This window comes from Roseomonas genomospecies 6 (assembly GCF_008365375.1).
Taxonomy (GTDB): domain Bacteria; phylum Pseudomonadota; class Alphaproteobacteria; order Azospirillales; family Azospirillaceae; genus Azospirillum.
Genome location: NZ_QOKW01000009.1, coordinates 110,218 through 219,207 on the forward strand (window position 1 = coordinate 110,218; position 108,990 = coordinate 219,207).

The 108,990-nt window shown below is 68.6% G+C and carries 106 protein-coding genes, 1 tRNA gene and 1 pseudogene (1 of these 108 only partly in view); 45 read left to right on the forward strand and 63 right to left on the reverse strand.

Annotated features, from left to right (window positions below; all coding sequences use genetic code 11):
• The 4 genes from DS843_RS13740 to DS843_RS13755 form a co-directional block, all read left to right on the forward strand.
• A protein-coding gene (locus tag DS843_RS13740) for a hypothetical protein (protein WP_149469456.1) crosses the window boundary here: on the forward strand, positions 1-703 show its 3' portion. Its footprint begins 347 nt before the window's first position; 703 of the gene's 1,050 nt are visible here — the last part of the coding sequence; its start codon lies beyond the left edge, outside the window; its stop codon occupies positions 701-703.
• 34 nt (positions 704-737) lie between these two features.
• Complete coding sequence (locus tag DS843_RS13745) at positions 738-1,850, forward strand: hypothetical protein (RefSeq protein WP_149469457.1); 1,113 nt, start codon at positions 738-740, stop codon at positions 1,848-1,850.
• Between the two features lie 287 nt (positions 1,851-2,137).
• A complete protein-coding gene (locus DS843_RS13750) occupies positions 2,138-3,550 on the forward strand; it encodes a hypothetical protein (protein WP_149469458.1) in 1,413 nt (470 codons plus the stop codon).
• Positions 3,551-3,564: 14 nt separating this feature from the next.
• Positions 3,565-5,370, forward strand: a complete 1,806-nt coding sequence (locus DS843_RS13755) for an acetate and sugar kinases/Hsc70/actin family protein (RefSeq protein WP_149469459.1) — start codon at positions 3,565-3,567, stop codon at positions 5,368-5,370.
• A gap of 456 nt (positions 5,371-5,826) precedes the next feature.
• On the opposite strand, the gene DS843_RS13765 is transcribed toward DS843_RS13755, so the two are convergent.
• The 9 genes and pseudogenes from DS843_RS13765 to DS843_RS13805 all read right to left on the reverse strand — a co-directional run bounded on the left by DS843_RS13765 (position 5,827) and on the right by DS843_RS13805 (position 13,159).
• Positions 5,827-6,648 (reverse strand): hypothetical protein, encoded by an 822-nt coding sequence (locus tag DS843_RS13765; protein WP_149469460.1) that lies wholly within the window; start codon positions 6,646-6,648, stop codon positions 5,827-5,829.
• A 333-nt stretch (positions 6,649-6,981) separates the two neighbouring features.
• Positions 6,982-7,218 carry a hypothetical protein gene (locus DS843_RS13770; RefSeq protein WP_149469461.1) on the reverse strand — a complete coding sequence of 79 codons (237 nt, stop codon included), beginning with the start codon at positions 7,216-7,218 and terminating at the stop codon, positions 6,982-6,984.
• Positions 7,206-8,192 carry a hypothetical protein gene (locus DS843_RS13775; RefSeq protein ID WP_149469462.1) on the reverse strand — a complete coding sequence of 329 codons (987 nt, stop codon included), beginning with the start codon at positions 8,190-8,192 and terminating at the stop codon, positions 7,206-7,208. The genes DS843_RS13770 and DS843_RS13775 overlap by 13 nt, the downstream gene beginning before the upstream one ends.
• A 196-nt stretch (positions 8,193-8,388) precedes the next feature.
• Positions 8,389-8,622: a hypothetical protein gene (locus tag DS843_RS13780; protein WP_149469463.1), complete on the reverse strand. Its 234-nt coding sequence runs from the start codon at positions 8,620-8,622 to the stop codon at positions 8,389-8,391.
• Between the two features lie 353 nt (positions 8,623-8,975).
• Positions 8,976-9,938: a thioredoxin-disulfide reductase gene (gene trxB / locus DS843_RS13785; RefSeq protein ID WP_149469464.1), complete on the reverse strand. Its 963-nt coding sequence runs from the start codon at positions 9,936-9,938 to the stop codon at positions 8,976-8,978.
• A gap of 117 nt (positions 9,939-10,055) precedes the next feature.
• Positions 10,056-10,460, reverse strand: a pseudogene (locus DS843_RS13790) (NAD(P)/FAD-dependent oxidoreductase); the annotation flags it as partial.
• A 203-nt stretch (positions 10,461-10,663) separates the two neighbouring features.
• Positions 10,664-11,335, reverse strand: a complete 672-nt coding sequence (locus tag DS843_RS13795) for a 2OG-Fe(II) oxygenase (RefSeq protein ID WP_286192086.1) — start codon at positions 11,333-11,335, stop codon at positions 10,664-10,666.
• Positions 11,336-11,348: 13 nt separating this feature from the next.
• Positions 11,349-12,005 (reverse strand): 2OG-Fe(II) oxygenase, encoded by a 657-nt coding sequence (locus DS843_RS13800; RefSeq protein ID WP_149469465.1) that lies wholly within the window; start codon positions 12,003-12,005, stop codon positions 11,349-11,351.
• Positions 12,006-12,169: 164 nt separating this feature from the next.
• Complete coding sequence (locus tag DS843_RS13805; RefSeq protein ID WP_149469550.1) at positions 12,170-13,159, reverse strand: mitochondrial fission ELM1 family protein; 990 nt, start codon at positions 13,157-13,159, stop codon at positions 12,170-12,172.
• Positions 13,160-13,323: 164 nt separating this feature from the next.
• On the opposite strand from DS843_RS13805, the gene DS843_RS13810 reads away from it, so the two are divergent.
• On the forward strand, positions 13,324-13,875 hold the full coding sequence (locus DS843_RS13810; RefSeq protein ID WP_149469466.1) for an Lrp/AsnC family transcriptional regulator: 552 nt from the start codon (positions 13,324-13,326) through the stop codon (positions 13,873-13,875).
• Positions 13,876-14,095: 220 nt separating this feature from the next.
• Entirely contained in the window at positions 14,096-15,037 is a 942-nt protein-coding gene (locus DS843_RS13815; RefSeq protein ID WP_286192087.1) for a dienelactone hydrolase family protein, read from the forward strand.
• 23 nt (positions 15,038-15,060) lie between these two features.
• Here the strand turns inward: DS843_RS13815 and DS843_RS13820 are convergent, their stop codons facing one another.
• The 4 genes from DS843_RS13820 to carB form a co-directional block, all read right to left on the reverse strand.
• Positions 15,061-15,729 (reverse strand): hypothetical protein, encoded by a 669-nt coding sequence (locus tag DS843_RS13820; protein WP_149469467.1) that lies wholly within the window; start codon positions 15,727-15,729, stop codon positions 15,061-15,063.
• A 92-nt stretch (positions 15,730-15,821) separates the two neighbouring features.
• On the reverse strand, positions 15,822-16,076 hold the full coding sequence (locus DS843_RS13825) for a hypothetical protein (RefSeq protein ID WP_149469468.1): 255 nt from the start codon (positions 16,074-16,076) through the stop codon (positions 15,822-15,824).
• Positions 16,077-16,323: 247 nt separating this feature from the next.
• Positions 16,324-16,797 carry a transcription elongation factor GreA gene (gene greA / locus DS843_RS13830; protein WP_149469469.1) on the reverse strand — a complete coding sequence of 158 codons (474 nt, stop codon included), beginning with the start codon at positions 16,795-16,797 and terminating at the stop codon, positions 16,324-16,326.
• An 82-nt stretch (positions 16,798-16,879) separates the two neighbouring features.
• Positions 16,880-20,131 carry a carbamoyl-phosphate synthase large subunit gene (gene carB / locus DS843_RS13835; RefSeq protein ID WP_149469470.1) on the reverse strand — a complete coding sequence of 1,084 codons (3,252 nt, stop codon included), beginning with the start codon at positions 20,129-20,131 and terminating at the stop codon, positions 16,880-16,882.
• Between the two features lie 321 nt (positions 20,132-20,452).
• Here carB and DS843_RS13840 point away from each other — a divergent pair, with 321 nt between their 5' ends.
• Both DS843_RS13840 and DS843_RS13845 read left to right on the forward strand, forming a co-directional pair.
• Positions 20,453-21,271, forward strand: coding sequence for a PAS domain-containing protein (locus tag DS843_RS13840; protein WP_149469471.1), 819 nt, complete (start codon positions 20,453-20,455; stop codon positions 21,269-21,271).
• Positions 21,272-21,282: 11 nt separating this feature from the next.
• Entirely contained in the window at positions 21,283-21,687 is a 405-nt protein-coding gene (locus tag DS843_RS13845; RefSeq protein ID WP_149469472.1) for a hypothetical protein, read from the forward strand.
• A gap of 18 nt (positions 21,688-21,705) precedes the next feature.
• On the opposite strand, the gene DS843_RS13850 is transcribed toward DS843_RS13845, so the two are convergent.
• Positions 21,706-23,760 (reverse strand): methyl-accepting chemotaxis protein, encoded by a 2,055-nt coding sequence (locus DS843_RS13850; protein ID WP_149469473.1) that lies wholly within the window; start codon positions 23,758-23,760, stop codon positions 21,706-21,708.
• Between the two features lie 203 nt (positions 23,761-23,963).
• Here DS843_RS13850 and DS843_RS13855 point away from each other — a divergent pair, with 203 nt between their 5' ends.
• The gene (locus tag DS843_RS13855) at positions 23,964-24,686 is read left to right on the forward strand and encodes an MgtC/SapB family protein (RefSeq protein WP_149469474.1); all 723 of its coding nucleotides are present in this window, start codon (positions 23,964-23,966) and stop codon (positions 24,684-24,686) included.
• A gap of 28 nt (positions 24,687-24,714) precedes the next feature.
• Here the strand turns inward: DS843_RS13855 and DS843_RS13860 are convergent, their stop codons facing one another.
• The 5 genes from DS843_RS13860 to msrA all read right to left on the reverse strand — a co-directional run bounded on the left by DS843_RS13860 (position 24,715) and on the right by msrA (position 29,013).
• A complete protein-coding gene (locus DS843_RS13860) occupies positions 24,715-26,778 on the reverse strand; it encodes a DNA translocase FtsK (protein WP_149469475.1) in 2,064 nt (687 codons plus the stop codon).
• Positions 26,775-27,461: a PAS domain-containing protein gene (locus DS843_RS31555; RefSeq protein ID WP_208852237.1), complete on the reverse strand. Its 687-nt coding sequence runs from the start codon at positions 27,459-27,461 to the stop codon at positions 26,775-26,777. Before DS843_RS31555 ends, DS843_RS13860 begins: the two co-directional genes overlap by 4 nt.
• Before the next feature lie 173 nt (positions 27,462-27,634).
• Positions 27,635-28,000: a HigA family addiction module antitoxin gene (locus tag DS843_RS13870; RefSeq protein ID WP_149469476.1), complete on the reverse strand. Its 366-nt coding sequence runs from the start codon at positions 27,998-28,000 to the stop codon at positions 27,635-27,637.
• A 24-nt stretch (positions 28,001-28,024) separates the two neighbouring features.
• Positions 28,025-28,306, reverse strand: coding sequence for a type II toxin-antitoxin system RelE/ParE family toxin (locus DS843_RS13875; protein ID WP_149469477.1), 282 nt, complete (start codon positions 28,304-28,306; stop codon positions 28,025-28,027).
• Positions 28,307-28,371: 65 nt separating this feature from the next.
• Positions 28,372-29,013 (reverse strand): peptide-methionine (S)-S-oxide reductase MsrA, encoded by a 642-nt coding sequence (gene msrA / locus DS843_RS13880; protein ID WP_149469478.1) that lies wholly within the window; start codon positions 29,011-29,013, stop codon positions 28,372-28,374.
• A 151-nt stretch (positions 29,014-29,164) separates the two neighbouring features.
• On the opposite strand from msrA, the gene DS843_RS13885 reads away from it, so the two are divergent.
• Positions 29,165-29,614, forward strand: coding sequence for a hypothetical protein (locus DS843_RS13885; RefSeq protein ID WP_149469479.1), 450 nt, complete (start codon positions 29,165-29,167; stop codon positions 29,612-29,614).
• 22 nt (positions 29,615-29,636) lie between these two features.
• Here DS843_RS13885 and DS843_RS13890 read toward each other — a convergent pair whose 3' ends face one another.
• From DS843_RS13890 to DS843_RS13915, 6 genes are all read right to left on the reverse strand, one after another.
• On the reverse strand, positions 29,637-30,512 hold the full coding sequence (locus DS843_RS13890; protein WP_149469480.1) for a TrmH family RNA methyltransferase: 876 nt from the start codon (positions 30,510-30,512) through the stop codon (positions 29,637-29,639).
• A 66-nt stretch (positions 30,513-30,578) separates the two neighbouring features.
• Positions 30,579-31,562 carry an SDR family oxidoreductase gene (locus DS843_RS13895; protein ID WP_149469481.1) on the reverse strand — a complete coding sequence of 328 codons (984 nt, stop codon included), beginning with the start codon at positions 31,560-31,562 and terminating at the stop codon, positions 30,579-30,581.
• A 99-nt stretch (positions 31,563-31,661) separates the two neighbouring features.
• Entirely contained in the window at positions 31,662-32,240 is a 579-nt protein-coding gene (locus DS843_RS13900; protein ID WP_149469482.1) for a YqaA family protein, read from the reverse strand.
• A 109-nt stretch (positions 32,241-32,349) separates the two neighbouring features.
• On the reverse strand, positions 32,350-32,598 hold the full coding sequence (locus DS843_RS13905) for a hypothetical protein (RefSeq protein ID WP_149469483.1): 249 nt from the start codon (positions 32,596-32,598) through the stop codon (positions 32,350-32,352).
• Between the two features lie 73 nt (positions 32,599-32,671).
• On the reverse strand, positions 32,672-33,055 hold the full coding sequence (locus DS843_RS13910; RefSeq protein WP_149469484.1) for a c-type cytochrome: 384 nt from the start codon (positions 33,053-33,055) through the stop codon (positions 32,672-32,674).
• Positions 33,056-33,112: 57 nt separating this feature from the next.
• Complete coding sequence (locus tag DS843_RS13915) at positions 33,113-33,520, reverse strand: winged helix-turn-helix domain-containing protein (protein WP_149469485.1); 408 nt, start codon at positions 33,518-33,520, stop codon at positions 33,113-33,115.
• 265 nt (positions 33,521-33,785) lie between these two features.
• Between DS843_RS13915 and adh the strand changes: the two genes are divergently transcribed.
• From adh to DS843_RS31765, 4 genes are all read left to right on the forward strand, one after another.
• A complete protein-coding gene (gene adh / locus DS843_RS13920) occupies positions 33,786-35,306 on the forward strand; it encodes an aldehyde dehydrogenase (RefSeq protein ID WP_149469486.1) in 1,521 nt (506 codons plus the stop codon).
• Positions 35,307-35,385: 79 nt separating this feature from the next.
• The gene (locus DS843_RS13925) at positions 35,386-35,769 is read left to right on the forward strand and encodes a DUF779 domain-containing protein (protein ID WP_149469487.1); all 384 of its coding nucleotides are present in this window, start codon (positions 35,386-35,388) and stop codon (positions 35,767-35,769) included.
• Positions 35,770-36,135: 366 nt separating this feature from the next.
• The gene (nosP, locus tag DS843_RS13930; protein ID WP_149469488.1) at positions 36,136-37,389 is read left to right on the forward strand and encodes a nitric oxide-sensing protein NosP; all 1,254 of its coding nucleotides are present in this window, start codon (positions 36,136-36,138) and stop codon (positions 37,387-37,389) included.
• Positions 37,386-40,091 carry a NahK/ErcS family hybrid sensor histidine kinase/response regulator gene (locus tag DS843_RS31765; protein ID WP_149469489.1) on the forward strand — a complete coding sequence of 902 codons (2,706 nt, stop codon included), beginning with the start codon at positions 37,386-37,388 and terminating at the stop codon, positions 40,089-40,091. Before nosP ends, DS843_RS31765 begins: the two co-directional genes overlap by 4 nt.
• 138 nt (positions 40,092-40,229) lie before the next feature.
• On the opposite strand, the gene DS843_RS13940 is transcribed toward DS843_RS31765, so the two are convergent.
• From DS843_RS13940 to DS843_RS13955, 4 genes are read right to left on the reverse strand one after another with little or no spacing between them, the layout of a single operon-like run.
• Positions 40,230-41,039, reverse strand: a complete 810-nt coding sequence (locus tag DS843_RS13940) for an ABC transporter permease (RefSeq protein ID WP_149469490.1) — start codon at positions 41,037-41,039, stop codon at positions 40,230-40,232.
• The gene (locus DS843_RS13945) at positions 41,036-41,776 is read right to left on the reverse strand and encodes an ABC transporter ATP-binding protein (protein WP_149469491.1); all 741 of its coding nucleotides are present in this window, start codon (positions 41,774-41,776) and stop codon (positions 41,036-41,038) included. The genes DS843_RS13940 and DS843_RS13945 overlap by 4 nt, the downstream gene beginning before the upstream one ends.
• A gap of 4 nt (positions 41,777-41,780) precedes the next feature.
• On the reverse strand, positions 41,781-42,749 hold the full coding sequence (locus DS843_RS13950) for a YVTN family beta-propeller repeat protein (protein WP_149469492.1): 969 nt from the start codon (positions 42,747-42,749) through the stop codon (positions 41,781-41,783).
• 38 nt (positions 42,750-42,787) lie between these two features.
• On the reverse strand, positions 42,788-43,960 hold the full coding sequence (locus DS843_RS13955) for an ABC transporter substrate-binding protein (RefSeq protein WP_149469493.1): 1,173 nt from the start codon (positions 43,958-43,960) through the stop codon (positions 42,788-42,790).
• A 264-nt stretch (positions 43,961-44,224) separates the two neighbouring features.
• On the opposite strand from DS843_RS13955, the gene pedF reads away from it, so the two are divergent.
• The 6 genes from pedF to DS843_RS13985 all read left to right on the forward strand — a co-directional run bounded on the left by pedF (position 44,225) and on the right by DS843_RS13985 (position 50,325).
• A complete protein-coding gene (gene pedF, locus DS843_RS13960; protein WP_149469494.1) occupies positions 44,225-44,668 on the forward strand; it encodes a cytochrome c-550 PedF in 444 nt (147 codons plus the stop codon).
• Entirely contained in the window at positions 44,665-45,525 is an 861-nt protein-coding gene (locus DS843_RS13965; protein WP_149469495.1) for a substrate-binding periplasmic protein, read from the forward strand. Before pedF ends, DS843_RS13965 begins: the two co-directional genes overlap by 4 nt.
• A 153-nt stretch (positions 45,526-45,678) precedes the next feature.
• Positions 45,679-46,479, forward strand: a complete 801-nt coding sequence (locus DS843_RS13970; protein ID WP_149469496.1) for a quinoprotein dehydrogenase-associated SoxYZ-like carrier — start codon at positions 45,679-45,681, stop codon at positions 46,477-46,479.
• Entirely contained in the window at positions 46,476-47,408 is a 933-nt protein-coding gene (locus DS843_RS13975; protein WP_149469497.1) for a quinoprotein relay system zinc metallohydrolase 1, read from the forward strand. Before DS843_RS13970 ends, DS843_RS13975 begins: the two co-directional genes overlap by 4 nt.
• 286 nt (positions 47,409-47,694) lie before the next feature.
• Positions 47,695-49,446, forward strand: coding sequence for a methanol/ethanol family PQQ-dependent dehydrogenase (locus tag DS843_RS13980; RefSeq protein WP_149469498.1), 1,752 nt, complete (start codon positions 47,695-47,697; stop codon positions 49,444-49,446).
• 213 nt (positions 49,447-49,659) lie between these two features.
• Positions 49,660-50,325, forward strand: coding sequence for a response regulator (locus DS843_RS13985; RefSeq protein WP_149469499.1), 666 nt, complete (start codon positions 49,660-49,662; stop codon positions 50,323-50,325).
• Positions 50,326-50,512: 187 nt separating this feature from the next.
• Here DS843_RS13985 and DS843_RS13990 read toward each other — a convergent pair whose 3' ends face one another.
• The 4 genes from DS843_RS13990 to DS843_RS14005 all read right to left on the reverse strand — a co-directional run bounded on the left by DS843_RS13990 (position 50,513) and on the right by DS843_RS14005 (position 53,470).
• Positions 50,513-50,935: a hypothetical protein gene (locus DS843_RS13990; protein WP_149469500.1), complete on the reverse strand. Its 423-nt coding sequence runs from the start codon at positions 50,933-50,935 to the stop codon at positions 50,513-50,515.
• A gap of 90 nt (positions 50,936-51,025) precedes the next feature.
• Positions 51,026-51,682, reverse strand: coding sequence for an ABC transporter ATP-binding protein (locus tag DS843_RS13995; protein WP_286192088.1), 657 nt, complete (start codon positions 51,680-51,682; stop codon positions 51,026-51,028).
• A 43-nt stretch (positions 51,683-51,725) separates the two neighbouring features.
• The gene (locus DS843_RS14000) at positions 51,726-52,484 is read right to left on the reverse strand and encodes an ABC transporter permease (protein ID WP_149469502.1); all 759 of its coding nucleotides are present in this window, start codon (positions 52,482-52,484) and stop codon (positions 51,726-51,728) included.
• Positions 52,484-53,470, reverse strand: coding sequence for an ABC transporter substrate-binding protein (locus DS843_RS14005; RefSeq protein ID WP_208852238.1), 987 nt, complete (start codon positions 53,468-53,470; stop codon positions 52,484-52,486). The genes DS843_RS14000 and DS843_RS14005 overlap by 1 nt, the downstream gene beginning before the upstream one ends.
• Positions 53,471-53,894: 424 nt before the next feature.
• Between DS843_RS14005 and DS843_RS14010 the strand changes: the two genes are divergently transcribed.
• Positions 53,895-54,482: a PQQ-dependent catabolism-associated CXXCW motif protein gene (locus tag DS843_RS14010; protein ID WP_149469503.1), complete on the forward strand. Its 588-nt coding sequence runs from the start codon at positions 53,895-53,897 to the stop codon at positions 54,480-54,482.
• A gap of 25 nt (positions 54,483-54,507) precedes the next feature.
• On the opposite strand, the gene DS843_RS14015 is transcribed toward DS843_RS14010, so the two are convergent.
• Positions 54,508-54,900 (reverse strand): c-type cytochrome, encoded by a 393-nt coding sequence (locus DS843_RS14015; protein ID WP_149469504.1) that lies wholly within the window; start codon positions 54,898-54,900, stop codon positions 54,508-54,510.
• A 167-nt stretch (positions 54,901-55,067) separates the two neighbouring features.
• Positions 55,068-55,154 (reverse strand) — tRNA-Leu (locus DS843_RS14020).
• A gap of 137 nt (positions 55,155-55,291) precedes the next feature.
• Here DS843_RS14020 and DS843_RS14025 point away from each other — a divergent pair.
• Entirely contained in the window at positions 55,292-55,819 is a 528-nt protein-coding gene (locus DS843_RS14025) for a disulfide bond formation protein B (RefSeq protein WP_149469505.1), read from the forward strand.
• A complete protein-coding gene (locus tag DS843_RS14030) occupies positions 55,816-56,454 on the forward strand; it encodes a demethoxyubiquinone hydroxylase family protein (RefSeq protein ID WP_149469506.1) in 639 nt (212 codons plus the stop codon). Before DS843_RS14025 ends, DS843_RS14030 begins: the two co-directional genes overlap by 4 nt.
• A 9-nt stretch (positions 56,455-56,463) precedes the next feature.
• On the opposite strand, the gene DS843_RS14035 is transcribed toward DS843_RS14030, so the two are convergent.
• Positions 56,464-56,607 carry a DUF1289 domain-containing protein gene (locus tag DS843_RS14035; protein WP_149469507.1) on the reverse strand — a complete coding sequence of 48 codons (144 nt, stop codon included), beginning with the start codon at positions 56,605-56,607 and terminating at the stop codon, positions 56,464-56,466.
• Between the two features lie 45 nt (positions 56,608-56,652).
• Positions 56,653-57,285 (reverse strand): HNH endonuclease, encoded by a 633-nt coding sequence (locus DS843_RS14040; RefSeq protein WP_475849173.1) that lies wholly within the window; start codon positions 57,283-57,285, stop codon positions 56,653-56,655.
• Between the two features lie 277 nt (positions 57,286-57,562).
• Here DS843_RS14040 and DS843_RS31200 point away from each other — a divergent pair, with 277 nt between their 5' ends.
• The 3 genes from DS843_RS31200 to DS843_RS14050 all read left to right on the forward strand — a co-directional run bounded on the left by DS843_RS31200 (position 57,563) and on the right by DS843_RS14050 (position 60,383).
• On the forward strand, positions 57,563-57,730 hold the full coding sequence (locus DS843_RS31200) for a hypothetical protein (protein WP_167525304.1): 168 nt from the start codon (positions 57,563-57,565) through the stop codon (positions 57,728-57,730).
• Between the two features lie 84 nt (positions 57,731-57,814).
• Complete coding sequence (gene gluQRS / locus DS843_RS14045; RefSeq protein ID WP_149469508.1) at positions 57,815-58,666, forward strand: tRNA glutamyl-Q(34) synthetase GluQRS; 852 nt, start codon at positions 57,815-57,817, stop codon at positions 58,664-58,666.
• Between the two features lie 154 nt (positions 58,667-58,820).
• Positions 58,821-60,383 (forward strand): hybrid sensor histidine kinase/response regulator, encoded by a 1,563-nt coding sequence (locus tag DS843_RS14050; protein ID WP_149469509.1) that lies wholly within the window; start codon positions 58,821-58,823, stop codon positions 60,381-60,383.
• A gap of 3 nt (positions 60,384-60,386) precedes the next feature.
• On the opposite strand, the gene DS843_RS14055 is transcribed toward DS843_RS14050, so the two are convergent.
• Entirely contained in the window at positions 60,387-61,235 is an 849-nt protein-coding gene (locus DS843_RS14055) for a DUF4743 domain-containing protein (protein WP_149469510.1), read from the reverse strand.
• 131 nt (positions 61,236-61,366) lie between these two features.
• On the opposite strand from DS843_RS14055, the gene DS843_RS14060 reads away from it, so the two are divergent.
• From DS843_RS14060 to DS843_RS14075, 4 genes are all read left to right on the forward strand, one after another.
• On the forward strand, positions 61,367-61,756 hold the full coding sequence (locus DS843_RS14060) for a response regulator (RefSeq protein ID WP_149469511.1): 390 nt from the start codon (positions 61,367-61,369) through the stop codon (positions 61,754-61,756).
• 817 nt (positions 61,757-62,573) lie between these two features.
• On the forward strand, positions 62,574-64,520 hold the full coding sequence (locus DS843_RS14065; RefSeq protein ID WP_149469512.1) for a PrkA family serine protein kinase: 1,947 nt from the start codon (positions 62,574-62,576) through the stop codon (positions 64,518-64,520).
• A 50-nt stretch (positions 64,521-64,570) separates the two neighbouring features.
• Positions 64,571-65,863: a YeaH/YhbH family protein gene (locus DS843_RS14070; RefSeq protein WP_149469513.1), complete on the forward strand. Its 1,293-nt coding sequence runs from the start codon at positions 64,571-64,573 to the stop codon at positions 65,861-65,863.
• A gap of 153 nt (positions 65,864-66,016) precedes the next feature.
• Entirely contained in the window at positions 66,017-67,573 is a 1,557-nt protein-coding gene (locus tag DS843_RS14075) for a SpoVR family protein (RefSeq protein WP_149469514.1), read from the forward strand.
• A gap of 1 nt (position 67,574) precedes the next feature.
• Here DS843_RS14075 and DS843_RS14080 read toward each other — a convergent pair whose 3' ends face one another.
• From DS843_RS14080 to DS843_RS14095, 5 genes are all read right to left on the reverse strand, one after another.
• Positions 67,575-67,868 carry a type II toxin-antitoxin system RelE/ParE family toxin gene (locus tag DS843_RS14080; protein ID WP_149469515.1) on the reverse strand — a complete coding sequence of 98 codons (294 nt, stop codon included), beginning with the start codon at positions 67,866-67,868 and terminating at the stop codon, positions 67,575-67,577.
• On the reverse strand, positions 67,868-67,996 hold the full coding sequence (locus tag DS843_RS31770) for a hypothetical protein (RefSeq protein ID WP_286192089.1): 129 nt from the start codon (positions 67,994-67,996) through the stop codon (positions 67,868-67,870). Before DS843_RS31770 ends, DS843_RS14080 begins: the two co-directional genes overlap by 1 nt.
• A gap of 129 nt (positions 67,997-68,125) precedes the next feature.
• On the reverse strand, positions 68,126-69,355 hold the full coding sequence (locus DS843_RS14085) for an adenylate/guanylate cyclase domain-containing protein (protein WP_149469516.1): 1,230 nt from the start codon (positions 69,353-69,355) through the stop codon (positions 68,126-68,128).
• 148 nt (positions 69,356-69,503) lie between these two features.
• Complete coding sequence (gene hrpB / locus DS843_RS14090; protein ID WP_149469517.1) at positions 69,504-72,047, reverse strand: ATP-dependent helicase HrpB; 2,544 nt, start codon at positions 72,045-72,047, stop codon at positions 69,504-69,506.
• 11 nt (positions 72,048-72,058) lie between these two features.
• On the reverse strand, positions 72,059-72,610 hold the full coding sequence (locus DS843_RS14095) for a DUF1003 domain-containing protein (RefSeq protein ID WP_208852239.1): 552 nt from the start codon (positions 72,608-72,610) through the stop codon (positions 72,059-72,061).
• A 198-nt stretch (positions 72,611-72,808) separates the two neighbouring features.
• Between DS843_RS14095 and DS843_RS14100 the strand changes: the two genes are divergently transcribed.
• Positions 72,809-73,279: a ferritin-like domain-containing protein gene (locus tag DS843_RS14100; RefSeq protein ID WP_149469518.1), complete on the forward strand. Its 471-nt coding sequence runs from the start codon at positions 72,809-72,811 to the stop codon at positions 73,277-73,279.
• 59 nt (positions 73,280-73,338) lie between these two features.
• On the opposite strand, the gene DS843_RS14105 is transcribed toward DS843_RS14100, so the two are convergent.
• The 4 genes from DS843_RS14105 to DS843_RS14120 form a co-directional block, all read right to left on the reverse strand.
• The gene (locus DS843_RS14105; RefSeq protein WP_149469519.1) at positions 73,339-73,551 is read right to left on the reverse strand and encodes a hypothetical protein; all 213 of its coding nucleotides are present in this window, start codon (positions 73,549-73,551) and stop codon (positions 73,339-73,341) included.
• Positions 73,552-73,644: 93 nt separating this feature from the next.
• Positions 73,645-74,895, reverse strand: a complete 1,251-nt coding sequence (locus tag DS843_RS14110; protein ID WP_149469520.1) for a PP2C family protein-serine/threonine phosphatase — start codon at positions 74,893-74,895, stop codon at positions 73,645-73,647.
• Positions 74,896-74,914: 19 nt separating this feature from the next.
• Positions 74,915-75,232: an STAS domain-containing protein gene (locus tag DS843_RS14115; protein WP_286192090.1), complete on the reverse strand. Its 318-nt coding sequence runs from the start codon at positions 75,230-75,232 to the stop codon at positions 74,915-74,917.
• 147 nt (positions 75,233-75,379) lie between these two features.
• Positions 75,380-76,354 (reverse strand): hypothetical protein, encoded by a 975-nt coding sequence (locus DS843_RS14120; RefSeq protein WP_149469521.1) that lies wholly within the window; start codon positions 76,352-76,354, stop codon positions 75,380-75,382.
• A 184-nt stretch (positions 76,355-76,538) separates the two neighbouring features.
• On the opposite strand from DS843_RS14120, the gene DS843_RS14125 reads away from it, so the two are divergent.
• On the forward strand, positions 76,539-76,955 hold the full coding sequence (locus DS843_RS14125) for an HRDC domain-containing protein (protein ID WP_149469522.1): 417 nt from the start codon (positions 76,539-76,541) through the stop codon (positions 76,953-76,955).
• A 366-nt stretch (positions 76,956-77,321) separates the two neighbouring features.
• Here DS843_RS14125 and DS843_RS14130 read toward each other — a convergent pair whose 3' ends face one another.
• The 3 genes from DS843_RS14130 to DS843_RS14140 form a co-directional block, all read right to left on the reverse strand.
• Positions 77,322-77,750 carry an NfeD family protein gene (locus DS843_RS14130; RefSeq protein WP_149469523.1) on the reverse strand — a complete coding sequence of 143 codons (429 nt, stop codon included), beginning with the start codon at positions 77,748-77,750 and terminating at the stop codon, positions 77,322-77,324.
• Positions 77,751-77,781: 31 nt separating this feature from the next.
• Positions 77,782-78,822, reverse strand: coding sequence for an SPFH domain-containing protein (locus tag DS843_RS14135; protein WP_149469524.1), 1,041 nt, complete (start codon positions 78,820-78,822; stop codon positions 77,782-77,784).
• A gap of 77 nt (positions 78,823-78,899) precedes the next feature.
• Positions 78,900-80,012, reverse strand: coding sequence for an AI-2E family transporter (locus DS843_RS14140; protein WP_149469525.1), 1,113 nt, complete (start codon positions 80,010-80,012; stop codon positions 78,900-78,902).
• A 130-nt stretch (positions 80,013-80,142) separates the two neighbouring features.
• Here DS843_RS14140 and DS843_RS14145 point away from each other — a divergent pair, with 130 nt between their 5' ends.
• Positions 80,143-80,676 carry a CreA family protein gene (locus DS843_RS14145; protein WP_149469526.1) on the forward strand — a complete coding sequence of 178 codons (534 nt, stop codon included), beginning with the start codon at positions 80,143-80,145 and terminating at the stop codon, positions 80,674-80,676.
• 305 nt (positions 80,677-80,981) lie between these two features.
• Here the strand turns inward: DS843_RS14145 and DS843_RS14150 are convergent, their stop codons facing one another.
• Together DS843_RS14150 and DS843_RS14155 are read right to left on the reverse strand one after the other, a co-directional pair.
• Positions 80,982-82,043 (reverse strand): AbrB family transcriptional regulator, encoded by a 1,062-nt coding sequence (locus DS843_RS14150; RefSeq protein ID WP_149469527.1) that lies wholly within the window; start codon positions 82,041-82,043, stop codon positions 80,982-80,984.
• A 19-nt stretch (positions 82,044-82,062) separates the two neighbouring features.
• Positions 82,063-83,028 carry a M14 family metallopeptidase gene (locus DS843_RS14155; protein WP_149469528.1) on the reverse strand — a complete coding sequence of 322 codons (966 nt, stop codon included), beginning with the start codon at positions 83,026-83,028 and terminating at the stop codon, positions 82,063-82,065.
• Between the two features lie 288 nt (positions 83,029-83,316).
• Between DS843_RS14155 and DS843_RS14160 the strand changes: the two genes are divergently transcribed.
• Positions 83,317-84,183, forward strand: a complete 867-nt coding sequence (locus DS843_RS14160; protein WP_149469529.1) for an N-formylglutamate amidohydrolase — start codon at positions 83,317-83,319, stop codon at positions 84,181-84,183.
• A 34-nt stretch (positions 84,184-84,217) separates the two neighbouring features.
• Here DS843_RS14160 and DS843_RS14165 read toward each other — a convergent pair whose 3' ends face one another.
• Positions 84,218-85,072, reverse strand: a complete 855-nt coding sequence (locus DS843_RS14165) for an NAD kinase (RefSeq protein ID WP_149469530.1) — start codon at positions 85,070-85,072, stop codon at positions 84,218-84,220.
• A gap of 120 nt (positions 85,073-85,192) precedes the next feature.
• Between DS843_RS14165 and DS843_RS14170 the strand changes: the two genes are divergently transcribed.
• Complete coding sequence (locus DS843_RS14170) at positions 85,193-85,423, forward strand: hypothetical protein (RefSeq protein ID WP_149469531.1); 231 nt, start codon at positions 85,193-85,195, stop codon at positions 85,421-85,423.
• Entirely contained in the window at positions 85,420-85,848 is a 429-nt protein-coding gene (locus DS843_RS14175) for a type II toxin-antitoxin system VapC family toxin (RefSeq protein ID WP_149469532.1), read from the forward strand. Before DS843_RS14170 ends, DS843_RS14175 begins: the two co-directional genes overlap by 4 nt.
• Positions 85,849-85,855: 7 nt before the next feature.
• On the opposite strand, the gene moaA is transcribed toward DS843_RS14175, so the two are convergent.
• Both moaA and DS843_RS14185 read right to left on the reverse strand, forming a co-directional pair.
• Positions 85,856-86,881, reverse strand: a complete 1,026-nt coding sequence (gene moaA, locus DS843_RS14180; RefSeq protein ID WP_149469533.1) for a GTP 3',8-cyclase MoaA — start codon at positions 86,879-86,881, stop codon at positions 85,856-85,858.
• Positions 86,882-87,070: 189 nt separating this feature from the next.
• Complete coding sequence (locus tag DS843_RS14185; protein ID WP_149469534.1) at positions 87,071-89,152, reverse strand: 4Fe-4S binding protein; 2,082 nt, start codon at positions 89,150-89,152, stop codon at positions 87,071-87,073.
• A gap of 153 nt (positions 89,153-89,305) precedes the next feature.
• Between DS843_RS14185 and DS843_RS14190 the strand changes: the two genes are divergently transcribed.
• Complete coding sequence (locus DS843_RS14190; protein ID WP_149469535.1) at positions 89,306-89,869, forward strand: GNAT family N-acetyltransferase; 564 nt, start codon at positions 89,306-89,308, stop codon at positions 89,867-89,869.
• Here DS843_RS14190 and DS843_RS14195 read toward each other — a convergent pair.
• The 3 genes from DS843_RS14195 to DS843_RS14205 all read right to left on the reverse strand — a co-directional run bounded on the left by DS843_RS14195 (position 89,866) and on the right by DS843_RS14205 (position 93,643).
• Positions 89,866-91,749 carry a response regulator gene (locus DS843_RS14195; protein WP_149469536.1) on the reverse strand — a complete coding sequence of 628 codons (1,884 nt, stop codon included), beginning with the start codon at positions 91,747-91,749 and terminating at the stop codon, positions 89,866-89,868. The two genes, DS843_RS14190 and DS843_RS14195, sit on opposite strands and share 4 nt — an antisense overlap.
• Positions 91,750-91,834: 85 nt before the next feature.
• Positions 91,835-92,317 carry an MmcB family DNA repair protein gene (locus DS843_RS14200; protein ID WP_149469537.1) on the reverse strand — a complete coding sequence of 161 codons (483 nt, stop codon included), beginning with the start codon at positions 92,315-92,317 and terminating at the stop codon, positions 91,835-91,837.
• Positions 92,318-92,455: 138 nt separating this feature from the next.
• Positions 92,456-93,643, reverse strand: coding sequence for a sensor histidine kinase (locus tag DS843_RS14205; protein WP_286192091.1), 1,188 nt, complete (start codon positions 93,641-93,643; stop codon positions 92,456-92,458).
• Positions 93,644-93,939: 296 nt separating this feature from the next.
• Between DS843_RS14205 and DS843_RS14210 the strand changes: the two genes are divergently transcribed.
• From DS843_RS14210 to DS843_RS14225, 4 genes are all read left to right on the forward strand, one after another.
• A complete protein-coding gene (locus tag DS843_RS14210) occupies positions 93,940-95,376 on the forward strand; it encodes an ATP-binding response regulator (RefSeq protein WP_149469538.1) in 1,437 nt (478 codons plus the stop codon).
• 232 nt (positions 95,377-95,608) lie between these two features.
• The gene (locus tag DS843_RS14215; protein WP_286192092.1) at positions 95,609-97,849 is read left to right on the forward strand and encodes a CHASE domain-containing sensor histidine kinase; all 2,241 of its coding nucleotides are present in this window, start codon (positions 95,609-95,611) and stop codon (positions 97,847-97,849) included.
• A gap of 595 nt (positions 97,850-98,444) precedes the next feature.
• The gene (locus DS843_RS14220; RefSeq protein WP_167525305.1) at positions 98,445-99,899 is read left to right on the forward strand and encodes a bifunctional enoyl-CoA hydratase/phosphate acetyltransferase; all 1,455 of its coding nucleotides are present in this window, start codon (positions 98,445-98,447) and stop codon (positions 99,897-99,899) included.
• Positions 99,900-99,913: 14 nt separating this feature from the next.
• Positions 99,914-101,122 (forward strand): acetate/propionate family kinase, encoded by a 1,209-nt coding sequence (locus tag DS843_RS14225; protein WP_149469539.1) that lies wholly within the window; start codon positions 99,914-99,916, stop codon positions 101,120-101,122.
• Positions 101,123-101,220: 98 nt separating this feature from the next.
• Here DS843_RS14225 and DS843_RS14230 read toward each other — a convergent pair whose 3' ends face one another.
• Entirely contained in the window at positions 101,221-101,577 is a 357-nt protein-coding gene (locus tag DS843_RS14230) for a hypothetical protein (RefSeq protein WP_149469540.1), read from the reverse strand.
• 436 nt (positions 101,578-102,013) lie between these two features.
• Between DS843_RS14230 and DS843_RS14235 the strand changes: the two genes are divergently transcribed.
• On the forward strand, positions 102,014-102,454 hold the full coding sequence (locus DS843_RS14235) for a CBS domain-containing protein (protein WP_149469541.1): 441 nt from the start codon (positions 102,014-102,016) through the stop codon (positions 102,452-102,454).
• 51 nt (positions 102,455-102,505) lie between these two features.
• Here the strand turns inward: DS843_RS14235 and DS843_RS14240 are convergent, their stop codons facing one another.
• On the reverse strand, positions 102,506-103,783 hold the full coding sequence (locus DS843_RS14240; RefSeq protein WP_149469542.1) for a hypothetical protein: 1,278 nt from the start codon (positions 103,781-103,783) through the stop codon (positions 102,506-102,508).
• Between the two features lie 178 nt (positions 103,784-103,961).
• Between DS843_RS14240 and DS843_RS14245 the strand changes: the two genes are divergently transcribed.
• Positions 103,962-105,119 carry a DUF3095 family protein gene (locus DS843_RS14245; protein WP_149469543.1) on the forward strand — a complete coding sequence of 386 codons (1,158 nt, stop codon included), beginning with the start codon at positions 103,962-103,964 and terminating at the stop codon, positions 105,117-105,119.
• On the opposite strand, the gene DS843_RS14250 is transcribed toward DS843_RS14245, so the two are convergent.
• Positions 105,113-105,562 carry a YccF domain-containing protein gene (locus DS843_RS14250; protein WP_149469544.1) on the reverse strand — a complete coding sequence of 150 codons (450 nt, stop codon included), beginning with the start codon at positions 105,560-105,562 and terminating at the stop codon, positions 105,113-105,115. The two genes, DS843_RS14245 and DS843_RS14250, sit on opposite strands and share 7 nt — an antisense overlap.
• A 232-nt stretch (positions 105,563-105,794) precedes the next feature.
• Between DS843_RS14250 and DS843_RS14255 the strand changes: the two genes are divergently transcribed.
• Entirely contained in the window at positions 105,795-106,355 is a 561-nt protein-coding gene (locus DS843_RS14255) for a hypothetical protein (RefSeq protein WP_149469545.1), read from the forward strand.
• A 222-nt stretch (positions 106,356-106,577) separates the two neighbouring features.
• Complete coding sequence (locus DS843_RS14260; RefSeq protein WP_149469546.1) at positions 106,578-107,429, forward strand: alpha/beta fold hydrolase; 852 nt, start codon at positions 106,578-106,580, stop codon at positions 107,427-107,429.
• Between the two features lie 46 nt (positions 107,430-107,475).
• On the opposite strand, the gene DS843_RS14265 is transcribed toward DS843_RS14260, so the two are convergent.
• Together DS843_RS14265 and DS843_RS14270 are read right to left on the reverse strand one after the other, a co-directional pair.
• Positions 107,476-108,177 carry a LuxR C-terminal-related transcriptional regulator gene (locus tag DS843_RS14265; protein ID WP_286192093.1) on the reverse strand — a complete coding sequence of 234 codons (702 nt, stop codon included), beginning with the start codon at positions 108,175-108,177 and terminating at the stop codon, positions 107,476-107,478.
• 217 nt (positions 108,178-108,394) lie between these two features.
• Positions 108,395-108,931 (reverse strand): LuxR C-terminal-related transcriptional regulator, encoded by a 537-nt coding sequence (locus DS843_RS14270; RefSeq protein WP_286192094.1) that lies wholly within the window; start codon positions 108,929-108,931, stop codon positions 108,395-108,397.
• Between the last annotated feature and the right edge of the window lie 59 nt (positions 108,932-108,990).

Genomic DNA, 108,990 nt, shown 5'->3' on the forward strand with positions numbered 1-108,990 from the left:
TCCTCTTGGTCGCTCCCTGTCGGACGGAGACCTGCGTGTGGCCGTTCTCGACGCGGCCGCTATGGCCGCCCTGCCGCGTTGGTTGGCGCTCACCCTGGCGGACGCACGCTGGCATCACGCCGGAAGCGGTGTGCTGCTCTGCTGCGACCGCTGCATCCTCGCCACGTTCGGCGCACAGGACGGCTTGGATGTTGGCCCGCATTACGACTTCGGACCGTTGCAGGTGCCCGGTCCGGTTGCCGATCCGAAGAAGCGGGTGCTCGCAGAGGCAATCGCGTTCTATGAAGCGGTGGCCGGCGCTCTGTTTATGCGGGCTGGCGACGTCGCCGCCGAAGTCCTGCGGACCGCTCTCATGGACGACGGCGGTCGCATCATCGATCGTGCTTGGGACCGCCACAGCAGGACTTCCGGCCATTGGAAGAACTCTGTTGCGCATTGGATCGCTACGCAGATGACGGGTGGCATCGGCCCAGGCGAATACCCGCGCTGCTTTGCCGACAGCGTTCTTCGTCATCTGGCTGGCGGCTGTCGCTGCACCAAACCGGAAGCGTTGGCTCACGCCATCGTGTATGCGCTGACGGAAGACGGATATTCCTGCACACGCCACCGGGTTCAGGGGGCGCTGGAGATTGCGGCCGCGTGTTACATGACCTCCGACGAGACGGTTCGCAGCGCCGTCACGCATCCCGAGGGACACGCCTGATTGATAAGTGATGCAGAGATAGGCTGATGGCTGCTTGACGGCTAAGCACAAGCGCGGCTATGTGCAAGCCACCATGCCCTATATCGACGATCCTTCACAGCCATACGAATTGTCTGCTCGCAGGCTCAAGAACACGCCCGTCGAACGATGCTTGGCGTCGGGGCATCCCGACTACCGAATGATCGGTGATGGCCTCTTCGATGTCGTTGTAAACGGCCGTCGAATCGGTTTTCTCAGCGAGGGGAACTTTATGTTCGCCCTACTTGACGGCCGTCTCGGCTACATCTGCGAGCGCAATCCAGAAACCGACCATGTTGGACCCAAGTCGTTCAATGACAGAACTCCGTCAAGAACCACAAACGCGATGCGAGATTACTTGGGGCAGCAGTTCGGCGTGCGCAACGCGATCAACCTCGTGGCGGTGCGGGAATTTGCACAGCAAATGATTGCGCTGGACGCAGGCATTCACGGTGTCATGGACCCACAGGGAAGCCGTTTCATCACGAAGATGAAGGAACGTGTCCGAGACGGGCAGAGGGCATTGACGGCCCGCGGCGATCTGATTGTTCCCTGCGGGAAGCGTACAGAGGATGGACGGCTGCTGGTCGACGTCTACGCAGGCGACGCCCAGCAGCCCTTGGATCGCGTTCCGTTCAGTGAAGGTTTGGTTGCTACCGGCGTTGGCAGTGGACAGGTCGGGTTACAGCGTCTTCGGATTATAGAATCACGATACTACGCCGATGCCCAGTTGTCCCCTGCGGACCGCCACCGCATTGAACAAGTATTAGAAGCCGATGATCTGGAAGCACTGAGTAACGAGGCAGATTTCTTGGAGCGCGCACTCGACTACAAGGTAGCCGCTGTGACGTTCCTGGGCTCGTGGACGAACCATATCAAACGCCTGCAGGAGGTTCGCAATGCCGACCAGGTAATCAGGCTTGTCAACGCTGATGTCGCGAATGTCGACGAACTTCTCGATCGCGGCAACAATCTGATGCAACTGGTCGGGTGGAAGGAGGATCGTCAAACCGAAGTGCGCGAGCAGCCAGACCTTGCCGTCGCCGCCCGCCTTGCATCCGACATTAGAAGCCTGTTGGAACGGGCGGATGCCATCGTGCAGCGCAACTCTCAGGGCACCGACCGATAATGTCTGCTCATGGACGATGACCGAAGCGGACAACGCGGTCGCACGATCGAAAGGTTAAGCACTGCCGCCTCGGTGCCTTCCAATGATGAAGGCACCAGTACCTGTTCAGGTCGGTATCGTCCAAGATAGACCGACGTACGCACTAACGCAGTGGATGTCCTTGCCACTTGTCAGATCGCCTATTTTGTTCCCGCCTTGACCGTCCAACCATCTCTGCGGGCAACGTTTGCGCCCAGGCCGCGATCGGTGTAGCGTTCTCTTGGCCGGTGTGCATTCGGAAGCGCTACATGGTAGATGACGAAGACTTCGGAACCCTAATTGAAGCCGGGACGGTAGCGGAGCGGTGGGACGCCGCGCGCCGGTTGATGGCGCGCCGCAAGCATCTGGAAGCGGCGGCCTCCCCCCGGTTTGATGAGGCACTCTCGTGGCTCGGGCATGCGGTGACACAAGGAACCGAGATCGATCGGTTGCTAGCCGTGGATGTGCTCGTCCGCATCGGCAACGCCGTCAAGACGCGGGCTGGAGATGTTGAACGGGCGCTCCGTTCGGCACTGGGTTGCCCGTTGCCATCTTTGCGAGTGCTGGACGCGGCCGCACTCCCCCCAGCGGCTAAGGCGTCGGAGGTGCGCGAGAATGTCGTGGGGGCGCTGAAGTTTGCTCCCGACGGGTGGGTCTTCCCGTGGCTCATCAGTACACTGGCCCAGGAGGAGCGGTCGGCACGTTGTCGCGCCGAGGCATTTGATCGACTGGTGGCGTGTGAACCTCGCGTCGAGGTCTGGCTCGATGCGTTGGCTGCTGAGGACTGGTCGCATGTCAGAGAAAAGGGCAACGCCGGTAAGACTGCCGTGCAGCGTGCGCGGGACATCCTTGCGGCCTTCAGCGACGCGATTTCCCGCCATCGGCGACAGATTGCCGTTGGCGATGCGACAGGCATCGCGCTGCAGGCTGTACTTCGTGCCATAGCACCTCTGTCGCCGAATGCGCAGGCTCCGGCCGGCATCGACGGGGCAGCGATCGCTACGGCCAGTGCCGTAGATGGTTTGATCGCTGCCCGAATAGATCTTGTAGCCGAAGCCGATACGTACGCGGTTCTCGAAACCGTGTGGCGGTGGTGGCGGCCCCTTCCGTATCCGGAAGCCGTGGCCGAAGCGATGCGTCCGGTCGCGATGCTGATCGAAGGAGCAATCCGGCTCCGAGCCGGTCTTGGTCAGCGGTCAGAAGGTCTTGCCCAGCGTCTGACGCAGGCTCTTGGATCACAGAATGCGTCCCGCGCGGCTCTTACTACCCTCGCTGATCGAAGCGTTGGGCTATCCCCAGACGTCGATGATTGGCTGCGCGGTATCGAGCGAACGACTTCGTCAGGAGGCGACTCGACAGCGCTCGACCGCGTCGCCAGCCGTGACATCCTCGCCGCTCTGGCCCCCGTCTTCTCTGATGCCGTGCAGGCTGAGCGCCTCAGATGGCCAACGGATCGTCTCAAGGCGGTTGCCGTGGCAGTGGGTCGGCTCGGACGATCATTGGCGCTCGAAGAGGAAGGTGTTGCCGGCGAGCCAGTCGAGTTTCGCCCGGCCGTCCATGAGACCGTGGACGGTGTGACGCCACCAGATCCGAAGGTTGTGATTGTAGAGCCAATGATCGTGCGGCGGCGGCGGGACGGCGGAGCAGACGTGCTCAGGAAGGCTATTGTGCGTCAGGCGTAACCGAGGGGGAAGGAATGGGCTTAGAAAACGCGCGGGCCGTGGTGTCCGCGTTCCTCGACCGATTAGAAGTGTTAGATGACCGCCGACTGCGGTTGCCCGATGGCGTTGTTTCGCGTGGTGACTTCGAGGCGCTGGCGGTGCTCGCAGACTATGCGCGGTCACCGTGGGGCATGGTTGACGGAGATCAGGTCCCGGCGTCGGCAGACCCGGAAGCCCCACCTACCCGACGTCCGAATATTTCCGTAGTGTGGAACGGTTCCGATGGTCCGCCCGAGGATGAAATTCGGTTGTGCCTGGATTTCGGGACGGCAATGTCCAAGGCGTGGGCGACGGGACCAAATGATACGACCGTCTTTCCTTTAGTCCTGGGCGCCGCCGCTGGCGAAGGCGATTCGCTCGCGCTGCCTTCCGTCATCTACATATCCGACCGCGGCAAGGTCTTCGTGGGCAGGGATGCCGAAGACCACTCGATCGTTGATGCGAACCCGTCGCGTTCGCGCTTTGAAAACATTAAGCGTTTACTGACCGAACGCAACGTGGGAACAGATCTCGACGAGGTGCGCGTTGCTCCATCGATTGATCCCACGGGACTGCTCTCCGAAGGTGATCTTCTCACCCTGTTTCTTGCGCGGCTGATTGATCTCGCACTCGTTGCACTGGAAGACCTTGTGGAAGTTGCGGATGATGCCGCGCGCCAACGGTTGCGACGAGTCAAGCGTCGTGTAGGCATTCCCTGTTTTGCGGATGCCGTGGACGAAACGGCAAAAGGGAGTGGCAGAGCAGCCTGGGCAGAGGGTGTGTTGCGCCGCCTCATACATCGAGCGCAGGTGGTTGCTGACACTCTACATGGTCGCTGGGGCGATCTGGACACAACGTCGGTCAGCGCGGTCATGGAGGCCGTTCGAAGCGGAGAACGTGAACACGACGCCAATCTGGCATGCGCGGACTTTGCCGTCCGCGAACCGATCGCCGCTGGCGCATCGCGGTTCTCGGCTTCCTTCGGCTCGGCAGTGATTGGATCCGAAGGATCAAACGTACGCCCTCTGTTCATGGTCGTGGACGCGGGTGCCGGCACCACTGACTTCGCCATGTTTCAGGCGATGGGGCTCGAAGGCGGCGGCTTCAAGTATGGCTTGCTCAAGCCGACCGTCCGCATGAGCCGGATCGCAGGTAACGCGGTTGACGCCATTGTCCTTGAGGAAATGTTCAGGGTCTGCGGCATTGATCCGATTACTGGTCGACCGCGCACTGATGACGATTTTCGTTACCTTCTGGCGGATGCGAGAAACCAAGTCAGGGACGTCAAGCGTGACGTCTTCATGAACGGTTTCACGGAGATTGTGCTGAAACCAAATGCGGAAGGAGTAGTCCAGCGCGAGGCGATCATGTCGCACGCGAAATATCAACAGTACATTTTGGATCTAACCAGGATCCGCGACAGCATCGTTGATGCTGCTGTCGACAGTCAGTTTGCTGAACTGATCGCGGACAGAAACCTGCGGCAGGGGCCGGCGCTTATCCGCGTAGTACTGACGGGCGGTAGCGCCGCACTGCCTCTTATTCGAAACCTCGCCTCGGGCGAGATCGAGGTAAAGGGAGCGCGGTTCAAGTTCGGTGAGATCGAGGTTCTGCCGGGCTGGGTGAACCGCCTCGAACGCGATATGTCGCAGTTGGTTGCATCCGGATTTGCTCAAAGCGCGGTCGCGATCGGAGGCGCTGTTCCTGTGCTTCCGGAAGAACTTCGGGATCTTCGGGCGGTCGTCAGCCCTGCGCTGCCTGGAAAGCGCGTCCTTGAGCGTTATCCCGTAAAAGGTGTGTGAACAAGCGGGGGCGGTTCTCGGGCGGGGCAGCCCGCCACTCCTCGACGACACGCTCCCTCAGAACGTGCCTGCTCCCGGAAACGAAGGAGAGCGGCGCCTTGCGGTGCCGCCCCACCAACCTTGCCTGGACGCGACGCGGTGCTGGCCTCGAACTGAACGTGGTGCACGATGGGGCCGCGCGACATGACGAGGTCGTAGCCATCATCGAACTCGCTGCGCATCACTTCGACATCCACCAGTCTGCGGCGCCACAAATCGCGGAGAGCGTCACCGATGAACACGTGCTCGATGATCCGCTCCCGCAGCGTCGAATGCGTGGAGCGGAGCGGGTTCAGCCGCTTGCAGGATTTCGTGAGGCGGAGTGGTCAGAGGCCGGGGCCATCCGACGTTGTTGCCGTCGCCCAGGTCGTCCGTCTCCTCTTCGACAAGGGCGATGACGGTAGTGGCGGAGTCGGATCAGAAACTGTGCAGCACCTTCCGCGCTCGCGTGTCGTAGAGCACGATGCACTCGGGGGTTAGGTTGACGGCGTGCGTCACCGTGGTGATGTCGACGGGATTGCTGATGGTCGGGTTGTTGCCGTCGTAGCCGGTCAGCAGGAAGGGCGTATTCAGGCCGCCGATCACGAGCACGCGCAGATTGCCCTTGGTTGCCCGCGCCTCGTCGACCGACATGTTGAACGATCGCGACCACCCCGACGACGGCCAGGCAGCGGCGTCGAGAATCGAGTTCGACCTTGCGACGGCGACGCCGCCGTTGCGTTGAGACAATTTGATCACCTTGCGCTTGGCGCCGTAGGCGTTCCCCCCGATGTACGAATCCAGGTCCTGCGCGATGACGTCGGTGACAAATACGGTGTGGTAGGACGAGCCGATGCCGCTGGCGCTGTCGCTTGCCCGACTGGTCTGTACCGGGCTCGGTGTAGCGCTGACGGTGAGCATCTCGCGGTCAGCGTCGTAACGCGCGTGCTCGGCTTTTACCGGCACCGATACGATGACGGACTCGGATCCGGTCTTCGAGCGCAGGGCGGCCTTGATGATCGACGCCTGCCCGTCGATCCGGCTGCGGTAAGCGGCCGTGGTCTCGAACTCGTCTTTCTGCGACTTCTGGGCGGCCAGCGTGCGCAGCAGGTCGGGAATGGACGTCATTCGGCGCGAGCCGGACTCGACGAACTCCTGGCACGCCGACCTGTTTGCCGATGCGGTGGAGGATGACGCCGCGTACGTGGCCTTCGGTTCGGAAGGGGTGAAGGTGGTGGCCGGAATGGCCGAGGCGGACACAGGGGTGTCGCCTGGCGAGCATGCGGCACCATTCATGGTATATGTGCTACCGGTTAGGCCGGAGCGGCAGTACGCAACGCTGCCACGGTTTGTCGCTGGCCCCGTATAGGACAGCCACGGCGAGCGGTTGACCTGCTGGCATCCTGCAACCAGCATTGCGGCAGCCAGGGCCATGAGGGCAGCGCCTGACGACAGGCGACGACACGACAACATATTCGCTGCTCCCCCTTCACCATGGCATCATCCAAGAATACAGGTGAAGGAGTCATGTGCAACTGATGCTTGGCATTGCGGCGGATTCTTCCCGGAACGCCTCAGCACTTCGAGCACCGCTCACACCGCGGCGATCGACATCTGGACGCCATAAGCGGCGCAGATGCGCCCAGCCTCCTCGGGGTGCTGCCGGCCGACGTCGAACAGGTGGATCCGCCGGTGTCGGTCGGGCCAGTAGGTTCCGTAGCAGAGCACCTGACCAAGGGCATGGCTCCAGAACCGACCAGCCTTCACTTCGACGATCTCCTCCTTCGTCAGCAGGTCGCACCAGCCGCCGCCGCACTTCACCTCGCGCACCGCGCCGATGCGTTGCGCTTCACGGTCGCGGAAAAACGCCTCCCGCTGGACGGGGGCATCCGCTGCAGCACCTGCCGGTCGGCGCTCACGCGGATAATGGTCGGCACGGTGTCGGCGAGACGTTTCGCGCGGACCTCGCCCGGCGCAGCCGGAGCGGGCGCGTTCAGTGGTTTCGTGGACTGCTTCGCAGCCGGCGTCTTCGTCTTCGGCACCACGGCGGCGGCCGACGTCGAAGGCATGGCCGGCAGATCACCGGCAACGAGATCCCGCAGCGACCGCGGGCCGCGGTACGGGACGGCGGAGAACGCCGCTTCCGCTGGGGCTTCGACGCCACGAACCACAGCGCCGACGTCGGCCACCGGCGCGTTCGACGTCGCGCTGGTCGGCGACGCATCCGTTGCCGGCAGATCCGACGTTACGGGCACCGACGTCGCTGTGCCGGGTGCGGGAGAAGCCGCGTTTCCGTCCAAGGCGGGGTCGCCAGCCTGCGTGGAGGGCGCCGCGCCGCCTGCCTGCTGTTTGAGCAGCCATGCTTGGTATGCGGCCCGCCGCTCGCGCTCGCGGATCGAGTAGGGTGATGGCCTCGGTGACGACTCGTCTGCGGGTCCGACCGCGCTCGCCGGCGACCCGGACTGTAAGGCGAGATACTCCTCGATACGCTTTGCCGCCTCCAGGCGCCGAATGCGATCGGCTTCAGCCGCAGCCCGTGCCCTTTCTCGGTCCTTGACCTTCTTCTCGGCGTGCCTGGTATCGTCGGCCTGCTTGCGCGCCTCCTTCAGTGCCTTGCGCTTGGCTTGCTTCTCCGTCAGCGTGGATTTCGGGGGAGGACGCGTTCTGCCCATCAGCCGAATACTCTGCGCCGGCGCCGCGTCGTTGGGCGCGCGCACGTCGTCGGCGCCGCGCTTTCGAATGACCTCAATCTCCAGGATGGAGGAATGCCGCTTGCGCTTCGATTTGGACTTGGCCTCGGGCATGATTCCGTCCGCGGCACGACGTAGGGCTCTCGAACTCGATCATTGCCCAATGTCGTGTCAACGGCAACGCTGGTTCAGCACATTGTCGAGGGCGAACCCTTCCGGCGCAATGTCGAGGGATGGCTGCCGTCGGAAGGGTTTCAGGCGCCAGCGCGCACCGGGCAAGGGAAAGACCGGCGCTTTGACGTGAGTCCGTTCACGCGATCGGCCGCGGCCTCGCCGGTCCCAGCCGATGAACCTCAACCCGCACCATCTCGCAGGCGAAGCCGTCGGCGCGCAGCATGTTGAAGGCATCGCCAAGGTCTTCCGCCGGCGTCACCGACAACGCTGCGTCCCCTTCCAATCGCTGCTGGTCGCGCAGCACCGCCATCGCGCGCTCCGCGTCGTCGGGCTGGCGGAGTCGGATCACCGGGATCGTCATGTTCGTCATCGTGGTATCCGCTCCCGATTCGGCGCCGGGGTCTCAACCGCCGCTTGGCCCATCAGGCAGCCTCATTCGCTCTTGCCGGTCCGCCGATCTTCCTGGCCAACCTTCTGAGCGATTGCCCTCAAGGCATGCCCGCTCCCTGGAGCGCAGGAGGGCGGCGCCTCGCGGCGCCGCCCCACCAATCGTCGACGGCCATCGGGTTCCCACCCTGTACCGTGCTGAACATGGTAACAGGCGAACAAGTGCGATCAACCCCGCCAAGCGTCGTAGAAATATCCTAGGCGGGGTGAATTCCGGACCGGCTGAGCCGGTCTGGAAGAGGGGCCGGCTATGAGGCCCCTCTTGTTCAAGCCTGGTTACGCGATCACCTGCGAAGGCATCCGCTCGGTTTCCGCGAGCCACTTCTCGGCCTGGAGTGCCGCCATGCACCCCATGCCGGCCGCAGTGACTGCTTGGCGGTACACCTTGTCCGCCACGTCGCCGGCCGCGAAGACACCAGGGATGTTGGTCTCCACCGTGCCGGGCTTGACTGCGATGTAGCCGTCCGAGTCAAGGTCGATTTGGCCCCGAAAGAGTTCGGTCGCCGGGTTGTGACCGATGGCGACGAACGTGCTGAAGACGTTCAGATCGGAGAGTTCGCCGGTGTCGATCCGACGAAGACGCAGACCGGTCAGCCCCGTGGCCTCCGAGCCGAGGAATTCGTCCACGACTGTGTTCCACCGCACTTCGATCTTCGGGTTCTCAAAAAGGCGGTCCTGCATGACGCGCTCGGCGCGTAGGCTATCGCGGCGGTGGATCAACGTCACCTTCGAAGCAAGGTTCGACAGGTACAGCGCCTCCTCCACGGCGGTGTTGCCGCCACCGATCACCGCGACTTCCTTACCGCGGCTGAAGGCGCCGTCACACACCGCGCACCAACTGATGCCGCGGTTGCAGAGGTACTCCGGCTCCGTGCCGAGTTTCCGCGCCTGCGCCCCGGTGGCGATGATCACGACGTCAGACTCGTACACGTCCCCGCTGTCGCCCTTGCAGATGAAGGGACGCTTCGAGAAATCGACTTCGGTGATGATGTCGAACATCATCTTCGTCCCGACGTGCTCGGCCTGCTTCTGCATCTGCTCCATCAGCCACGGACCCTGCACCGCCTCGGCAAAGCCGGGGTAGTTCTCGACATCCGTCGTGATGGTCAACTGGCCGCCAGGCTGCAGGCCCTGGACCAGGATGGGGTTGAGGTTCGCGCGCGCGCTGTAGATCGCCGCGGTGTAGCCGGCGGGACCGGAACCGATGATCAGGACCTTGGTGCGGTGAGTCTGGGACATGTCGGGCTCGTCAGTATGTCGGGCAAGGGAGGGCTGGGCTCAGTATGCGATCCAGTATGCCAACTAATGGCAAACCCTTGATTCAACATACGCAGTATGCGGCGGTAGGGGCCATTCGCTGACGCCGAGGCCGCGGTAGACCTCCTCGCTGGGGATGCCCAGCCAGCGGGCCTGCGCGCCGGTCGCGATGATGACGCTGTCGGCGGTGTAGGTGTCGCCCGAGTCGCCCTTGCAGACGAAGGGGCGCTGGCTGAAATCGACGTCGGTGATCAGGTCGAAGACCATCTTGGTCCCGACATGCTCCGCCTGCTTCTGCATCTGCTCCATCAGCCACGGCCCCTGGATGGGGTCGGCGAAGCCGGGATAATTCTCGACGTCGGTGGTGATCATGAGCTGGCCGCCCGGCTGCATGCCCTGCACCATCAGCGGCTGCAGGTTGGCGCGTGCCGCATAGATGGCCGCGGTGTAGCCGGCGGGACCGGCGCCGATGATGAGAACCTTGGTGTGGTGGGTGCTGGGCATCGCTTTGTCCGTCACGATCTCGTCTGAAGCAGACCATAGGGCCGAGCCGAACATATGGTCCATATCCGACGCGCTGTCATCGGAAAGCCTGCCATGCCGGGCCATCATGGGGAACTTCGGCGAATGCCCGATTCTTCACCACAGAGACACGGAGGCACAGAGGGAGAAGCATGCCGCCCTTTGTGCCTCCGTGTCTCTGTGGTTCATCCCAAACCGCCCAAGGAACGTCCGGGACGGGCGCCCACCCGGTTCTTGACCCAGGCGCCGACGCGGTGGCGCCACTGTTCGTGCCAGATGTAGACGCTGTTCCTGACCCAGTTCATCTGCACCGCCCGGCGCCGGCCCTCGAAGGAATGGTGCCCGTGCCAGGAGGTGTCGCAGCGGCGGAAGCACAGCAGCGTGCCCTCGTCCGGCGGAACCTCGACGGCGTAATCCTCCAGGTCCGGGCTGCGCAACACGCGCAGGCGCCCGCCCGACGCCTCCCAGGGCGGGTTCATGTAGATCAGGACGGTGACGATCTTGCTGGCCGAGTCGGGGTGGATTTTGCCGTCGGTCGCCCGGCACATCCCGCGGGCGGTGAACATGGTCGGGTAACGCGACAGGTCCAGCCCGAACTTCTCCGAAAAGGCGCGGCAGACCGCCTCGCCCCGCAACTCCGCGATCAGGGAATCGAAAGCCGGACCCTGCGGGAAGACTCCCAAGGGGATGGAGCCGGGCTTGTCCACCTTGGGATAGTCGCGGTGCAGGGCCTCCAGATGGTCGCGCTTCACGAAGCCGGGGACGCAGAGGAAGTCGAACGGATCGTTCTGAAGCGGGGTGGCCCGGAAGCGGTCCAGGTCCAGCATGGACGGGGGCATGGACGGGGGCATGGACATGGGGCGGTCTCCCTCAGGCCACGGGCGTGTCGGGAAAGGCCAGCTCGTGGCGGGCGCGCCATTCCGCACCGACATAATTCACGATGATCGACTTGCGCACCCCCCGGATCGGGCGCGGCGCGAAGCCGTGCCAGGTGTCGGCCCCGGGGATGAAGACCAGCCCTCCGTTGAAGGCGTAAGGCGCGCGGGTGGTGATCTTGCGGGACGCGTCCAGCACGTCGGTGCCCCAATCGGCGCAGTCCGGCCCCTTGGAGAGATAGATCAGCATCGTGAACTTCTTGACGCCGATGTCGGTGTGCGGCTCCAGCCAGAAGCCGTCGGTGTCCTGGCAATATTCGATGCGCAGCGAACTGCCGGACAGGTCGACGCCGCAGGTTTGCCGGATCGCCTCCGTCACCGCCCGCCCCTGGAACGCCGCGGCGACCGCGTCGCAGACGGCGTGCTCCGCCCGGCTTTGAGCGCTGAAGTAACGGCGCGTCGCGTTGTTGGTGTCCCGCTTGCCCAGGCTGCCGCCGACCGGCGGCGGCTCCCAGGGCAGGGCGGCGATGCCGTCCGCGGCCTCCTCCGGAAGCGCCCGCGACAGGAGCCAGTGACGATAGGGCTCATCCTTGATCAGCGCGTTGCCCAGGCAGCGGATGAAGGCATCCTGGACCGCGTCAGGCGAAGGCATGCGAGAAAGTCCGATGCATCCCGGTGGTAAAGGTGAATTACCATGCGGCGGCACACGCGCTAAATGAATTAATGTTCATGAACCGCGTGAAAGGATTCGCCTCTGAACGGTCAAGTGTAGAGCGGTGGGATGCGGCGCCGCCGCGCCGGTGTCTGTTCCTGAACTCAGGTTCCATGCTTGGCGCGGTGGGCCAGAAGGCGGTGGCGCAACTCTTCCGCGACTTGCCGGGTGTCGTCCAGCGTGGGGTAGGTCCAGTGCTCCAGCGCGCCGGTGAAGGGCCGGGTGATGCCTTCCCTGTAGAGCCCCTCGTGAAACGTGCGGAACTTGGGCGAACCGCCCTCCAGTTCGATCACATAGACCGGCTTGCCGGTGGAGCAGGCTTCCGACGTCATGGACACGCTGTCGCAGGTCACCACCACCGCGTCGGCCAGTCCGAGATAGGCGAAATAGGGATTCTCGCCGGTGCCGTCCCACACCTCCGCCGGAAGGCCGTTCAAGCGGGCGCGCAGGATCGCCTCGTTGTCGGCCCCGGTGCGGCGCGACGGGGTGACCATCAGCCCGGCGCCGTTGACGCGGGCCAGTTCCGACAGCTTTTCCGCGACGTCGCCCATGATGGTCGGGGTCAGGGCGTAGACCCCGTTGGTGCCGCCGATCAGCACGGCGACCCGCGGGTGCGGCAGATGGGCGAGGCGGGGGGCGTGGCGCTCCGCGGCGTCGGCCAGCAGCCGGGGCGTCACGCGGTGCAGGGCGCCGCGGGTGGCCATGACGTTGGGGCCGCGCAGCCGGTCGTGGCGGGGCACCACGACGAGGCCGAAATGGCGCGGGTTGATCTGCGGGTCCTGGATGTAGACCGTGAAGGTCCGCCCGCGCGACAGCTTGGCGGCGGCCAGCAGCGGTGCGATGGCCTGACGCCCGGACCCGATCATCAGGTCGGGCCAGGGCGCGCGGATCGGATCGCCCTCCGGCCCGGCGGCGAAGCGGTTGCCCAGCCGCAGGAACGGGCTGAGCTGGCGCCAGGGGCTGCGCAGCCGCACGCGCTTCACGACGGGGGTGAGGCCCAGCGCTTCGGCGAGGCCGATGCACTGGTTTTCCATGCCGGGCTTGCCGTCCGACACGACCCAGCACGAAAGGAAACCGGAAAGGGTGGAATGCATCGTCACACGGATTGTTCCTGGGTGCGACGGGTTGTCGCGTCGGGGATGGATGCATGGATGGAAAGTTTTTCCACCGGCACCGGTAAGGGTTTCTTGCTTGGCGTGGGTGGCCTCACCGTGTAATATCCTTTCTTCAGATCACCCCCGGAGCTACCGAGTAAACCATGCGGCGGGTCAAACTCGACCGAATTGACCGGCGGATTTTGCGCGACCTGCAAAATGATGGCCGGATGACCAACGTAGAACTCGCGAGGCGCGCCGGCATTTCTGCCCCTCCGTGTTTGCGGCGTGTCCGCGCCTTGGAAGAGGCGGGCTTCATCCGCGGCTATCACGCCGACATCAATCCCGACGCGCTCGGGTTCGGTGTCACCGTGTTCGCCCAGGTCGGCCTGTCCAGCCAAGCCGAAGTGGACCTAAAGAAATTCGAGGAACTCGTCAACTCCTGGCCCATGGTGCGCGAGTGCAACATGCTGGCCGGCGAGTATGATTTCCTGCTGAAGATCGTGGCGGAGGACTGGGACGACTACCAGCGCTTCCTGACCACGAAGCTGACGGCGGCGCCCAACGTGGCGCACGTCAAGTCGGCCCTGTCGATCCGCACGTCGAAGCACACGCCCGGTGTGCCGATCGACGTGGACTCGCCGGACATCCCCGAATCGCTGGAGGATGACGACGAGGACGAGGACGAAGCCTCGGCCCGCCTGGCGCGCCGCTGACGCGGCTCCGCTCCGGCGCACTGTCTTCCGGACAGCCGGCGACGCACCCATGAGTTGGGTCGTGTTGCCGGCTGTTTGCGTTCCGGCATACGCTCCCTGCGCTGTGTCCTGGCGCGAAAGCGGATGCCGGCCCGCCTTCGCAGGCGCGATGACATCCGCGGCGACGGTGCTAAACTCGCCCGAGTCGACACCGCCGAACCTTGCCCGTGACCGGGAGACGATGATGGTCTCACCCCGCCGCCGTACCCTTCCGCCGCGCGCCCACCGGACCTACGCCGGGTTCCCGGCGCTGGCGCTCGCCGCCGCGCTGTCCCTGCCGTTCCTTTCCGGCCCCGCTCCGGCCCATGCCGCCGCGCCGGGTGTGCATGCGGAGGAGATCGTCCGCTTCCCCTCGCTCGACGCCGACCTGACCAGCGGCGCGCCGACGCCCCTGACCGGGCGTTTCCTGCGCCCCAAGAGCGGCCCCAAGAGCGACGGCCCTTATCCCACAGTCGTCTTGCTGCACGGGTGCAGCGGCCTCTACGCCAAGACCGGACGGGTCTCGGCCCGGCACATCGATTGGGCGCTGACCCTGCGTGCCCAGGGCTATGCGGTGCTGATGGTGGACAGCTTCGGCCCCCGCGGCGTGGAGGAGGTCTGCACGGTCAAGGACCGCCCCGTCCGCGCGACGGAGGAGCGCAAGCGCGACGCCTGGGCGGCGCTGGCCTATCTGCGTGCGCGGGGTGACGTGGACGGCGACCGGATCGCGCTGATGGGCTGGTCGCAGGGGGCGGGCACGGTGCTGGCCGCCTATGGGCCGGGAGGGCAGGGGAACGGCTTCCGCGCCGCAATCGCCTTCTATCCCGGCTGCCGGACGCCCCTGAACGACGCCGGCTGGCAACCGGAAGGGCCGCTTCTGATGCTGCTGGGCGGCAAGGACGAATGGACCCCGGCGGAACGCTGCCTGGAGCTGGCAAGCCGGGAGCCGGTGAAGGAGCGCACCGAGGTGGTGGTCTATCCCGACGCCCACCACGGCTTCGATTCCCCGCATTCGCCGCTGCGAAAGCGCCACAATCTGGCGACCGCCCCGGCGGGCGAAGCGACGGTCGGCACCGACGAGTCCGCCCGCCGGGACGCCATCGAGCGGGTCAGCGCCTTCCTGGCGGAGCGACTGCGGGGATAGGGGGCGGTGGTGGCCGGTCGCGGTCAGGCGCCCGGTTCGACCTGCGGAAAGGGATAGCCGCTGCCAAGAAGCGCTTCGAGCAGCAAGGCGAGCGAATTCGGCGAGTGCGTATCGTAACGCAGCGAATTCAGCAGATAGGTGGACAACCCCATTGCCCGTTCCATCGAGCGCTGGCGAAGCCGCCGGAATTCCGACCGGGTCGCCGAAACCGACTCGGCGGGCTGACCGGAGGTCGTCATGTTGAACAACGCGTCTTCCGACCGGTAGATGATGCTTTTGGCCACATGATAGGCCGCGTACTCGTTGAGAAGCAGCACGAGGTCCCGGCGCTGCGCCCGCTTCTTCACCGCATCCAAGGCGGCGGCATCGTGGGTGATGCCCAAGCGATTAAGGGTTTCCGAAATCATCGTGAAGTTGACGAGCCGCAAGGGCTTCAGCCGGGTGATCCAATAAGCGAAGTGCCCGGCTTCCTTGTAAAAGTTGGGAAGCGCTACCGGTTGTGTCGGATCGTCCGAACCGGCTCCTTCGCCGCTCATGTTGTATTCGCGCAGCGTCACAGACGCCCGTGCGGCGCACTCGTGGATGATCTTGGCGTCCTGAATGATGTAGTAGACCGGGTGTTCCTTGGCCATCCGGTCCACAGCGGCGCTGATCAGCTCGGACAACTCTTTGAAATAAATGCCATTGGACACAGCAGATTCGCCCTTACGCGGCGGCGGGTCCGTAAACGGGCCGGGACAAAATGTACTTGAAGAATGTAAGGCGCGCAGACCGGCTGCGCTGCTCAGTCGTGAGCGGAGCTGGCGCGAGCGAAAGCGGCCAACTCCTGGTCCAGAAGGCTGTCCCGCTCATTGCGGCGTTCCGCTGCGGCAGCCACACTGATGCCAACGAAGCGGCGCGAGTTCGAAAAGGGCGACAGCACACGGGCCAGCGAAGCGTCGTCGAGACCTTCTTCGTTGAGGACGATCACGTTCGGGCACAACGGACGCGGTGATGGCTCCGTTGTCGCTTCATCAGGCTTGGTGACTGTGCTGCTCATGAAGGTGCTCCAAACTCGGACGCGCTTTCATACGGGAAACGCGATGGCTTGTCCAGATTGTCAACCCAAATGCGAGTAAGAGCCGCCAAGCTCACCAAGGACTCAAAGCCATCCTGAATCCGATGCACGCGCGCGTCAAGGCAACATCTGGCCTATTCGTGCAAACATGTTCGATCCGAAAAAGGTTCGGACCGTTGCGGAAGGCCACAGTGATGGAGTGCGGCCTTCCGCCTTGGTGCAGAAGAGCTTACTTGAACGCGACGGTGACGATCTCGTAGACCTTGGAACCGCCGGGGGTGGAGACTTCCACGCTGTCGCCGACCGACTTGTTGATCAGCGCGCGGGCCAGCGGCGCCTGGATGGACAGCATGCCGTTCTTGATGTCGCTCTCGTCCTGGCCAACGATCTGGTAGGTGATCTCTTCGTCGGTGTCCTCATCCGCGAGCGTGACGGTGGCGCCGAACTTCACCGACTTGCCGGACAGCTTCGTCGGGTCGATGACCTCGGCGCGGCTGATCTTGTCCTCCAACTCCGCGACGCGGCCTTCGATGAAGCTCTGGCGCTCGCGCGCGGCGGTGTATTCGGCGTTTTCCGACAGGTCCCCGTGCTCACGCGCCTCGGCGATCGCCTTAATGACGTTGGGCCGTTCGACAGTCTTGAGGTGCTTCAACTCCTCTTGCAGGCGGTTGTATCCCGCCGCAGTCATTGGAACTTTTTCCATCGTTCAATCCATCACCATGCCGACGCAGCGCCCTGGGAAAGCTACGGCGCGGCGGAGGAGGTCCGCCGCGCCGTAAACCACCCTAATAGGAACCGCTAAGGTACGACTGCAACGGCGCGACTTCAAGGCTGCCGTTCCGGAGTGCGGCAATCGCTTCCACCGCCGCGCGTGCACCGGCCATGGTCGTGTAGTAAGGCAGGTTGTAGGTCAGCGCCGTGCGCCGCAGGCTGAAGCTGTCGGACAGGGCCTGCGCGCCTTCCGTGGTGTTGATGACCAGATGCACTTCGCCGTTGATCATCGCATCGACGATGTGCGGCTGGCCTTCCACGACCTTGTTGATCGACTCCGCCGGGACGCCGGCCTGGCGCAGCGATGCCGCGGTGCCGGTGGTGGCCAGGACGCGGAAGCCCATGCCGTGCAGCTTCTGCCCGATCTGCACCGCCGACGGCTTGTCCCGCTCCTTCACCGAGATGAAGACGGTGCCCTGGACCGGCAGGGTGACGCCGGCGCCGAGCTGCGACTTGGCGAAGGCCAGCGCGAAGTTGTGGTCCAGGCCCATCACCTCGCCCGTGGACTTCATCTCCGGGCCGAGCACGATGTCCACGCCGGGGAAGCGGGCGAAGGGGAACACGGCCTCCTTCACGGCGGTGTGCGGCGGGGTCGGGCCGTTCAGCGTGAAGTCGGCCAGCGTCTCGCCGGCCATGACGCGGGCGGCGATCTTGGCGATGGCGGTGCCGGTGGCCTTGGCGACGAAGGGCACCGTGCGGCTGGCGCGCGGGTTGACCTCCAGGATGTAGACCGTGCCGTCCTTCACCGCGAACTGCACGTTCATCAGACCGACGACGTGCAGGGCGCGGGCCAGCGCCTCGCCCTGGCGGCCGATCTCCGCGATGGTCTCGGCGGGCAGCGAGTAGGGCGGGAGCGCGCAGGCCGAGTCGCCGGAATGGATGCCGGCCTCCTCGATGTGCTCCATGATGCCGGCGATGTAGACCTGGCCGGTGGCGTCGGCCACCACGTCCACGTCCACCTCGATGGCGTCCTGCAGGTAGCTGTCGATCAGCACCGGGTTCTTGCCCGACACCTTCACGGCGGTGCCCATGTAGCGCTTGAGTCCGGCCATGTCGTGGACGATCTCCATCGCGCGGCCGCCCAGCACGTAGGACGGGCGGATGACGACGGGGAAGCCGATCCGCGCGGCGACCGTCTCCGCCTCCTCCAGCGACCGGGCGAGGCCGTTGGCCGGCTGGAGCAGGTTGAGCTGGTGCAGCAGCTTCTGGAAGCGCTCGCGGTCCTCGGCGAGGTCGATGGCGTCCGGCGAGGTGCCCAGGATCGGGATGCCGGCCTTCTCCAGCGCGTCGGCCAGCTTCAGCGGGGTCTGGCCGCCGAACTGCACGATGCAGCCCAGAACCGTGCCGTTGCGCTGCTCGACGCGGACCAGCTCGATCACGTCCTCGGCGGTCAGCGGCTCGAAATACAGGCGGTCGGCGGTGTCGTAGTCGGTGGAGACCGTCTCCGGGTTGCAGTTGACCATGATGGTCTCGATGCCGGCCTCGCGCAGCGCGTAGACGGCGTGGACGCAGCAATAGTCGAACTCGATGCCCTGGCCGATGCGGTTCGGCCCGCCGCCCAGGATGACGACCTTCTTCTTGTCGGTCGGGTCCGATTCGCACTCGGCCTCGCCCGTGCCGTCCGCCTCGTAGGTGGAATACATATAGGGCGTGCGCGAGGCGAACTCGGCGGCGCAGGTGTCGATGCGCTTGAAGACCGGCGTGACCCCGGCGGCGCGGCGGGCCTCGGCGACCTCGGCCTCGGTCTTGCCGGACAGCTCGGCCAGACGGGCGTCGGAGAAGCCCATCTGCTTCAGCTTGATCCAGCCGTCCTTGTCCGTCGGCAGCCCGCCGCCGCGGATCGCCTGCTCGCGGTCCACGATGGCCTTGATCTGCTCCAGGAACCACGGGTCGTACTTGGAGACCTGCTGCACCTCGGCGATGGAGAAGCCGTGGCGGAAGGCCTGGGCGATGACCAGCAGGCGGTCGGGCGTCGGGCGGGCCAGCGCGCCGCGGATGGCAGCGGCGTCCGGCGTGTCGCTGTCGCCGATGCGCACTTCGTTGAAGCCGGTCAGGCCCGTCTCCATGGAGCGCAGCGCCTTCTGCACCGACTCCTGGAAGGTGCGGCCGATGGACATGGCCTCGCCCACCGACTTCATCGAGGTGGTCAGCAGCGGCTCGGTGCCGGCGAACTTCTCGAAGGTGAAGCGCGGCATCTTCGTGACGACGTAGTCGATCGTCGGCTCGAAGCTGGCCGGGGTGGTGCCGGTGATGTCGTTGGTCAGCTCGTCCAGCGTGTAGCCGATGGCCAGCTTCGCGGCGATCTTGGCGATCGGGAAGCCGGTGGCCTTCGACGCCAGGGCGGAGGAGCGCGACACGCGCGGGTTCATCTCGATGACGATCAGGCGGCCGTTCGCCGGGTTCACCGCGAACTGGACGTTGGACCCGCCGGTCTCCACCCCGATCTCGCGCAGAACCGCGATCGAGGCGTCGCGCATGATCTGGTATTCCTTGTCCGTCAGCGTCAGCGACGGGGCGACGGTGATCGAATCGCCGGTGTGCACGCCCATCGGGTCGATGTTCTCGATGGCGCAGACGATGATGCAGTTGTCCGCCTTGTCGCGGACGACCTCCATCTCGTACTCCTTCCAGCCCAGCACCGATTCCTCGATCAGCACCTCGCCGACCGGGCTGGCGCGCAGGCCGCCGCGCACGATGTCCTCAAACTCCGCGCGGTTGTAGGCGATGCCGCCGCCGGTGCCGGCCAGCGTGAAGCTGGGGCGGATGATGGCGGGCAGCCCGACGAACTCCAGCGCCTCGGTCGCCTCCTGCATGTTGCGCACCAGACGCGAGCGCGGCGATTCCAGGCCCAGCTTGTCCATGGCGTCGCGGAACAGGATGCGGTCCTCGGCCTTGGCGATGACGTCGCGCTTGGCGCCGATCATCTCCACGCCCAACCGCTCCAGCGTGCCGTCGTCGGACAGCGCCATGGCGGTGTTCAGCGCGGTCTGGCCGCCCATGGTCGGCAGCAGGGCGTCGGGGCGCTCCTTCTCCAGGATCTTCGCCACCACGGCCGGGGTGATCGGCTCGATGTAGGTGGCGTCGGCCAGACCCGGATCGGTCATGATGGTGGCCGGGTTGGAGTTCACGAGGATGACGCGGTAGCCCTCCTCGCGCAGCGCCTTGCACGCCTGGACGCCGGAGTAATCGAACTCGCAAGCCTGGCCGATGACGATCGGCCCCGCGCCGATGATGCAGATGGATTTGATATCAGTGCGCTTGGGCATGGGTCCGCTTCTCGACGTTCGTGCAGCAAAAGCCCCCTCGCGCCATTGGCCCCTTTCGGGGCGCGGGTGTGAGGGGGCACGGTTCAATATGTCGTTGCGAGGCCCCTTTATAGGGAACAAGGCGCCCCGGGGGAAGAGGTTGGGTTGATGCGCGGGACACATGTCTGAAACATCGCCGGCGGGCGGCGAGGCGGGGCTTGAACCCGCGCCGAAAGGGCGTCATCAATCGGGGTGCGCCGGAAACCCGGCGTTTCCCGATCCTCGCCAGCGGGAGAAGCCCGCACACCCTGTCCCGACCGCCTCCGGAGTTCGCGCCCCACGATGACCCACGCCTTCGCCAAGGACAGCCGCGCCTGCGCCGCCTGCGTTTCGTGGGGGGGCGACCGCGCCCTGTCGGACGACAACACGCTCGTCCATGTCAACCGCTACAGCGTGGAAGGGGAGTGCCGGACGGCGACCAGCCAGGATTACCGGAAGGTCACGCGCTCCTACCACACCTGCCCCACCTGGGCGCCGCTGCCGATGCTGAAGAAGCATGGCGGGCGTCCGGAGCGCCAGCCGGTCTTCGCCACCCGTCCGGCACCACCCCAGGCATTGGCGCCGAAGGCGGTCACGGAGGCCGTGGCGGCGGCTCCTGCGGTTCCCGCGCCGGCCCCCGCCGCTCCGCCTCCGCCGGTCCCCGCGGTCTGCCGCTCGGAGCCGCTGGACCTCGACCAGATCCCGCAGATCGCCAGCCTGCTCTACGTCCATTGGCGGCGCGTCCTCCGCGGGCGCCCGATGCCCGAGGCCCGCGACATCGACACCGCGCAGATCCGCGAATGCGTGCCACGCCTGTGCCTGATGGAGCCGGTGCGCGGCGGCGAGGGCTTCCTCTACCGCGCCTGCGGACGGGCGGTGCAGCGCCGGATCGGCCAGCGCGTGGTGCCGCGCCCGGTCGGCGACTGCCACCCCGCCGAAGCGGCGGAGCGCTTCACCGCCGACCTGCGCGCCTGCCTGGAGACGGGGGAGCCGCGCGCCCTTCTGGTGCGCGACGACCCGATGCTGCCGGGGGGACGATTCGTCGAGCTTCTGCTGCCGCTGGCCGACGAGGACGGCCGCCCGGCCCGCGTGCTGGCCTACCGGCACGTACCGGGGGGCTGAGGGAGACGGCGGTGCCCTGGAGCGCGCAGCAACCCCCACCGGAACCGCCCCCACCGGAACCGCCGAAGCCGGCGCCCGGCGGCACCAAGCCGGCCGGCGGCGCCGACATGGTGGGCGTCTGGCCGTCCGCCGTGTGGATCGTGGTCGGCACGCTCTTCTATCTGGACAACCCGCAGACCTTCGCCGGCTGGAAGGGCGGGGTCTATTATGTGGTGGGCACCACCGTCGTGGCGCTGGTGATCGGGCTGGTCAGCCTGAACCTGCGCCGCGCCGTCGCCGGCATGCTGGCCGAGGTGTTTCCCCGGCCCGACCGCTTCACCGCCCTCGTCGGGTTGATGCTGCGGCTGATGCTGGCCGCGGCGGAGGGCATGCTGGTGGCTCTGCTCGCCCGCTGGACGCTGGGCGCGCTGGGATAGGCCGGTTTGTGGCCCGCGTCAGGCCGAGCGAACGCGGTTGACGAAGCCGGTCATCTCCGTCCACAGCAGGTTGGCCTGCCGCACCAGATCGGAGGCGGTGGTCAGAACGTCCCGCGCCTCGTCGCCGGTCAGGTTCGCGGCGCCCAGGACACCGGAGATGGCCGTGGACACCTCGCTGGTTCCGCTGGCGGCCTGCTGGACGTTGCGGGTGATCTCGCGGGTGGCCGCTCCCTGCTGTTCGACCGCCGCGGCGACGGTGGTGTTGATGTTGCTGATGATCCCGATGGTGCCGGAAATGGCGCCGATCGCCTCGACCGCCTTCCGGGTTCCGGCCTGGATGGCGGCGACTTGCGATTCGATGTCGCCGGTCGCCCGCGCGGTCTGGCCGGCGAGGTTCTTCACCTCGTTGGCGACGACGGCGAAGCCCTTGCCCGCCTCGCCGGCGCGGGCGGCCTCGATGGTCGCGTTCAGGGCCAGCAGGTTCGTCTGGGCGGCAATCGCGGAAATCAGCTTGCCCACCTCGCCGATGCGCTCGACGGCGGCGGCCAGCCCCTGCACGGTGGCGCTGGTGTCGTCGGCCTCCTGCACCGCGCGGCGGGACACTTCGGACGCTTCGACGACCTGACGGGCGATCTCCCCGATGGAGGCGTGCAGTTCCTCCGCCGCCGCGGCGACGGTGTGGACGTTGCCGGACACCTGCTCCGCCGCGCTGGACATGACGACGGACCGCTGGGAGGTCTCCTGCGCCGTGTTGGTCAGCTTCTCCGCGCTGCCCTGCATCCCCGTGGCGAAGGTCTTCACGGTTTGGGCGACATGTTCGACGCTGCTCTCGAATCCGTCCGCGAGGCTGTTCAGGGTGCGGCGCTTGTCGGCTTCGGCCTGCTCCTTCATCCGCTCCTGTTCCGCCTCCAGCCGGCGCCGTTCCATCGCGTTGGCGCGGAAGGTGGCCAGCGCGGCGTAGAGGGTGCCGATCTCGTCGCGCCGACCGGTCCGGGGCAGGGCGATGTCGAGGTCGCCGTCCGCCAGACGGTGGGTGGCCTCGGTGACGCGGGCGATGGAGCCGGCGACATCGGCGATGATGCCGTAGGCAAGGCCCAGCGTCACCAGCAGCACGACGGCGCTGAGGGAGGCCACCACGGCGAAAGCCCTGTCGGCATCGGCGGCCCGCCGGGCGGTGAGGCCGTGCAGGTCGGCGGCGAGCCGGTCCTCGACCGCCTTCATGCCTTCGATCCGGTCGGTCGCCTTCTGGAACCAGACCGGCGCCTGGATGCCCTGCAAGGCGCCGGCCAGGCCGCCATCCAGCGCGGTCTTGCGCATGGGGCGGACCGCGTCGAGCGGAGCGCCTTCGGACATCGCGCCGAACTGGGCGGCCTGCTCCGCCGTCGCCAGGGCGCGGAACATGGCGAAGTAGGTGTCCTGGGCGGCGATCAGCCCGATCATCCGCTGGTGCACCGCCGGATCGAACCGCCCGGCGGCGAAGCCGGTGGCACCGGTCGCGCGCTCCTGCCCGGCGCGCTCCTTGCCTTGGATGAAGTTCAGATAGGCGACGAGTTGCACGCCGACCGCCCCGTCGGTGGTGTGGTGCGGCAACCCGGTGGCGGCGTCGAGCAGCGCCAGGATCGGCCCGGTGTAGTAGGCGAAGGACTCCGGCCCCGGCAGGGCCAGGGCGTCGACCGCCTTGCGTCGGGCGGTCAGCTCCTCCAGACCGCGCAGGGCGGCGCCCAGCGTGCCGGAGAAGGCCCGTGCGTCGCCGCCGGACGCGGACGCGAGCGCCTTCACGTCGGCCAGAATCCGGTCGGTCTGCGCGCGCTGGGCGTCCAGTTCGGCGCGGAACTGGCTTCCTCGGCTGCCGATGAACAGCGCGGACGAGCCGCGCTCCTTCTGGAGTTCATGGATGAGAGCGCTGATCCGGGTGACCGAGTCGGTCAGCCCCTGGAGTTCCTCGAAGGCGCGGGCCGTCTGCCAGCGTTCGGCGACCGTGACGCCGGCAAAGGCGAGCAGGCCCAGCATCGGCAGCAGAAGAGCCGTCAACACCTTGCCGCGAATGGAGAGGGCGGAGAGAAGGCCGAACATATCTTTCCTTGGTCGGCTCGAGAGATGGCGCCCTCAATTGAGAACAATTTTACACTTTTGCAACCCGATTTGCTTCGTGGCGCACCCGCCGATCAATATGCCGCATGGGGCGCACGCGCGGATGTCCCGCATCCGCAACCTTCCCCCGGCCAATCGGGGCTACACTGCTCCTTCCAGCCCGATCGTCCCGGAGGGAGGGGAGCATGGACAGGCTGTCCGCCTACTGGTCGCAGGCCGAGCTGATCGCCAACGGCATCATCCTTCTCCATCTGGCCGGGGCGCTGGTCCTCGGCATCCTGATGGGGTACGAGCGCTCCTTCCACGGGCGGGCGGCGGGGATGCGCACCTACGCGCTGGTCTGCCTCGCCTCGACGGCCCTGACTGTGGTCAACGCCTATCCGGGACTGTGGTATGGCGGCATTGGGAGCGGAGCCGGCGGCGACCCGACGCGGGTGATCCAGGGCATCGTGACGGGCATCGGCTTCCTGGGCGCCGGGGTCATCATGCGGGAGGGCTTCTCCATCCGCGGCCTGTCCACCGCGGCGTCGATCTGGACGGCGGCGGCGGTGGGGGTGACCATCGGGCTGGGATTCTACGCCGCGGCCATCGGGGCGGCCTTCCTGGTCATCCTGGTGATGAGCGTCTTCCGCCGGCTGGAGGCGGCGCTGCCGCACCACACGGTGGTCCAGGTCATGCTGGTGTTCGAGCGCGAGCAGGCGCCCCCGGCGGAGGTGATCCGGGCCAAGGCGCTGGAGCATGGCTACGAGATCGTGTCCTGGGCCTTCCACCTGCGCAACGGCAGCGGGCATCTGGAATACCAGCTCACGCTCCAGGCCAGCGGCACGCCGGACCCCATGGAGCTGATCGACAAGCTGGCCCACAGCAGCCGCGTGGTGGAGTTCCGCCTGTCGCCGTCGCGCATCTGATGACGGCGGCAGGCGGGAACGCCTGGGGTTACACGCCCGCGCGCTTGGCCGACAGGCCGGCGGGGGACAGCAGCACCTCGCGCTTGCCCTGGTGGTTGGCCTGGCCGACCACGCGCTCCGTCTCCATGCGCTCGACCAGACGGGCGGCGCGGTTGTAGCCGATCTGAAGCTGGCGCTGGATGAAGCTGACCGACACCTTGCCTTCGCGCACCACGAGGTTGACGGCCTGCATGTAGAGATCGTCGCCGGAGTTGCCGCCGCCGCTTTCGTCGTCGTCGTCGGCGATCGCCTCCTCCTCTTCCTCGGTGATGGCGGTGACGTAGTTGGGGGCGCCCTGCGACTTGATGAACTGCACGATTTCCTCGACCTCCGAATCGGAGACGAAGGGACCGTGGACGCGGGTGATGCGCCCGCCGCCGGCCATGTAGAGCATGTCGCCCTGGCCCAGCAACTGTTCCGCCCCGGCTTCGCCCAGGATGGTGCGGCTGTCGATCTTGGAGGTGACCTGGAAGCTGATCCGGGTTGGGAAGTTGGCCTTGATGGTGCCGGTGATGACGTCCACCGAGGGGCGCTGAGTCGCCATGATCAGGTGGATGCCGGCGGCCCGTGCCATCTGGGCGAGCCGCTGGATCGCCGCTTCGATCTCCTTGCCGGCGACCAGCATCAGGTCGGCCATCTCGTCCACGATGACCACGATGTAGGGAAGTGGCGTCGGCTCCTGCGGGGTCAGGTCGAAGACGGTCTCGGCCTCGCCGGGGACGGTGCGGCGGGGCATCGGCTCGCCGTTGGCGATCATCTCGGCGATGCGGGCGTTGTAGCCCTCGATGTTGCGCACGCCCAGTTTGGACATCGCCTCGTAGCGGCTTTCCATCTCGCGCACGGCCCAGCGGAGCGCGATCACCGCCTTCTTCGGGTCGGTCACGACGGGGGTCAGCAGATGGGGGATGCCGTCATAGACGGACAGCTCCAGCATCTTCGGGTCCACCATGATGAAGCGGCAGCGCTCCGGCGGCAGTCGGTAGAGCAGCGACAGGATCATCGTGTTGATCGCCACCGACTTGCCGGAACCGGTCGTGCCGGCGACCAGCAGGTGCGGCATGCGGGCGAGGTCGGCCACCACCGGTTCCCCGCTGATGTCCTTGCCGAGAGCGATGGCGAGATGGGCCTGCGACTCGGCGAAAGCCGTGTGGTCGAACATCTCGCGCAGATAGACCATCTCGCGCACCGGGTTCGGCAGTTCCACGCCGATCACGCTGCGGCCCGGCACGATGGCGATTCGGGCGGTCACCACGCTCATGGAGCGGGCGATGTCGTCGGTCAGGTTGATGACCGTGGCCGACTTGGTGCCCGGCGCGGGCTCGAACTCGTAGAGCGTCACGACGGGGCCGGGGCGCACGTCCATGATCTCGCCGCGGACGCGGAAGTTCCGCAGCACCGTCTCCAGCATCCGCGCGTTGCGGGCCAGGACGGTCTCGTCATGCTGCTGCGGCGGGCGCGGCGGCGGGTTCTGGAGAAGGGCGGTGCCGGGCAGGGCGTAGGGATCGACCTCGCCGGTCACTTCGTCGGACAACTCGTCGTACGCCGCGGCGGCGGCGGCGGCGTCGTCCGATTCGTCCAGGGCCTCGTCGTCGCCGTCCGCCTCCGCCTCGTCGGCCTCATAGGCGAAGCCGTCGTCCAGGACGTCCTCAGCCTCGTCGTCCCCGTGTTCCTCGTCCCCGTGCTCCTCGTCCTCGGGCAGATCCTCGGCGTCGGGGATGAGGACGTCCTCGGCGTCCACCACCGCTTCGGGTTCCGGAGCCGGGGGCGCCGGTTCGGCGGGGCGCGCCTCATAGGCCCACTCCACACCGGACAGGAAAGCGAATCCGGCAACCACGGCCAGCGCCTCGTCGGCGAGGTTGGTCGAATAGACCGTTCCGGCGCGCGGCGTGCCGGGCAGCACCTCGACGTCCCACAGCAGCCGCCCGTCCGGGCGCGGGTTGGGGATCAGGTTGAAGGGGCGTCCGTTCAGCGCGCACCACAGATTGAACTCGTCGGCGGTGACGACTCCCGACTGGGTCGCGGGCGCGGTCAGGTGGGGCGTGCGCGGCGTCATGCCGGGGCTCCCGGTTTCTGGTCGGTGGAGAAGGACTCGCCGTCTTCGGCGTCGTCGGGGATGTCGAGATCGGTCTCGGATGCGGGTTCCGCGGCTTCGTCCGTCCCGTCGCCGGTATCGGCGCCCTCATCGGCGGGGGCCTCCGTCTCGTCGTCCGGGTCCGCTTCGCCGGTCAGCACCTCTGCCTCCTCCACCGCGTCAATCTCCATCGCATCGGGGGTGAGGAGGGCGCAGGGCGGTTCGTCCGGCGGCAGCTCGTAGGCGGCGACCAGCAGCTTGTCGATCGCCTCGCCATCGCTGGACATCGGCAGGGCCAGCCGTTCCCAGGTCCGCATGACGCCGCTGAAATCGGCGGTGTAGACGCGGGCGACCGGCAGCCGCTCGCGCACGAGCGAAGCGTATTCGGGCCGCAGGATGGCCCGCTGCTCCTCCGGCAGATCGTCCAGCGTGGCGCCCAGGCGCGAATGCCCGAAGGCCGCGGCGAGCGACTGGCCGTAATAGGAATAGACGAAGTCGTCGTCACCGATGACCTCGAAAATCACAATATTGTCTTTCCACGGCCTCAGGTCGGCTGGGGCAATGGTGCTGGACACCGGCGGCTTTCCGCCGGTGCATTTGGTGAGCCAGAAGTCAAGCAGGCCGCTCAGGTGCGGCGTCGCCAGCTCGGTTCTTTCCTTGATCATGGATTGGGCGCGGAATTCTCGGGCGGCGCCCCGCGGGGCTACCCCCTGGAGCTTTCATGGACCGCCGGAACCATACCCGGAAGGGACTGGCAGGCGCAACCGCAAGGGACCGCCCCGTTCAAGCCGGCTTTACCCTGTCGCCCGGATGCCGCAGTGGCGGCGCCGGGGACGCTTCAGGCGGCGCGGGGGCGCACCTCCTGCTCGACCCGCGGACCAACGCTGCGCCGGGCCGTTTCGAGATCGTAATGGCTTTGCAGATTGATCCAGGACTGCGCGTCCGTGCCGAAATAGCGGGCAAGCCGCAGGGCGGTTTCGGCGCTGATGGCGCGCCGTCCCGCCAGGATCTCCGTCACGCGGTTCGGGGGAACACCGATGTCCTTGGCCAAGCGGTAGGCCGTCAGGCCCAGCGGCTCCAGCCATTCGTCGCGCAAAATCTCACCGGGATGGACGGGGGCCAGCACTTGGTCCGCCACGCCCGCCTCGACCGCGGCGCTGAGATCGACCCGTCCGGCCTCAAGATCGTCGATGCGGATCGTCATGGTCTGGTCCTCGGAGCTTGTCTCTCAATGATAATCTGTGATCTCGACGTCGTGCGCGTCGCCGTCCCGCCAGACGAAGCAGACGCGCCATTGATCGTTGATGCGGACGCTGTGCTGGCCGCCGCGGTCTCCCTTCAGCGCCTCCAGCCGGTTGCCGGGTGGAGAACGCAGGAAGTCCAGCGTCGTGGCCGCGTGCAGCAGATCCAGCTTCATCTTCGCGCGTCGGCGCAGATCCGCGGGAAAGCCCTTTGCGGCCAGTCCCTGGAACAGCGCGGCGGTGCGCGCATCGGCGAAGCTCCGGATCATGAGGGCATTATGCGCTGCGTATATATGTCCGTCAAGCGTACCGTATACGCAGTGCATCCATGCGGTCACGCCGCGCAGGTCACCCCCGTCCCGCCCAGCCCGCAATAGCCGGCGGGATTCTTGGACAGATACTGCTGGTGATAGTCCTCGGCGTAGTAGAAGGGCGGGGCCTCGCGGAGTTCGGTCGTCACCGGGCCGAAGCCGGCCTGTTGCAGACGGGACTGGTAGGACTCCCGGCTGGCCTCGGCGGCGGCGCGCTGGGCTTCGCTGTGGGTGTAGATGGCGGAGCGGTACTGGGTGCCCACGTCGTTGCCCTGGCGCATGCCCTGGGTCGGGTCGTGCGCCTCCCAGAAGACACGCAGCAGATCCTCGTAGCGGACCTTGGCCGGGTCGTAGACGACGCGAACCGCCTCCGTATGGCCGGTGCGGCCCGAACAGACCTCCTCATAGGTCGGGTTGGGGGTGTGGCCCCCCTGATAGCCGACCATGGTCGCCCACACGCCCGGCACCTTCCAGAACTTGCGCTCCGCCCCCCAGAAGCAGCCGAGTCCGAAATCGGCCACTTCCATCCCCTCCGGGAAGGGCGGCGTCAGCGGGTTGCCGTTGACGTGGTGGCGGGACGGCACGGGGACCGGCGTGTCGCGGCCGGGCAGCGCCTCGTCCGCGCTGGGCAAGGCGGCGGGCTTGCGCATGAACATTCCGAGCATCTCGGCCTCTCCGATGGCGTGGGGTTCGGGCACTATGTCGGGTCGCCGGGCGCCGGAGGCAAGCCGGCGCATTCTGCGGGAGCCTTCTCCGTCCCCGTGTGTTTACCCTTCGGAATGTTCAGTCCAAGGTGGAACCGCGGGGAGACGAACCATGACGATCGACGACGCCACCCTCCAGCGCCTGATTGACAAGGGGCGGCAGAACGGCAACCGGCTCGGCATCGAGCAGCTCGGCCAGGACGTGCCGGTGGAGACGATGACCCCGGAGGAGGTCGCCATTCTGGTGGAGCGGCTGGAGACCGCGGGAATCGACGTGGAACTGACCGACCAACGGCTGAAGCGCCCGCGCGGCGACGCCGGGTCCGACTACCAGCGCGGGGCCGGAGTCGTCACCATCGCCGCCCCCGCGGCCCCCGCCGTCTCCGCCCCCGGCGCCCGCCCGTCCGAGCATGGCTGGGCCGACGAAGGGCTGGGGCATGCCCATGGCGGGCATCACGGCTCCCGCCGCGCGCCCACCTGGGACCGCGGCGGGGTGGACATGCTGCCCGTTGTCTCGGTCATCGTGGTGGCGCTGGTGCTGATCGTCGCGCTCGGCGGCTGAGGTCCGGCTTTCAGCTTTGCGCTCAGGCCGGCTTCGCCAGGGCGTGGATGAGGATGGCCGCGGTTGCCGCGACGTTCAGCGACTGGACGCGGCCCGTGCCGGGCAGGGTCAGGATGTCCTCGCAGGCGGCGAGGGTGGCGGGGGGAAGCCCGTCCTCCTCGTTGCCCAGCACGATGGCGGCGGGCCGGTCGCCCTGGGCGAGTGCCGCCGGGTCGGTCACCACCGCCCGGCCCCGGCCCAGCGCCGTCCCGGCCACCCGGTAGGAATCGCGCAGCCGTTTCAGCGTCGCCGGCAGTCCGGTGGCCCGGCACAGCTCCACCCACTCGAAACCGCCCTCGGCCACGCGGTAGGCGGACTCCGACGGCAGGGCCTGTCCGGGATGGTCCGACACCACGACGCGCCGCAGGCCGAAGAAGGCGGCGGTGCGCAGGATGGCGCCCAAATTGTGCGGGTTGCCGACCCCATCCAGGATCAGCAGCGGCTGCCCGTCCGCCGCCCAGCGCTTCGCCGCCTCGATGTCGAAGGCAGGCACGGCGCGCGGCGCGATCAGGGCGACGACCCCGCCGTGCAGGACCGTTCCGGCGACCTTCGCCAGCTCGTCGGCGTCCACCATGCGGTAGGGCCTGCGGGCCGCGGCCATGGCCTTGCAGAAGTCGCCGGTCTTCGCCTTCAGCCGCTCCTCGAAGAACAGCCGCTCCACGCGCGCCGCGTCGTGGGTGAACAGGGCGGAGACGGCGGACAGGCCGGCAACGCGGAACAGCTTTCCAGACTCCCGCCCCGGCTCCTCGCGCGGCTCCTCCCGGCGCATGTCCCTGCCGGCGCGGGCCGGGCCGGAACGCGGCGGGCGGGCAGGGGAGGAGACGGGCGGACGGCCGCGCGGGGGCGCCGGCTTCGGCATGATGGACTCGGTGCTTGCGGGAACGGGCCGGCATTCTGAACCAACCCGTCCGCGAACTCAAAGCCCTCAGTGCCTGCCGTTCCGGCTCCGGGCGTAGCCGGCATAGGCTGCGGCGGCGGCGGCCGCGACTCCGGCGACGAGCAGAGGCGACACCCAGCCGGGCGGCGGGGTGCGGTAGCCGCCGGTGACGCCGCGGCCCCGCTCCACCGGGCCGAACAGGTTGCCGTCGCTGGGCGGGGCGGGCGGCGTCCGGCTGAAATGGCGGTGGGCGCCGTAGCCGGCGATCTTCTCCATCAGGCGGGGGGCCACCGCGTGCCCCAGCCGGGTCAGGGGAGTCATCGCGCCGACCATCGCCTGGGCGCGCGGGCGCAGGGCAACGGCCAGCACGGTGTCGGCCACGTCCTGCGGGTCGTCGTAGAAGGGGTTTTCGGCGTCCAACTGGTGGCCGGTGTAGTTGGCGCCGTGGGACATGCCCGGCGTGTCGGTGAAGAAGGGGTAGACGCCGCAGACATGGATGTCCGGCGCGTCCACCAACTCCGCCCGCAGGCTTTCCAGAAGCCCTTCCAGCCCGAACTTGCTGGCCGCATAGGCGGCGGCGTAGGGGGCGGGCGCCCAGGCACCGACCGACACCGTGTTGATGAGAACCCCGTAACCCTGCCGGCGGAACAGCGGAAGGACGGCGTGGGCGCCGTAGAGAGGCCCGAACAGGTTGGTCTCGACGACCCGGCGGTGCGCTTCCAGCGGCGTGTCCTCGAACCGCCCGACCGCCCCGACGCCCGCGTTGCTCACCCAGACGTCGATGCCGCCGAACCGCTCCACCGCCTGGGCGGCCAGCCGCCGGACCGCGTCCGCGTCGGTGACGTCGGTGGGGACCACCTCGGCTTCGGCGCCCAGTTCCCGGCATTCCCCGGCCACCTCGCCGAGAAGCTCCTCCCGCCGGGCGGCCAGCACCAGCCGGGCGCCCTCCCGCGCGAACGTCAGGGCGGTGGCCCGCCCGATTCCGCTCGACGCGCCGGTGACGACCACCACGGCCCCGCGCACGCTGTCCATCCGTCCTCTCCCATCGACGCTTCGTCGTGGGCATCAACAGGAGAGACCGGCCCATCGTCGCGGGTTGACGGATGGGCGGGCCGGGGAATGGACGGCCGGTCAGATCAGCTTGATCGCCAGGAAACCGCCGATCAGGGCGACGGCGAAGGCGGTGGTGACCAGGGTCAGCCGCTTTTCGATGAAGGTCCGCACCGGCTCCCCGAACCAGTAGAGCAGGGCGGCGACCAGATAGAAGCGGATGGCGCGCGACAGGATGGAGGCGCCGATGAACACCCAGATGTTCAGCTTCGCCACGCCCGCCGTGATGGTCAGCAGTTTGTAGGGGATGGGCGTCATGCCCTTGATGATCAGGATCTCCGCCCCGTATTCGACGAAGGTATGGCGCAGCGTCTCGAACTGGGCGTCCAGATGGTAGAAGTCGATGACCACCTGCCCGATGGTCTCGTACAGGAAATAGCCGATCATGTAGCCGGCGACGCCGCCCACCACCGAGGCCAGCGTGCAGATCGTCGCGATCCGCCACGCCGCCTGCCGGTTGGCGAGGACCATCGGCACCATCAGGATGTCCGGCGGGATCGGGAAGAAGGAGCTTTCCGCGAAGGAAACCCCCGCCAGCCAGGTGGTGGCGTTCTTCGAGGCCGCCTTGGCCATCGTCCAGTCGTAAAGGCGCTTCAACATGCCGGTCGCAGCCCGTGTTGTGCCGGTGAGGGAGCCCCTGTTTTAGCGGGGGACCGGACCATCGGCTACGACCAATTCGGGGCGGCCCCGGAAAGGCTACGCCATCGGATTACGAAGAGGACGGCGGCCTGCCGGAATCCGCTGAGCCCGATTTCGCGGAATCGGGATCGGCGCGCGACACCGGATCGCAGTCGCCGTCGCGGGAACCGCCCGGATGGCCGCCGGGCATGCCGCGGTAGCGCGTGTCCGGGTTGGACCCGCCGCCGCCGCTCTGCTCGTCGCAGAGCGGTTCGATGTCGGTCTTGCGGATGGACGCCTTGTCTCCTGCGATGTCGTCCCTGGCGCTGTCGTCGGTCATGGCCGCTCTCCGGCTGCGGATATGGAATCCGGGCAACAGGCCGGCGCCGCCCAGGTTCCCGTCCCGCTGACGCTCACTTCGTCGCGGCTTCCAGATAGGCGATCAGGTCGGCGCGGTCCTCCGGCTTCGCCACGCCGGCGAAGGCCATGCGGCTGTCGGGAATGACCGCCTTCGGGTTGGCGAGGTAGGGGTCGAGCGTCGCCGCGTTCCATTGGATGCCGGACGCCTTCAGCCCTTCGGAATAATTGGCGAAGCTGTCCACCGTCCCGGCCTTGCGCCCGAACAGATCGTGCAGCGTGGGGCCGACGCGGTTCTTGCCCGCTTCCACCGTGTGGCAGGCCTTGCACTGGCGGAACAGCTTCTCCCCGTTGGCCGGATCGCCGTCGGCCAGGGCCGGAAACGGTGCGACGGCGAGCAGGATGACGGCGGCGAGTGCAGTGCGGGCGGCAATGCGCATGGGTCGGAAGCCTCCTTCGTTTCGCCGCGGCGGAAGGTCGCGGCGCCGACGGAGACTTTACGGATCGTCCGATTCCGGACCATTGGACTTTGGACCGGTGTCGCCGGCGCCTTTCCCGGTCTCCGCCCCCGGTTTCAGCGCCTCGTCCAGCCAGGCGAGATGGGGGGCGGCGGCGCGGCGGGCCTCCTCCTCCATGCGGCGGTAGCGGGCGATCACCTCCTGCCCGAAGGCGGTCAGGCCGGTCCCGCCGCCCTCCCGCCCGCCGACGTTGGTGCGCACCACCGGCTCGCGGAAGGCGGAATTCATCGTCTCCACCAGGAACCACGCGCGGCGGAAGGACATGCCGAGCGCCCGCGCCGCCGCGGAGATGGAGCCGGTGCGGTCGATCTCCTCCAGCAGGGACACCTTGCCGGGGCCGATGGCGCCGGAGGGGTGGAGGAAGCGCAGCCGGATGTCGGTCGTCATGGCCTGTGTCTCGCCGGGAAACGGGATGGTCGAACGGGGGTGCTCTCCGCCCAAGGTATCATCTGCCGCCGCAGGGCCGGTCCCGAATTCGCACCCTCCGGCGTCTGCAACCAAAGTCGAATTTACCGGCCTTCCCCGAAACCGCGATAACGGCGGGGCGCTGTGACGGAACCGGTCATCGGACGAACGGACACAGGGCGCACAACCCGCCAATCGCCATTCCGCGACATTCAGTTCGGGCAATCCGCTTCGGGAGGAAACCGCCGTGATCCATCAGGCCCTGGAAACGCTCAGCAAGCAGGTCGCCATCCGGCCGCGCTACGACAACTTCATCGGCGGCCAGTGGGTTCCGCCGACGAAGGGCCAGTATTTCACCAACCTGACCCCGATCACCGGCAAGCCGCTGTGCGAGGTCGCCCGCTCCACCGCGGAAGACATCGAGAAGGCGCTGGACGCCGCCCACAAGGCCAAGGACGCCTGGGGCCGCACCTCCCCGGCGGAGCGCGCGCGCATCCTGAACAAGATCGCCGACCGCATGGAAGAGCGTCTGGACGTCCTGGCGCTGGCCGAGACGCTGGACAACGGCAAGCCGATCCGCGAGACGACCCACGCCGACCTGCCGCTCGCCATCGACCATTTCCGCTACTTCGCCGGCTGCGTCCGCGCCCAGGAAGGCACCATCGCGGAGATCGACCACACCACCTACGCCTATCATTTCCACGAGCCGCTGGGCGTCGTCGGCCAGATCATCCCGTGGAACTTCCCGCTGCTGATGGCCGTGTGGAAGCTGGCCCCGGCGCTGGCCGCCGGCAACTGCGTCGTCCTGAAGCCCGCCGAGCAGACTCCGATGGCCATCATGGTCATGATGGAGATCATCGGCGACCTGCTGCCGGACGGCGTCCTGAACGTCGTCAACGGCTTCGGCATCGAGGCGGGCAAGCCGCTGGCCCAGAGCCCGCGCATCGCCAAGATCGCCTTCACCGGCGAGACGACGACCGGCCGCCTGATCATGCAGTATGCGGCGGAGAACATCATCCCGGTCACGCTGGAGCTGGGCGGCAAGTCGCCGAACATCTTCTTCAACGACGTGATGGCCGATGACGACGAGTTCCTGGACAAGGCGCTGGAAGGCTTCGCCATGTTCGCGCTGAACCAGGGCGAGGTCTGCACCTGCCCGTCGCGCGTCCTGGTGCAGGAAAAGATCTACGACAAGTTCATGGAGAAGGCGGTCGCCCGCGTCGCCGCGGTGAAGCAGGGCAGCCCGCTCGACCCCGCGACGATGATCGGCGCCCAGGCGTCCATCGACCAGCTCGAGAAGATCCTCTCCTACATCGACATCGGCAAGGCCGAGGGCGCCAAGGTGCTGATCGGCGGCGAGCGCGCCCATCTGGGCGGCGAACTGGAGAGCGGCTACTACGTCCAGCCGACGGTCTTCGAAGGCCACAACAAGATGCGCATCTTCCAGGAGGAGATCTTCGGGCCGGTCGTGTCCGTGACCACCTTCAAGACCGAGGAGGAGGCGCTCGCCATCGCCAACGACACGCTCTACGGCCTGGGCGCCGGCGTGTGGAGCCGCGACGGCAACCGCGCCTTCCGCATGGGCCGCGCCATCCAGGCGGGCCGCGTGTGGACCAACTGCTACCACCTCTACCCGGCCCACGCGGCCTTCGGCGGCTACAAGCAGTCCGGCATCGGGCGCGAGACCCACAAGATGATGCTCGACCACTACCAGCAGACCAAGAACCTGCTGGTCAGCTACAGCCCGAAGGCCCTGGGCTTCTTCTGATCCTTCCGTCTCCTCCCTGACCTTGCGGGGCCGGCGGCCATTCGGCTTCCGGCCCGCATTTTCTCTGGAGCATCCGCCCATGGTCGAACGAGTCGTCGCCACACCGGCGGCCCTGGAACTGATCGAGAAGCTGCGCGGGCTCTACGGGCCGCTGTTCTTCCATCAGTCCGGCGGCTGCTGCGACGGAAGCGCGCCGATGTGCTTCATGGAGGGGGAGTTCCGCCCCGGCGGCCAGGACGTCCGGCTGGGGGAGATCGGGGGCTGTCCCTTCTACATGGGGGCGGCGCAGTTCGAATACTGGTCGCACACCCAGCTCATCATCGACGTCGTGCCGGGGCGCGGCGCCAGCTTCTCGCTCGAAGCGCCGGAGGGCGTGCGCTTCCTCACCCGCTCCCGCCTGTTCTCCGATGGCGAGGTGGAGGCGCTGCGTTCCCATTCGAACGATATGGCGAAAAGAGCATAGCGCTTTTCCGTGGAATGCGGTATTCAGGATTCGACTTTGGGAGCTTCCCGGTCGGTGCGGCTGCCGGGCGGTCTGATCCGTGTTCAGACCGGTTTCCCCGTGCAGCGGCGCATATGGAACCGAACTCAGGCGCCTTCCGCGATGGTGGAGGGCGCCTTTTTCGTTGGGTGGGGGCAGCAGCAAGCACCAGCGCCCGCGCGCCAACATCGGGGAACACCCCCAACCCTCCCTTAGACCATGGTCGCATGCCCGCACCCCCGCACCGGCTTTGCCCGGCGGGCGGCGCTGAGGTAACCTATAGGTCATCCGCCCAGGTTCCCCGGCCCGCTTCCCGGCGCCGGGGGGCGGCTTCGGGTGATGGATGCCATGCCGATGCTTTTCGGGACCCGCACTGTGACCAGTCATCCGGCTTCGGACGCCTTCACTTCCGATGCTCCGCCCGGCGCCTCCGCGTCCAGCCCGTCCCTGCCGCGCGCCGTCTCGATGGCGGAGGACGCCCGCTCCGCCGCGCGGGAATTGTTCGAGGGGCTGTGCGGGAAGCACCCCGCCGCCGCCGCGGAGCTGGAGATGGTGCTGATCTTCTGCTCCGCCCATTACGACCGGGTGGAGCTGGCGGCGGCGCTGGCTGAGCTGTTCGGGCCGGTGCCGGTGGTCGGCTGCACCACGGCGGGGGAGATCACGCCCTTCGGCTACGCTGCCGGATCGCTGGTCGCCATTGGCTTCCCGCGCGCCGACTTCACCATCGCCACCCAACGGATCGACGACCTCGACCGCTTCTCCATCGCCGACGCGCCGCGCGTCCTGCGCAGCCTGATGGAGCAGCGCGACGTCGCCCTGGCCGCCCGCCCCGACGCCTTTCCCGACCATGGCAGCTTCGCCTTCCTGATGATCGACGGCATGTCGCGGGCGGAGGAGATGGTGGTCAGCGCGCTGCACAGCGTGCTGATGGACATCCCGCTGTTCGGCGGCTCCGCCGGGGACGAGCTGCGGTTCGAGCGCACCTTCGTCCTGCACGAGGGGCGGTTCCACACCAACGCCGCCGTGCTGATGCTGGTCACCACCGCGCGCCGCTTCGTGGTCTTCCGGACGGAGCATTTCGTGGCGTCCGACGCCAAGATGGTGGTGACCGGCGCCGACCCGCAGCGCCGCATCGTCACGGAGATCAACGCCGAACCGGCGGGCCGCGAGTACGCCCGCATGGTCGGGCTGGAGGGGGAGCCGCTGACGCCCCTGATCTTCGCCGCCTATCCCGTCGTCGTGCGGGTGGGGGGCGAGTATCACGTCCGCTCCATCCAGAAGGTCAACGACGACGAGAGCCTGACCTTCTACTGCGCCATCGACGAGGGGATCGTGCTGACCGTCGCCCGCGGCGTCGATCCGGTGGAGAATCTGGAGGAGATGATGCGCAAGCTGGCCGCGGAGATCGGCGGGCCGCCGGATCTCGTGCTCGGCTGCGACTGCATCCTGCGCCGGCTGGAGCTGGAGCAGCGGCAGCTCAAGCACGTCATGTCGGCGGCGCTGGCGCGGCACAACGTCATCGGCTTCTGCGCCTACGGCGAGCAGTACAACGCCATGCACGTCAACCAGACCTTCACCGGTGTCGCGATAGGTGCGCGATGACGCTCATCTTCGATTGGCGGGAGCCGTCCCGTCCGCCCGCGGACCCGTCGTCCGCGACCCATCCGTCCTCACCGGACGAGCGCAGCCGGGTGGAGGCGCTGGAGCGCGAGAACGCCAAGCTCCGCCGCATCAACCAGGTGCTGATGGACCGGGTGGAACGGTCGATGGACGTGCAGGGGGGCGCCTTCTCCCTGTTCCAGACCGCGATCGTCCTGGAGCAGAAGGTCCGCGAACGCACGCTGGAGCTGGAACGCGCCCTGCGCGAGCTGGAGGACAGCCACCGCGCCCTGGCCCGCGCCAAGGAACTGGCCGACACCATGCGCACCCGCCTGTCGGAGGCCATCGAGTCGGTCAACGAGGGCTTCGCCATCTTCGACAGCGACGACCGGCTGGTCCTGTGCAACAGCAAGTATCTGGCCCTGTGGCCGGAAATCCGCGACCGCATCGTGCCGGGCATCCGCTTCCAGGAGATCGCGGAACTGGCGGCCTCCTCCCGCACCATCGCCGACGCCTACCCGCGGCCCGACCGCTGGCTGTCGGAACGGCTGGCCCAACACCGGGCGCTGAAGGGTCCCTACGTCTACCGGCTGGCGGACGGGCGCTGGGTCCAGGTGAACGAGCGGCGGACCCGCGACGGCGGGGTGGTCGGCGTCTACACCGACATCACCGACATCAAGGAGCATGAGACCCGCCGCCGCGAACGCGAACTGGCCGAAAAGTCGGCGCTGCTCCAGGCGACGCTGGACAACATCGCCCAGGGCGTCGGCGTGTACGACCGCGACCAGCGGCTGGTCGCCTGGAACGAGCGCTTCACCGGCCTGCTGCGCCTGCCCGCCAACGTGGCGGAGCGCGGGGCGGGCTTCGCCGACTTCGTTCTGCACCACGCCGCACTCGGCGACCGCGGCCTGTCGCTGAGCGCCCTGATGATGCCCAGTTGCCTCGTCGAGCAGCCCTGGCTGGATGGCACGGTGCTGGAGATCAGCCGCAACCCCATGCCGGGCGGCGGCTTCGTCCTGACCTTCACCGACATCACCGAGCGCAAGCGGGCCGAGCAGGCGCTGCGCGACAGCGAGGAGCGCATCCGGCTGGTCACCGACGCGGTGCCGGCGCTGATCGCCTATGTGGACGCCGAGCAGCGCTTCCGCTTCGTCAACAAAGCCTATGAGGGCTGGTTCAACCGCAAGCGGGAGGAGATCGAGGGCCAGCCCATGTGGGCGGCGCTGGGCGACCTCTATTACGAGGTGCGGCGTTCCTACGTGCTGCGGGCGCTGGCCGGCGAGGAGGTGACCTTCGACCTGGAACTGCCCGGCGAGAACGGGGCTCCGCGCTATGCCGTCGCCACCTACATCCCGCATTTCGGCGAGCGGCGGGGCGGCGGCAAGCCGGAGGTGCTGGGCTATTTCGGCCTGATCCACGACATCACCGAGCGGCGCATGGCGGCGGAGGCCCTGGCCGACGCCAAGGACAGCCTGGAACACCGCGTGGCCGAGCGCACCGCCGAACTGACCCGCCTCAACGGCCAGCTTCAGCAGGAGATCGCCGAACGCATCGCGGCGGAGGAGGCGCTTCGCCTCGCCAAGGCGGAGGCGGAGCAGGCCAACCTGTCCAAGACCCGCTTCCTGGCGGCGGCCAGCCACGACCTGCTGCAACCGCTGAATGCCGCGCGGCTGTTCGTCTCGGCGCTGGGCGATCTGGAGCAGCCGGAGCCGAACCGCGGGCTGGTGGACAACATCGACGTGGCGCTGGCCTCGGTGGAGGACCTGCTGTCGGCTCTGCTGGACATTTCCAAGCTGGACGCCGGGGCGGTGCGGCCCGAGATCGCCGACTTCCCGATCCGCAGCCTGCTCGGCGCGCTGGCCACCGAATACGCGGCGGTGGCGAAGGAGCGCGGGCTCGACCTCTGCGTCGTTCCCAGCCACGCCGTGGTGCGCAGCGACGTCCGGCTGCTGCGCCGAATCCTTCAGAACTTCCTGTCCAACGCCCTGCGCTACACGCAAGCGCGGGGCGGGGCCGGGCGTGTCCTGGTCGGCTGCCGGCGGACGTCCGAAGGCTTGCGGATCGAGGTGTGGGACACCGGCCCCGGCGTGCCCGCCGACAAGCTGGGCGAAATCTTCCAGGAGTTCCGCCGCCTCGACACGCCCTGCGCCAACGAGCGGGTGCGCGGCATGGGCCTCGGCCTCGCCATCGTGGAGCGGGTGGCGCGGATGCTCGACCACCCGATCACCGTGCGCTCCCAGCCGGGGCGGGGGTCGGTTTTCGCGGTGACGGTGCCCTTCGGGCGCTACGCCCGCCCGGTGCGCGCCCTGGAGGCCCCGGTGCGGACCGCCTCGAACCGGCTGGCCGGCACGCGGGTGCTGGTGATCGACAACGAGCCGGCGGTTCTGGCCGGGATGCGCGCCCTGCTGGAAGGCTGGGGCTGCACCGTCGCCACGGCGGCGTCGGGCGACGAGGCGCTGGCCGGGCTGGGGGCGGTGGCTCCGGACGTGCTGTTCGCCGATTACCACCTGGACGACGGGGTGATCGGCTTCACCGAGATCGCGCGGGTGCGCGAGCGCTGCGGGGCGGACCTGCCCTCGGTCCTCATCACCGCCAACCGCACCGCGGAGGTGGTGGAGGAGGCGCAGGCCATGGGATGCCATGTGCTGAACAAGCCGGTGCGCCCGGCGCAGTTGCGCGCGGTGATGACGGGGTTGTTGGGGTAGGGAGTTTGGGGGGAGTGGTCGCGCTGGGCCCCCCTCCCGACCTCCCCCCACTTCGCAGGGGGAGGAGTAAAGCCCTCCCCCGCCGAAGGTGGGGGAGGGTTGGGTGGGGGCCCAGCGCGACCACTCCCAAAAAGCTCCTTACTCCCCACCCGCCTTCCGCGCCAAGAACCCCCGCGCCGGGTTGTAGCCGTACACCGCCCCGCCCAGGAAGACCGCCAGCGCCAGCACGGTCCAGCCCAGCGCCGGAAGGTTCACGTCCAGATACAGCGCGAAGCGGATCAGCTCCACCGCCTGGCTGAAGGGGTTGACGGCGCACAGGACGTAGAGCAGTTCCCCCGCCTCCTGCATCTTCCACAGCGGATAGAGCGCGGTGGACAGGAAGAAGGTCGGGAAGATGACGAAGTTCATCACGCCCGCGAAATTCTCCAACTGCCGGATGGCCGAGGACAGCAGCATCCCCAGCGCCCCCAGCATCAGCCCGCTGACGACCAGCGCCGGCAGCACCGCGACGTAGCCGAGCGGCGGCGCCTGCACCCCGTAGACCCAGGCGACGGCGAGGAAGGCGTAGACCTGGAGGATCGACACCGCCGTTCCGGCCAGAAGCTTCGCCGTCAGAAGGAACCAGCGGGGCAGGGGGCTGACCAGAAGCATCCGCATGCTGCCCATCTCGCGGTCGTAGACCATCGACAGCGAACTCTGCATCCCGTTGAACAACTGCACCATCCCGGCGAGGCCGGGGACGATGTAGACCTCGTAAGGGATGTAGGTCTCGTAGGGCGGGGTGATGGCGATTCCCAGCGCCGCGCGGAAGCCCGCCGCGAAGACGAACAGCCAGAGCAGCGGGCGCACCAGAGCCGACAGGAAGCGCTCCCGCTGGTGGACGAAGCGCAGCACCTCGCGCCCGACGATCCCGCCGAGCGCAAGGATATAGTGAGCGGGGGCCGTCACGCCGCCTCCATCGCGGTCAGGCGGGTGAAGCTCTCGGTCAGCGTGTCCGCCCCGGTGCCGCCGACGACCTCCGCCACCGGTCCCGCCGCGCGGACCCGCCCGCGGTGGATCACCACCACGCGGTCGTCCGGGGCGATCTCGTCGATCAGGTGGGTGGCCCAGAGGACGGCGATGCCGCGCTCCCGGCACAGGGCGTGGACATGCTCCACGATGGCGCGGCGGGCCGGAACGTCCAGCCCGACGGTCGGCTCGTCCAGCACCAGAAGGGCCGGCTCGTGCAGCAGGGCGCGGGCCAACTCCACCCGGCGGCGGTGGCCGCCGTTCAGCGCCCGCACCGTCTCGCCGATGCGTTCCGCCATTCCCAGCCGCTCCAGGGACTCCCGAGCGCGGGCCTCGGCGGTGCGGCGGGGGATGCCGTGCAGGGCCGCGAAGTAGAGCAGGTTCTGCCGCACCGTCAGGTCGAGGTCGAGCGTCGGCTGCTGGAACACCACGCCCATCCGGCCCAGCGCCCGCGCCGGTTCCCGCCGCAGATCGACGCCGCCGATGCGGATGGTGCCGCCCGGCGATTCGAACAGGCGGGTGACCAGGGCGAACAGCGTCGTCTTGCCCGCCCCGTTGGGGCCGAGCAGCGCGGTGAAGGACCCCGCCTCCACCGCCAGCGACACGTCCTTCAGCGCGAAGGCCCCGCGGCTGTAGGCGTAGCTGAGACCTTCGACCGACAGCGCGGGCGTTCCCATCCGGTCAGCCCTTCACCGCCACGCCCCAGGGATAGCGCCCGGTCTTGATCGACTTGACGACCTTCAGGCTGTCCACATCGATCACCGACACGTCGCCCGACACGCCGTTGGTGGCGTACAGCCGCTTCTGGTCGGGCGACAGGTCGAGTTGCCAGACGCGGCGGCCAACCAGCAGATAGTCCTTCACCGCGAAGGTCCGGGCGTCCACCACCGCCACATGGTTGGCCGGGCCGAGCGCCACGAAGGCGTAGCGCCCGTCGTCGGTCAGCTTGACGCCCACGGGCTGGATGCGGTCCTGGGGCACCCCTTTGATCTTGAAGCGGATGGTCTGTTCCACCTTCCGGCTGGCCGTGTCGATCACCGACAGGGTGCCGCCGATCTCCGCCGACACCCACAGGCGGCTGCCGTCCTTGCTGAACTGGGCGTAGCGCGGGCGGGCGTCGACCAGCGTGTGGTCCACGGCGGCGCGCTTCTCCGTGTCGATCCAATGGACCATGTTCGTCGTCTCCGACGTGTTCACGGCCCACTTTCCGTCCGGGCTGACCGCCATGCCTTCCGGCTCCACCCCGACATCCACCTGATAGGCGACCTTGCGGTTGGGCACGTCCACCACCGTGACGACGTTGCTTTCCTCGTTGGCGATGAAGAGCTGCTTGCCGTCCGGATGCAGGGCGAACAGCTCCGGGTCCTCGCCCGACGGCAGGTCGTGCAGGATCTTCTTCGTGGCGAGGTCCATCACCTGCACCGTGTCGTCGTCGCTGGCGCAGATGTAGAGGTGCTTGCCGTCCGCGCTCAGCGTGATGCCGCGGGGGCGGCGCCCGACCTTCACCGTCTCCGTCACCGTCAGGGTCGCGCCGTCGATGATGGAGAGGGTGTTGTCCTTCTCGTTCGACACATAGATCGTTTCCGCCAGCGCGGGGACGGCGCAGCCGGCCAGCAGAGCGGCGAGGAGAAGGGTGCGGGCGGTGCTCATCGGAAGGGCGTCCTTTCGGCGGGAATGGTTGGAAAAGGTCAGCGGCGGCAGCCCGTTTCGGGCTGGTCGTGGCCCAGCGTGTCGAGTTCGGTCTTCGGATGCAGGAAGCCGTCCTGCGGCGAGACGGAGACCAGCGAGCGGTCGGCCGCCACCAGCACCGGCTGGCGGAGCTGCCCGTCCCAGCTCCGGAAGGACAGCGGCACGCCCTTGAAGGCGGCCAGCGTGAAGTCCGGCCCGCGGATGTGGGCGGCCAGGGCCGTGGGATCGGTGGAGCGGGTGCGGGTCGCCGCCTCGCCCACCGCGCGGATGGCGGCCCAGGCGGCGTAATCGCGGGGCAGCATGGTGCGCCCGGCGGCGGCCTTGAAGCGGGACTGGAGCTGTGCCGCCCCCCAGGACTCGTGCGTGCGGTGCCAGTTGGTGGGGACGAGGCCCTGCGTGCCGGCGACCGGGCGCGGCTCCCAGGTGCGGTACTGCACATAGTCGCCGAAATCGCCGATCTCGTCGGCCACGATCACCACGTCGTGCCGCTTGCCCTGGGTGAAGACCGGCATTTCGGCCTGGGCGGTGCGGCGGGCGTCGTGGTCCTCGCTCCAGGTCTTCTCCTCCACGACCTCCGCGCCGAAGCGCTTGGCCGCCCGCTTCACCGCGGCGGCGTAGAGCCGGTCCTCGGGCCGGGTGCCGACGATCAGCAGCCACTTCGTCCAGCGCTTCACCGCCAGATACTGGGCCAGACCGTCGGCCAGCATGGCGCGGTCGGGTGCCGTGTGCAGCAGGTTGGGCGCGCACAGCGCGTTGCGCAGGCTGTCGTCGGTGGAACCGGCGTTGAACAGCAGCAGGTTCGCCGCCTCCGGCAGGCGCGCCAGAGCGCCGGGCGTCTCGCCGGGCAGGTCCAGCACGACCAGGCGGTGTCCGGCGGCGGCCAGATCGCGCAGCGCCTGCGCCGGGTCGCCGTCGATGGGGACGGTGACGGCCTCCAGCGCGAAGCGCTGCTTCAGGAAGCGGCCCGTGCTGTTGTTGTCGGCCAGGGCGAGAGTGGCGCCGGCCAGCCCCTCGTCGGCGGGCGGTTCGTCCAGGTTGGACAGGGCGGGGGGGTGCTCCACCTCCTGCGTCAGGTAGGCGATGCGGACGGTCGAAGCGTCGGCGGTTGCGGCCTCCTGTGAATGGGCGACCGGCGCGGCGCACAGCCCGGAGGCCAGCAGGGCAATCCGCATCGAGGAGTGTAACCAGAAGCTGAAACGCATCGCGGGTTTGCACTCGCCTTGGTTTCGGGAGATCAGGGTATCCCCGCCGGGCGGCGTCCCGGAATGCAACTTTGGTACGATTGCGCGGGTGGAAAATTGCGGTTCGGACCGCCGGGGGCCGCCTCCACGCACGGTTGCTACCAAAGTCCAATTATTGGCGGAACGGACCGCCCGCTATGCTCCGGGGCAACGGACACCGCTCCTTCGCATATTCTCTGAATGAGGACGCCCCTTATGAACGCACGGCTTCTCCGGCTTGCGGTTGCAGGTTTCCTGACCGGCGCGGTCGCCATCCCCTCCCTCTTCGTGTCCACGGCGGCCCTGGCCCATGGCGACGTGACGCCCCAGGCGGTGGACACCACCGGCCTCGACAAGCTGGGCGAGGACTGGCGCGACGCGAACCCCTATCGCGGCAACCCGCGCGCGATCGAGATCGGTTCCTCCGCCTTCAACCAGAACTGCGCGCGCTGCCACGGGCTGGGCGCGGTGTCGGGCGGCATCGCCCCCGACCTGCGCTATTTGGAAAAGGGGGAGCCCGGGGACGAGTGGTTCAAGGAGCGGGTGGTGAACGGCTCCATCCGCAACGGCGTCACCTACATGCCGCGCTTCGGCGAGGCGCTGGGGCAGGAGGCGCTGTGGGCCATCCGGTCGTGGCTGGAAACGGTGCACGAGGAATGACGGCTCCTCTGTCGCGGCGCCACCTCCTGTCCTTCGCCGCCGCCGCGCTGGCCGCCGGGGTGCTCCCCCGGCGTGCCGGCGCGCGCCCGTTGGACGATGTGATGGCCGCCGGGCGGCTGATGGTCGCGGTCTATCGCGACAACCCGCCCTTCTCCTACCGCAAGGGCGGCGCCCTGGTGGGTGTGGACGTGGACCTCGCCCGCGCCATTGCCGAACGGCTGGGCGTCGGCGTCGAGTTCATGGAACTGGCCGCCGGGGAGACCGTGTCCGACGACCTGCGCAACGCCGTCTGGCGTGGTCCGGTCGTCGGGGGCGGTGTGGCCGATGTGATGATGCATGTGCCCTATCAGAAGGAGTTCGGCCTGCGCAACCCGGAGGCCGTGCTGTTCGGCCCCTACCAGCGGGAGGGCTTCGCGCTGGCCCGCAACCCGATGCGCATGACCCAGCCGATGCTGGCCTCCTTGCCGGACGAGCCGATCGGGGTGGAGATCGACAGCATTCCCGATTTCTACCTGCTGGGGGCCTTCGGCGGACGCCTGCGCGAGCGGATCGTCCACTACATGACCATCCCCGAGGCCGTCGATGCGCTGGTCAAGGGCGACGTCGCCGCCGTCGTCGCCACGCAGAGCCAGGTCGAAGCCGCTCTGGGCGAGCGCGCCGCGGACTTCCCCATCACCCCCGTCACCTTCCCCGGCATGATGACGTCGAGTTGGGACATCGGCATGGCGGTGAAGGAGAACTCCCGCGACCTCGCTTATGCGGTGGGCGACGCGGTGACGGCGATGCTGGAGGACGGGACGATGCAGGCGCTCTTCCGCAAGCATGGGGTGACGCACAACGCGATCCCGGTGGAGTAGGGCGGCTGCAACCCCCACCCTGACCCTCCCCCGCTGGGCGGGGGAGGGGACTGCCGCCGCTTCGCACAGACCTCCCTCCCCCGCCCAGCGGGGGAGGGCCGGGGAGGGGGCAAGGGTCTGCGCAAAATAAGGAAGAAGAAGGGAGCAACCGCCATGATCCGTCACCTCGCCACCGCCGCACTTCTGGCCGCCTTCTCTCTCCCAGCTCTCGCCGGCCCGCCGGACCCCGCCGACCCGCTGGCCTCCGTCATGTGGGACGTGCTGCGGCCGGAGCTGTTCGGGACGGCCCCCATCCGGTTCGACGAGCGCGTGACCGTCACCGCCCCCGACAACGCGGAGAACGCCGCCGCGGTGCCGGTGATGGCCGACGCCACGGCGCTGGGCGCGGTGGAGGAAATGGTGCTGTTCGCCGACCTCAACCCCTTCCCGGTCATCCTGCGCTTCCAGCCGCTGGCGGCGAAGCCGGTGATCGCCACGCGCTTCAAGGTGCAGCAGGCGACACCGCTGCGCGCCGCTGCGCGCACGCCGGACGGCGTCTGGCACATCGGTGGCAAGCTGCTGGACGCGGCGGGTGGCGGCTGCACCGCGGCGCCCGCGACCTACGCCACCGCCGACTGGGCCGACCATGTGGGGGAGGTGCAGGGCCGCGCCTGGGCGCCGACCGGGGAGGACAAGGCGACGCGCGTCCGCTTCCTCGTCCGACACCCCATGGACACCGGTCTGGTCGCCGGCATTCCCGCCTACTTCATCGAGGCGCTGACCCTGCGCGACGCCGAGGGGCGGGAACTGGCCCGGCTGCACACGGCGGAACCACTGTCCGAGAACCCCGTCTTCACGCTGGAGGTGCAGCCCGGACCGGGCGCGCGCAGCCTGACGCTGGACGGGCGCGACAACCAGGGCGGCGAGGTGAAGGCGGCCATTCCGCTGCCCTGGGTGCAGGGAGCGCTGCCATGAGAGCGCTTCTCGCACTCCTGCTGCTGCTCCTGTCCGCCGTGCCGGGCTGGGCCGCCGGTCCGCTCACCTACCGTCTGAAGCCCGTCGCCATCGCGCCGGACACCTGGGTCTTCGAGGGCACGCGCGAGCATTTCACCCGCGCCAACGGTGGCAACATCCTGAATCCCGGCTTCATCGTGACCGACGACGGGGTGATCGTGATCCAGACCGGCCCGTCGCGCCGCTTCGGGGAGGAGATGCGCGCGGCCATTGCCACGGTCACCGACAAGCCCATCCGCAAGGTCTTCGTCAGCAACCTTCATCCCGACTATTGGCTGGGCAACCGCGCCTTCGCCGACGTGCCCATCGCGGCGCTGCCCGGCACCATCGAGGGCATCAAGGCCGAAGGGGCGGGGATGACGGAGAACATGTACCGTCTCGTCGGCGATTGGATGCGCGGCACGGAACCGCTGGTCCCGACGGAGGCGGTCTACGGCTCCACCGTCGTCTTCGGGTCGCACCGGCTGCGGCTGATCCCGCTGGAGGGCCACACCGCCGCCGACCTCGCCATCCTGGACGAGACGACGGGCGTGCTGTTCGCGGGCGGAGTCGTCTTTTCCGACCGGACGCCGACCACGCCGCACGCCGACATCGGGAAATGGCTGGGGGCGCTCGACGCGCTGGAGGCGCTGGACGTCACGGTGCTGGTGCCCAACCACGGGCGAATCCGCTCCGACAAGGCGGCCATCGCCCAGACCCGCGATTGGCTGAGCTGGCTGGACCGCACCCTGCGCGAGCGGGCGGAGGCCGGGGCCGACATGGCCGAGCTGCTCGACGCGCCGATCCCCGAGCGCTTCGCCGGAATGGGCGTGCTGCGCGACGAATACCGGCGCTCCGTCTCGCATCTCTGGCCGGGACTCGAGAAGGCCGCGCTGCCGCGGGTGAACTGATGCCTTTCGCAAGGAAACCCCGTCTCCGCACCAGCAGAACGCACCGCCCATCCTACTATTTGCCAATGGACCGAAACGGGGGTGCCGGTAGACTGCTCTACAGTCGAAAGGATACGGGCTTCGCGATGCAGCATCGCCCCGCGCCGATCCCCTGAATTTCCTGAAAAGAAGCCGAGGCCGGGCGGATGAAGCGGGCGGGCCGCGCTCGTTTCGTCTGCGAACGATACCGGCTGTCCATTCCCCTGGCCCAATTCCCTGGCCCAATTCCCCGGGAGGTATCCGCACCATGAAGCGTCTTTTCCGCACCTGCCTTCTTGCCAGCGCCATGGCCGCCGGTCTCGGCCTGAGCGGTCCCACGCTGGCCGCCGAAGGGCCGAGCAACGACGACCTGCTGAACGACGCCAAGACGACGGGCGACGTCCTGACCTACGGCATGGGGCACCAGGCGCAGCGCTTCAGCCCGCTCGACAAGCTGACGCCGGACTCGGTCAAGGGGCTGGTGCCGGTGTGGTCCTTCTCCTTCGGCGGCGAGAAGCAGCGCGGGCAGGAGTCGCAGCCGATCATCCATGACGGCACGATCTACGTGACCGGTTCCTATTCGCGCCTCTACGCCGTGGACGTGAAGACCGGGCAGAAGAAGTGGCAGTACGACCACCGCCTGCCCGAAGGCATCATGCCCTGCTGCGACGTGGTGAACCGCGGTGCGGCGATCTACAAGGACAAGATCTACTTCGCGACGCTGGACGCCCGTCTGGTCGCGCTGAACAAGGACACCGGCAAGGTCGTCTGGTCGAAGAAGATCGAGGACTACAAGGCCGGCTATTCGGCGACCTCGGCCCCGCTGATCGTGGACGGCAAGATCATCACCGGCAATTCCGGCGGCGAGTTCGGCATCATCGGCATGGTCGAGGCGCGCGACGCCGAGACGGGCGAGCTGGTCTGGCAGCGCCCGACCATCGAGGGCAACATGGGCACCCTCAATGGCAAGGAATCGACCATGACCGGCGTGATGAACGCAAGCTGGCAGGGCGATCTCTACAAGACCGGCGGCGGTGCCACCTGGCTGGGCGGGACGTACGACCCGGAGACCAAGACGCTGTTCTTCGGCACCGGCAACCCGGCGCCCTGGAACTCGCACCTGCGTCCGGGCGACAACCTCTACACCTCCTCCACCCTGGCCATCGACCCGGCCAACGGCGACATCAAGTGGCACTACCAGACCACGCCGCACGACGGCTGGGACTTCGACGGCGTGAACGAGCTGGTGTCCTTCGACCTGAAGAAGGACGGGCAGACGATCAAGGCCGGCGCCAAGGCCGACCGCAACGGCTTCTTCTACGTCCTGGACCGCACCAACGGGAAGCTGCTCAGCGCCTCGCCCTTCGTCACCAAGATCACCTGGGCCAAGGAGATCGACCTGAAGACCGGACGCCCGGTCTACATCGACGACAACCGTCCGGGGAACCCGGCGGGCGCCGACAAGGGCAAGCCGGTCTTCTCCGCCCCGGCCTTCCTGGGGGCCAAGAACTGGATGCCCATGGCCTACAGCCCGGCGACGGAGCTGTTCTACGTCCCGGCCAACGAATGGGGCATGGACATCTGGAACGAGCCGATCACCTACAAGAAGGGTGCCGCCTATCTGGGCGCCGGCTTCACCATCAAGCCGCTCTATGACGACTACATCGGCGCGCTGCGCGCCGTCGACCCGAAGACCGGCAAGATCGTCTGGGAATACAAGAACCCGGCGCCGCTGTGGGGCGGCGTGCTGACCACCGCCGGCAACCTCGTCTTCACCGGCACGCCGGAAGGTTATCTGAAGGCGTTCGACGCCAAGTCCGGCAAGGAGGTCTGGAAGTTCAACACCGGCTCCGGCGTCGTCGGCTCCCCGGTCACCTGGGAACAGGACGGCGAGCAGTATGTGGCCGTGGTTTCCGGCTGGGGTGGTGCTGTGCCGCTGTGGGGCGGCGACGTCGCCAAGCTGGTGAAGGACATCAACCAGGGTGGTTCCCTCTGGGTCTTCAAGCTGCCGAAGGCCTGACGCGACCAGCAGTGCCGCGACCGGTGCGGAGAAGGGCGGCCCGAATGGTTCGGGCCGTCATTTCTTGCGACTCACTTGCAAACGGGTTTGGAACGAAATTGCCGGAGATCGGCTGATTTGGGGAATACCCGTTCCAGTCCTTGCGCATTCTTGAACGGTCCGGCATGATCGCTACCGGAAACGCCCCGAAACGATGAGCGTGGGAACCACGCCATGAGCCGAATTCTGATCGCGGACGACCATCCGCTGGTGCGCGACGCCCTGCGCAGCGCCGTCCTCTATTCCTGCCAGGCGCAGGAGATTCACGAGGCCGGTTGCCTGGACGAAACCATCGCCATCCTCGACTCCATGCATAGCGGCAAGGGGGAGCCGGACCTTGTCCTGCTCGACCTCAACATGCCGGGCATGAACGGGCTGTCCGGGCTGCTCGCCCTGCGCCGCCGCTTCCCGGCCATCCCCGTCGCCGTCGTTTCGGCGCACGAGGACCGCAAGGTGATGCTGGAGGCGGTGCGCTGCGGCGCCGCCGGCTTCATTCCCAAATCGACGCCGCGGGACGCCATCGCCGGCGCGCTGCGCCAGATCCTGGCCGGGGAGGTCTATCTTCCCGCCTCGGTCGAGGAGGGGGCCGCGGCGGAGGACGAGGAAACGGCGGAGATCGCCCGCCGCCTGTCCACCCTGACGGCGCAGCAGCTCCGCGTTCTGGAGATGCTGGGCACCGGCAAGCTGAACAAGGAAATCGCGTACGAGCTGAGCATCACGGAGACCACCGTGAAGGCCCACGTCTCTGCGATCCTGCAAAAGCTGAAGGTCTACAGCCGCACCCAGGCCGTGGTCTTCGCCAACCGCCTGCAATTGGACAAGGCCCGCCTCGGCATCTGAGCAGGGCCATCGCCTTTCAAATCCCCCTCTCCCGCCCCGGGAGAGGGAAGGGGCCCGCGCCGCAGGCGTGGGAAGGGTGAGGGGACCGCCAAGGATCGGTGGCTTGATCCTCGTACGACCCTCACCCGGCCCTTCGGGCCACCCTCTCCCGGGGCGGGAGAGGGATGGAGCGCCAAGGCGATTTCGTTCAGCGGTTCCGCATCCGGCGAGCGTCCGCGGCGGCGCGCGCCGCCTCCTGCCCCGGATCGCCCCGCCCGAAGCCGAGCGGCACCGGGCTGTCGAGCCATCCGAAGCCGTCCAGGGCGTGGCCGTCGAAGTCCGTCCAGTCCGCCCAGTCCTTGTCTTTATCGCGCCGCTTCGCCTCCGCCTTGCGCACGGCCCGACGGGCCTCCAGGCCGGGATCGCGGCGCCCGAGCTGCTCGTCGCGCGTGGGACGTTCGATGATGACGATGGACGTGCCGGTGAACGGGTCGCTGACGATCGCCAGATCGCGCGACCGGTCGGCGTGATTGGGACCGCGGGAGCCGGAGTCGAGGATCACGATCTCCCCCGCGAGCGCCGCGCCGGAGAGAAGCGCCAGGCTGGCGCTCAGCAGGTACAGGATGCGCATGGTCACCTCCGCCGGGAAGAGTGCGCCCGATGGGGCGCGGCGGGTGTGAGCCGCTTCACAGTTTCGGCGAGAAAGTCAGGCCGACAAAAGTCAGGCCAGCAGCCGGAAAGCCGGATCGGGCCGGGCCAGCAGATCCGCCCGCACGCACTCGACCAAGGCGTCGTCGCGCAGCGCGCGTGGCGTTTCCAGCGGCACCTCCGCCGCCACCCGTGTCGGGCCGGGGGCCATCACCAGGATGCGGTCGGCCAGTTGGATCGCCTCGCGCAGATTGTGGGTGACGAACAGCACCGTGGCCGGGGACCGCTCCAGCATCCGGGCGAGCAGCGCCCGCATCCGCTGCGCCGTCGGCTCGTCGAGCGACACGAAGGGCTCGTCCATCAGCAGCAGGCCCGGCTCGACCGCGAAGGCGCGGGCCAGGGCCACCCGCCGCGCCATGCCGCCGGACAGGCGCGCCGGATACTCGTCGGCCACCGCCTCCAGCCCCATGGCGGCCAGCCAATGCTCGACCGTTCCGTCGCCGCGCCGCGCCTTGGGCAGCACCAGCGCCACGTTTTGCCGCACCGTGCGCCAGGGCAGCAGGCGGGGCGTCTGGAACACGCAGCCGAGCACCGGCTCCTGCCCGCCGAACTCCAGGCTCCCGTCGAAATCGCGGTCCAGCCCGGCGGCGATGTTCAGGGCGGTCGTCTTGCCGCAGCCGGACGGGCCGACCAGCGCCAGGAACTCGCCGGGGGCGGCCGCCAGCGACAAGCCGTGGATGACCTCCCGCCCGCCGAAGCGCTTGGAGCGGACCTCAAGCCTCAGCGCGCACCGGCCTCCAGCGGGAAAGCCGGTGCTCGGCGGGTTGCAGGACGCAGAGTTCAAGGAGTTGGACGACGGCCACGAAGGCGACGGTGTACGCAAGAATGCCGGCCACATCGAACATCTGGAAGTAGAGGTGAATCTGGAATCCCACGCCGTCGCTGCGGCCCAGAAGCTCGACCACCAGCACGATCTTCCAGATCAGCGCAAGGCCGGACCGCGCCGCCGCGGCGAAGTAGGGGGTGAGCTGGGGCAGCAGCACATGGCGCAGCACGTCCGACCGCGCCATGCGGAAGGTGCGCGCCATCTCGACATACTGCTCGTCGATGGCGCGCGTTCCTTCGCGCAGGACGACCACGACGTTGGGGATCTTGTTGACGGCCACGGCGCCGACCGCCGCCGCCTCGGTCAGGCCGAACCAGACATAGGCGAGCACGATCACGACCAGCGCCGGGATGTTCAGGAACACGGTCAGCCACAGCCCGAACAGCCGGTCCGCCGTGGCCGAGCGGCCCAGCAGGATGCCCAGCGCCGACCCGATGGACATGGCGAGCACGAAGGCCGCGGCCATGCGCGCCAGCGTGATCCCCAGGTGATGGAACAGCGCGCCGTCCGCCGCCTCGCGGGCCAGGACCGACAGCACGGCGGCGGGGCCGGGCAAGGCGCGGCTGGCGGCCAGTTCCGCGGCGGCGGCCCACAGCCCGACCAGCAGAGCCAGCGACAGGACCGGGGCCAGCCGCCGCCACCGCATCAAAAATGGACCCCCGGCCAGAAGGTGCCGTCCGGCAGGGCCATCGCCCCGCCGACCAGTTCCCGTCCGCCGAGCTTCGCCATCAGACCGTAGAGTTTAGCCGCCGCCTCCCGTTCCTCCTCCGTCCAGCGCTGCGGAATGCCGGCGCGGAACTGGTCGCGCAGCGCCGCCCAGGTGGCCTCGTCCTCCGCCTTCATCAGCGGGCGCAGCCGGTCCCACTCCGCGTCGGATCGGGCCATGATCGCCTTGGCCTCGCGCGAGGCCGCGACGAAGGCGGCAAGCGCCGCCGGGTTGGCCTTGGCCCAGCCCTCGCGGAAGACGAAGCCGACCGCCGGCACGTCGGCCGACAGGCCCAACCGACGCATCATCCCGTCCACCCCGATGACCGTCCGCATCCCCGCCGCCTGAAGGCGCGCGGCGTAGGGCCAGAAATTCAGCACCGCGTCCAGTTCCCCCGTCGCGACCTTCTGGTTCAGCAGGGGCGGGGCGGCGAAGACCGGCGTCGCGGCGGCGTCGAGGTCGAGCGCGTAACGGTCGCGGGCCAGCGCCTTCAGCAGAAGCCAGCTCTTGTCGATCGGGCTTCCGGCGACGCCGATCCGCTTGCCCTTCAGGTCGGGAACGGAGGTAATGGGCGAGGCCGCCGGCACCATCAACGCCCCGACCGCCGCGGAATGGGGGATGAAGGTCAGGTCCGCCCCCGCCGCGCGCTGGCGCGCCACCCACAGCCAGTCGCTGGCGATCATGTCCACCGCCCCGCCCTGAAGGGCGATCTGCGCGGCTTGACCGCTCGCCAGCTCCATCAGCTTCAGCTCGAAGCCGGCGGCCTCGTCCAGCCGGTGGTGGCGGATGACGTCCAGCTCCCAACTGACCGTGCCGAACTTCAGCACCCCGATGGTCACCGTGGGTCGGTCCGCGGCGCGCGCCACCGTGGCGACGCAGACCAGCGCCAGGGCGAACAGCAGCCGGGCAAGGGGCATCAGGCGCATGGGACCGCCCCTGCGTCAAAAATTGCATTTGTGTGTAGAGAGGGCCGCGCCATGGTTGCGCGGTGGACAGGGCGGCGGATAGGCCACCGCCCGTGCCACGACAGAAGGAGGCGTGGAGGATGGAAAGAATCCTCACTCTCCTGATCCTGCTGCTTCGGGTGGTCAAGGAAGTCCTTGATCTCCTGAACCGCTAGGGATCGGGCCGGGAGGCAGGGGTGGCTAGACCCCTGTCTCCCAAGCCTGATGATGATGCGTCCTGCGGTCATTTGCAAGGCGGGCCCGTGCGGTTTGGTGGCGCAGCAGAACATGAAAAACCCGGGGGAAATCCGGAATGCGGAAGGAGCAGCATAGGTCCCGCCGTCCGGTCCCCGATATTCGACTATCGGGCAACTTGACCCCGCCGGGCACGGGGGGATTTCGTAGGATGTCGCAAAACATTGGGGGAGGGGGCGCGGTGCGCAGGCAATGGCTGGGCGCCGCCGGGCTGGCGTTGTTGCTGGCCGGGCCGGCGGGGCACGCCGCGGCGGACGCGGTTCCGGTGCCCGACGGCTACCGGATGACCGACTACCGGTCGCCGACCCCGGCGTCTCTGCCCGGCGCCGAAACGGTGGACACCGCCGCAGCCCGCGCGCTGGTGGAGTCCGGCGCCGTCCTTCCCGTCAACGTGATGAAGCTGGACCGCAGCACGCTGCCCGGCGGCCCCTGGCTGCTGCCGAAGCCCTTTCCGCACATTCCCGGCAGCGTGTGGCTTCCCAATGTGGGATTCGGGACGCTGACGCCGGAGTTGGAGGGCTATTTCCGCGGCAACCTGGAGCGGCTGACCGGGGGCGACCGCGGGCGGGGCCTGCTGTTCTATTGTCTGGCGGATTGCTGGATGTCGTGGAACGCGGCGAAGCGCGCGCTGGAGATGGGCTATCGCCGCGTCCACTGGTATCGCGACGGGGCGGACGGCTGGGCCGAGGCCGGCCTGCCGACCGAGGAGGTGAAGCCGGTTCCGGTCGCCCTACCTTGAGCGCCCGGAACCGGCTTGCCGCCGTTCACTGCTTCAACGACTTCAGGAAGGCGATCAGATAGTCCTGCTCCGCCCGGTCGGTGATGGCGACGTGCCGCATGCGGGTGCCGGGCACGAAGCGGTCGTTGCCGGCGATCCAGTGGCGCAGGTTGTCCTCGGTCCAGGTGACGTTGGAGGCCTTCAGCGCGTCGGAATATTCGAAGCGCGGAACCGACCCCGCCTTGCGCCCGACGACGTTGTACAGGCTGGGGCCGAAGGCGTTCTTGCTGGAATCGAGCGAGTGGCAGGCCGCGCATTGATGGAAGATCTGCTTGCCCGCGGCCTCCTCGGCGGTCTTGGGCTGCGGCCCGCTTTCGGCCTGGGCCGTGCCGGCGGCGAACAGAAGGGCGGCGGCGATGACGAGTCTGGAAACGGTCATGAGAAAAGGCTCCCCAGCCAAAGGTCCGCGGCGCGGGGCGCGGCGGTCGATGGCGGGCATTCTAGGAGCCAGAGCTTGGCCGCCGAATTGGACTTTGGAACAAGCCCGTAGGGAAGGTGAGGCTTTCCGGTCCGGGCTGGAAGGCGAAGTGCCCTGTAGAGGGAGGATGGTGCGGGCGGTCGGACTCGAACCGACATATCCGTGAGGACGGCGGATTTTGAGTCCGCTGCGTCTACCAATTCCGCCACGCCCGCACGGTGCCTGCCGGACCCGTCGTTCTTGCCGACCGGTGCCCGCTATATAGAGGGGAATTGGGGTCCGGACCAAGTGTTTTGTGCGCAGGCTCCGGCGTGTCTGGCCTAAGCCCGTTGGGCGCGCTAATCTCACCGGCATGATGAACCGCTTTCCCATCGACGACCCGCGCTACACCGCCGGGTTGCTGGCCCTCGTCAGCGCAGGCGTGCTGGCCGCCGCGCTGTTCTTCCAGTTCGCGCTGGGGTACCAGCCCTGCATCCTGTGCCTGTGGCAGCGCGTGCCGTATGGGGCCGTGATCGCCTTCGGCATCGTCACGCTGCTGTTCCGGCAATGGCGGGGGCTGGGGGACGCGCTTCTGGTGGCGAGCGGGTTCGCCCTGCTGGCCGGTGCGGGCATCGCCGCCTATCATGTGGGGGTGGAGCAGCATTGGTGGGCCGGCACCTCGGCCTGCGGTTCCCCTGGGCGTGCGCCGCAGACGCTGGAGGAATTGCGCGCCCAGGTGCTCGCCGCCCCGGTGACCCGCTGCGACGAAGTGGCCTGGTCGCTGTTCGGGATTTCGATGGCGGGCTACAATGTCGTGATTTCGCTGGCGCTGTCCGCCTTCGCCTTCATGGCGGCGCGCGCCGCCTACATCCGGACCTCGGCTTCCAGGACCTTCGCATGACCCCGCTCGACGACACCGCCGCCGCAACCAAGGCCGCCGCAACCAAGGCCGCCGCCGCTCCGTCCCCCGGCGAGTCGCCCGCACCCCGTCCCCGTCCGCGCGGGCGCCTGCCCGGCGACCCGACTCCGGAGCAGCGGCTGGCGCGCATCGTGCGCGTGGATCATGCCGGCGAATATGGGGCGAAGCGCATCTACGAAGGCCAGCTTTCCGTCATGCACCGCGGGCGGCACGCCAAGACCCTGCGCCACATGGCCGACCAGGAGCTGGAGCATCTCCAGTATTTCGAGAAGCAGCTCGTCGCGCGGAGGGTGCGCCCGACCGTGCTCCAGCCGCTGTGGCACGTCGCCGGCTTCCTGCTGGGCGCCGGGACCGCGGTGCTGGGCGAGCGCGCGGCCATGGCCTGCACCGTCGCCGTGGAAGAGGTGATCGACGGCCATTACGAGGCGCAGTTGAAGCATCTCGGCCCGGAGGAAGCGGAGCTGAAGACCTCCATCCTCAAGTTCCAGGCGGAGGAACTGGAGCACCGCGACATCGGCCTTCACAACGGGGCGGAGCAGGCGCCGGCCTATCCGGTCCTGTCCGCCGCCATCAAGGCCGGCACCAAGGCGGTCATCTGGGTGGCCGAGCGGGTCTGAGCCGCAGGTTCAAGAAATCTTGCCGTCCGTTCCGGTTTCCGCCGGAGCGGGCGGCGTGCCGTAGATGTCGTCCTCCGTGCGCCCGCAGCCTTCGCACCGGCCATCCTCGCCGATGATGCAGATGCCCACGCAAGGGTTCTCGTCGTCGTCCATGGCCCAGCCCTCCCGGTCGCGGCGTTTCTCCGTCGGGCAGCGTTTCTACATCGGATCGAGTTCGGTGTCCCAGTAAAGAAAATCCCGCCAACTTTCGTGAAGGAAGTTTGGCGGGAATGCACGTCCGTTCTCTTGAAGCTGGTAGGCGCTCGGCTGGAACGGAGGACTGAGGGGGATCATGCCGCAACTGTGCGGAAGCCTGTTCCCCTTCGCCAGATTGCAGGCCGAGCAGGAGGTGACGACGTTGTCCCAGGTGGTGCGCCCGCCGCGCGACCGGGGAGTGACGTGGTCGAAGGTCAGTTCCTGCGTGGGAAAGTGGTGGCCGCAATACTGGCAGGTGAAGCGGTCGCGCAGGAAGACGTTGAAGCGTGTGAAGGCCGGCCGCCGTGTCGCCGGGATGAACTCCTTCAACGAAATGACGCTCGGCAGCTTGATCTCGAACGTGGGGGAGCGGACGACGCGGTCATATTCGGAGATGATGTTCACCCGGTCCAGAAAGACGGCCTTGACCGCCTCCTGCCAGGACCAGAGCGACAGAGGGAAGTAGCTGAGCGGCCGGAAATCGGCGTTCAGCACCAGGGCCGGACAGTGATCGGGTGGTGGAGCCAATGGCCACTCCCTTATCTGAAACGTGTCTGGAACCTTATTGGCCGTTCCGTCCGCCTTGCGCGATGACATGGTGCCAATGACACGGCGGCGGGTGAACGGAACACCAGATACATAGTTGATTTGGGCTTCGAACTCAACATCTCGCGCCGCACTGCGGCATCTCTTCATGATCCTGTAACCCTTTCGATAAGTATGGTCCGTGCCTTTCCGGCGGCCAGAGCCTTGCCTGTGACATTTGGTTGCGGAGCCCGTCGGCCGTATTTTTCGGCGTCATGGTTACAGAGCGTTAACCATGCTCTGAGATGGTGGCCGCGTCTTCAAGGGGACGCTTTCAAGGGGGACATCCATGAGCGCCACGATCATCGACCTTGCCCAGAAGCGCGCCGAGCGCGAGGAACGCGACCGTCAGCGCCGCATCGACGCCTTCGACCGCGAACTGCGCCGCCGCCTCGCCATGTATCTGGAGGGCGAGGACATTCCGGTCGAGCCCATCAAGGACAATCCTTACATCTGAGCCCCTGCATCTGAACCTTCAGCACCCCCGTCCGCAGCGCCCGCAGCCCATGCAGGCCGGGCGCGGTTGGGGTATAAGGCGGGAATGACCGACGTCGTCACCCGCTTCGCGCCGAGCCCGACCGGCCATCTCCATCTCGGGCACGCCCATTCCGCCCTGTTCGGCTGGACGGCCGCCCGCAAGGCCGGCGGACGTTTCCTGCTGCGCATCGAGGACATCGACCCGCAGCGCTGCCGCCCGGAGTTCGACCGCGACCTGCGCGAGGATCTGGCTTGGCTGGGCCTGACCTGGGAAGAGCCGGTGCGCCGCCAGTCGGAGCATCTGGACGATCACCGCGCCGCCCTGGCGCGACTCCGCGACATGGGCGTCGTCTATCCCTGCTTCTGCACCCGCAAGGACATCGCGGCGGAGATCGCCCGCGCCGGCCATGCGCCGCATGGGCCGGATGGCCCGCTCTACCCCGGCACCTGCCGCGGCCTGTCGGAGACCGAACGGCTGGACCGCATCGCCGCCGGCCATTCCTATGCCCTTCGGCTGGACGTGGGGAAGGCCATGGCGATGACCGGACCGCTGCGCTGGCACGACCGGCGGCGCGGCTGGCAGGTGGCCGCGCCGGGCCTCCTGGGAGACGTCGTTCTGGCCCGCAAGGACACCCCGACGAGCTATCATCTGGCCGTCACCGTGGACGATCACATCCAGGGGGTGACGCTGGTGACCCGCGGCGACGATCTGCTCTTCGCCACGAACGTGCATCGGCTCCTCCAGGAACTCCTCCGAGTCGGGGTTCCGGACTATCACCACCACCCCTTGATGGTGAACGAGCGCGGCGAGCGGCTGGCCAAGCGCGACAATGCCAAGACCTTGCGTTCGCTTCGGGAATCGGGACAAACGGCGGCGGCGGCGCGCACCTTGGCCGGCTTCCCGGAAGAGTTATGATCTATCACAAAGTGTGTAATACAGAACGCAGCACGCTATCCGTTTGAGGCGAGTCTCCTGGAATCTCCTTCTTCTTGAACGTATCTTTTGAATCTCGACTGATTGTTGGTCTTGCTGAACGATCGGCCGGCTTGCAATCCGGAGGGAGCAAGCGATGCGAGAGGAGGAAGAGACGGGCACCGGCCGTTTCCCTGCCGAACCTGCCGGGCTGCGGCGGGTCTTCGACGCGATGGGCATCGCGGTCGCTCTGCTCGACCGGCAGGGGCGCATCGCCGACCTGAACGCGGCGATGCAGCGCGCGATCGGTTGTCCGCGGGATCTTCTGATCGGGCAACCGATGGCCGGCGCCTTCGTCTGCGGCGGCCGGGAGGGCGCGGCGGACCGCCTCGTCCAGGCGATGGACGCCGCGGGACTGGGGCTGGCCCAGGAACTGACCCTGACGGGCGACGGGATCTGGCTCGACATCACGCTGACGCCGCTTCCGGCCGACCCGGAGGGCGTCGCCCCAGGCATCGTCATGACCGCGCTGGACGCCAGCCGCCGTGTGGGGATGGAGGCGCGGGCGCGGGCGCAGGAGGAGAGCCTGCGCGCCGCACGGGAAGAGGCGGTGCGCGCCGGCAAGGCCAAGGTCCGCTTCCTGGCCGCCGCCAGCCACGACCTGCGCCAGCCCGCCCAGTCGCTGACCCTGTTCGGCGCGGTTCTGGCGGAGCGGCTGGCCGGTCATCCGCAGTTGCCCCTGGTCCAGACGATGAACCGGGCGGTCGATGCGATGCGGGCCCTGCTCGACGCCCTGCTCGACGTGTCGCGGCTGGACTCCGGGATCGTGCTGCCCGACGTGGCGCCCTTTGCGATGGCCGAGATGATGGAGCGGCTGAAGGCCGACTACGGATCGCGCGCCGCCGCCAAGGGGCTGGAATTCCGGGTTCACCCGCTGAAGGTCCGGATACGCAGCGACGCCGTGTTGCTGGAGCGGCTGCTGCGCAACCTGCTCGACAACGCCATCCGCTACACGGCGTCGGGCGGCGTGCTGCTGGCCTGCCGGCGGCATGGGATGCTGCTGCGCATCGAGGTGGCGGACACCGGCGTCGGCATCCCTGCCGACCAGCTCGACGAGATTTTCGAGGAGTTCGTGCAGCTCGGCAACACCGAACGCGACCGCAGCCTCGGCCTCGGCCTCGGGCTGGCGGTTGTGAAGCGGCTGTCGCGTCTGCTCGGCCTGCCGGTCCGCGTGCGGTCGCGCACCGGACGCGGCACACGCTTTACGGTGGAGGTTCCCTTGCACGCTTCCTGGAGTGTCGGTGGGACGGAACGCGCAATGCCGTCCCTGGACCGGTCCGGCGGTCTGGCCCTGATCATCGACGACGAGGAGATGATCCTGCAAAGCCTGCGGCTGGTGCTGGAGCAGTGGGGATGGGACGTGCTGTCCGCCGTGTCGGGGGAGGAGGCCCTGCGCCAGCTCGAAGGGGCGGAGCGGTTGCCCGACGTCATCATCGCCGACTACCGTCTGCGCTACGAGCGGACGGGGGTGGATGCGATCCGGGACATCCACGCCTTCGCCGGGGAGATCATCCCCGCCATCCTGCTGACCGGCGACACCAGCCCCGACCGCATCCGGGAGGCGCGGCGCAGCGGCTTCACCGTCCTGCACAAGCCGGTCACCCTGTCGGAACTCTCGTCCCACATGAAGGAGGCGCGGACGAGGGCCGTGGCGGAGTGAGGGTTACCGCCGCAGGCCCTTGACGATCGCCAGATAGTCCGGCTCCTCCGGCGTCAGCCAGCCGTGGCGGACCAGGAAGTCGATGACGACGAGGTTCACGTTGAACTTCCAGTCCTGCGTCTCCCGCACGGACTCCGCCACGCGCTCCAGCGGCCACAGTTCGAAGCGCTCGACCTCGCCGTCGGTGTTCCGCGGGACGAAATCCGCGTCGAGTTCCAGGTCGTAGAGGAACAGCGTGTCCTGCTTCAACCCGGCCTCCGTCTCCATGCAATAGGAGACCGCACCCACGGGAACGGCGCGGGAGGCCAGGGCGGCGTCGATGCCAGCCTCCTCCTGGGCTTCCTTGACGAGGTTCTCGGCCAGCGTCAGGCCGATGGGCTGGCCGCCGGCGATCAGGTTGTCCAGCTTGCCCGGCGACACCTCGCGGTCGCGGGCGCGGCGTCCGACCCACAGCGACAGGCCGCCGTCCGGCTGGCGGACGAATCCGTTGACGTGCAGGCCGTAGGCCGGGGTGCCGAACTGCGCCACCACCGCGCGGTCGATCCGCATCAGCGGTTCCGCCCCCCAAGCCGGGGTGACCGGGTAGAACTCGCCGCGCAGGGCGGAAACCGCACCCTCCTCCACGAGGAAGCGGGCGGCGTGCTCCAGCACGGAGGACCGCGCTTCGAAATCGCGCACCTCCGGCGCCAGCGTCACCCGCTCGGCGGTGACGACGAAGCCCGGATCGACGCCGGGAAGCTGTTCGGCCAGCGCATGGCGGACCCAGCCGAGGCGATGCCCCTCCAACTCGAACGGACGGAAGCCGGAAAGGTCGTGCGCGTTGCACGCGCGGATGTGGTCGAGGAAGCTCATGCGAATCCGTGTAGCCTCAGTACCGTCCGCCCGCAACCGTTCTTCCGTGGGCCGCCCCCCCGGAGCAGCCGATTGCAAAGGGCGCTCTTGCAGCGTACACACACGGCCTATCGGACTCAGGGGACAGGTCGATGCCGGCGGCGTTCGGGGATTTTTCGGTTCTGGTGATCGAAGACGAGAGCTTCACCCGCATGGTGCTGGCGAAGATGCTGACCACGCTGGGCTTCGGCGCCGTCCATCAGGCCGCCGACGGGGAGGCCGGACTGGCCGCCGTCCAGGCGCACGATCCCGATCTGGTCGTCTGCGACGTGGAGATGCGGCCGATGGATGGGCTGGGGTTCCTGAAGGCGTTGCGGGCCAGCACGGATGCCCGTCACCGAGCGCTGCCGGTGGTCTTCATGACGAACCGCGCCGATCAGAGCCGCATGGACGAAGCCGCGGCCTTCGGCGCCGACACCTTCATCGTCAAGCCGGCGACGCTGGACTCGCTGAGGGGGACGCTGGGCGCCAAGCTCGGCTGAGGAACCGCGGCGGCGGCGGTCACACTTTTTCCCCACCTGTGGCATGCCTGCAAGGCCGCTGCCAAGCCCTTGATTCCGTATGCCTTCGCGCTTTCCAGGCAATGGTGCGCCGCAACCAAATCGCCGCCTCACCCAAATTCCGCCTTGTTGATCTGCTGTGATGAGGCTCACCATCTCTCTTTGGAAGGGGCGGACCGTGCCCATCGCCCATGCGGTAATGCCCCAAGGCAAAGCAGCGGCGACGCGTACGGAAGTGTGTTGTTAATGTTTGGTGGGCACACTTATTAACCGCAGCGCCCCATTAACCGTAGCGCCTTGGTGGGTTAAGGCGCGTGGATGCTCTGGAGGTCGATGGCGTGATCGGCAAGGTCCAGCGAGTCCCCGACGAACGGCATCCGGACCCTGTTCCGGAAGCCGGCTGGAAGTCTCAGCCCCGCCGACCTTCATTCTTTTCACCCGGCTTCCAGCCGGTGCATACGTCCCGGCCATTCCGGACAACCCGGCCGCGTGGTCTATTACTGAAGACCAGCTTGGCCGCCTGTACGTCTTTTCAGTCTATCAGGGCTTTCCTCCTGGAAAGCTCTAGGTCGAGCATTACATTCAGTTTTGAAGAATTCGAGTTTGGCACTCCGAAGGGGGCGCTTCATTTGAACGGCAACTCGATAAAAGGTCTGGCTTTCGACGGTGAGCGGAGACGCCGTGGGACCGTTGGGTCTGCGACGCCCCGGATTTCGCACCTGCGGCAGGTGCCGCCCCCGCCGTCCGGGTCTCCCGGCGGCAGCCCCGACGCATCGGACTAAGAGATACGGAGCGAGGAATGTTCCCGGCCGACGAACTGTTCACGCGCTATACGCAGTCCTATGAGGGGCGCCGTGAGGTTGAGATGAGCCTCACGGAATACCTCCAGGAATGCCGCGACGACCCGATGATGTATGCGTCCGCACCGGAGCGCATCCTCGCCGCCATCGGCGAACCGGAAGTCGTCGACACCGCCAAGGACCCGCGCCTTGGCCGCATCTTCATGAACCGGACGATCAAGGTCTATCCGGCCTTCGCCGACTTCTACGGCATGGAGGAGACGATCGAACGCATCGTCGGCTTCTTCCGCCACGCCGCGCAAGGGTTGGAGGAGCGCAAGCAGATCCTCTACCTGCTCGGCCCCGTGGGCGGCGGAAAGTCGTCGCTGGCGGAGCGGCTGAAGTCGCTGATGGAGAAATGCCCGGTCTACGTCCTGAAGGCCGGCAAGGAGATCAGCCCGGTCTTCGAAAGCCCGCTGGGCCTCTTCAACCCGGAGGAGATGGGCGACCTGCTGGAGGACCGCTACGGCGTCCCGCGCCGCCGCCTGACCGGCCTGATGAGCCCCTGGGCGGTGAAGCGGCTGGACGAGTTCGGCGGCGACATCTCCCGCTTCCGCGTCGTCAAGCTGCACCCCAGCAAGCTGCGCCAGATCTGCGTCACCAAGACGGAGCCCGGCGACGAGAACAACCAGGACATCTCCTCGCTGGTCGGCAAGGTCGACATCCGCAAGCTGGAGATGTACAGCCAGAACGATCCCGACGCCTACAGCTTCTCCGGCGGCCTGAACCGGGCCAGCCAGGGTCTGCTGGAATTCGTCGAGATGTTCAAGGCCCCCATCAAGATGCTGCACCCGCTGCTGACGGCGACCCAGGAAGGGAACTACGTCGGTTCGGAGAACATCGGCGCCATCCCGTTCCAGGGCATCATCCTGGCCCACTCGAACGAGGCGGAGTGGCAGTCCTTCAAGAACAACAAGAACAACGAAGCCTTCATCGACCGCATCTGCGTCATCAAGGTCCCCTATTGCCTGCGCGTGCAGGAGGAACAGCGGATCTACGACAAGCTGGTCAAGGGCTCCGACCTCGCGACCGCGCCCTGCGCGCCGTCCACGCTGGAGATGCTGGCGAAGTTCTCGGTGCTGTCGCGCATGCGCGATCATCCGAACTCCAGCCTCTACTCCAAGATGCGCGTCTATGACGGCGAGAGCATGAAGGAGACCGATCCCAAGGCCAAGTCCATGCAGGAATACCGCGACCAGGCGGGCGTGGACGAGGGCATGGACGGCATCTCCACCCGCTTCGCCTTCAAGGTGCTGGCGGCGACCTTCAACTACGACTCGACCGAGATCTCCGCCGACCCGGTCCACCTCATGTACATCCTGGAACAGTCGATCAAGCGGGAGCAGTTCCCCGACGACACCGAGAAGAAGTACATCGAGTTCATCAAGGCCGAGCTGGCGCCGCGCTACGCGGAGTTCATCGGGAACGAGATCCAGAAGGCGTATCTGGAGTCCTACAGCGACTACGGGCAGAACCTGTTCGACCGCTATGTGGACTACGCCGATGCGTGGATCGAGGACCAGGACTTCAAGGACCCGGACACCGGCCAGCTCATGAACCGCGAGCTTCTGAATCAGGAGCTGACCAAGATCGAGAAACCCGCCGGGATCGCCAACCCGAAGGATTTCCGGAACGAGGTCGTCAAGTTCGCGCTCCGCGCGCGGGCGGCGAACGCCGGGCGCAACCCGTCCTGGACGTCCTACGAGAAAATCCGTGAGGTGATCGAGAAACGCATGTTCTCCCAGGTGGAGGATCTGCTTCCGGTCATCAGCTTCGGGTCCAAGAAGGACAGCGAGACCGAGAAGAAGCACAACGAGTTCGTGTCGCGCATGATGACGCGCGGCTACACCGAGCGGCAGGTCCGCCGGTTGGTCGAGTGGTACATGCGCGTGAAGCAGGCCGGTTGACGGCCTGCCTCACCACACGAGCCTGAACGGGTAGGAGGGGCTCCCCCTTGATGAACATCATCGACCGTCGCCTGAATCCGCAAGGCAAGAGCCTGGCCAACCGCCAGCGTTTCCTGCGGCGCGCCAAGGAACAGGTGGTGAAGGCGGTGCGGGATGCCTCCGGCAAGCGTGGCATCCAGGACATCGAAAACGGCGAGAAGGTGACCATCTCGACCGGCGGCGTGCGGGAGCCCTCCTTCCACCGCTCCGGGGCCGGTGGCGTGCGCGACTACGTCGTGCCCGGCAACAAGGAGTATGTGGAGGGAGACACCATCGCGCGGCCCGAGGGCGGGGGCGGCCGGGGCGGCAACGAAGGCAGCCCGGACGGGGAGGGCGACGACGATTTCCGCTTCGTCCTGTCGCGCGAGGAGTTCCTGGACATCTTCCTGGAGGACCTGGAGCTTCCCGACCTCGTCAAGCAGAAGGTCAAGCAGACGGAGTCCCATTCGCTGACACGGGCGGGCTATTCGGTGACCGGGTCTCCGGCCAACCTGAACCTCGTCCGCACGATGCGGAACAGCCTCAGCCGGCGCATCGCGCTGAAGCGGCCCAAGCCGGCGGAGATGCTGGAGCTGGAAGAGCTTCTGCGCGAGGCCGAGGACCGCGGCGACGATCCGGAGAAGCTGCGGGAGATGCGCGACCAGTTGGAGCGGCACTATCTCCGCTCCAAGCGCATCCCCTTCATCGACCCGATCGACGTCCGCTACAACCGGTTCGAGACGGTGCCGAAGCCCATCGCGCAGGCGGTCATGTTCTGCCTGATGGACGTCTCCGGCTCCATGACGGAGCACATGAAGGACCTCGCCAAGCGCTTCTTCATGCTGCTCTACCTGTTCCTGAAGCGGCGCTACCGGTCGGTGGACATCGTCTTCATCCGCCACACCCACGAGGCCAAGGAGGTGGACGAGGACACGTTCTTCTACTCCACCGAAACCGGCGGCACCGTGGTCTCCACGGCGCTGGAGGAGATGCAGCGCATCGTCAAGGAGCGCTATCCGGAGAACGAGTGGAACATCTACGCCGCCCAGGCGTCGGACGGCGACAACATGTCGTCGGACAACGCGCGGTCGGCGGGGCTGCTGCGGGACGGCATCCTGCCGCTCTGCCAGTACTTCGCCTACATCGAGGTGGCGGCGGAGCACAACATGGGCCTGTCGGCGCTGGGCCGCGAGACGGAGCTGTGGCGCACCTACAAGACGGTCCAGGGGCCAGACCTGCCGCTCGCCATGCGCCGCGTCCGCTCCCGCCGGGAAATCTTCCCCGTCTTCCGCGACCTGTTCGCCCGGGACAAGGTGGGGGTGTAGCCGTATGAGTCTCACCACAGAGACACGGAGGCACGGAGCTGTTCGCCTTTCTCCTCCGTGCCTCCGTGTCTCTGTGGTGAATTTTCCCTTGAGTTTCCAACCAAACCGCTCGCGCGCCATCGAGAGTCGCGTAGAAAGCGTGGGAGGCTGACAATGACCGCTGTGATCGACAAGCCCGACAGCCTGCTCTACGACGGGGCGGACTGGGATTACGACAAGATCAAGCGCGTCTACGACGCCATCGAGGACATCGCCCTGAAGGACATGGGGCTCAGCGTTTATCCCAACCAGATCGAGGTCATCACCGCCGAGCAGATGCTCGACGCCTATTCATCCATCGGCATGCCGCTGATGTACAAGCACTGGTCCTTCGGCAAGCATTTCGCCCGCGACGAGATGCTCTACCGCAAGGGCTACCGCGGCCTCGCCTATGAGATCGTCATCAATTCCAGCCCCTGCATCAGCTACATCATGGAAGAGAACACCATGACGATGCAGACGCTGGTGATCGCCCACGCCGCCTTCGGCCACAACCACTTCTTCAAGAACAACCAGCTTTTCCAGCAGTGGACGGACGCCGAGGGCATTCTCGATTACCTGGAATTCGCCAAGGCCTACATCGGCCAGTGCGAGGACCGCTACGGCCACCATGCGGTGGAGCGGGTGCTGGACGCCGCCCACGCGCTGATGAACCAGGGCGTTCACAAATACCCGAAGAAGCGCAGCCTCGACCTGCGGCTGGAGCAGAAGCGCGAGCGGGAGCGGCAGGAATACCAGGAGCAGACCTTCAACGACCTGTGGCGCACCGTGCCGAAGGTCGCCGTCGGCGGCAGCCGCCCGTCCAAATCGGTGTCGGAGCGCAAGAAGCTGCTCGGCCTGCCGGAAGAGAACCTGCTCTATTTCCTGGAGAAGAAGGCTCCCCGGCTGGAGCATTGGCAGCGCGAACTCCTGCGCATCGTCCGGCACATCGCGCAGTATTTCTATCCCCAGAAGCAGACCAAACTGATGAACGAGGGGTGTGCCACCTACACCCACTACACCATCATGAACGAGATGCACCGGCGGGGGATGATCACCGAAGGCGCGATGCTGGAATTCCTGCATTCGCACACCTCGGTGGTGTTCCAGCCGGAGTTCGACGACCAGCGCTTCTCCGGCATCAACCCCTACGCGCTGGGCTTCGCGATGATGCAGGACATCCAGCGCATCGCCGAAAATCCGACGGATGAGGACCGCTACTGGTTCCCCGACCTCGCCGGGCGGGGCGACGGCATGGGCGCGCTGCGCGACGCCTGGGCCAACTTCCGGGACGAGAGCTTCGTGCTCCAGTATCTCAGCCCGCACCTGATCCGGAAGTTCAAGATGTTCAGCGTGCGCGACGACGCGGAAGACCCCTATCTGCTGGTCGAGAACATCCACAACGAGCGCGGCTACCGCGGCATCCGCAAGTTGTTGGCGCGGCAGTACGATCTGGGCTTCCTGGAACCGGACATCCAGATCGTGGACGTCGATCTGGCCGGCGACCGCAAGCTGATCCTGCACCACCGCGTGACCAACGGCGTGCTGCTGGACGAGAGCGACGCCAAGGCCGTGCTGCGCCACATCGCGAACCTGTGGGGCTACGAGGTGCAGTTGGTCGAGGTGTCGGCCCTGTCCGAGGCCATCCTGAAGGAACACGCCGTCACCGCGCCCAGCGGCGTGGGGGGGTGAGCTATTTCCTGAACTGGCGTTCGATGTCGCGGGCGGAATGGAGGATGCGGGCAACGACGATCCCGTCCTCCGCCGCCCAGTAGAAGATAACGTACCGGTCGAGTGGGCTGCACCGCAGACCGGGTTTCAGATCATACCGCGGACGGCCAACGGCCGGCCGTTCCGCCAGCATGGCGCACCGGGCCTGGATGCGCTGGATAAAACGCGCCGCGGCGACCGGATTGTCTTCAGCGATGAAGGTTGCGATGGCGTCCAAATCCGCTTGGGATGGATCGGTGAAGACGATCCGCGGCATCAGTCGTCTTCGAAGACGTCATCCGGTGGCGGGCCAAATTTTGCATAGAGCTTTGCAAAAACGACATCGCCATCAGTCACCCGGCCCTGCATGAGCGCGTCATAGGCTTCGCCGATGTCAGCCTTCAAGGCGGCGAGCTTCGACTCGTCGTCTGTGACGTGAGGCGGATCGCAGACGGGGCGGGGTTGCGGCTTGACCATGAGCGTAAAATAGCATGAACAGGCCGCTTTTCCACCACGCCATTCCGGAGGGCGCGGCTATTGCCCCGCCGCCTCCGGGTCCAGCGTGTACAGCTCCTGCGGCCGCCCCACGCCGCGCAGCAGGTAGCGCCCGACCGAGATCAGCCGCTTCCGGCAGTCCGGAGCGGATTCGGCAAAGGCCGAGGACAGCAGGATGTCCTGGTCCAGCGACCGGCACATCGCGGCGATGCGGCTGGCCTCGTTCACGGCGGGGCCGACGACGGTGAAGTCCAGACGGTCCACCCCGCCGATGTTGCCGTAGAACACCTTTCCCTGGTGCAGCCCCAGATAGAAACGGGTCACCGGCAGCCCGGCGGCGGAGCGGCGGCTGTTCAGCTCCTTGCAGCGCTCCCGCGCCTCCTCCGCGGCGTCCAGCGCAGCGCGGCAGGCGTCCCCGGCACTGGAGCGGTCGAAGACGGCCAGGATGCCGTCGCCGATGAACTTCAGCACCTGCCCGCGATGTCGGTGGATGGCCGTCACCACCAGCTCCGCATAGTCGTTCAGAAGCGGCAGGATGACCTCCGGCGCCGCGGTGTCGGTGATGCGGGTGTAGCCCTGGAGATCGCTGAACCACAGCACAGCGTCCAGTTCCTCCGCCACGCCGCGTCGGATGTGCCCGCGCAGGACCCGGTGGCCGGCGTCCCGCCCCAGATAGGTCTCGGCCAGCGTGTTGGCGATGTGCGCCATGGCATGGCCGCGCAGGGCCAGCGCCAGCGTCCCGGTGAGGGTGAGAAGCGCGTCCCGCTGCGCGTCGCTGAAACCGTCGGGATGGTGCGACACCCAGGAGGAGAAGATGCAGTCCAGCTCTCCGATGGCGGCGCGGGCGCCGAGCCGGTTGACGATGGCCATGTAGTCGGTGGCGCCCTGCGCCCTCAGTTCCTCCACCACCGGGAATTCGCTGTCCCCGCCAGCCCTGTCCAGCCGCAGCCGCAGCATGGTCTCGCCGGTGGTGTAGAGCCGGTGGAAGGGGCTGCGCAGCCATTTCTCGTCGATGTCGGGGTCGCCGTCGCCGCCGCCGTAATCGGTCTGCCGGACCTCGGCGGCGTTGCGCCCGGTGCTGTCCCAGGTGACGACATGGCCGGCGATGGTCGGGTGCAGCGTGTCCGCGCCGACCACCGTCCGCGTCAGCGGCACGCCCGCCGCGACCAGCCGTTCGCAGAAGCCGCCGATCAGGTCCGTCTCCGGCACCCCCCGCAGCCCGGCCTCCGCGATCCAGCGGCTGAGGTCGAGAATCCCTTGCGCATCCATGCCCGCCATCCTGCTCCGCGACGAAGGCCGTGACCCTTTCCCCGCGACCGTTCGGAAGTCGCCGGTTGTCCGCAATTCGGCGGGCATGGCCCGAAAGTCAAGCTCCGGCCCGAAAACCCCTCATCGCCCGCCCCTCATCGCCCGCCCCTCATCGGCCACGGGGTTTCGCCCGGGCCGTGGGTTCGGCCTCCAGCGGGTTGTCGGGCCAGTAATGCTTGGGATACTGGCCCTTAAGGTCAGCCTTCACCGCCTTGTAGGCGTTGGCCCAGAAACTGGCGAGGTCGCGCGTCACCTGCACCGGGCGGCGGGCCGGGGACAGCAGGTGAAGCAGCAGCGGCACCCGCCCGCCCGCGATGCGCGGCGTCTCGGCCAGCCCGAACATCTCCTGAAGCCGGACGGCCAGCACCGGTTCGTCCCCGCCATAGTCGATGGGGATGCGGGAGCCGCTGGGCACCTCCACATGGGTCGGCGCCTCCTTGTCCAGCCGCTGTTGCATCGCCCAGGGCAGCAGGCCGCGCAGCGCGTTCCCCAGCTCCACCCGGTCCAGATGGGCGCGGCGCGACGCGCCGTTCAGGAAGGGTGCCAGCCAGTCCTCCATCGTCTCCAGCAGGGCGGCGTCGGAAACGTCCGGCCATTCCTCCCCTTCCCGGCGGCGCAGGAACAGGACGCGCGTCTGCCATTTGCGCAGCTCGTCGGTCCAGGGCAGGGCGGCCAGCCCCATCTCCCGGATGCCCTCCAGCATGGCGGCGGCGATGGCCTCGGCGGGCGGGTTGGGCAGGCGCTCGTCCTTCAGCGCCAGGGCGAACAGCATCCGGCGGCGGCGGGCCAGCACCGTCTGCTCCCGCCCGTCCCAGGCGACCACGGTTTCGCTGCGGATGTGCTCGGCGAAGGCCTCCTCAAGCTCGGCCAGAGTGAGGGGGGCGGCCAGGAAGATGCGCGATTCGCGGGCGGCACCGTCCAGGTCGGCCACGGCCAGCCAATCCTGGGCGGTCAGCGGCTCGGCGTCCTGGAAATAGGCGCCGCGCCCGTTGGACAGCCGGTATTGCGCGGCGGCCCCGCCCGCATTGCCGCCGGGCCGGCGCTGGCCGATGCGGTCGGGATAGGCGAGCGCCACCAGCAGGCCGGTGTTGCCGAGGTCACCGCCGCCATCGCCCTTGACGCCCAACTGCCGCTTCCACTGGCGGGCCTGCTTCAACGCCTGCTGGGCGCCGCCGCGCTCCACGGTGAGTCCACGGCCCGCGCCACGGACTCGTCCCTCGTCATCCAGCCCGCGCAGAAGCTCCACCCGCAGCCGCAGATCGGCGTCGCGGAAGCCCGGCTGCGCCCGGACGATGTCGCGCTCGCCGAGCAGGGCGGCGACCTCGCAGGCCAGCGCCGCCAGCCCCATCGCCTTGCCCTTCAGCATCATGTGGGCCAGCCGGGGGTGCACGCCGAAGCCGGCCATGCGGCGGCCATGGGCGGTGATGCCGCCGTCCGCGTCCAGCGCCCCCAGTTCCCGCAGCAGCTCCCGCGCCTGGGCCATGGCGGCGGCGGGCGGCGGGTCGAGCCACGCCAGCGACGACGGGTCGGAGACCCCCCAGACCGCCAACTCCAGCGCCAGCGGGGCGAGGTCGGCGTCCATGATCTCCGGCGGGGTGAAGGGGGTCAGGGCCTTGTGCGACGGCTCGGGCCACAGGCGGTAGCAGACGCCCGGCTCCAGACGGCCCGCGCGGCCCCGCCGCTGCTCCGCCGACGCCTGAGAGACCTTGGCGGTGACCAGCCGCGTCATGCCGCTGCGCGGGTCGAAGCGGGGAACCCGCATCAATCCGCCGTCCACGACGATGCGGATGCCCTCGATGGTCAGGCTGGTCTCGGCGATGGGGGTGGCGAGCACGATCTTGCGCACGCCCGGCGGGCTGGGGGCGATGGCGCGGTCCTGCGCGTCCGCCGTCAGGTCGCCGTAGAGCGGGGCGATCACCGTGCCGGGGCCGAGATCCGCGCTCTCCAGAAGGCTCTGCACGCGGCGGATCTCCCCGGCGCCGGGCAGGAAGACCAGCGCGTTGCCGGTCTCCTCGCGCAGGGCGCGGCGGACGGCGGCGGCCACGGCGTCCTCGATGCGGGTGCCGGCGGCGGGAGCGTCGAGGTGGCGGGTCTCCACCGGGAAGGCGCGGCCCTCGCTGGTCACCATCGGCGCGTCGCCCAGCAGGGCGGCGACGGGCGCGCCATCCAGCGTCGCCGACATCACCACCAGCCGCAGGTCGTCGCGCAGAGCGCCGCGCGCCTCCTGCACCAATGCCAGCGCCAGATCGCTGTCGATGCCGCGCTCGTGGAACTCGTCGAACAGCACGGCGCCCACCGCCGGCAGTTCCGGGTCTTCCTGAAGCTGGCGCAGGAACAGGCCGTCGGTCACCACCTCGATCCGGGTCCTCGGCCCGACCTTCGTGTCCAGCCGCACGCGGTAGCCGACCGTCTCCCCGACGCTTTCCCCCAGCATCGCGGCCATGCGGCGGGCGGCGGCGCGGGCGGCCAGCCGCCGCGGCTCCAGCACGATCACCTTGCGCCCGGCCAGCCAGGGCCGGTCGAGCAGCGCCAGCGGCACGCGGGTGGTCTTGCCCGCCCCCGGCGGCGCCTGGAGGACCGCCATGCCGCGCCCGTCCAGCGCGGCCAGCAGCTCGGGAAGGACGGGGTCGATGGGAAGGGGCGGGATGCTCATCGGGATGTCGATCAGACCGTGGGGGAGGGCGGCGCCGTGTTCCTGGCAGTGGCGAGCGCCTCGGTCAAGTCCTCCACCATGCGGGTCAGCCGGGCGATCTCCTGTTCGCGCAGAAGGTCGATCTTCTGGTGCAGCAGTTCGATCTCCAATTCCGCCTTCAGGTTCACGTCGTAATCCTGGCTGGCCCGCTTGCGGTCGATGTCGGCCTGCCGGTTCTGGCTCATCATGATGATCGGCGCCGTGTAGGCCGCCTGGAAGGACAGGGCGAGGTTCAGCAGGATGAAGGGGTAGGGGTCCCACGCCTTCACCCAGCCCAGCACATTGGCAGCGATCCACAGGGCCAGCAGCGCCGACTGGGCGATGATGAAGCGCCAGGACCCGACCAGGGTGGCCACACCGTCGGCGACCCGCTGGCCCGCCGTGCGCGACGGCGTCTCCGCGCCGCGGGCGGCGCGCCGGTGCTGGCGCAGATGGTGCAGCCGTTCCAGATCCTCGTGCCCCATGGAGACGGGGTGCAGGCCGTTGGCCGGATGGCCCTTCAATCCGTTCCGGGTGGCGTTCATGGCGGGCACCCCCTGCGTTTCGTGACGATGCTTCAGGATCACTCGGGCTGGCGCCATCGCCAAGGGGGGAGCGGTGGAGGGTGCGTTAAATTGCCGCAATGCTCCGCCGATGGGCAGCGATGCCGAGAACCTTTCACGCCAAGGCGTTATGGTTCAAATAACCACAATTCGATTGTGCCTTAACGATCTCGGGACCCCATGGCCAACATTCACGACCCCGCCCTGTTCCTCGCCCATGCCTGCGCGCTGGAGGAGGACGCCGCCAACCGTTTCGCCGACCTGTCGGAGGCCATGAAGACCTACGGCAACGCGGACGTCGCGGCCTTCTTCGGCAAGATGGCCGAGTTCTCGCGTCTGCATCTGGCGGATGCCCGCAAGCGCTCCGGTTTCCGCGACCTGCCGGTGCTGGCGGCGGAGGACTTCCAATGGCCGGACGGCGACAGCCCGGAAGCGGCCTCCATGGAAGGCTCGCACTATCTGATGACGGTGGACTACGCGCTGGAGCTGGCGCTCGACAGCGAAAAGCGCGGGCACGCCTTCTACGCCGACGTGGCCGCGACCACCACCGATCCGGAGGTCCGCATGATGGCCGAGGAGTTTGCCTCCGAAGAGGCGGAGCATGTGGCGGAACTGGAGCGCTGGATCGAGCGCTTCCCCAAGAAGGGATAAAGGCCGTTTCCCGCGGTTTCCGCCCATGCGGGAACCGCGGGAAGGACGGAGCGCCCGCCTTACTTCGTCAGGGCGGTGTAGTCGTACTCGTACGTCTTGTCCGCCGGCTTGAAGGTCTTGAAGGCGGCGATGACGTCGTCCACCGACACGCCCGCCGGGACGTTGAGAATTTCGTACACGACCGAGCTGCCGCTGGTCGGGCCGACGTCGGCGTTGCGGTGAGCCTGGGTAATCAGGCCCTCGCCGGCCTTCTTGATCATGATCGAAGCCATATCCGTTCCGTCTCCTGTTGCACGTCGCCCGACGCAGCAATATCCATAACGCGAATAAGGGTATGGGGCCAATGGATAAATTGCTGCACCGCGTCAGCGCCGGGTGATCCAGAGAGCGGTCACGTCGTCGCGCAGCCGTTCGCCGTGGGCGGCGGCGTGCCGCGCCATCAGGGCGGGCAGGGGGCGGGCGGGGGCGTCCTCCGCCGCCCGCTCGGCCAGACGGAGCAGCCCGTCCTCTCCCAGCATGGCGCCGTCGGTGTCCAGGGCCTCGCTCAGCGCGTCGGAGTAGAGGAACAGCGTGTCGCCGCAGCGCAGCGGCACCCGGTGGTTGGTGTAGGCGGAGTCCCGGAACGCCCCCAGGAACAGGCCCGAGGCGTCCAGCCGGCGGAAGCCGCCTCCGTCGCCGCGTCCGGCGATGCCGCTTCCCACGATTGGGCTGGGTGACGCGGCGGCGGCGTAGAGCAGCGAATCGTCGGCGCGGTCGATCACCCCGTAGAAGGCGGTGGCGAACTGGCCCAGCGGCAGGATCTCGCACAGCCTCAGGTTCAGTTGCCGCAGCAGGCGGGCCGGGTCGCGCAGTTCCTCCGGCGGGGTGCGGGTCAGCAGCGTGTGCAGGCGGAAGGCGTTGATCGCCGCGGCGATGCCATGACCCGACAGATCGGCGGTGAAGACTCCGACGCGGGTCCCGTCGAACTCGAAGGCCGTCCAGAAATCGCCGCCGATCTCGTCCGAGGCGCGGAAGACCGAATCCACCGTCAGCCCGTGCCGGTCGGCGAGCGCCGCCAGCTCCGCCGGTTCCGGCACCAGGGCGAGCTGCATGGCGCGGGCCTGCCGCAGGTCGCGCTCCACCCGCTCGTGGAAGGCGCGCAGCTCCTGCACCATGGACCGGCGTTCCAGGTGATAGCGCACGCGGGCGATGCATTCGCCGGGGTTGATCGGCTTGGCGATCAGGTCGGTCGCTCCGGCGCTGAAGCAGACCGTCCTCAACTGGTCGGAGTTCAGCGCGCTCTGCATCAGGATCGGCAGGTCGCGCCAGCGCGGGTCGCCGCGCAGGCTGCGGCAGACGCCGATGCCGTCCATCCGCGGCATGGCCGTGTCGAGCAGCAGCAGGTCGGGCGCGAAGCTCTCCAGCCGCTCCATCACCTCCTCGGCGGTCGAGGCGAAGGCGACCTGGGTGATGCCGGCCCATTGCAGGAAGCGGGTCAGGGTCTTGCGGTTGAAGGCGCTGTCGTCGGCGATCAGCACCCGGCAACCGCCCAGCGGAAAGCCCAGCTCCATGCCGTAGACGGACGCCCCGGCCCCTTGGCCGGCGGGGCGCACCGCCTTGGCGCAAGCGTGAACCATCGCTTCCGTTCCCGCCGCGTCAGTCGTCGATGTTGAACATGGTGTGGAACTTGGCGATCGTGATCAGGCGCCGCACCTCGTCGCGGGCGCCGCGGATCGCGAAGTCCAGGTTGCGCCGCTGCGCGGTGTCGCGGGCGATGATGAACATGCCGAGACCGGAGGAGTCCACGAAGTCCAGCCGCGACAGGTCGAACACCATCCGGTGCCCCGCCGGGCGTTCGAAGGTGGCGATGACGTCGCGGAACGTGTCGTGGTCGGCGAAGGTCATGCGCCCGCTCAGCACGATCTCGGTGCTGGCCGGGGCCTCGTGGATGGAGAAATCCATGGCGGCGCTCATCTGTGGTTCACCCGTGGCCGAAGAGAGGCGCATCCCTCCGCCGGTCAAACCCGGCGCGGACGCGGGCGCATTCTAGGGCGGCGGGAATTGCACTTTGATGACGCCGCCGTGTCAGCACGCGGACATCGGGGCCGATGCGGGCCGAACCTACTGCAATGCGGCCTCTTCCACCCTCGGCTGCGCGACCCGTTCGGCGATCCCGCCGGCCAGCCACGCCGAATAGGCATCCCGGCCCTCCGGTCCCAGCATGCCGTTGCGGCAGAAGGATGCGGCCTTGCGCGCCGAGTCGGGGTAGCGCCACAGCGGCAGATCCGCCTGCCCGCCCAGCCGGTCGAGCCCAGCCGGCAGGTAGCCGTTCCCCGCGCCGTACAGCCGCTCCTCGACCGCCGCCGGGCGGGGCGGCAGCAGCAGGGCGACCTCCGTCCCGGCGGCGCGCGCCTGATCGGCGAAGCGGCGCACGCGGTCGAAGGCCGGCGAGGCGGCGTCCAGCCGGACGGCGGCCTTGCGCTTCTCCACCCAGCGGTCGGCGGCGGAGGCGGTCCAGCCCTCGGGGCCGGTCGGGCGGCAGGGCTTGGCGTATTGCAGGGCGATCTGGTCCGGCAGGTAGGGGCGGCCCAGAACCGCCACCTCCGTCAGGTGCGAGCCGTAGCGGCGCAGCCCGGCGAACCCGTTGCGTTCCGTGAACAGCAGATCGACGTCCAGCAGCACCAGCGCCGGCTTCAGTTTCAGCACGTCGCCCAGCAGCGGCTCGAAGTCGCCGACCTGGGCATGGTCCTGGACGATGCGCAGGAAATGCAGGCCATCCACCCCATGCTTCGCGGCGAGGGTGGCCATGCCCTGCTCGTCCAGGGTCGCGTGGCGCAGCGCGGAGCCGCCCAGCGCCACGACGACGATGGGAGGCGACAGGTCCCGCGCCGCCCGCTCCGCCGTGGCGGCGATGCGGTTGCTGTTGTACCAGGCGAAGGGGCGGTCGTAGAGGCTGTAGCCGGTCCAGACGGCTCCCGCCGTCCCCGCGATGAACAGCGCGGGGATGACCGCCAGCAGCGTGATCCACAGCCGCCGCTTCGGTTGCGGCGTGCTCCGTTCCCGGCGTTCCCTGTGCGGCTCGACACGCCCGGTCATCGGCCCTCTGCTCCCCCCTCGCGGTGTCCTGTGCCTCAACACCTCAGGGGGCGGCTGGGTCCCGTCCGACGACGCGCTTTCCTATGACGAAGGGCGGCGGCGGCCGGAGACGTGCCGGAGTAGCCGTGTCCCTGCACTTTCGTGTAGTCTTCCCCAAAAGACGAGGCACGCACCGAGGAACAGGATGAGCACCGAAATCCGCACCTTCATGATCCCCGACGCGAACGCGGACGAGGCCCAGGGGCAACTCTCCTCCTTCCTGCGCACGGTCGAGGTGCAGCGCATCGACACCGCCTACGCCGATGGCGGCTGGCGCGTTCTCGTTCTCTACAAGGACCTCAAGCGCAAGGAGGAATCCCTCCAGATCGAGGCCGCGATCAACGCCGCGCTCAACAATTGGCGGGACCGTGCGGCGGCCCGCGAGGGGCTGCCGCGCGACGCCGTCCTGCCGGACGAGCTGGTGCCGGAAATCGCCCGCTTCGCCCCCACGACCGAACGCGAGCTGTCCATCATCGTCGGCGCCCGCGATCTCGGCGTCGGCCAGTATGGCGGGGAGATCGTGCAGGTCGTCCGCGCGACCCTGGACGAACTGATCGACTGACGGTGCGGCTCTCTCCAACCGCATAGGCCGGATGGCGAAGAGCCGGTTTTCCACTGTGCCGAAAGAGAAGAGCATCCCGCCGTAAGCCTGATTCCAGGTGCCCCGCCCCTGTGCCAGCATACCCTCGTAATTTTGCGGCAATGCAGCATGGCGGGGGCCATGGACGGCACATCCGGATCGAGAGGCGGCGCACCCGATTACAGCGCCATGGCGCGGGAGCTGGAAGCCTTCAGCCGTCAGGCGGCGGAGCGCGCGGCGGCCACCGGCGACGGCGCCATGAACGCCCTGGCGCAGCGGCTTGGGCGCCACGCCGAACAGATCCGGCACGATCTGGCCGAGGCCCCGGCCCGCCGGTTCGGCTGGCGGCTAGGCCTTCTCCACCTTCAGCAGGGTGCCCTCGGCGCCGACGATGCGGATGCGGGTCCCGGCGGGAAGGTCGGGGCCCTCGACGGTCCAAATCCCGTCGCCGATCTGCGCCCGGCCCCGGCCATTGACGATGGGCCCGTCCAGCGTGTGCAGCGTCCCGATGTACTGCGCCGTCCGGCGGTTCAGATGCGGCGTGTGCGTCGTATGCGCTGATCCCCGCGACAGGAGGCGGGTGCCGGCGACCGCCGCGATGGCGAGCAGGGCGAACAGCAGCCCCTGATGTTCCCACGGCAGGGACGGCCAGACCAGCAGCACCAGCCCGACCAGCGCCGCGGCCCCGCCCAGCCACAGGAACGCCGCGCCCGGCGCCACCGTTTCCAGCGCCCCCAGCAGCACGGCCAGAACCCACCAGTGCCAGAATTCGATCATCGCCGATCCGCTTTCGGAGTTGCGCCTTACCTTACGACTCCGGCGACGGGGGCGCATCACTTCCGCGCGGCTCGTCCCGGTTCCAGGGGCCGCGCGGCGCTTGCGGAGGCGCCGGGGTATTCGTGACCGGCGCGCCCGCGGAGGGCGTCGGACGGTTCGGGAAGGCCTCGCGCGCGATCTCCGCGATGCCGCCGATGGCGCCGATCACGTTCGCGGCCTCCAGCGGCATGAACAGCACCTTCTGGTTCGGCGCCGCGGCCACCGCGGTCAGCGCGTCCACATAGCGCTGGGCGACGAAGTAGTTGATGGCCTGGGCGCTGCCCCCGGCGATGGCGTCGGAGACCAGCCGGGTGGCCTCCGCCTCGGCCTGGGCGGAGCGCTCCCGCGCCTCGGCGTCGCGGAAGGCGGCCTCGCGCCGGCCCTCGGCCTGGAGGATGGCGGCCTGCTTGGCGCCCTCCGCCCGCAGGATAGCCGCCTGGCGCTGGCCTTCCGCCTCCAGGATCGAGGCGCGGCGGTCGCGCTCCGCCTTCATCTGGCGGGCCATGCTGTCCACGAGGTCGCGCGGCGGCTGGATGTCGCGGATCTCGATGCGCGTCACCTTGACGCCCCAGGGGCTGGTCGCCTCGTCCACCACGCCCAGCAGGCGCGCGTTGATCTGGTCGCGCTGGGACAGCAGCTCGTCCAGGTCCATGGAGCCCATGACCGTGCGGGTGTTGGTCATGGTCAGGTTCAGGATCGCCAATTGCAGGTTGTTGACCTCGTAGGAGGCCTTGGCCGCGTCGATCACCTGGAAGAAGACCACGCCGTCCGCCGTGACCATGGCGTTGTCGCGGGTGATGACCTCCTGCGAGGGAACGTCGAGCACCGTCTCCATCATGCTCTGCCTGCGTCCGATCCGGTCGATCAGCGGCAGCAGCAGATGCAGGCCGGGTTGCAGCGTGCGGGTGTAGCGCCCGAACCGCTCCACCGTCCATTCCTGGCCCTGCGGCACGGTCCGCACGCCCAGCAGCACCAGCGCCAGCGCGAAGATCAGCAGCGCGATGACGAAAAGCGTAAGGCCGCTGACCACCATCACCTCACCTCCCGGTCGATCACCCCCGGACCATGCCACGGCGCGGCCGCCGCGGCCAGAGCTTCAGCCGAGCAGCGTCAGCCCAGCAGGGCGCCGAAGGGCTTCATCGGCTCGTGCGCGTCGAACAGGATCTTCAGGATCGCCAGGATCGGCACCGCCAGAAGCGCGCCGGGGATGCCCCACATCCATCCCCAGAACAGGATCGCCACGAACACCGCGATGGGGTTCAGCGCCAACCGGCGCCCGACGATCATCGGCGTCAGGAAGTTGCCCTCCAGCATGGTCAGCGCCACGAAGGTCAGTGGCGGCCCGAAGATGTGAACGCCCCCGTCGAAGGTGAGCGCCGACACCAGGAACAGCACCACCGTCATCACCGCCGGCCCGATGAAGGGAACGAAGTTGATGAGCCCCGCCAGGGTCCCCCACAGCGCCGCGTTGGGAACCCCCCACAGCCACATCGCCAGCGCCGTCGCGATTCCCAGGACGATGTTGATGACCGTGATGGTCGCCAGATAGGCGGCGATGTTCTGCTGAACGGTGGCGGCGACCATGGCGTAGTGCACGCGGTCGTCCACGTCGCGCATCGTGCCGATCAGCGCCTCCAGGCTCTGCCGCCCGCGGGCCAGGAAGAAATAGAGCAGCACCTGCATGATCACGACATTGGCGATCACCGCCTCCACCTGATGCAGGACCTGCTCGGCCAGCGACGGGCCGCGCACCACCACCTCCCGCGTGGAGCCGTCGCGGTCGGCGGTCATCTGCTCGATCTGGCGGGAGGCCTCGCGGGCGCGATCGATCCCCTCGCGGATGTCACCCAGCTTGAATTCCAGTTCGGTCACCACGCGGGGCATCCGGTTGACCCACTCGGTGGCCGGGGTCGCCAGCGTGTACAGGGCGCCCAGGCCCGCGGAGAACACCAGGATCACCACCACCGCCGCCCCCAGCGCCTCCGGCAGGCCGAGCCGGTAGAGGCCGCGCACGCAGGGCCGCAGCAGAAGGCTGAGGATCAGCGCCAACATGATCGGCAGCAGCACGTCGCGACCCAAATACAGCGTGAAGAGCACGGCGATGACGAACAGCCCCACCACCGCCACCCGAGCCGGGTCGCGGGGGGTCCGGGCCGGGGGTAGGGGTTCGGTCACCGGTTCCGGCGGGGTGGACAGGGGCGGATCGATCGTGCGGTCGCTCATCGGGGGCAGGCACTCCGGAGGTATGGGCCGGGCGTAGCGCTTGACGGCGCCGGAAACCCGCCCGATTTAGGGGTATCGCAGGACCGCGCCCGCCGCGGCCCCCGCTTCGCGACGACCGGAGTTCCACGAGATGCGCAGCCCGTTCCCTTCGATAAACATCCGCCGCGGCCTGATGGTCCTGGCGCTTTCCGTGCTGCCACCGATGGTCGCGTCCACCGCGGCTTCGGCCGAGGACCTCGTCGTCGGGCGCTTCTCCAACGACTGGACCGGCAACGGGCTTCAGGTCCAGGCGGTCGAGGACCCGAAGGTGAAGGGCGTCACCTGCCACCTGGTGGATTTCGACCGCAGCGTGCTCGACCGGCTGACCAAGGGGAACTGGTTCGAGGACCCGTCCAACGCCTCCATCTCCTGCCGACGCACCGGGCCGCTGGTGATCGGCGACATTGAGCTGTCGCAGAAGGGCGAGGAGGTCTTCTCCGAGCGCAAGAGCCTGATCTTCAAGTCCATCGCCATCCGCCGCATCTACGACCGGGTGAACGACACGCTGATCTATGTGGTCTACAGCCGGCAGGTGAAGGACGCCTCGGCGAAGATGTCCATCTCCAGCGTGCCGCTGATCGACACGAACCCCCAGTGGGAGAAGGGGAAGCCCCCCGCGAAGTGATCGGGTGAAATGATCGGATGACTTGCAATCCGGCGCGCGCGGCCCCATCATCAGGCTTGGGAGGCAGGGGCCGTAATCCCCCGCCTCCCGGCCCGATCACTGCCGGTTCAGAAGATCAAGGACAGCCTTGACGATCTGAAGCAGCAGGATCAGGAGACTGAGGATTTCCTTCATCCTCCAAGCCTCCTTGTTGAGCGGCGGGGTGGTGGCTATTCACCACCCGTCCGCGCCTCCACCTCGCACGGCGCGCGGGATCGGGGCAATGGAAACTCCACGCATGCGTGTGCGGCGAATTGGCCGCTTCGTCAGGATTTCCCAAGGCGGGTCCGCCACTTGCGCCACAGCAGGTAGAAGGCCGGCGCCAGGGTCACGATCAGGACGATCCGCAGGATGTGATGGGTGGCGACCAGCGCCACGTCGATGTTCAGCGCCAGCGCCACCAGCGTCATCTCCGCCAGCCCGCCCGGCGCAAAGGCGAGGATCAGCGCGGCGAGGCCCAGCCCCGTCGCCTCGTCGACCATCCAGGCCGCCGCCGTGGTCACCAGCAGCATCAGCCCGGTAAGCCCGACCGCCGTCAGGCCGTCGCGTCCGATCCGGCGGACCTTCAGCCCGGTGAAGCGGCAACCCAGCGACGCCCCGATCACCACCTGCGCCGCGGCGACCAGCACGCCCGGCGGCTTCCCCTCCGTCAGCCCGGCGAGGTGGATCGCCGCCGACAGGAGCATCGGCCCGACGATCTGCGCCGCCGGGATGCGCAGCAGCTTCGCCACGGGATACCCCAGGGCGCAGGCCGACAACAGCGCCACGTCCAGGGGGCCGAGCGACAGCAGGGGCGGCCCGAGCGTGCCGCGGCGGGCCGGATCGTAAAGCCCCAGAGCCTGGAAGGCGAAGGGGATGACGAGGACCACGAGCATCACGCGCAGCGCGTGGGACAGCGCCATGGTCCGGCTGTCGCCGCCCATCTGCGTGCCGACCATCACCATCTCGTTCAGCCCGCCGGGCGTGGCGGTGAAGAAGGCGGTCGGCGGGTCCAGCCGGGCCACGCGGCGCAGATACCGCACCCCCAGCGCCGTGGCCACCACCAGATAGAGGGTGACGGCGCCCAGCGACAGGCTCCATTCGCCGAGCCGCTCCAGGATGTCCGGTGTGAAGCCGCTGCCCAGCATGATGCCGAGGATCATCACCATGACGTCGCGCAGCGGCTTCGGAACATGCAGCGCCACGCCCCCCATCGCGGCGGCGGTGGTGACGCTCATGGCTCCGATCATCCAGGCCAGCGGCAGATGGACATGATTGAAGAGCGCCCCGCCGGCCGTCCCCAGAACGATGGCGAGCGCGAAGGGCCGAAGCCCCGATCCGATGGTCATGCGGTTCGCTGTGGCCGGTTCAAGAAACGATCCGCCCCAGCCGGACGGCGGTCTGCCCGGATTTGGGGCGCCGCGCCGGCATGATGAGGACGCAGTCGTCGTAGGGCGTCACGATCCGGCGGGCGCCGTCCCGGCCCAGCACCGTCCCGGCGGCGGGAATGACCTCCATCCCCACATAGGGCTGGTCGAAGAAGAAATCGTCGGTCTCCGCCGTCACCGCCTCGGTCACCTCGACGGTGCGTTGCGGGTCGGGGTGAGGGCGGATGTGGCGGTCGGCCAGCGAGGGATCGACCATCTCTTGCGCCAGCAGGAAGCGCATGCAGCTTTCCAGCGCGACCAGCGCCGTTTCGGCGCGCCAGTGCTGGCCGCATTCGACCAGGATCGCCGTGCGCCGCCCATCCGGTTCGGCCCCGTCCGGTTTTGCGAAGTCCGCGTAGTCGATCACCCGCCGGCCCGCCGCGTGCCCTTCGTCCGAGACGATCCAGGCCGGGTAGCCGAGCCGCCGGGCCAGGGCGCGGGCGCGGTCCGTCCGTCCGCACAGAGTCAGGGGCGGGGTGTCCGCCGTCATGGAATGCAGGTCCAGGATGACGTCCGCCGCGTCGAACACCGGGCGGAGTTGCCGGGCGCGGCGCAGTTCCGCGCTGTTGCGGGGGCCATCCAGCACGTCGGGCGACCAGACGCGGTTCATGTCCTCGTCCACGAAACGCGAGGCGTAGGGCCGCTCCGCGTCGAAGCTTTGATAGGAGGCGGTGTTGGCGAAGACCAGCGTCAGCCGTCCGCGGCTGGGTTTGATCCCCATCCGGAACAGCCGGTCCATCGCCACCGCCCCGCCGATCTCGTTGCCATGGATCAGCGACACGATGACGGCGTGCGGGCCGGGCCGTCCGGATTCCAGCGTCGTGACGTGGTCGATGCCGGTGTTGCCGTCGCGGTAGGCGCCGATGTCCGGCGGCGTCAGTTCGATCGGTGGCAGGGATTCGGTCAAGCGGATCTCGCGTTTGCGGGGCTGGCCGTTTGCAGGTCTGGCCGTTTGCGGGTCTAACCGGGGCCGGGCGCTATCGCCGAACAGTCAGTATGGCGGAGAGTCCGGCGGTATGCCAGCCCCGCCATTTCCCGTTCCCGCCCTGTCCTTTGGCTTGCCGGTGTATGACGGTTTTTGGTCGACGGCCACCCGGCCATCGTCTATACCCGAATCCATTGCCGCAGCGCCGTGCTATGCCATCCGGGCAGGTGCCGCGGCCCCTTCCGCGCAGTTGGGACACCGGGGTCAGCCATGAGTTTCGTGATCGAGGACGTGCTCGTCCGCAACGATCCGATCGTCCCGCGCCTGCCGGTGTTCTTCGATTCACCGCACAGCGGCACCGTCTACCCTCGCGACTTCGCCTTCGTCTGCCCGCTGTCCACGCTGCGGCAGGCCGAGGACACCCATGTGGAGGAGCTGTTCGCCCACGCGCCGGAGCATGGCGCGACGCTGCTCTGCGCGCTGTTCCCGCGCACCTGCATCGACGCGAACCGGGCCATCGACGACATCGACCCGGCGCTCCTCGACGGGCGCTGGCCCGAACCGCTGCGCCCGACGGAGAAGAGCGCGGCGGGCATGGGGCTGATCCGCACGCTGTGCCGTCCGGGGATGCCGCTCTATGACGGGCGGCTGTCCGTGGCCGAGGTGATGGAGCGCATCGACCGCTATTACCGCCCCTATCATTTCCAGGTCGCCGGCGTCATCGACGATCTGGCCGCCCGGTTCGGCGCCGTCTGGCACGTCGATTGCCATTCCATGCCCTCCGCGGTCGGGCCGGGGGCGGCGCAAAAGCTGGACATGGATTTCGTTCTGGGCGACCGCGACGGCACCACCTGCGAGCCGGGCTTCACCGCCCTGGTGGAGGAGGTGCTGACCGGCCTCGGCTACAAGGTCGCCCGGAACCATCCCTTCAAGGGGGTGGAACTGGTGTCGCGCTACGCCGACCCGGCGCGGGGGCGCCATTCCCTTCAGCTCGAAATCAACCGCCGCCTCTACATGAACGAAGAAACGCTGGAGCGGAACGAGGGCTTCGCCCGGCTCCAGGCCGATCTGACCACCCTGATCCGCCGCATCTGCGCCCATGCGGAGTTCAACACCGCGCGCCGCGCCGCCGAATAGGCGCGAACGACCGGGGCGGACCGTCGGCGGGCCATCAGGGCGAGAACTGCTCCTTCAGAATCCGCTCTTCGAAGTTCAGCTCCGGATCGAACAGCAGGGTCAGCGCGACGTCGCGCGCTTCCTCCACGTCCACGCGGATGACCTCGCGCACCTCGGTCGAATCGGCCACGGCGCTGACCGGGCGCTTGACCTCTTCCAGGATGTCCACGGTGATCTTGGCCGTGTGGGGCAGGAGCGCGCCGCGCCAGCGCCGCGGGCGGAAGGAGCTGATAGGCGTCAGCGCCAGCACCCCCGCGCCCAGGGGGATGATCGGGCCGTGGGCCGAGAGGTTGTAGGCGGTGCTTCCGGCGGGGGTGGCGACCAGCACGCCGTCGCAGATCAGCTCCGGCAGGCGGACGACACCGTCCACGGTGATGCGCAGCTTCGACGCCTGCCGCGTCTCGCGCAACATCGACACCTCGTTGATGCCCAGCGCCTCCACCTGTTCCCCGTTGCAGCGGGTGGCCTTCATGCGCAGGGGGTGCAGCGTGACGCTCTGGGCGCTGGCCAACCGCTCGGCCAGCCCATCCTCGCGGAAGACGTTCAGCAGGAAGCCGACCGACCCCCGGTTCATGCCGTAGACCGGCGGCGGATTCTGCCCGTCGCGCTTCAGCGCGCGGTGCAGAGTCTCCAGCAGAAAGCCGTCGCCGCCCAGCGCCACCACGACGTCGGCATCCTCCAGCGGCACGTTGCCGTAGCGGTGGACCAGCCGGGTGCGCGCCCGCATCGCCTCTTCCGTGTTCGCCCCGCAAAAGGCGATGCGGAGGTCGGCGGGCTTGCGGGCCGTGGGATCGGGCGCCAGCGGGTCCAGCGTCGGATCGGCGGGCAACTTGGCGGCGGTTTCGGTCATGTCGAGGGGACCATAGCGCAGGACGCCCGGATGCAGAAGGCCGCTTCGGTCGTATGGTGGAGAGATTGCGCAGGGCGGCAATCGCGCCTAGTTTGGGTGAATATGCGGGGAGGGCTGGTCATGGGACGGATCGTCACGCTGCGGCTGGAGGATGACGTTGTCGAGGCGTTGCGGCTGAAAGCCAGCTTCCGCGGCCGCTCGCTGGAGCAGGAACTCCAGGACATGGCGTCGGAAGCGGCCCGTCTCACGCCGGAGGAAAAACTCGCCATCGCCGACGGCATCTGCCTCCGCACCCCGCCCGGGCCGCAGACCGACAGCGTGGAACTGCTGCGCGAAGACCGCAGCCGATGAGCGCCCGCATCGTCGACGCCAGCGTCGCCGTTCGCTGGTTCTTTCCGGAACCGGGGCGGGAGGAGGCGCTCGGCATCCTGCGGTCCGCGTCCTTCCTGGCCGCGCCGGACCTGATCGTGCCCGAAGTCTGCAACGTCGCCTGGAAGAAGGTCCGGCTGGGTCAGGCACGGCCCGATCAGGCGATGGACATCTCGCGTAGGCTGCGCGGCTTCTTCGCGGACCTCGCGCCCAGCCCGACGATAGCGCCCCGCGCCGTCGAGATCGCGCTTGAGATCGGTCATCCCGTCTACGACTGCTTCTATGTGGCGCTGGCGGAGCAGCGGTCGCTGCCGTTGACGACGGCGGACCGGCGGCTGGCTGCCCGACTGGCCGGAACGGCGTATAAGGGACTCGTCCAGCCGTTGGGTTGCCAGCCGCTCGGCTGAGGGCGGATCATCCGCCGGTCACGCTCATGTGGCGGGGCACCGCCGGTCCCTGGTGGCGGCGGTCGATGATGAAGTCGTGGCCCTTGGGCTTGCGGGCGATGGCGTCGCGCACCGCCTGGACCAGCAACCCGTCGTCGTCGCTGAGGCGCAGCGGGGTGCGCAGGTCGGCGGCGTCCTCCTGACCCAGGCACATGTAGAGGGTGCCGGTGCAGGTCAGCCGCACGCGGTTGCAGCTTTCGCAGAAATTGTGGGTCAGCGGCGTGATGAAGCCGATGCGCCCGCCGGTCTCCGCCACCCGCACATAGCGGGCCGGGCCGCCGGTGCGGTAGTCGATCTCGTCCAGCGTCCAGCGCTTGGCCAGCTCCGCCCGCACGAGGCTGAGCGGCAGATACTGGTCGAGCCGCGCCTCGTCGCCGATCTCGCCCATCGGCATGACCTCGATGAAGGTCAGGTCGAAGCCCTGCTCCCCGCACCAGCCGACCAGCCGGTGGAACTCGTCGTCGTTCACGCCCTTCAGCGCGACCGTGTTGATCTTGACCTGGAGGCCCGCCTCCTTCGCCGCCTGGAGCCCGCCCAGAACCTTGTCCAGCCGGCCCCAGCGGGTGATCGCCTGGAACTTGTGGGGGTCGAGCGTGTCCAGCGACACGTTGATCCGCCGCACCCCGGCCTCCACCAGATCGCCGGCGTACTTGAACAGCATCGTGCCGTTGGTGGTCAGCGTCAGCTCGTCCAGGTCGCCGGCCTTCACATGGCGGCCCAGGCTGTGGATCAGCTCGTGGATGCCCTTGCGGACCAGCGGCTCGCCGCCGGTCAGGCGCAGCTTGCGGGTGCCCAGCTTCACGAAGGCGGAGCAGACGCGGTCGATCTCCTCCAGCGTCAGAACCTCCGCCTTGGGCAGGAAGCTCATGTCCTCCGCCATGCAGTAGACGCAGCGAAGGTCGCAGCGGTCGGTGACGGACACGCGCAGATAGCTTACGGTCCGCCCGAAGGGGTCGACGAGCGGGGCGGGAGCGGTCGGCGGAACGGTCGTCATCGGCGGGCTTCTCCCCAAGGGGGTCCGTATCGTGCAGTCCGGGCGGCGATCATGACTCCGGCCCGGTCCTGATATATAGGTCCGAGTTGCGGATTTTTCGCCACCTGGAATTTCAGGCGCAGGAGAACACGGAGCGCGAAGCCGGGACTTGACGGGGGTCAAGTCCCGGCGGGCCGAAGGTGCGGACGGTCAGTGGACGCTGCCGCCGTCCTTTCCATTCCGGTCGCTTTGGGCCTCCTCCCGCTCGCGCAGGTAGTCCTCCGTCGTGCGCGGCGCGCGTGGGGCGCCCAGCGCGAAGGGCGAGTCGCCCCGTTCGAACTGGTCCACGACACGGCAGTCGCCGCACATGCGCATGCGGTCGGCGGCCTCCGGCGTGGCGAACATGGCGTGCCGCCCGGCCAGAACCGACACGATCTTGTCGATGGAGGACTTGGTGGCGAAGGGCTTGCCGCACTTGACGCAACAGAAGGGCTCCTCCTCCTTCAGCACCTTGGCGCCGCGGGCGCCGTCGCGGAAGTCGATCTCCGGGACCAGAGCGATGACCTTCTCCGGACAGGTGGTCTTGCACAGGCCGCACTGCACGCAGGCATCCTGCGAGAAGGACAGCATCGGCTTGTCGGCGTTGTCGAGCAGCGCCCCGGTCGGGCAGGCGCCGACGCAGGACAGGCAGAGCGTGCACCCCTCCACCGCCACCTGCACCCGTCCGAACGGCGCGCCCGGCGGCAGGGGCAGGACCTCCACCGGCTCCGGCGCGACCTTGTGCAGGTGGCGCAGGGCCAGCATGGTCACGGTGCGCTTGCCGCCCATCGGCAGGAAGGCGCCGGGGGCGGGGGCGTCCCCGCGCGGCAGGCTCCACAGCTCCGCCGCCACCGCGTCGGGGTCCTGCGCGTCGATGATCGACACCCGGCCCGAGCCGTAGCCGAGCCCGGCCATGGCCGTCTCGGCGAGACCGAGCTGGCTGGCCAGCCCCGCCGTCTCGCCCGCGTTGCCCGGCCCGACCAGCACGCGCACCCGCGCCGCGCCATAGGCCAGCGCCGCCGCGAAGACGTCGAAGCCGAGCTGGGTCACCTCGTTCACCGCGAAGGGCAGGACGCGGGCCGGCAGGCCGCGCCCGTGGCGGGCGATCAGCGAAATCATCTCGTCGCCGTGCCGCGGGTCGTGGACCAGCAGGACCGGCTCCGTCCCGCCCGCCTTGGCGTAGGAGGAGAGCAGCGTGCGCAGCCGCTCGTAGACCGTCTGGAGCGGCGGCAGGGCGTAGGTGCTGGCCCCGGTCGGGCAGACCGACGCGCAGGAACCGCAGCCGGCGCAGATGTGCGGGTCGATCGCCACATGGTCGCCGTTGGGCGTGATGGCGCCGGTCGGGCAGACCTCCAGGCAGCGGGTGCAGCCGGTCTTGCGGCTGCGCGAATGGGCGCAGAGGTCGGCCTTGAATTCGATGTAGCGCGGCTTCTCGAACTCGCCGATCAGGTCGGCGGCCTCGAACACCGCCTTGGCGACGGCGGCGGGGCTGTCCGGGTCGGGGCGCAGGTAGCCGTCGCGCTTGCCATGCGCGGGGAACAGCGGCGCGCCGCCGGTCAGGTCCACGATGACGTCGCAGCGGGAGGCGGCGCCGTGGCGCGGCGGCTCGAAGGCCAGCACGGCGCGGGACGCCGGAATGGCCGGGGCGTAGTCGTCCACCACGATCTCGAAATTGCCGAGCCAGCCCTTGGCGGCGCGGATGGTGCCCTTGAAGACCGGCACGTCCATGACGCGCGGCGGGGCGACGTCCCTGGGAGACTTCAGCAGCACGGTCACGTCCAGGGTTCCGGACAATTGCCGGGCCACCTCGATGGCGCGCTCGTCCGTGCCGTAGACGAGGCAGGTGCCTTCGGAGGTCAGGGTGATGGTTCCGGTCGGCGGGATGTCCATGGCCGCCTCGGCCAGCAGGGCGGCGATCTTCGGCCCCGCCAACGCGCCCTCGTCCGACCAGCCGGCGCGCTCCCGGATGTTGGTGAAGGCGAGGGCCATGTCCCGATCCTGGGCGTCCGGGTTGTCCTGGGCGGCGATCTCCGCGAACAGCGGGGCTTCCTGGGTGCAGGCGACCAGCAGCGGGGCGCCCTCTGCCACGCGCGCCTCGAACCGGTCGAGCTGGGTGCGGCAGAGCTGGGTGGCGACGGTCAGGTCGCCCTCCGCCCCCGCCGCGGCCCCGCAGGCCCTGGCCAACGCCTTGCCGTCGAGCGCCATGCTGTGGGCGCAATCGCAGACGAGCACCGTCCGGCCATTGATCTTCATCGCTTCCAACCCCTTGCCCTAAAAGCCCTGATGCGAACAGCGTGTTCCAGTTCTGTACATATCGGCTGGGTGGCACGGTTGCGACAGCAAAATGCGTGCGGCAGGATGGCGGCCCTGACCATTCGTTCCTTCATCCATCGGATTCACCCGGCCATGACCAGCGCACCGACCATCCGCGACGCCCGCGTCGAGGACATTCCCGCCTTCCAGCGGATCTACGAGCACCATGTCCTGCACGGCGTCGGCACCTTCGAGGAGGAGCCGCCCGACGCGGCGGAGCTGGAGGCGCGCTTCCGTGCCATCACCGGCGCCGGCCTGCCCTGGCTGGTGGCGGAGCGCGACGGCGTGGTCCTGGGCTACGCCTATGGCAGCGCCTACCATGTCCGCTCCGCCTACCGCTTCACCATCCAGGACTCCGTCTACATCGCGGAGGAGGCGCGCGGACAGGGCCTCGGGCGCCTGCTGCTGCAGGCGCTGATCGACCGCTGCACGGCCCAGGGCTACCGCCAGATGGTGGCGCTGGTCGGCGGGACGGAGAACGCCGGCTCCATCGGGCTGCACAGCGCGCTCGGCTTCCGCACCTGCGGCGTGGTGGAGGCCGTGGGGCTGAAGTTCGGGCGCTGGCTGGACGTGGTCATGATGCAGAAGGATCTGGGCGCGGGCCGGACGGACATTCCCACGGGCAGGGGGCCAAGTCAGCCGGTGGCCGTGCGCTAACCGTCGCTCCACCGGTCCAGCGCCGCAAGCGCCGGGGGGAAGGCGGCGTCCAGCGCGTGGAGCAGGGCGTCGGGATCGCCCTCGCCGGTTTCCAGGGCGTGTTCCAGAGACCGCGCGGCGCCGCGCAGCGCCGCGCAGCCGTAAATGCCGGCCACCCCGGCGATCTTGTGGGCCATCGCCCCGACGGTGGCCCGGTCCCCGGCGTTCCAGGCCTGCTCCAGAGCGGCGTGGTAGCCGCGCAGCGTGACGAGGGTGTTGGCCACCAGGGTCGCCACCCGCTCCGCCGGAAGATGCTCGCGCATCTGGCGGATCGCGTCCTCGTCGAACACCGGCAGGCCGGGGTCCCGGTCCGGCGGGGAAGGGGTTTCTTCCTTGGAGGGTGCGGCGTCGGAACCGGCGGACAGGCGGTCCAGAACGGCGGCGAGCGCGGACAGGTGCAGCGGCTTCTCCAGCACGGCGTCGGCCCCCGCCGCGCGGCAGCGCTCCGCCGCGCCGGGCACGGCGGAGGCGGTCAGCGCGACGATGCGCGGCCCGGCCGTGCCGGTTCCGGCGCCATCGGGAAGGGCGCGGATGCGGCGGGTCGCCTCGATCCCGTCCATCACCGGCATCTGCATGTCCATCAGGACGAGGTCGTAGCGGTCCCGCTCCACCGCCGCCAGGGCGGCCTGCCCGTCGCCCACCACCGTCACGTCATGCCCGGCGCGGCGCAGCAGGGCGGCGGCGGTCATCTGGCTGACCGGTTCGTCCTCCGCCAGGAGGATGCGCAGCGGCGGCCTTCCGGACGGTGCGCCGGACTGGGCCGGTTCGGCGGCTTCCGGCTCGGTCGGGGCCGGTCCGGGCCGATGCGCCAGCCGGCTGTAGGTCCGGACGGCGCCGAGCCCGACCGCGAAGACCGCCAGACCGGTGACCAGCCCGACACCGGCGGGTGCGGCGGCGGCCAGTTCCGCGCCGGCCCCGCGGAAGGCCGGGGCGCCCTCCGCGTGCAGCCGGTCGCGCAACGCCAGCGCGCCGCGGCTGGTCTGATGGGCGAGGTTTGTGGCGGTGCCGCGCAGCAGCGTGGCGATTCCCGCCGCCTTGGCGGCCAGCGCCCCCTGTTCCCGCCGCAGGTCGAAGATGTTCCGCCGGTCCATCCCCAGAGCCACGAGCCGCCACGCGGCGTCGGCGCGGCGCGGGCTGGCGGGGTCGATGGGCAGGGCGTCCAGCGCGTCGAACAGCGCCGCGGCGGCCTTGCGGAAATCGTCCTGCGCCGTGGTGGCGTCGGCCGGCGCCGTTCCGGCGGCGAGCAGCCGGAGGGTCACCGCCTGCCGCGAACCGTCGATCCGGCGCAGCAGGTCGCCGTCCGGCGTCCGCGCGTGGGGGAGGGCGAGCGCCGCCGCCAGCGCCTCGCTTCGGCCCGTCACCTGTTCGGTCAGCTCCTGAAGGCTGTGCTCCACGGCCAGACGGCGTTCCACCGTGGTGTCCAGCTCGTCGGCCTCCGCGCGGATGGTCATCGCGGCGAACCGCAGCTCCGCGCGCTGGTCCGGCGGCAGGCTTTCCAGCATCGCACCAAGCTGCTGAGCCCGCTGGCGCAGGGCGTTGTGCGCGGCGAGCCGGCGTTGGGCGGTGCCGGCGGATTCCAGTTCCGCCGCGTTGGAGGACAGACCGGCGGCCAGTTCCGCGACGCGCATCAGATCGAACGCCTCGTCCAGGCTGCGGGCGGCCCGACCGCGGGCGCGGGCGTCCATTTCCGCCAGGGCCAGCCATGCGGAACCGCCCACCCCGGCCCCGGTCAGCAGCGCGGCCAGGGCCAGCGCGCCGATCCACGGACCGCCGATTCCTGCGGCCCGGCCCTGCGTCCGATTCCCCGTTCCGGTGGTTGGTCCGGCATCCTGCGCGTGCACGTTTGCTCGCCCGTTCCCGTTCATGGCGGAACTTACACCGCCTTGTCGGCGCTTTGCCATGGGGCTTCGGTTGTGCGCCGGGCGTTCAGACCGGAGAGGTGTCCTGGGTCCAGGACGGGTCCTCGATCCGGTGCAGCCGCGCGGCTCCGGTCAGGGCGGCGCGCAGGGTCAGCGCCTTGCGGCGCGCCGGGGCCAGCCGGTGTTCCGGAGCCTCGCGCAGGATTTCCGCGCCGTAGGCGTCGGCCACCATCAGCCCGCAATCGCCGGGAATCAGCTCCGCCGGGAAGGCGTCGTCCACGGCGAAGTAGAAGGCGTCGCACCAGTCGCGGTACTCCGGCCATTTCTGGTCGGACCGGAAATCGGCGGCGCAGCTCTTCACCTCGACGATCACGACGGTGCCGGCGCCGTCCATCGCCAGGACATCGGCGCGCCGCCCGCTGGCCAGCCGGAACTCCGCCATGGTGACGAAGCCGCGCGCGGCCAGCGCCCGGCGCACCCCGCGGAAGATGGGGGCGGCGCCGCTTGCGGGAATCGGCGGCTCGCCGCCGTGCAACAGGATATCGGCCATATCTCGATGGAAGGGTCTCGCTGGAAGGCGCTTGATGGAAGGCGCTTGATGGAACGCTTCGGGAACGAAGGCAGCACCATGACCCGGCGTCGCCGCTTTTCCAAGCAACTTCTGCCGGATCGCCGCCACGCGAAAGAGTCAGGCGTGGGACGCGGCATGCGGCAGGCTGCGCCGCGGCGGGAACATCAGGATGGCCGTGGTGCCGGCGCCGGGCTCGCTGTAGAGGTCCAGCCGGCCACCGTGCATCTCCATCAGCCGCTTCACGACGGGCAGGCCGATGCCCGCTCCGTTGGCGCCCCGCGGGACGGTCATGTCGGCGCTGCCGAAGGGCTCCATGACGCGCGCCAACTCGTCCTCGCCGATGCCGGCGCCGGTGTCGGCGACCATCAGCCCGATGCCGCCGTCCGGCATGGGGCTGGCCGACAGCATCACCTGCCCGCCCGACGGTGTGAACGTCACCGCGTTGGACAGCAGGTTGGCCAGCATCCGCTGAAGCGCGCGGGCGTCGCCGTAGAGAAGGGGCAGGTCGCCGGACAGATCCTCCCCGATGTCGACGCCGCGGGCCGCGGCCTTGTCGCCGACCTGGGCCAGCGCCTGACGGGCGGCGTCGGCCACGTTGATGGCCTCCTCCTGCATCTCGGTCCGCGCGGTCTCGCTCTGCGACAGATCGAGGATGCCGTCGATCAGCGCGAGGAGGTGCGCCCCGCTGGCGTGGATGTCCGCGGCGTAGCTGCGGTAGCGGGGGGAGCCGAGCGGGCCGAAGGTCTCCGCCAGCAGCACTTCGGAGAAGCCGAGCACCGCGTTCAGCGGGGTGCGCAGCTCATGGCTCATATGCGCCAGGAACTCCGCCTTCGCCCGGTGGGCGCGGTCCGATTCCGGAACGGCGGGGACTTCGGGGCCAAGCTCCACGAGGCTGACGCAGGCGGCGGGCGCCGCGACTCCGGCGTCGAAGGGGGTCGCGGCGATTCTCCAGCGCGCGCCGCCGGGGGCGGTGACCACGCGGCGCACCGCCCGCTTCTCCGCTAGGCAATCGGCCAAAACGGCGAACAGCCCCGCCGCCTCGCCGTCCTGGAGATCGTCCGCGCGCAGCCGGCGCCCGGCGAGGGGATGCCCGAACAGCCGCTCCGCCGCGCGGTTGGCCGTCAGCCATTCGAAATCGTCGAGAGCGCCGCCCTGATCGTGAACCGCGGCCAGCACGCCCATGCCGTCGTCCAGGGCCGCCACCGCCGCGCCGGCCAGCCTATCCCAGGACAAGGACGCGCAATGATCCGCGCCAGCCGGCGTTGCCGCCTCCGGTTGTCGGTCGCGGAAAGTGTTGTCGGTCACGGCATCCATTGGTGGCATATTCGAAGGGTTCGACTGAACATGCAACCGACAAATTGCGACAATTCATCGTCTATTGTGTGGTCGAGGGGTGAATTCATCGCCTTTTCTTGACTTTTATATAAAAATGCGCGGAACTGTTCGGGCGTCCAACGGCATCGGACCGGGCGTGCCGGCTCACGCTGCGGGTGGTCGGACGAACGGCGGGCTTGATCCTGGGCGCCGGTTCCGTAGCCTGTCCGTGCGGGGCCGGTTCCGGTCACCGCGGACACCATGCATGCTTTGGGGGATGTCGGCCCGTGACGAGCGAGGGAGCCTTTCCGCAAGACGCAGGACGGCGCGGCGCGGTCCTGGTCTTCGACGCCGACGACCGTCTGTCCGCCTGGAACGCGGAGGCGGAGGCGCTGCCCGGCGCCGACCTCCTGCTGGCCCGCGGCGCCCTGCCGGAAACGCTGGCCCCCCTGTTCCGCAGCCTGCCGCCCGGCCACACCGTCACCGATTGGCCGTTGAGCGGCGGCGGCTTCGTCCGGCGCACCGCCGAGAGCGGGTCCGCAGGGGCCGCCGACCTGTCGGGCCGCCTGTTCGCCGCGGCCAGCCACGACCTGCGGCAGCCGCTGGCCGCCCTGTCCCTGCTGCTGGGGGCGCTGGAAGGGCGGTTGGACGGTGCGGCGGGTGGCGGGGGGCGGAACGTGCCGGGGCGGGGAAGCGCCCTGAACGACCCGGCGGCGCGCGACCTGCTGAACGCCATGGGCAACGCGGTGCAGTCGCTGCGCGGCATGGTGGACGGGCATTTCGACCTCGTGCGGCTGGAAGCCGGTCTGGTGCGGCCGGACCTCGGCGCGCCCGTGGTCAACGGCATCCTGACGCGGGTGGCGCTGGACGCCGCCCCGCGCTTCGACGGGCGGGGGCTGCGCTTCTCGGTGCTGCCCTGCTCGGTGCGGGTCGCCACCGACCCCTCGCTTCTGGAGCGCATCCTCCAGGGCTTCGTCGCCAACACCCTGCGCCACACGGAGCGGGGCCGGGTCGTGCTCGGCTGCCGGCGCCAGGGTCCCGACCTGCGGATCGAGCTGTGGTCCACCGGGCGCGGCCTGCTGCCCGAGCAGTTGCGCACCCTGCGGGGAGAGTTCCAGCGTCCGGACGGGTCCGGCGACCCCTCGGTGATCGACCTCGGGCTGCGGCTCGCCTGCGGGCTGGCGCGCCGGCTGGGCCACCGGCTGGAGGTGGACTCCGCGCCGGGCCGCGGCTCCATGCTGGCCGTGCTGGTGCCGCGCGCGGCGGACGGCGGGGAGACGTTGGAACCGGCCGGGCCGCCGGTCCCCGCGGAGGCCGGCGCCGATAGCGAGGACGTCAGCCGCGCCCGCGTGCTGGTCGTCGAGGACGACCCGATGGTGCTGGAGGCGCTGAGCGCGCTGCTCGGCCAATGGGGATGCGCGGTGATCGCCGCGGACTCCGTGGACGCCGCGCTGGAGCGGCTGGGTCCCGGCCCGCAGGCCCCCGACCTCGTCATCTCCGACCTGCGGCTGAAGGGGGCGGCGAACGGGATCGTCGCCATCCGCCAGATCGGCAAGGCGCTGGACGCCACGCTGCCCGGCCTGATCCTGACCGGCGACACCGACCCCATGCGCCTGCGGGAAGCGCGGCTGTCCGGCTATCCGCTGCTGCACAAGCCGGTGTCTCCCATGGCCCTGCGGGGGGCCGTGGCGCGGTTGCTCGGCCGTGAGCGGCTGAAGACTTGATACTGTTTCGACTCGATGGCAACGCCGTGTCTTGGCTGCGCTTACTGTATTGCAGGATTGACATCGAAAGCGGGATGCAATCCAGTCGCAATTGACAATCAATAGTCGGCGATGCCGGTATGCTCGCCGGGGTGGACTATCCATTTGGGAGGATGAGGGCTTTTCCATTATCGACGTTTCGGGCCGCTTGCTATAGTCGGGCGATCTGACGATTCCGGTGGGAACGGACGGGATGGCGCTGTTGGACAGAAGGAGGCGGGGGTCGCTTGCGGTGCCGGTGCTGGTCGCCGCGGGCCTGCTGGTGACGTTCGGCGCCTTCATTCAGATGCTGTCGGCCAACCGGGAGGTGGAGCGCACGCGGCACGAGCGGCAGTTCGCCCAGTTCCACGACGCCCTGGCGGAGCGGATCGACAGCCAGACGCTGCTTCTGCGCACGCTGCGGGCGGCCTTCTCGGACCAGCTTCCGGTCGTCCGCAACGGTTTCGCGGCGGCGGTCCGGCCCATGATGCCGCTTTATCCCGGCCTCTGGTCGGTGGCCTGGGTGCGGCGTGTCCCGCCGGCGGAGGTCCCGGCGCTGGAGGCGGAGATGCGGGCCGCCGGGCGCATCGACTTCGCCGTCCATGATGCGGACGAGGCGCCCGGCAGTGCCTCCGGCGCGCCGCCCGGCGTCTCGCGGGGGGACCTGTTCGTCAACACGCTGATGGAGCCGGAGCGGGGCGACGCCTTCGGGCAGGGCGTCAACATCCTCTCGCTGCCCCACCGGGCGGAGGTGCTGGCGCGGGCCTGCGCGTCCGGCGACGTGGCGGCGACGGAGACCCTGCCGCCGCCGCCGCGCTGGGAGAGCGGGCACAGCATCGGCCTGTACCTTCCCGTCTACCGCCGTCCCGTGGACGGGTTGGACGGGCCGGGCCGCTGCGCGGAGGTCTCCGGCTACGTCGCCTCGGTCTTCGGGATCGGGCGCCTCATGGAGGAGGCGGGCAATCGCGTGACCGGGCTGCACGGGACCATCCATCTTCTGGACGGACCGGCGGGGGGCGGCGGCCGGATTCTGGCCTCCCGCGACGTCGCCGCCGGCTCCGCGGCGCGGGAGGGGGCTCCGTTCACCGACGTCCGCAAGGACGGGGAAACGGTGCTGGAGCGCGATCTGGTGATCGGCGGGCGGCGCTGGACCCTGGTGGCCGCGGTTCCGCCCGAACCGCGGCTGGCCCCGGCGGATTACTCGGCCTGGATCGTTCTGGTGATGGGTCTCCTGCTGACCGGCGCCCTGGCCGGCTATGTCCAGCGGGAGTCGCAGGCCAAGCGCCTTCTGGTGACCGAGGCCCGCGCCCGTGCCGCGATGGCCCGCGCGCTGCGCGAGAGCGAGGAGCGGTTCCGCATGGCGCTGCGCCATTCGCGGGTCGCCGTCTTCAGCCTGGACCGCAATCTCCGCTACATGTGGATGTACAACCCGCAGACCGCGCGGGCGGCGGAAACCTACATCGGGCGCACCAACGCCGATCTCCACGCGCCGGACGACGCGGCGCGGCTGGATGCGGTGAAGCGGAGCGTGCTGGCGACCGGCACCGGCGCCCGGCAGGAGGTCCGAATCGGGGCGGGGGCCGGCGCGGAACAGGTCTTCGACCTGATCGTCGAGCCGCTGAGGGACGAGGCCGGGCTGGTGTCCGGCGTAATCTGCGCCGCCATCGACATATCCGAGGGGGCGCGCATCCGCGAGGCGCTGGCCGAGGCCCATGGCGAGGCGGAGCGGGCCAACCGGGCGAAGTCGCGCTTCCTCGCCGCGGCCAGCCACGACCTGCGCCAGCCCTTCCAGGCGATGAGCCTGTTCCACCACATCCTGACCGCCCGCCTGTCCGACGACAAGCAGCTCGAAGTGGCCGGGAAGCTGGGGGAGGCGATCGCCGCAGGCAACACGCTGCTGAACACGCTGCTCGACACCTCCGCGCTGGAGGCCGGCAACGTCAAGCCGCGCCCCGTCGTCTTCCCCCTGCAGGACGTCACCGACCGGCTGACCCGCGAGTTCGCGGAGCAGGCGGCCAGCAAGGGCATGACCCTGCGCATGGTGCCGACCTCGGCCTGGGTGCTCAGCGATCCGGTGCTGCTGGAGCGCATGGTGCGCAACCTGCTGGTCAACGCGCTGCGCTACGCCGGGAGCGGGACCATCCTGCTGGGTTGCCGGCACCGCGACGGGCATGTGCTGGTCGAGGTGTGGGACACCGGGCCGGGCATTCCCGCCGACCAGCTCAAGCTGATCTTCGACGATTTCTACCGTTGCGGAACCGACCAGCCGGACGGCGGGCGCGGGTTGGGCCTGGGGCTGTCCATCGTCCGGCGAACCGCGCAGATCCTGGGCCATCAGGTCGATGTCCGGTCGTGCCTGGGCAAGGGCACCGTCTTCTCCATCGCCGTGGCGATGCTCGGCGACCGTCACAACCCGGTGCCCGAGGAACCCGCCCCGTCGGTGGCGAGCGCCTGATCCTCCGCGGGACTTCGCCATGGGACTTCGCCATGCGTGCGGCGGGCCTGTGCACTGCGAAATCGGATGGGTTGGCGGACATCCTCCCCGATTTTTCACGACACGGTCAGCGATGCGTCCGTTCTTGGGACGCGGCGCGCAAGGACTTGCCATGCTGCGCCTGCTCAGTGATACAATCCTGCGCGGGCGGGTTGTGTTGCCGAAAAGCAGACAAAAACCCTCTCAAAGCCGCTTGACATAGGTCATGGGGCGAGGGCTTGGGCCGTCGTAAGACCATGGCCGAACGGAACTTCCGCCGGCTGGGAAAGACGGGCGGCGCGGGGTGCGGCGGGACGGCAGGACCGGCGGTGGCGGGGGGTGCGACATTGTTGCACCGCAACGGAACCGCGAAACAGCCGACCCTGTCACATCTCCTTCATGGGGTCGCGCTATTCAGGGCACCCCGAACCGGCCCTTGGCGGGCGGCCCCTCCCGGGCCGGCCGATCCGAGGGTCCAACAAAAAGGCCGCGGACGACAGGGCGATCCGCAGGCCGGGAGGATTCGGCCCGGGCATCACGCGATTCCGAGCCGCTATCCGATTGAGGAGCTTCTCCAATGGACCGTGTTACAGCGCCCGCCACCCCCGACTTCGGCAAGAACGGCTCATCCGCCATGATCGAGAACGTCACCTTCGAGGAAATCCAGATCGGCCAGCAGGCGAGCCTGTCGCGGCGGCTGACCATGTCCGACATCGAGCTGTTCGCCACCGTGTCGGGCGACATCAATCCGGCGCATCTCGACGAGGAGTATGCGGCGGACAGCCAGTTCCACAAGGTGATCGGCCACGGCATGTGGTCGGGATCGCTGATCTCCGCCGTTCTGGGCACGCTGCTGCCGGGGCCGGGCACGATCTACATCGGGCAGGACCTGCGCTTCAAGCGCCCGGTGGGCCTGGGCGACGTCATCACCGTGACGGTCATCGCCAAGGAGAAGCACGCCGAGAAGAACATCGTCGTCTTCGATTGCATCGCGCGCAACCAGGACGGCAAGGAGGTCGTCTCCGGCCTCGCCGAGGTGATCGCCCCGACCAGAAAGGTCCGCCGCGCCGCGCACGAACTGCCGCAGGTCCAGGTCATCCGCCACGATGGCCATGACGAGCTGCTGGGCAAGACCGAATCGCTGCCGCCGGTGCCGACCGCCGTCGTCCATCCCTGCGACGAAAGCTCGCTGAAGGGCGCGGTCGAGGCCGCCGAGGCCAACCTGATCGATCCGGTGCTGATCGGCCCGGCCTCCAAGATCCAGTCGGTCGCCGAGGCCCACGGGCTGGACATCGGCCGCTACCGCATCGTGGACGTGCCGCACTCCCACGCCTCCGCCGAGACCGGCGTCCGGCTGGCCCGCTCCGGCGAGTGCGAGGCGGTGATGAAGGGCAGCCTGCACACCGACGAACTGATGGCCGAGGTCGTCCGCAAGGAAACCGGCCTGCGCACGGGCCGCCGCCTCAGCCACGTCTTCGTGATGAACGTGCCGACCTACCCGCGCACGCTGCTGATCACCGACGCGGCGATCAACATCTACCCGACGCTGGAAGACAAGGTGGACATCGTCCAGAACGCCATCGACCTCGCCAAGGTCCTGGGCGTGGAGACTCCGCGCGTCGCCATCCTGTCGGCGGTGGAGACGGTGAACCCGAAGATCGCCTCGACGCTGGAAGCCGCGGCGCTGTGCAAGATGGCCGACCGCGGCCAGATCAAGGGCGGCATCCTGGACGGCCCGCTGGCCTTCGACAACGCCATCAGCCTGGAGGCGGCCCGCACCAAGGGCATCGTGTCCGAGGTCGCCGGTCAGGCCGACATCCTGCTCGTTCCCGATCTGGAAGCCGGCAACATGCTGGCCAAGCAGCTTTCCTTCCTGGCGAATTCCGACGCCGCCGGCATCGTTCTGGGCGCGCGGGTTCCGATCATCCTGACCAGCCGCGCCGACAACGTGCGCACCCGTCTGGCGTCCTGCGCCGTGGCCGTCCTGGCCGCCGCCGCCCGCCGCCGGGGCGCCGCCGCCGCGGCCGAGTGAGAGGGGCGCCCGTCATGAGCAGCCAGAACGCGGGTGGCGGCGACGCCATCCTGGTCATCAACGCCGGTTCCTCCAGCCTGAAATTCTCGGTCTTCCGGGAGACGGGCGCGGGGACCGTGCAGGCGGCGATCAACGGCCAGATCTCCGGCATCGGCACCGAGCCGAAGTTCGAGGCCAAGGACGCCGCCAAGCGCCCGCTCGCCGAGCGGGCCTGGACGGCGGGCGAGCCGTCCGACCGTACGGCCCTGCTGGCCTTCCTGCTCGGCTGGATCGAGGAGCGGCTGGAGGGGGCGAAGCTGCTGGCCGCCGGCCACCGTGTCGTCCACGGCGGCACCCGCCACGCCGCCCCGGTCCTGCTGACCCCGGCGGTGATGGAGGAGCTGGAGGGTTTCATCCCCCTGGCCCCGCTGCACCAGCCGCACAACCTCGCCGCCATCCGCGCGCTGGCCGAGGCGCACCCGGAGCTGCCGCAGGTCGCCTGCTTCGACACCGCCTTCCACCGCGGCCAGCCCTGGCAGGCGCAGATGTTCGCCATCCCGCGGGAACTGACGGACGAGGGCATCCGCCGTTACGGCTTCCACGGCCTGTCCTACGAGTACATCGCCCGCCGCCTGCCGGAGCTGGCTCCGGATCTGGCGGACGGGCGGGTGGTCGTCGCCCATCTGGGCAGCGGCGCCAGCATGTGCGCCATCCACGCCGGGCGCAGCGTGGACAGCACCATGGGCTTCACGGCGCTGGACGGGCTGCCCATGGGCACCCGCTGCGGCAACATCGATCCCGGCGTGCTGATCTACCTGATGCGCCAGAAGGGCATGGGCGCCGACGCCATCGAGAAGATGCTCTACAACAAGTCGGGCCTTCTCGGCGTGTCGGGCGTGTCCAACGACATGCGCGCCCTGCTGGACAGCGCCGATCCCCACGCCCGGGAGGCGGTGGAGCTGTTCTGCTTCCGCATCGCCAAGGAGACGGGGGCGCTCGCCGCCTCCATGGGCGGCATCGACGCGCTGGTCTTCACCGCCGGCATCGGCGAACGCTCCGTCCCGGTGCGGGCGCGGGTGGCCGACAAGCTGGCCTGGCTGGGCGTGGTGCTGGACCCGGAGGCCAACGAGGCCAACGGCCCGCTGATCTCCGCCCCAAGCAGCCGCATCCCCGTCTACGTCATCCCGACCGACGAGGAGCAGATGATCGCCCTGCACACCCGCAAGACGCTGGAAGCCGCCTGATACGGCACAGCACATCCCTGCAATGAGGAAGGCCCGCCGTTTCCCTACGGCGGGCCTTCTTTCCATTCGGGGTGTTCGTATTCGGAGTTCGCCGGAGCTTACAGCCCCTTCCAGAGCTTCAGATAATCGATCAACTTGCGCTCGTAGAAGGGCGAGGGGTGGTGGTAGCGGGCGACGAGGCCGACCTGTTCGTCCATCTTCACGACGATTCCGCGGCAGGCGAAGTCCAAGGCTTCCTCGCCAAGCTGGAAGACGATGCGGAAGTCGAACTGCTGCTTCGCGATCAGGTCCCCATCATACGGGCGGATGCGGAAGGAACCGAGGACGAACTCCTCCGGCAGATACTCGTGCCGGTCGATCCGGATGGTCGGGGGATCGGAAGGGCGTTCCTTGGCGGGTGGCGCAGCGGCTGCGGTGGATTTGCCTCGTCCGCTCAATTTCGACAACCACGACATGGCGGCCCAGGCCCCTTCCAGACGACATCGTGACAGAACTGCAATTATCCGGAGTTTCGGACCTATTTCCTTTATTAATGGTTAAGGGGTCTTCGCCGAAGGCGAGGGTGTGCTTTCTCATGCCAGAACCGCCGCTTTCAGGCAATGGCGGGCGGTTTTGTCGCATGTCGCGCCATCATGGCAACCATGACGTTGTTTCGCGGCGGCTTTGCTCGTCGTGTGGCGGGAAAATGACTACCTTTTTCAACACTTGATGATTAAGCTTTTTGGACAGTCTTCGCCTGTTCCGGCACTTCGCGTGCGCGGCATTTTCTTCGCAATTGCAAACACTCGGTGCGAGGAACCGCGAACTGGTGGCGAAACGCGGAGCGGCGGCCCGGGCAGGACCATGGCCGCCGCGACCCTTCAGAACGTTCGCATTCGGAGGAGGAAAGCCATGACGCATCGCAACATCGGAGAGCTTCTGAACCGCCGTCGTGTCGTCAGCCTTCCGGCGGGGGCGACGGTGCGGGACGCCGCAAGGCAGATGAAGGCCGCCCATGTGGCGTCGGTCGTGGTCACCGCCTCCATCGACGAACAGATCGAGGGCATCTTCACCGAACGCGACCTGACCGACCGCGTGGTGGCCGACGGACTGGACCCGGACCACACCCCGTTGTCGGAGGTGATGACCCCGTGCCCGATCACCGCGGGTCCCGACACCACGGTGGGCGAGGCGCTGCGCCGGATGACCGACAACGGCCTGCGTCACCTGCCCGTCGTGCGCGATGGCCATGTCGTCGGCGTCATCTCCATGCGCGATTTCATGGGCGAGGAACTGACGCTGATCGAACACGAACGGGAGCTGAAGGACAGCCTGACCGAAGTGATGATGTGATGGAGCCGAGCCCCTCTTCCCCGGATCGGGAGAGGGGTTTTCTCCGCTTCTTCAGCCAAGCTTCTTGAGGGCGGTCTCGACCTTGTCGATCTTGGCCTCGGCCTTGGCCAGGGCGGCGTGCGATTCCTTCAGCCCGTCCAGGAACTGCTTCGCCTCGGCGAGAAGCGGGCCGAAATCGGGGTCCTTCTCGGTGACCATGGCGGGGAAGGACTTGCGGGTGCCGGTGATCTCGTTGGCGGCGGCCAGGATTTCCTTCTTCGCCTGGGCGGCCTGCTGGCGCACCTGGGTGATGTAGAAGGTGGCCGTCTTGATCGAGGCCGCCCGTTTGTCGTCCTCCGTCGCGTCGGTGGCGACCATCTGTTCCTGCTGGGCGCGGTCGGCCTGTCCGCCGACGTCGCGGGCGACGCTGTCGTAGAGGGTGTCGGCGTCGCGCGCCCGCTTGGCCAGCTTGCGGCAGCTCGCCAGATAGGTGGCGCGCAGGTCCACCGCGCCCTTCAGCGCTTGGGCGGCCTCCTTGACGGTGCCGGCGGCCTCGGCGGCGGCCTCGGCGGTTTCGTCCTTCAACTGGTCCAGCTTCATGACGATGGCGTCGGCGCGGTCGAAGGCGCCCTGGGCCGGGTCGCGCCCGCCATGCTGCTTGGGGTCGAGCTTCATCTTGGCGACCGCGGCCTTGGCCTGCGAGAACAGCTTCGCGGCCTGGGCGGCGGTGCCTGCGACCTTCTTGGCCTGGGCGTCCACCGTCTTGGCGGCGGCCTGCACGGCGGCGGCCTGGGCCTTGGCCTCCTTGGCGTTGCCGGTCCCCTGGGCCTCCAGAACCTTGCGCAAAGCGAGGTCGGCGGCGGCGGCGGCCTGATCCAGCAGCTTGATGTCGGCGTTGGTGGTCTTCAGCAGCCCGTCGATCTGCACCGCGGCCTTGTCGGCGAGGGCGCGGGCGGCCTTGCCCTGCTCCTCAACGGCCTTGGCCTTCTCCGCCTCGGCGTCCTCGCGCATCTCGGCGATGCGTTCGTTGACGGCCACGCCGGCGCGGCGCCCGATGTCGTCCAGCGCCTGCCCCAGCTTCTTCAGCTCCGCCGCGATGGCCGCCGCCCCTTCGGCCTTGGCCGACTTCTCCAACGTCGTCTGGTAGGAGGTCGCGCTCTTCACATAGTCGAGCAGAGCCTTCTCCAAAGCCTTGGCGTCGCTCTTGGTCAAGGCGGCGTCGAGCGCCTTGGTCACGTCGTCCAGCCCGGACTTGTGGAAGACGCCCATGAACTTGGCGCTCGGCTTCTTCTTGCCGGTGGCGGTTTCGAAGGCCGTCTTGGCGGATTTCCAGTCGCTTGCGAATCCCATGCCGCTTCCTCCCCAGATTGGACCGCGGCACGATGAAACGGACGGACCGGGCCGACAACGCGGGATGGGTCCATTGCGGATGGGTTCCGGGGCGATTCACAAGGTGCCTGCCGGGGCGTAGACTGGCGCCGTCCATCCCGAAACTCTCCCCCGAAACCCTCTCGACGCGAGGAAGGCGATGCGCCTGCCGTCCATCCGCGATTTCACCGCCGAAGCCGCAGACCCCACCCATTACGCGGCGCTGGAGGGGGACTGGTCGCTGGCCGTCGCCGACGTGGTGGCGAGCACCCGGCTGGCGTCGGAAGGGCGCCACCGCGACGTGAACTTCGTGGCCGCCGCGGTGGTCGCCGTGCTGTCGGAAGCGGTGCGGGAGCCGCCGGAGCCTGCGGCCTGCCAGTTCGGCGGCGACGGCGCCATCGCCGCCGTTCCGCCGTTCCGCCGGGCCGCCGCGGAGGAGGCTCTGGCGGCGCTCGCCCATTGGGCCGGAACGGAGATGGACGTGCCGCTGCGGGTCGGGCTGGTGCCCGTGCGGGCGCTGCTGGACGAGGGGCTGGAGGTGCTGGTCGCCTTGCAGGATTTCGGCAACGGCGACGCCTTCGGCCTGTTCCTGGGCCGTGGGGTGGCCGCCGCGGACGCCTGGGTGAAGGCCGATCCGCGCTGGCGGCTGGAGCCGCGGCCCGGCCCGCTGACGGGGCTGGAGAGCGTGTCCTGCCGCTGGAACCCGGTGGACAGCGGGCGCGGCGTGATCCTGTGCGTGATCGTGGACCCGCTCCCCGGCGGAGCCCTGGAGCTGGAGGTGCTGGCCCGCGTCCAGGCGGACATCGAGCGGATCGTGCCCACCGCGGCGGCGGCGCCGCTCGGCATGGGGGAGCGGCTGGCGGTGCACTGGCCGCCCTCCTGGCGGTCGCTGTGGCTGGAGGCGCGGACGCGCCCGCGCGGGCGGCGGCTGGCCTGCGCCCTGTCGGCGCTGGGCAAGTCGGCGCTGCTCGCGGTGATGCTGCGTGGCGGCTGGCGGACGGCGGGCTTCGATCCGGACCGTTACCGCCGCGGCATGGCCGAACGGTCGGACTTCCGGAAATCGGCGGGCGGGCCGCGCTTCGTCCTGGACGTGACGGAGGGCGAGGCCGCCGCCATCGAGGCCATGCTGGCCGCCCACGCGGAGGCCGGGCGCATCCGCTACGGCACGGCGCGGGCGGGGGCATCCACCGTGACCTGCCTCGTCGGCGACCTCGCCGCCGACCGGCATGTCCATTTCGTGGATGGGGCGGACCTCGGCTTCTGGCGCGCGTCTGTCATGCTGAAGAGGATGGCGGAGCGGGACCGGCCCGCTCAGTAGGTCCCGCGGCCCAGCAGGCGGCGGCGCGATTCCACCTCGTCCACCGTCACGATCTCGGTGCCGACCGGCCACAGGGCCAGCAGCGCCAGCTTCAGATGCGCCCAGGCGAAGGGCAGGCCGATGATGGTGATGGCCAGGCCGACCGCGGCCACCAGATGGCCGAGCGCCAGCCACCAGCCGGCCAGCACGAACCACAGGATGTTGCCCAGCGTGCCCAGCAGGCCGGTCCCGATGTCCTCGCGGCCACGGAACTCATCCCGGCGGACGGCGGTTTGTCCAAAGGGCAACAGAGTGTACCAGGCGATCGTGAACGCCGACCGCGCCCACGGAATGCCGACGATGGTGACGACCATCAGAACGGCCGCGAGGAGCCATCCCGCGGCCATCCAGATGCCGCCGGTCACCACCCACAGGATGTTGAGAAGAAGGCTGAGGAAGGGCATCGGGTGTTTCTCCTTTTGCCCGCACATGTGGGGATGGCGGGCGGCTTCGCCCAGAGGAGGGAGCGGCGAAAGTGGCGCATCGAAAGATTCACCCCCTCCCGGCTTCCGGCGGCTTGAAGGCCCGCCGGACGAGTCACAGATCGGAAGAGGGGCCTTTGAGAAAAAAGCGGTTCCGAAAGGAGCCGGGGTCCGCGCCGCACGCCATCCAGGGTATCACCGGATCGGAGGCCGCATGAACGAGGTCCAGAACCACGAAGAGACCACCGACGCCGCCGTCATGGGCGACGAAGCCGAGAACATGGCGCCCGTGGTCACCGCCATCCTTGGCACCGCCATCGCCGCCGCCGCAAAACGCGCCGGTTCCGCGGACGTCACCCATGGGGTGATCGCGGGCTTGCGCCTTTTGCGCTCCGCGGCGGAGGCCGAGGCGGGCTACACCATGGGCGCGGCCATCGACACGGCCATCCGCACGCGTCTGCTGGTGGAGAACCTGTCGGCCCTGCGCACCACCGGGTCCGCTCCGGTTCCGGTGCCGCTGCCCGAACCGGGGCCGGGGGTGGCCATCGCGTCGGCCATCTTCGTCAGCGCGGCGGAATCCTGCCTGACCGTGAACGCCCATGCGGAGGACAACGGCCCGCTGGAACTGGCGGTCTTCGCCTTCTCCACGCAGCTCATCCAGCAACTCGGCGGGACGCCGGACTGGCGGGACCTGATGCGGGAACTGCATCGCCCGACCGAGCCGCGCGACGACCGCCCCGTCGAAGCACTCCCGGACGGCAACACAATTCACTGATGGGCCACTGATGGAGCCCTCGATCGGCACGGGTTCCGCCGGGAGTGGCGGAACTGTGCAACAATTGGGGTAAAAACCTGCGATTTTCAGGCTTTCCGGCCACCGTTCGCGCCATTTCGGGCCTTTTTATGGTACGGGACAGCCCGCAGGCCCTCCGTTACGCTCCCTGCCAATCGGCGGAGGCGATCTCCGCGACGAGTTCGGGAATCGGGGAGCGGAGCCTTGACCATACACAGCAGCGCCGGGCGGCCCGCGGGAGCCGCGTTCGGCATCGCGCCGTCGTCGGTGGGCGAGGCGGCGGGCGAAGCGGCGACCGCACGCGGCGGCTCGTCCTGGGATGGCGCATCGCGGGATGTCGGGCGGGATATCGGGCGGGAATCCGGACCGGGCTGCATCGTCGCCGGCGATCCCACGGGGCGGCGCATCATCCTGGTCCACGCGAGTTCCGGAGAGACCCGGGCCTGGACCCGCCTTCTGCGCGCCGTCCCGGCGGGGCAGGAGTGGGTGGCCGTGCCGCGGCCCGATCCGGGGCCGATGACCGGGGCCACCCGCCTGCGCGGCGGCGACCCCGGCGTTCCGGCGGCGGCGCTGCGCCCGCTGCTGGCGCTGAGGCGGGCGCGCAAACCGCTGCTGGTGGGCTGCGGCTGCGGCGTGCCGGTGGTGCTGCGCGCCGCGCTGGATTTCCCGGAGCTGGTCGGGGGGCTTCTGCTGATCGACCCGATGGCGGAGGACGGGGCCAGGCCGGGCATGTTCCGCCGCATCGCCGCCCGCATCCTGCCGCCGGTCGTCCGCGACCGCGCGGCGGAACTCCGGTCCATGGCGCCCGGCCTCGACGCGATCCGTGTTCCGGTCACGCTGGTGCAGGGAAAGGACGAGCCGGACGGTGGGCCGGACAGCGGTGGCCCGGACGGCGGGGGGCCGGGCGCGTCCTTCCTGGAACAGCGGCTGACCGGCTGCCGAACCCTGACCGTGGTGACCGTCCCGGGCCAGCAGGTTCTGCCCGCCAAGCACGAATCGGCCATCCGCGGCGCCTTGGCCGCGCTTGTCGCCTCGGTGGAGCGGGGAGGGGCCTGAGGGAGGGGTCTGAGGGAAGGGAAGAGGAGGCCGAGCGGGCGCCCGGCTACAGCCCGTTCGCGGTGATCGCCGCCTGGGTGCGGTTGCGGACGCCGAGCTGGCGCAGGATCGCCGTGACGTGCACCTTCACCGTGCCTTCGGTCAGGCCCAGCTCGTGCGCGATCTGCTTGTTGGACTTGCCGTCGCGCAGGCGGGTCAGCACGTCGCGCTGGCGCGGGGTCAACTGGTCGCCCGCCCCGTCGGCCAGATGACCCAGCGGATCGGCGTTCCCGGCCCCATGGCCGGTGCCATGGCCTGCGGGTGGCGCGCCGTCGGTCATCCGGTCGCCGCGGATGGCCTGCTCCGGCAGGTAGACGCCTCCGGCCAGAACGAGCTGGAGGGCGCCCATCAGAACCTTCGCGCTGCTCGACTTCGGGATGAAGCCGGCGGCGCCGTTCTCCAGCGCGGCCAGAAGGTCCGACCGTTTCTCCGACCCCGACACCACGACCAGAAGCGCCTTGGGGAGCCGCTGGTGAATCTCGCCGAGCAGCGAGAACCCGCTCCAGCCCGGCATCCCCAGGTCCAGCAGGATCAGGTCGAAGGCGATGGTCCCGTCGCACAGGCGGCGGACGTCGTCGAAATTTCCGGCCTCGTGGAACACCATCGTTTCGTCCGACTGGGCAAGCAGCCGCCGCAGCCCGTCGCGGAACAGCAGGTGATCGTCGGCAAGCAGGACGTTCAGGGTCGGCTTTTCCGCGCTGGATTCCATGGTGCTCATCGTGTCGGGGCTGCGATCCAACCAAATTCGGAGCGTATTGCCGAAATAGCCATCATCATTTCGGGGCGGAAGAGCGCCTTTGGTCCTATGGCACACCACTTATGGCGTGCCGCCTCCGGAAATCCGGTCCGAACGGCAGGACGCCGGCCGCGGGATGGCGCGGCCGGCGTCCTGGATGCCGGGGGGAAGCAAAACCTGTGACGGACGGTCAGACCACGCCGGCGCTGACCCCGGTGGCCTCCGCCGGCTGGTCGCCGATGCCGTTGTTCAGCGCCCAGATGGCCGCCTGGGTGCGGTTGGAGGCGTTGATCTTGCGCAGCAGGCTCTTCAGATGGACCTTCACCGTGGCCTCCGTGATGTGGAGGTGGTTGGCGATCATCTTGTTGGAGTTGCCGTTCAGCAGGCAGCGCAGGATCTGGATCTCGCGCTGGGACAGGCCCTTGCGGCGGGCCGGAACCTCGGTCGCCAGCTCCTCGCTGCGGCCGTTGATCAGCAGCTCGGCCAGATGGGTGGGGAACACCTTCTCGCCCATCATCACCAGCTTCAGCGACTGCATCAGCGCTTCGCAGGCGATGTCCTTCATCAGATAGCCGTGGGCGCCGGCGCCGAGCGCGCCCGACAGGCGGCGGGTGCACAGGTCGGTGGTCAGGATGACGACGCGGATGCCCGGATGGTTGGTACGCCTCCGGTGAGGGCCGCCTTGGCAAAATAGGGTCGGACGTCTGAGTTTTGCGTGGCGCGTCATCGCGCGGACGCAAACGAGTTGCAAACGTCATGGCTTATCAGCGGGTCGAGGTTCTGACG

Coding starts and splice junctions, on each gene's coding strand:
- DS843_RS13925 (WP_149469487.1), top strand. CDS start 35,386: ATGGTCGAACGAGTCGTCGCCACACCGGCGGCCCTGGAACTGATCGAG.
- DS843_RS13815 (WP_286192087.1), top strand. CDS start 14,096: ATGATGGTCTCACCCCGCCGCCGTACCCTTCCGCCGCGCGCCCACCGG.
- DS843_RS13805 (WP_149469550.1), bottom strand. CDS start 13,159: ATGCATTCCACCCTTTCCGGTTTCCTTTCGTGCTGGGTCGTGTCGGAC.
- DS843_RS14085 (WP_149469516.1), bottom strand. CDS start 69,355: ATGGATGCGCAAGGGATTCTCGACCTCAGCCGCTGGATCGCGGAGGCC.
- DS843_RS13980 (WP_149469498.1), top strand. CDS start 47,695: ATGAAGCGTCTTTTCCGCACCTGCCTTCTTGCCAGCGCCATGGCCGCC.
- DS843_RS14145 (WP_149469526.1), top strand. CDS start 80,143: ATGCGCAGCCCGTTCCCTTCGATAAACATCCGCCGCGGCCTGATGGTC.
- gluQRS (WP_149469508.1), top strand. CDS start 57,815: ATGACCGACGTCGTCACCCGCTTCGCGCCGAGCCCGACCGGCCATCTC.
- DS843_RS31200 (WP_167525304.1), top strand. CDS start 57,563: ATGAGCGCCACGATCATCGACCTTGCCCAGAAGCGCGCCGAGCGCGAG.
- DS843_RS13795 (WP_286192086.1), bottom strand. CDS start 11,335: ATGTCCATGCCCCCGTCCATGCCCCCGTCCATGCTGGACCTGGACCGC.
- DS843_RS13875 (WP_149469477.1), bottom strand. CDS start 28,306: ATGATCCGGAGCTTCGCCGATGCGCGCACCGCCGCGCTGTTCCAGGGA.
- DS843_RS14175 (WP_149469532.1), top strand. CDS start 85,420: ATGAGCGCCCGCATCGTCGACGCCAGCGTCGCCGTTCGCTGGTTCTTT.
- DS843_RS14200 (WP_149469537.1), bottom strand. CDS start 92,317: ATGGCCGATATCCTGTTGCACGGCGGCGAGCCGCCGATTCCCGCAAGC.
- DS843_RS14255 (WP_149469545.1), top strand. CDS start 105,795: ATGAACGAGGTCCAGAACCACGAAGAGACCACCGACGCCGCCGTCATG.
- DS843_RS13850 (WP_149469473.1), bottom strand. CDS start 23,760: ATGTTCGGCCTTCTCTCCGCCCTCTCCATTCGCGGCAAGGTGTTGACG.
- carB (WP_149469470.1), bottom strand. CDS start 20,131: ATGCCCAAGCGCACTGATATCAAATCCATCTGCATCATCGGCGCGGGG.
- DS843_RS13885 (WP_149469479.1), top strand. CDS start 29,165: ATGACGATCGACGACGCCACCCTCCAGCGCCTGATTGACAAGGGGCGG.
- DS843_RS13945 (WP_149469491.1), bottom strand. CDS start 41,776: ATGGGAACGCCCGCGCTGTCGGTCGAAGGTCTCAGCTACGCCTACAGC.
- DS843_RS13900 (WP_149469482.1), bottom strand. CDS start 32,240: ATGTTGAAGCGCCTTTACGACTGGACGATGGCCAAGGCGGCCTCGAAG.
- pedF (WP_149469494.1), top strand. CDS start 44,225: ATGAACGCACGGCTTCTCCGGCTTGCGGTTGCAGGTTTCCTGACCGGC.
- DS843_RS14000 (WP_149469502.1), bottom strand. CDS start 52,484: ATGCGGTGGCGGCGGCTGGCCCCGGTCCTGTCGCTGGCTCTGCTGGTC.
- DS843_RS14230 (WP_149469540.1), bottom strand. CDS start 101,577: ATGTCGTGGTTGTCGAAATTGAGCGGACGAGGCAAATCCACCGCAGCC.
- DS843_RS14225 (WP_149469539.1), top strand. CDS start 99,914: ATGAGCAGCCAGAACGCGGGTGGCGGCGACGCCATCCTGGTCATCAAC.
- nosP (WP_149469488.1), top strand. CDS start 36,136: ATGCCGATGCTTTTCGGGACCCGCACTGTGACCAGTCATCCGGCTTCG.
- DS843_RS13970 (WP_149469496.1), top strand. CDS start 45,679: ATGATCCGTCACCTCGCCACCGCCGCACTTCTGGCCGCCTTCTCTCTC.
- DS843_RS13990 (WP_149469500.1), bottom strand. CDS start 50,935: ATGCGCATCCTGTACCTGCTGAGCGCCAGCCTGGCGCTTCTCTCCGGC.
- DS843_RS14110 (WP_149469520.1), bottom strand. CDS start 74,895: ATGGTTCACGCTTGCGCCAAGGCGGTGCGCCCCGCCGGCCAAGGGGCC.
- DS843_RS14025 (WP_149469505.1), top strand. CDS start 55,292: ATGATGAACCGCTTTCCCATCGACGACCCGCGCTACACCGCCGGGTTG.
- DS843_RS14075 (WP_149469514.1), top strand. CDS start 66,017: ATGACCGCTGTGATCGACAAGCCCGACAGCCTGCTCTACGACGGGGCG.
- DS843_RS13810 (WP_149469466.1), top strand. CDS start 13,324: ATGCGGCGGGTCAAACTCGACCGAATTGACCGGCGGATTTTGCGCGAC.
- DS843_RS14135 (WP_149469524.1), bottom strand. CDS start 78,822: ATGGTGGTCAGCGGCCTTACGCTTTTCGTCATCGCGCTGCTGATCTTC.
- DS843_RS14140 (WP_149469525.1), bottom strand. CDS start 80,012: ATGAGCGACCGCACGATCGATCCGCCCCTGTCCACCCCGCCGGAACCG.
- DS843_RS14100 (WP_149469518.1), top strand. CDS start 72,809: ATGGCCAACATTCACGACCCCGCCCTGTTCCTCGCCCATGCCTGCGCG.
- DS843_RS13825 (WP_149469468.1), bottom strand. CDS start 16,076: ATGAGCAGCACAGTCACCAAGCCTGATGAAGCGACAACGGAGCCATCA.
- moaA (WP_149469533.1), bottom strand. CDS start 86,881: ATGACGACCGTTCCGCCGACCGCTCCCGCCCCGCTCGTCGACCCCTTC.
- DS843_RS14125 (WP_149469522.1), top strand. CDS start 76,539: ATGAGCACCGAAATCCGCACCTTCATGATCCCCGACGCGAACGCGGAC.
- DS843_RS13860 (WP_149469475.1), bottom strand. CDS start 26,778: ATGACGCCGCGCACGCCCCACCTGACCGCGCCCGCGACCCAGTCGGGA.
- DS843_RS14115 (WP_286192090.1), bottom strand. CDS start 75,232: ATGAGCGCCGCCATGGATTTCTCCATCCACGAGGCCCCGGCCAGCACC.
- DS843_RS14250 (WP_149469544.1), bottom strand. CDS start 105,562: ATGCCCTTCCTCAGCCTTCTTCTCAACATCCTGTGGGTGGTGACCGGC.
- DS843_RS14185 (WP_149469534.1), bottom strand. CDS start 89,152: ATGAAGATCAATGGCCGGACGGTGCTCGTCTGCGATTGCGCCCACAGC.
- DS843_RS14160 (WP_149469529.1), top strand. CDS start 83,317: ATGAGTTTCGTGATCGAGGACGTGCTCGTCCGCAACGATCCGATCGTC.
- DS843_RS14105 (WP_149469519.1), bottom strand. CDS start 73,551: ATGGCTTCGATCATGATCAAGAAGGCCGGCGAGGGCCTGATTACCCAG.
- DS843_RS14190 (WP_149469535.1), top strand. CDS start 89,306: ATGACCAGCGCACCGACCATCCGCGACGCCCGCGTCGAGGACATTCCC.
- DS843_RS14220 (WP_167525305.1), top strand. CDS start 98,445: ATGGACCGTGTTACAGCGCCCGCCACCCCCGACTTCGGCAAGAACGGC.
- DS843_RS13750 (WP_149469458.1), top strand. CDS start 2,138: ATGGTAGATGACGAAGACTTCGGAACCCTAATTGAAGCCGGGACGGTA.
- DS843_RS13955 (WP_149469493.1), bottom strand. CDS start 43,960: ATGCGGATTGCCCTGCTGGCCTCCGGGCTGTGCGCCGCGCCGGTCGCC.
- DS843_RS14150 (WP_149469527.1), bottom strand. CDS start 82,043: ATGACCATCGGATCGGGGCTTCGGCCCTTCGCGCTCGCCATCGTTCTG.
- DS843_RS13775 (WP_149469462.1), bottom strand. CDS start 8,192: ATGCCCGAGGCCAAGTCCAAATCGAAGCGCAAGCGGCATTCCTCCATC.
- DS843_RS14215 (WP_286192092.1), top strand. CDS start 95,609: ATGGCGCTGTTGGACAGAAGGAGGCGGGGGTCGCTTGCGGTGCCGGTG.
- DS843_RS13855 (WP_149469474.1), top strand. CDS start 23,964: ATGGACAGGCTGTCCGCCTACTGGTCGCAGGCCGAGCTGATCGCCAAC.
- DS843_RS14060 (WP_149469511.1), top strand. CDS start 61,367: ATGCCGGCGGCGTTCGGGGATTTTTCGGTTCTGGTGATCGAAGACGAG.
- DS843_RS14050 (WP_149469509.1), top strand. CDS start 58,821: ATGCGAGAGGAGGAAGAGACGGGCACCGGCCGTTTCCCTGCCGAACCT.
- DS843_RS14070 (WP_149469513.1), top strand. CDS start 64,571: ATGAACATCATCGACCGTCGCCTGAATCCGCAAGGCAAGAGCCTGGCC.
- DS843_RS13905 (WP_149469483.1), bottom strand. CDS start 32,598: ATGACCGACGACAGCGCCAGGGACGACATCGCAGGAGACAAGGCGTCC.
- hrpB (WP_149469517.1), bottom strand. CDS start 72,047: ATGAGCATCCCGCCCCTTCCCATCGACCCCGTCCTTCCCGAGCTGCTG.
- DS843_RS14120 (WP_149469521.1), bottom strand. CDS start 76,354: ATGACCGGGCGTGTCGAGCCGCACAGGGAACGCCGGGAACGGAGCACG.
- DS843_RS14080 (WP_149469515.1), bottom strand. CDS start 67,868: ATGCCGCGGATCGTCTTCACCGATCCATCCCAAGCGGATTTGGACGCC.
- DS843_RS13895 (WP_149469481.1), bottom strand. CDS start 31,562: ATGGACAGCGTGCGCGGGGCCGTGGTGGTCGTCACCGGCGCGTCGAGC.
- DS843_RS14245 (WP_149469543.1), top strand. CDS start 103,962: ATGCGCCTGCCGTCCATCCGCGATTTCACCGCCGAAGCCGCAGACCCC.
- DS843_RS13780 (WP_149469463.1), bottom strand. CDS start 8,622: ATGACGAACATGACGATCCCGGTGATCCGACTCCGCCAGCCCGACGAC.
- DS843_RS14010 (WP_149469503.1), top strand. CDS start 53,895: ATGTCGCAAAACATTGGGGGAGGGGGCGCGGTGCGCAGGCAATGGCTG.
- DS843_RS31555 (WP_208852237.1), bottom strand. CDS start 27,461: ATGATCAAGGAAAGAACCGAGCTGGCGACGCCGCACCTGAGCGGCCTG.
- DS843_RS31765 (WP_149469489.1), top strand. CDS start 37,386: ATGACGCTCATCTTCGATTGGCGGGAGCCGTCCCGTCCGCCCGCGGAC.
- DS843_RS13910 (WP_149469484.1), bottom strand. CDS start 33,055: ATGCGCATTGCCGCCCGCACTGCACTCGCCGCCGTCATCCTGCTCGCC.
- DS843_RS14035 (WP_149469507.1), bottom strand. CDS start 56,607: ATGGACGACGACGAGAACCCTTGCGTGGGCATCTGCATCATCGGCGAG.
- DS843_RS13870 (WP_149469476.1), bottom strand. CDS start 28,000: ATGACGATCCGCATCGACGATCTTGAGGCCGGACGGGTCGATCTCAGC.
- DS843_RS14005 (WP_208852238.1), bottom strand. CDS start 53,470: ATGCGCCTGATGCCCCTTGCCCGGCTGCTGTTCGCCCTGGCGCTGGTC.
- DS843_RS13965 (WP_149469495.1), top strand. CDS start 44,665: ATGACGGCTCCTCTGTCGCGGCGCCACCTCCTGTCCTTCGCCGCCGCC.
- DS843_RS13915 (WP_149469485.1), bottom strand. CDS start 33,520: ATGACGACCGACATCCGGCTGCGCTTCCTCCACCCCTCCGGCGCCATC.
- DS843_RS14095 (WP_208852239.1), bottom strand. CDS start 72,610: ATGAACGCCACCCGGAACGGATTGAAGGGCCATCCGGCCAACGGCCTG.
- DS843_RS13800 (WP_149469465.1), bottom strand. CDS start 12,005: ATGCCTTCGCCTGACGCGGTCCAGGATGCCTTCATCCGCTGCCTGGGC.
- DS843_RS13890 (WP_149469480.1), bottom strand. CDS start 30,512: ATGCCGAAGCCGGCGCCCCCGCGCGGCCGTCCGCCCGTCTCCTCCCCT.
- DS843_RS14270 (WP_286192094.1), bottom strand. CDS start 108,931: ATGACGCGCCACGCAAAACTCAGACGTCCGACCCTATTTTGCCAAGGC.
- DS843_RS14055 (WP_149469510.1), bottom strand. CDS start 61,235: ATGAGCTTCCTCGACCACATCCGCGCGTGCAACGCGCACGACCTTTCC.
- DS843_RS14065 (WP_149469512.1), top strand. CDS start 62,574: ATGTTCCCGGCCGACGAACTGTTCACGCGCTATACGCAGTCCTATGAG.
- DS843_RS13755 (WP_149469459.1), top strand. CDS start 3,565: ATGGGCTTAGAAAACGCGCGGGCCGTGGTGTCCGCGTTCCTCGACCGA.
- DS843_RS14170 (WP_149469531.1), top strand. CDS start 85,193: ATGGGACGGATCGTCACGCTGCGGCTGGAGGATGACGTTGTCGAGGCG.
- DS843_RS13840 (WP_149469471.1), top strand. CDS start 20,453: ATGACCCACGCCTTCGCCAAGGACAGCCGCGCCTGCGCCGCCTGCGTT.
- greA (WP_149469469.1), bottom strand. CDS start 16,797: ATGGAAAAAGTTCCAATGACTGCGGCGGGATACAACCGCCTGCAAGAG.
- DS843_RS13975 (WP_149469497.1), top strand. CDS start 46,476: ATGAGAGCGCTTCTCGCACTCCTGCTGCTGCTCCTGTCCGCCGTGCCG.
- DS843_RS14165 (WP_149469530.1), bottom strand. CDS start 85,072: ATGACCGAAACCGCCGCCAAGTTGCCCGCCGATCCGACGCTGGACCCG.
- DS843_RS14235 (WP_149469541.1), top strand. CDS start 102,014: ATGACGCATCGCAACATCGGAGAGCTTCTGAACCGCCGTCGTGTCGTC.
- DS843_RS14265 (WP_286192093.1), bottom strand. CDS start 108,177: ATGGAATCCAGCGCGGAAAAGCCGACCCTGAACGTCCTGCTTGCCGAC.
- DS843_RS14040 (WP_475849173.1), bottom strand. CDS start 57,285: ATGTCATCGCGCAAGGCGGACGGAACGGCCAATAAGGTTCCAGACACG.
- DS843_RS14130 (WP_149469523.1), bottom strand. CDS start 77,750: ATGATCGAATTCTGGCACTGGTGGGTTCTGGCCGTGCTGCTGGGGGCG.
- DS843_RS13950 (WP_149469492.1), bottom strand. CDS start 42,749: ATGAGCACCGCCCGCACCCTTCTCCTCGCCGCTCTGCTGGCCGGCTGC.
- DS843_RS14030 (WP_149469506.1), top strand. CDS start 55,816: ATGACCCCGCTCGACGACACCGCCGCCGCAACCAAGGCCGCCGCAACC.
- msrA (WP_149469478.1), bottom strand. CDS start 29,013: ATGCTCGGAATGTTCATGCGCAAGCCCGCCGCCTTGCCCAGCGCGGAC.
- DS843_RS14240 (WP_149469542.1), bottom strand. CDS start 103,783: ATGGGATTCGCAAGCGACTGGAAATCCGCCAAGACGGCCTTCGAAACC.
- trxB (WP_149469464.1), bottom strand. CDS start 9,938: ATGTCCCAGACTCACCGCACCAAGGTCCTGATCATCGGTTCCGGTCCC.
- DS843_RS13985 (WP_149469499.1), top strand. CDS start 49,660: ATGAGCCGAATTCTGATCGCGGACGACCATCCGCTGGTGCGCGACGCC.
- DS843_RS14015 (WP_149469504.1), bottom strand. CDS start 54,900: ATGACCGTTTCCAGACTCGTCATCGCCGCCGCCCTTCTGTTCGCCGCC.